This is a genomic window from Pseudoalteromonas sp. MSK9-3 (assembly GCF_003590335.1).
In the GTDB taxonomy this organism is placed as follows: domain Bacteria; phylum Pseudomonadota; class Gammaproteobacteria; order Enterobacterales; family Alteromonadaceae; genus Pseudoalteromonas.
In genome coordinates, this window is record NZ_MIET01000071.1 from 57672 (window position 1) to 152041 (window position 94370).

General features: G+C 41.0%; 80 protein-coding genes and 2 pseudogenes (1 of these 82 only partly in view). 36 read left to right on the forward strand and 46 right to left on the reverse strand.

From position 1 onward, the window contains the following. The 4 genes and pseudogenes from mnmA to cspD form a co-directional block, all read right to left on the reverse strand. Nucleotides 1–342: pseudogene (gene mnmA / locus BGP78_RS21945) on the reverse strand (tRNA 2-thiouridine(34) synthase MnmA) (its annotated part extends 768 nt beyond the left edge of the window); the annotation flags it as partial. Nucleotides 343–415: 73 nt separating this feature from the next. After that, entirely contained in the window at nucleotides 416–1051 is a 636-nt protein-coding gene (locus BGP78_RS21950) for a pseudouridine synthase (RefSeq protein ID WP_119863405.1), read from the reverse strand. Between the two features lie 229 nt (nucleotides 1052–1280). Beyond that, entirely contained in the window at nucleotides 1281–3503 is a 2223-nt protein-coding gene (locus tag BGP78_RS21955; RefSeq protein ID WP_119863406.1) for an NADP-dependent isocitrate dehydrogenase, read from the reverse strand. Nucleotides 3504–3779: 276 nt separating this feature from the next. Then, the gene (gene cspD / locus BGP78_RS21960) at nucleotides 3780–3998 is read right to left on the reverse strand and encodes a cold shock domain-containing protein CspD (RefSeq protein ID WP_010363137.1); all 219 of its coding nucleotides are present in this window, start codon (nucleotides 3996–3998) and stop codon (nucleotides 3780–3782) included. 203 nt (nucleotides 3999–4201) lie between these two features. Between cspD and clpS the strand changes: the two genes are divergently transcribed. Then, nucleotides 4202–4519 (forward strand): ATP-dependent Clp protease adapter ClpS, encoded by a 318-nt coding sequence (clpS, locus tag BGP78_RS21965; protein WP_119863407.1) that lies wholly within the window; start codon nucleotides 4202–4204, stop codon nucleotides 4517–4519. A gap of 29 nt (nucleotides 4520–4548) precedes the next feature. Continuing rightward, a complete protein-coding gene (gene clpA / locus BGP78_RS21970; protein WP_119863408.1) occupies nucleotides 4549–6816 on the forward strand; it encodes an ATP-dependent Clp protease ATP-binding subunit ClpA in 2268 nt (755 codons plus the stop codon). A 167-nt stretch (nucleotides 6817–6983) separates the two neighbouring features. Here the strand turns inward: clpA and infA are convergent, their stop codons facing one another. The 4 genes from infA to trxB all read right to left on the reverse strand — a co-directional run bounded on the left by infA (nucleotide 6984) and on the right by trxB (nucleotide 9854). Further along, a complete protein-coding gene (infA, locus tag BGP78_RS21975) occupies nucleotides 6984–7202 on the reverse strand; it encodes a translation initiation factor IF-1 (protein WP_058029687.1) in 219 nt (72 codons plus the stop codon). 178 nt (nucleotides 7203–7380) lie between these two features. After that, complete coding sequence (locus BGP78_RS21980) at nucleotides 7381–8106, reverse strand: arginyltransferase (protein ID WP_119863409.1); 726 nt, start codon at nucleotides 8104–8106, stop codon at nucleotides 7381–7383. Beyond that, nucleotides 8099–8815 carry a leucyl/phenylalanyl-tRNA--protein transferase gene (gene aat / locus BGP78_RS21985; RefSeq protein ID WP_119863480.1) on the reverse strand — a complete coding sequence of 239 codons (717 nt, stop codon included), beginning with the start codon at nucleotides 8813–8815 and terminating at the stop codon, nucleotides 8099–8101. Before aat ends, BGP78_RS21980 begins: the two co-directional genes overlap by 8 nt. Nucleotides 8816–8903: 88 nt before the next feature. Continuing rightward, on the reverse strand, nucleotides 8904–9854 hold the full coding sequence (trxB, locus tag BGP78_RS21990; RefSeq protein ID WP_119863410.1) for a thioredoxin-disulfide reductase: 951 nt from the start codon (nucleotides 9852–9854) through the stop codon (nucleotides 8904–8906). Nucleotides 9855–10109: 255 nt separating this feature from the next. On the opposite strand from trxB, the gene pssA reads away from it, so the two are divergent. After that, nucleotides 10110–11435: a CDP-diacylglycerol--serine O-phosphatidyltransferase gene (gene pssA / locus BGP78_RS21995; protein WP_119863411.1), complete on the forward strand. Its 1326-nt coding sequence runs from the start codon at nucleotides 10110–10112 to the stop codon at nucleotides 11433–11435. A 79-nt stretch (nucleotides 11436–11514) separates the two neighbouring features. On the opposite strand, the gene asnB is transcribed toward pssA, so the two are convergent. From asnB to BGP78_RS22030, 7 genes are all read right to left on the reverse strand, one after another. After that, nucleotides 11515–13179: an asparagine synthase B gene (asnB, locus tag BGP78_RS22000; protein ID WP_119863412.1), complete on the reverse strand. Its 1665-nt coding sequence runs from the start codon at nucleotides 13177–13179 to the stop codon at nucleotides 11515–11517. Between the two features lie 209 nt (nucleotides 13180–13388). Continuing rightward, on the reverse strand, nucleotides 13389–14051 hold the full coding sequence (gene pcp / locus BGP78_RS22005) for a pyroglutamyl-peptidase I (protein ID WP_119863413.1): 663 nt from the start codon (nucleotides 14049–14051) through the stop codon (nucleotides 13389–13391). Next, a complete protein-coding gene (locus BGP78_RS22010; RefSeq protein WP_119863414.1) occupies nucleotides 14044–15063 on the reverse strand; it encodes a DUF979 domain-containing protein in 1020 nt (339 codons plus the stop codon). Before BGP78_RS22010 ends, pcp begins: the two co-directional genes overlap by 8 nt. Beyond that, nucleotides 15060–15785, reverse strand: a complete 726-nt coding sequence (locus BGP78_RS22015; protein ID WP_119863415.1) for a DUF969 domain-containing protein — start codon at nucleotides 15783–15785, stop codon at nucleotides 15060–15062. The genes BGP78_RS22010 and BGP78_RS22015 overlap by 4 nt, the downstream gene beginning before the upstream one ends. A 2-nt stretch (nucleotides 15786–15787) precedes the next feature. After that, complete coding sequence (locus BGP78_RS22020; protein WP_119863416.1) at nucleotides 15788–16720, reverse strand: biotin-dependent carboxyltransferase family protein; 933 nt, start codon at nucleotides 16718–16720, stop codon at nucleotides 15788–15790. Continuing rightward, nucleotides 16714–17370: a 5-oxoprolinase subunit PxpB gene (pxpB, locus tag BGP78_RS22025; protein ID WP_119863417.1), complete on the reverse strand. Its 657-nt coding sequence runs from the start codon at nucleotides 17368–17370 to the stop codon at nucleotides 16714–16716. Before pxpB ends, BGP78_RS22020 begins: the two co-directional genes overlap by 7 nt. Before the next feature lie 140 nt (nucleotides 17371–17510). Next, nucleotides 17511–19022 carry a leucyl aminopeptidase gene (locus tag BGP78_RS22030; RefSeq protein ID WP_119863418.1) on the reverse strand — a complete coding sequence of 504 codons (1512 nt, stop codon included), beginning with the start codon at nucleotides 19020–19022 and terminating at the stop codon, nucleotides 17511–17513. 274 nt (nucleotides 19023–19296) lie between these two features. Between BGP78_RS22030 and msrA the strand changes: the two genes are divergently transcribed. Then, complete coding sequence (msrA, locus tag BGP78_RS22035; protein ID WP_119863419.1) at nucleotides 19297–20577, forward strand: peptide-methionine (S)-S-oxide reductase MsrA; 1281 nt, start codon at nucleotides 19297–19299, stop codon at nucleotides 20575–20577. A gap of 103 nt (nucleotides 20578–20680) precedes the next feature. On the opposite strand, the gene BGP78_RS22040 is transcribed toward msrA, so the two are convergent. The 8 genes from BGP78_RS22040 to BGP78_RS22075 form a co-directional block, all read right to left on the reverse strand. Continuing rightward, on the reverse strand, nucleotides 20681–21343 hold the full coding sequence (locus tag BGP78_RS22040) for a 3-oxoacid CoA-transferase subunit B (RefSeq protein WP_119863420.1): 663 nt from the start codon (nucleotides 21341–21343) through the stop codon (nucleotides 20681–20683). An 11-nt stretch (nucleotides 21344–21354) separates the two neighbouring features. After that, complete coding sequence (locus BGP78_RS22045) at nucleotides 21355–22053, reverse strand: CoA transferase subunit A (RefSeq protein WP_119863421.1); 699 nt, start codon at nucleotides 22051–22053, stop codon at nucleotides 21355–21357. 76 nt (nucleotides 22054–22129) lie between these two features. Next, nucleotides 22130–23035 (reverse strand): hydroxymethylglutaryl-CoA lyase, encoded by a 906-nt coding sequence (locus tag BGP78_RS22050; RefSeq protein ID WP_119863422.1) that lies wholly within the window; start codon nucleotides 23033–23035, stop codon nucleotides 22130–22132. A 2-nt stretch (nucleotides 23036–23037) separates the two neighbouring features. Next, nucleotides 23038–24990, reverse strand: coding sequence for an acetyl/propionyl/methylcrotonyl-CoA carboxylase subunit alpha (locus BGP78_RS22055; protein ID WP_119863423.1), 1953 nt, complete (start codon nucleotides 24988–24990; stop codon nucleotides 23038–23040). 15 nt (nucleotides 24991–25005) lie between these two features. Further along, entirely contained in the window at nucleotides 25006–25788 is a 783-nt protein-coding gene (locus tag BGP78_RS22060; RefSeq protein ID WP_119863424.1) for an enoyl-CoA hydratase-related protein, read from the reverse strand. 12 nt (nucleotides 25789–25800) lie between these two features. Beyond that, on the reverse strand, nucleotides 25801–27408 hold the full coding sequence (locus BGP78_RS22065; protein WP_119863425.1) for a carboxyl transferase domain-containing protein: 1608 nt from the start codon (nucleotides 27406–27408) through the stop codon (nucleotides 25801–25803). Nucleotides 27409–27418: 10 nt separating this feature from the next. Next, a complete protein-coding gene (locus BGP78_RS22070; protein WP_119863426.1) occupies nucleotides 27419–28594 on the reverse strand; it encodes an isovaleryl-CoA dehydrogenase in 1176 nt (391 codons plus the stop codon). A 19-nt stretch (nucleotides 28595–28613) separates the two neighbouring features. Beyond that, nucleotides 28614–29009, reverse strand: a complete 396-nt coding sequence (locus BGP78_RS22075) for a MerR family DNA-binding transcriptional regulator (protein ID WP_010363179.1) — start codon at nucleotides 29007–29009, stop codon at nucleotides 28614–28616. Nucleotides 29010–29312: 303 nt separating this feature from the next. On the opposite strand from BGP78_RS22075, the gene BGP78_RS22080 reads away from it, so the two are divergent. From BGP78_RS22080 to BGP78_RS22120, 9 genes are all read left to right on the forward strand, one after another. Then, entirely contained in the window at nucleotides 29313–30491 is a 1179-nt protein-coding gene (locus BGP78_RS22080) for an acetyl-CoA C-acyltransferase (protein WP_119863427.1), read from the forward strand. A 104-nt stretch (nucleotides 30492–30595) separates the two neighbouring features. Then, nucleotides 30596–32086, forward strand: a complete 1491-nt coding sequence (locus tag BGP78_RS22085) for a CoA-acylating methylmalonate-semialdehyde dehydrogenase (protein ID WP_119863428.1) — start codon at nucleotides 30596–30598, stop codon at nucleotides 32084–32086. 146 nt (nucleotides 32087–32232) lie between these two features. Beyond that, the gene (locus BGP78_RS22090; protein ID WP_119863429.1) at nucleotides 32233–33390 is read left to right on the forward strand and encodes an acyl-CoA dehydrogenase family protein; all 1158 of its coding nucleotides are present in this window, start codon (nucleotides 32233–32235) and stop codon (nucleotides 33388–33390) included. A gap of 9 nt (nucleotides 33391–33399) precedes the next feature. Further along, nucleotides 33400–34176: an enoyl-CoA hydratase gene (locus BGP78_RS22095; protein ID WP_119863430.1), complete on the forward strand. Its 777-nt coding sequence runs from the start codon at nucleotides 33400–33402 to the stop codon at nucleotides 34174–34176. Beyond that, on the forward strand, nucleotides 34176–35315 hold the full coding sequence (locus BGP78_RS22100) for an enoyl-CoA hydratase/isomerase family protein (RefSeq protein WP_119863431.1): 1140 nt from the start codon (nucleotides 34176–34178) through the stop codon (nucleotides 35313–35315). The genes BGP78_RS22095 and BGP78_RS22100 overlap by 1 nt, the downstream gene beginning before the upstream one ends. A gap of 11 nt (nucleotides 35316–35326) precedes the next feature. After that, nucleotides 35327–36214, forward strand: coding sequence for a 3-hydroxyisobutyrate dehydrogenase (mmsB, locus tag BGP78_RS22105; RefSeq protein ID WP_119863432.1), 888 nt, complete (start codon nucleotides 35327–35329; stop codon nucleotides 36212–36214). A gap of 8 nt (nucleotides 36215–36222) precedes the next feature. After that, nucleotides 36223–36984, forward strand: coding sequence for an SDR family oxidoreductase (locus BGP78_RS22110; protein WP_119863433.1), 762 nt, complete (start codon nucleotides 36223–36225; stop codon nucleotides 36982–36984). Between the two features lie 104 nt (nucleotides 36985–37088). Next, on the forward strand, nucleotides 37089–37550 hold the full coding sequence (locus tag BGP78_RS22115; RefSeq protein ID WP_119863434.1) for an N-acetyltransferase: 462 nt from the start codon (nucleotides 37089–37091) through the stop codon (nucleotides 37548–37550). A gap of 145 nt (nucleotides 37551–37695) precedes the next feature. Beyond that, nucleotides 37696–38607, forward strand: a complete 912-nt coding sequence (locus BGP78_RS22120) for a hypothetical protein (protein WP_138596938.1) — start codon at nucleotides 37696–37698, stop codon at nucleotides 38605–38607. A gap of 60 nt (nucleotides 38608–38667) precedes the next feature. Here the strand turns inward: BGP78_RS22120 and BGP78_RS22125 are convergent, their stop codons facing one another. The 5 genes from BGP78_RS22125 to rimK are packed head-to-tail and all read right to left on the reverse strand — an operon-like array spanning nucleotide 38668 to nucleotide 42897. Further along, the gene (locus tag BGP78_RS22125) at nucleotides 38668–39591 is read right to left on the reverse strand and encodes a zinc transporter ZntB (RefSeq protein WP_119863436.1); all 924 of its coding nucleotides are present in this window, start codon (nucleotides 39589–39591) and stop codon (nucleotides 38668–38670) included. A gap of 25 nt (nucleotides 39592–39616) precedes the next feature. Further along, nucleotides 39617–40480 carry a mechanosensitive ion channel family protein gene (locus BGP78_RS22130; protein ID WP_119863437.1) on the reverse strand — a complete coding sequence of 288 codons (864 nt, stop codon included), beginning with the start codon at nucleotides 40478–40480 and terminating at the stop codon, nucleotides 39617–39619. A 23-nt stretch (nucleotides 40481–40503) separates the two neighbouring features. Continuing rightward, nucleotides 40504–40935 carry a RimK/LysX family protein gene (locus BGP78_RS22135; protein WP_119863438.1) on the reverse strand — a complete coding sequence of 144 codons (432 nt, stop codon included), beginning with the start codon at nucleotides 40933–40935 and terminating at the stop codon, nucleotides 40504–40506. Further along, entirely contained in the window at nucleotides 40932–41966 is a 1035-nt protein-coding gene (locus tag BGP78_RS22140) for a succinylglutamate desuccinylase/aspartoacylase family protein (protein ID WP_119863439.1), read from the reverse strand. Before BGP78_RS22140 ends, BGP78_RS22135 begins: the two co-directional genes overlap by 4 nt. A 25-nt stretch (nucleotides 41967–41991) precedes the next feature. Next, the gene (rimK, locus tag BGP78_RS22145) at nucleotides 41992–42897 is read right to left on the reverse strand and encodes a 30S ribosomal protein S6--L-glutamate ligase (RefSeq protein ID WP_119863440.1); all 906 of its coding nucleotides are present in this window, start codon (nucleotides 42895–42897) and stop codon (nucleotides 41992–41994) included. A gap of 98 nt (nucleotides 42898–42995) precedes the next feature. On the opposite strand from rimK, the gene BGP78_RS22150 reads away from it, so the two are divergent. From BGP78_RS22150 to BGP78_RS22160, 3 genes are all read left to right on the forward strand, one after another. Next, nucleotides 42996–43838: a LysR family transcriptional regulator gene (locus tag BGP78_RS22150; protein WP_119863441.1), complete on the forward strand. Its 843-nt coding sequence runs from the start codon at nucleotides 42996–42998 to the stop codon at nucleotides 43836–43838. Nucleotides 43839–44237: 399 nt separating this feature from the next. Continuing rightward, entirely contained in the window at nucleotides 44238–45299 is a 1062-nt protein-coding gene (locus tag BGP78_RS22155; RefSeq protein WP_119863442.1) for a flavin reductase family protein, read from the forward strand. Then, the gene (locus BGP78_RS22160) at nucleotides 45296–46348 is read left to right on the forward strand and encodes an acyl-CoA desaturase (RefSeq protein ID WP_119863443.1); all 1053 of its coding nucleotides are present in this window, start codon (nucleotides 45296–45298) and stop codon (nucleotides 46346–46348) included. The genes BGP78_RS22155 and BGP78_RS22160 overlap by 4 nt, the downstream gene beginning before the upstream one ends. 56 nt (nucleotides 46349–46404) lie before the next feature. On the opposite strand, the gene BGP78_RS22165 is transcribed toward BGP78_RS22160, so the two are convergent. Continuing rightward, nucleotides 46405–46845 (reverse strand): HPP family protein, encoded by a 441-nt coding sequence (locus BGP78_RS22165; RefSeq protein ID WP_119863444.1) that lies wholly within the window; start codon nucleotides 46843–46845, stop codon nucleotides 46405–46407. Nucleotides 46846–46941: 96 nt separating this feature from the next. Here BGP78_RS22165 and BGP78_RS22170 point away from each other — a divergent pair, with 96 nt between their 5' ends. Both BGP78_RS22170 and BGP78_RS22175 read left to right on the forward strand, forming a co-directional pair. Next, nucleotides 46942–47469, forward strand: coding sequence for a TetR/AcrR family transcriptional regulator (locus tag BGP78_RS22170; protein WP_119863445.1), 528 nt, complete (start codon nucleotides 46942–46944; stop codon nucleotides 47467–47469). 461 nt (nucleotides 47470–47930) lie between these two features. Next, nucleotides 47931–48725, forward strand: a complete 795-nt coding sequence (locus BGP78_RS22175; protein WP_119863446.1) for a hypothetical protein — start codon at nucleotides 47931–47933, stop codon at nucleotides 48723–48725. Nucleotides 48726–48771: 46 nt separating this feature from the next. Here the strand turns inward: BGP78_RS22175 and BGP78_RS22180 are convergent, their stop codons facing one another. Then, a complete protein-coding gene (locus BGP78_RS22180) occupies nucleotides 48772–49668 on the reverse strand; it encodes a TIGR01777 family oxidoreductase (protein ID WP_119863447.1) in 897 nt (298 codons plus the stop codon). 227 nt (nucleotides 49669–49895) lie between these two features. Between BGP78_RS22180 and hhe the strand changes: the two genes are divergently transcribed. The 6 genes from hhe (at nucleotide 49896) to BGP78_RS22210 (ending at nucleotide 64458) form a co-directional block, all read left to right on the forward strand. Continuing rightward, entirely contained in the window at nucleotides 49896–55343 is a 5448-nt protein-coding gene (hhe, locus tag BGP78_RS22185) for a DUF4011 domain-containing anti-phage protein Hhe (protein WP_119863448.1), read from the forward strand. A 103-nt stretch (nucleotides 55344–55446) separates the two neighbouring features. Further along, nucleotides 55447–57048 (forward strand): class I SAM-dependent DNA methyltransferase, encoded by a 1602-nt coding sequence (locus BGP78_RS22190; protein WP_119863449.1) that lies wholly within the window; start codon nucleotides 55447–55449, stop codon nucleotides 57046–57048. Continuing rightward, nucleotides 57038–58462: a restriction endonuclease subunit S gene (locus tag BGP78_RS22195; protein ID WP_119863450.1), complete on the forward strand. Its 1425-nt coding sequence runs from the start codon at nucleotides 57038–57040 to the stop codon at nucleotides 58460–58462. Before BGP78_RS22190 ends, BGP78_RS22195 begins: the two co-directional genes overlap by 11 nt. Next, on the forward strand, nucleotides 58459–59907 hold the full coding sequence (locus tag BGP78_RS22200; RefSeq protein ID WP_119863451.1) for a hypothetical protein: 1449 nt from the start codon (nucleotides 58459–58461) through the stop codon (nucleotides 59905–59907). The genes BGP78_RS22195 and BGP78_RS22200 overlap by 4 nt, the downstream gene beginning before the upstream one ends. Nucleotides 59908–59986: 79 nt before the next feature. Then, nucleotides 59987–63301, forward strand: a complete 3315-nt coding sequence (locus tag BGP78_RS22205; RefSeq protein WP_119863452.1) for a type I restriction endonuclease subunit R — start codon at nucleotides 59987–59989, stop codon at nucleotides 63299–63301. 125 nt (nucleotides 63302–63426) lie between these two features. Then, nucleotides 63427–64458 (forward strand): AI-2E family transporter, encoded by a 1032-nt coding sequence (locus BGP78_RS22210; protein WP_119863453.1) that lies wholly within the window; start codon nucleotides 63427–63429, stop codon nucleotides 64456–64458. Here the strand turns inward: BGP78_RS22210 and BGP78_RS22215 are convergent. From BGP78_RS22215 to BGP78_RS22235, 5 genes are all read right to left on the reverse strand, one after another. After that, complete coding sequence (locus BGP78_RS22215) at nucleotides 64452–64868, reverse strand: hypothetical protein (RefSeq protein ID WP_119863454.1); 417 nt, start codon at nucleotides 64866–64868, stop codon at nucleotides 64452–64454. The two genes, BGP78_RS22210 and BGP78_RS22215, sit on opposite strands and share 7 nt — an antisense overlap. Then, entirely contained in the window at nucleotides 64855–66195 is a 1341-nt protein-coding gene (locus BGP78_RS22220; protein ID WP_119863455.1) for an ATP-binding protein, read from the reverse strand. The genes BGP78_RS22215 and BGP78_RS22220 overlap by 14 nt, the downstream gene beginning before the upstream one ends. Further along, the gene (locus BGP78_RS22225) at nucleotides 66189–66863 is read right to left on the reverse strand and encodes a response regulator transcription factor (RefSeq protein WP_119863456.1); all 675 of its coding nucleotides are present in this window, start codon (nucleotides 66861–66863) and stop codon (nucleotides 66189–66191) included. Before BGP78_RS22225 ends, BGP78_RS22220 begins: the two co-directional genes overlap by 7 nt. 2 nt (nucleotides 66864–66865) lie before the next feature. After that, nucleotides 66866–67117: a PepSY domain-containing protein gene (locus tag BGP78_RS22230; protein ID WP_119863457.1), complete on the reverse strand. Its 252-nt coding sequence runs from the start codon at nucleotides 67115–67117 to the stop codon at nucleotides 66866–66868. A 90-nt stretch (nucleotides 67118–67207) separates the two neighbouring features. After that, the gene (locus BGP78_RS22235; protein WP_119863458.1) at nucleotides 67208–67504 is read right to left on the reverse strand and encodes a YciI family protein; all 297 of its coding nucleotides are present in this window, start codon (nucleotides 67502–67504) and stop codon (nucleotides 67208–67210) included. 171 nt (nucleotides 67505–67675) lie between these two features. Here BGP78_RS22235 and BGP78_RS22240 point away from each other — a divergent pair, with 171 nt between their 5' ends. Continuing rightward, nucleotides 67676–69100 (forward strand): sodium-dependent transporter, encoded by a 1425-nt coding sequence (locus BGP78_RS22240; protein WP_119863459.1) that lies wholly within the window; start codon nucleotides 67676–67678, stop codon nucleotides 69098–69100. Between the two features lie 234 nt (nucleotides 69101–69334). Then, entirely contained in the window at nucleotides 69335–71356 is a 2022-nt protein-coding gene (locus tag BGP78_RS22245) for a S9 family peptidase (RefSeq protein WP_119863460.1), read from the forward strand. Between the two features lie 62 nt (nucleotides 71357–71418). On the opposite strand, the gene BGP78_RS22250 is transcribed toward BGP78_RS22245, so the two are convergent. The 3 genes from BGP78_RS22250 to BGP78_RS22260 are packed head-to-tail and all read right to left on the reverse strand — an operon-like array spanning nucleotide 71419 to nucleotide 76360. Then, nucleotides 71419–71979, reverse strand: coding sequence for a hypothetical protein (locus BGP78_RS22250; protein ID WP_119863461.1), 561 nt, complete (start codon nucleotides 71977–71979; stop codon nucleotides 71419–71421). Next, the gene (locus BGP78_RS22255; protein WP_119863462.1) at nucleotides 71976–72731 is read right to left on the reverse strand and encodes a hypothetical protein; all 756 of its coding nucleotides are present in this window, start codon (nucleotides 72729–72731) and stop codon (nucleotides 71976–71978) included. Before BGP78_RS22255 ends, BGP78_RS22250 begins: the two co-directional genes overlap by 4 nt. A gap of 44 nt (nucleotides 72732–72775) precedes the next feature. Then, nucleotides 72776–76360 (reverse strand): ATP-binding protein, encoded by a 3585-nt coding sequence (locus BGP78_RS22260; protein WP_119863463.1) that lies wholly within the window; start codon nucleotides 76358–76360, stop codon nucleotides 72776–72778. 477 nt (nucleotides 76361–76837) lie between these two features. On the opposite strand from BGP78_RS22260, the gene BGP78_RS22265 reads away from it, so the two are divergent. The 3 genes from BGP78_RS22265 (at nucleotide 76838) to BGP78_RS22280 (ending at nucleotide 81218) form a co-directional block, all read left to right on the forward strand. Next, the gene (locus tag BGP78_RS22265) at nucleotides 76838–78715 is read left to right on the forward strand and encodes a S8 family serine peptidase (RefSeq protein WP_182912368.1); all 1878 of its coding nucleotides are present in this window, start codon (nucleotides 76838–76840) and stop codon (nucleotides 78713–78715) included. 305 nt (nucleotides 78716–79020) lie between these two features. Next, nucleotides 79021–79230, forward strand: a complete 210-nt coding sequence (locus BGP78_RS22270) for a cold-shock protein (RefSeq protein ID WP_010363226.1) — start codon at nucleotides 79021–79023, stop codon at nucleotides 79228–79230. A gap of 413 nt (nucleotides 79231–79643) precedes the next feature. Then, nucleotides 79644–81218, forward strand: coding sequence for an alpha/beta fold hydrolase (locus tag BGP78_RS22280; protein WP_119863465.1), 1575 nt, complete (start codon nucleotides 79644–79646; stop codon nucleotides 81216–81218). Nucleotides 81219–81612: 394 nt separating this feature from the next. On the opposite strand, the gene BGP78_RS22285 is transcribed toward BGP78_RS22280, so the two are convergent. Both BGP78_RS22285 and BGP78_RS22290 read right to left on the reverse strand, forming a co-directional pair. Further along, nucleotides 81613–82254 carry a CPBP family intramembrane glutamic endopeptidase gene (locus BGP78_RS22285; protein WP_119863466.1) on the reverse strand — a complete coding sequence of 214 codons (642 nt, stop codon included), beginning with the start codon at nucleotides 82252–82254 and terminating at the stop codon, nucleotides 81613–81615. Nucleotides 82255–82322: 68 nt separating this feature from the next. Continuing rightward, nucleotides 82323–82910: an inner membrane-spanning protein YciB gene (locus BGP78_RS22290; protein WP_119863467.1), complete on the reverse strand. Its 588-nt coding sequence runs from the start codon at nucleotides 82908–82910 to the stop codon at nucleotides 82323–82325. A gap of 155 nt (nucleotides 82911–83065) precedes the next feature. Here BGP78_RS22290 and BGP78_RS22295 point away from each other — a divergent pair, with 155 nt between their 5' ends. Next, entirely contained in the window at nucleotides 83066–83341 is a 276-nt protein-coding gene (locus tag BGP78_RS22295) for an HU family DNA-binding protein (protein ID WP_119863468.1), read from the forward strand. Between the two features lie 7 nt (nucleotides 83342–83348). Here BGP78_RS22295 and trpA read toward each other — a convergent pair whose 3' ends face one another. Genes trpA through BGP78_RS22325 form a run of 6 tightly spaced genes read right to left on the reverse strand, consistent with a single transcriptional unit; the run spans nucleotide 83349 to nucleotide 89877 of the window. Next, nucleotides 83349–84155 carry a tryptophan synthase subunit alpha gene (trpA, locus tag BGP78_RS22300; RefSeq protein ID WP_119863469.1) on the reverse strand — a complete coding sequence of 269 codons (807 nt, stop codon included), beginning with the start codon at nucleotides 84153–84155 and terminating at the stop codon, nucleotides 83349–83351. Next, on the reverse strand, nucleotides 84155–85339 hold the full coding sequence (trpB, locus tag BGP78_RS22305; protein ID WP_119863470.1) for a tryptophan synthase subunit beta: 1185 nt from the start codon (nucleotides 85337–85339) through the stop codon (nucleotides 84155–84157). Before trpB ends, trpA begins: the two co-directional genes overlap by 1 nt. Before the next feature lie 7 nt (nucleotides 85340–85346). Continuing rightward, complete coding sequence (gene trpCF / locus BGP78_RS22310; RefSeq protein ID WP_119863471.1) at nucleotides 85347–86714, reverse strand: bifunctional indole-3-glycerol-phosphate synthase TrpC/phosphoribosylanthranilate isomerase TrpF; 1368 nt, start codon at nucleotides 86712–86714, stop codon at nucleotides 85347–85349. Continuing rightward, nucleotides 86707–87711, reverse strand: a complete 1005-nt coding sequence (trpD, locus tag BGP78_RS22315) for an anthranilate phosphoribosyltransferase (protein WP_119863472.1) — start codon at nucleotides 87709–87711, stop codon at nucleotides 86707–86709. Before trpD ends, trpCF begins: the two co-directional genes overlap by 8 nt. Nucleotides 87712–87719: 8 nt before the next feature. Beyond that, on the reverse strand, nucleotides 87720–88307 hold the full coding sequence (locus BGP78_RS22320; protein ID WP_119863473.1) for an aminodeoxychorismate/anthranilate synthase component II: 588 nt from the start codon (nucleotides 88305–88307) through the stop codon (nucleotides 87720–87722). Continuing rightward, entirely contained in the window at nucleotides 88300–89877 is a 1578-nt protein-coding gene (locus BGP78_RS22325; protein ID WP_119863474.1) for an anthranilate synthase component 1, read from the reverse strand. Before BGP78_RS22325 ends, BGP78_RS22320 begins: the two co-directional genes overlap by 8 nt. 447 nt (nucleotides 89878–90324) lie before the next feature. Here BGP78_RS22325 and BGP78_RS22330 point away from each other — a divergent pair, with 447 nt between their 5' ends. From BGP78_RS22330 to BGP78_RS22355, 6 genes and pseudogenes are all read left to right on the forward strand, one after another. After that, complete coding sequence (locus BGP78_RS22330) at nucleotides 90325–91173, forward strand: RNase RNM (protein WP_119863475.1); 849 nt, start codon at nucleotides 90325–90327, stop codon at nucleotides 91171–91173. 1 nt (nucleotide 91174) lies between these two features. Next, nucleotides 91175–91795, forward strand: coding sequence for an L-threonylcarbamoyladenylate synthase (locus BGP78_RS22335; protein ID WP_119863476.1), 621 nt, complete (start codon nucleotides 91175–91177; stop codon nucleotides 91793–91795). A gap of 9 nt (nucleotides 91796–91804) precedes the next feature. Further along, entirely contained in the window at nucleotides 91805–92605 is an 801-nt protein-coding gene (locus BGP78_RS22340) for a ScpA family protein (RefSeq protein ID WP_119863477.1), read from the forward strand. 48 nt (nucleotides 92606–92653) lie between these two features. Then, nucleotides 92654–93238 carry an SMC-Scp complex subunit ScpB gene (scpB, locus tag BGP78_RS22345; RefSeq protein WP_119863478.1) on the forward strand — a complete coding sequence of 195 codons (585 nt, stop codon included), beginning with the start codon at nucleotides 92654–92656 and terminating at the stop codon, nucleotides 93236–93238. Next, complete coding sequence (rluB, locus tag BGP78_RS22350) at nucleotides 93235–94101, forward strand: 23S rRNA pseudouridine(2605) synthase RluB (protein ID WP_010363251.1); 867 nt, start codon at nucleotides 93235–93237, stop codon at nucleotides 94099–94101. The genes scpB and rluB overlap by 4 nt, the downstream gene beginning before the upstream one ends. A gap of 119 nt (nucleotides 94102–94220) precedes the next feature. Beyond that, nucleotides 94221–94370, forward strand: a pseudogene (locus BGP78_RS22355) (IS3 family transposase); the annotation flags it as partial.

Genomic DNA, 94370 nt, shown 5'->3' on the forward strand with positions numbered 1-94370 from the left:
TGCTTTAAATTTGATTTCTTTGTTACACATAATATCGGGATTAGGTGTACGGCCCGCTTTGTATTCTTCGAGGAAGTATTCAAATACGTTATCCCAATATTCCGCTGCAAAATTAACAGTATGAAGCTCGATACCGAGTTTATCGCACACAGCTTGCGCGTCTTTTAAATCCTCGGCAGCAGCACAATATTCATCATTGTCATCTTCTTCCCAGTTTTTCATGAACAGGCCTTCAACTTGATACCCCTGTTCTTTTAAAAGGTAAGCTGAAACTGAAGAATCAACACCGCCGGACATACCAACGATGACTTTAATGTGACTATTATCGCTCATAATTTTTGCTGTAAATCTATGTGATTTTGAAAGGCCGTGATTATAGCATGCAAATGCGGGTGGCTAAAAGTCGAGATGAAAGTCATCGGCTACTTATCACTTTATATTGTCCATTTTCTAACCCGTCGAGCGAATATTTACCAATTTTGTAGCGTATTAATCGCAGTGTAGGGTGGCCAATATAGGCGGTCATTCTTCGAACCTGCCTATTTTTTCCCTCATTAATTGTCACACTTAACCAGGTGGTTGGAATATTGGCACGTTCGCGTATTGGCGGGTTACGTGGCCAAATATGTGGCTCAGCAATGATTTTAACTTTTGCAGGGCGTGTTAAACCATCTTTGAGCTCTACGCCGGAGCATAACGCATCAAGGCTTTTTTGCTCTGGTACTCCTTCAACTTGAACCCAGTAAGTTTTATCAGTTTTTTTACTAGGATCTGTCAGTGTATGTTGTAATTTACCGCAATTAGTTAGCAGTAATAACCCTTCACTGTCTCTATCAAGTCGACCTGCAGCATAGACGTCTTTCTCTTTTACATACTGTGCGAGGGTTTCTCGGTTTTGATCATCGGTGAACTGACACAACACATCAAATGGCTTATTAAATAAAACAATTTTGACATCTTCTGGTGCAACTTTGGGCTTGGTTGATTTTCTGTGGCTTGTTCTTGAGAGCTTTGAACTATGCCGAGATGACGACTTTGCTTTGTATACCATTGTTGTACCCGAATGCATAAATTTAAGGTCGGATTATAGCAATTGTCTCGACGTGATGCTCTTATTTTATAGGATGAACAGCGCATTGAATCACAAGGGTGTACACCTTATGTTAGGTAAGATAATTAGAGGGATTGTGAGTGGGTTTCAATACGGATAATGTTTCGATAGGGAGTTATACGAAAAAAGGGTAGCCAAAGCTACCCTTTTTTGTCGCGCGAGTTAACGATTATACCAGTGTTGCTAGGATATCGTTAAATGTTTGGCTTGGGCGCATTGCTGCATAGGCAACATCGTCATTAGGCTGGAAGTAACCGCCTACATCTTTTGCTACGCCTTGAGCATTGTTTAGCTCTTCAACAATTGTTTGTGCTTGCGCTGTTAATGTTTCAGCATAAGCTGCAAACTGTGCTTGAAGTTCAGTGTCTGCAGTTTGAGCCGCAAGTGCCTGTGCCCAGTAAAGTGACAAGAAGAAGTGACTACCACGGTTATCTAGCTCGTTTACACGGCGAGAAGGTGATTTGTTTTCATCTAAGAACTTACCTGTTGCCTGATCAAGTGTATCAGCAAGTACTTGCGCTTTTGCATTACCTGTTGTTTGGCTTAGGTGCTCAAGTGACGCCGCTAGTGCTAAGAATTCACCTAACGAGTCCCAACGTAAATGGTTTTCTTTTTCAAACTGTTGTACGTGCTTAGGTGCAGAACCACCTGCGCCAGTTTCAAATAAACCACCGCCATTCATTAATGGTACGATAGACAGCATTTTTGCACTAGTACCTAGTTCAAGAATTGGGAATAAATCAGTTAAGTAATCACGCAGTACGTTACCTGTTACTGAAATTGTGTCTTGGCCTTCTTTCATGCGCGCCAGAGAGTACTCTGTGGCAGCAACAGGGGCTTTGATCAACAGCTCCAAACCAGCTGTGTCGTGATCTGCAAGGTATGTATTCACTTTTTCAATAAGCTGTGCGTCGTGAGCTCGATTTGCATCTAACCAGAATACAGCTGGGACACCCGTTGCGCGAGCACGGTTTACAGCAAGTTTAACCCAATCTTTAATTGGTGCATCTTTTACCTGACACATGCGCCAGATATCACCTTGTTCAACATCATGTTGAAGTAGCACGGTATCATTTGCGTCTACAACACGAATTTTACCTGCTGATGGTGCTTCAAATGTTTTGTCATGAGAACCATATTCTTCTGCTTTTTGTGCCATTAGGCCAACGTTCGGGATCGTACCCATTGTACGAGGGTCGAATGCACCGTGTTCTTTACAGAAGTCGATAGTTGCTTGGTAAACGCCAGAATAACAACGGTCAGGAATAACAAAGCTCGTGTCTTGTTGCTTACCAGCTGTGTTCCACATCTGTCCGCTTGTACGAATAGCTGCTGGCATTGACGCATCAATGATCACATCACTTGGTACGTGTAGGTTAGTAATACCACGGTCAGAATCAACCATTGCGATACTTGGGCTACTTTCGTATACCGCTGCAATATCTGCTTCTACTTCAGCACGCTTAGCATCATCTAGTTGTTGTATTTTTGTATATACGTCACCTAAACCGTTATTTACGTCAACACCTAGCTCTGCAAATAGTGCAGCATGCTTAGTGAATACGTCTTTATAGAATACTTTTACCGCATGGCCGAAGATGATTGGATCAGACACTTTCATCATGGTTGCTTTCATATGCAATGAGAACAGTACGCCTTTGTCTTTCGCTGATGCAATTTCTGCCGCTAAGAAATCTTGTAGTGCAGATACACTCATGCGTGACGCATCAATAATTTCGCCTGCTAACAATGCCGTGCTTGCTTTAAGCGTCGTTACATCACCATTTACTGCAACGTGCTCGATACGAACGTCAGTTGCTTGTTCAACAGTGGTTGATTGCTCAGAACCAAAGAAGTCACCATCAGTCATGCTAGCAACGTAAGACTTTGAATCAGCTGCCCATGCACCCATTGAATGAGGGTTTTTACGCGCATATGCCTTAACTGATGCTGGCGCACGGCGGTCAGAGTTACCTTCACGAAGTACTGGGTTTACTGCGCTGCCTTTGATTTTATCGTAAGTTGCTTTGATCGCAGCTTGCTTTTCATCTTGTGGCTCAGCTGGGTAATCAGGAAGTGCATAACCTTTCGCTTGAAGTTCTTTAATTGTGGCGTGAAGCTGAGGCACTGACGCACTGATATTAGGAAGTTTGATGATATTTGCTTCTGGAGTTTTAGCCAGCTCACCAAGTTCTGCAAGTGCATCGCCGATACGCTGCTCTTCAGTTAAAAAATCAGGGAAGTTAGCAATGATACGGCCTGCTAATGAAATGTCACGAGTTTCGACTTCTACTCCGGCAATTTTCGTGTATGCCTGGATGATTGGAAGCAAAGAATATGTTGCTAAAGCCGGTGCTTCGTCTGTTTTCGTGTAAATAATTTTTGATGTCATCATCATTCCTAGAATTTGTGGCTTCTAAAAGCCATTCAACAATGCAAAGGGAACGCTATGTTGCCTAAGGCAATAGGGTATAGCAAGTTTGTTAGATATTTTTACTAAACGTAAAATAATAATATCTAACCTACCTAGTAGACGTAGCAATTGTATCAATCATTACATATTGGGGCTAATTCAAAAAATTAAAGTTAAAGAATGAAAAAATATAAGGAAGGTATAAGGAATGAAGCGAGAAGCTAATGCGACTCGCTTTAAATAGTCATCACTGCTTTACACTAACAGTTCACCGCTGGGCGCGATGTTTGTAGCGTGTAACCCTTTCGGGCCTTCTTGCAGCTCGAATGTTACACCTTGACCAGCTTTAAGTGTTTTGTATCCATCCATTACAATCGTCGAGTAATGGGCGAAGATATCTTCCTCACTGCCGTCTTCTACGATGAAACCAAACCCTTTGGCGTTATTGAACCACTTGACTTTTCCGCAAGCCATACTTCTACATCCTTCTATAAGTGACTAAATCTAGTTAATTAGTTAATCTAAACTTTATAATTTGCTAGACTGCCTGTAGAGCAATCTAATAGGACTGTAGTTTATATGAGCAGTCAGTCAAGTTATTTACTCTTTTTTTTAACATTTTATTTATTTTTTAATTCAAGTTTGCTTGAGTTACCAAGACAAGACTATATTTAATTATGAGTGGGACAAAAGATTCAGGTGTTATAGACACGGTACGCGAAAGTGAGAAGCAGAAGCTTAGCCCTCCGCGTAAGTATAAGGTCATTGTGAATAATGACGATTACACTCCGATGGATTTTGTAATTGAAATTTTAATGACATTTTTTAATATGGATAGCGAAAGAGCAACTGATGTGATGCTTAAAATACATCACGAAGGGAAGGCTGTATGTGGAATATATCCTGCAGATATAGCGCACACTAAAGCTGAGCAGGTCAATCGTTATGCCCGCGACAATGAGCACCCGTTGCTCTGCAGTTGTGAGCAAGAATAACCTTTTTAATTCTCGTTTGGGGGTTGCCAATGCTAAACAAAGATCTAGAAATTACCTTAAACGCCGCATTTCGTGAAGCGCGTACTCGTCGTCATGAGTTTATGACCGTCGAGCACTTACTTTTGGCGTTAATAGATAACCCGTCAGCAGGAGAGGCGTTAGGCGCCTGCGGCGTTAATACTGAAACTCTAAAGCGAGAGCTTTCTGAGTTTATTGATGAGACTACGCCGGTCTTACCTGATTTAGAAGAAGACAGAGAAACCCAACCAACACTCGGCTTTCAGCGCGTTTTACAACGCGCAGTGTTTCATGTTCAGTCTTCAGGGCGAAGCGAAGTTACAGGTGTAAACGTGCTGGTTGCTATTTTTTCTGAACAAGAAAGCCAAGCGGTATATTTACTGAAAAAGAGCGATGTTAGCCGTCTCGATATCGTTAACTTTATTTCTCATGGCATTGCAAAGTCTGATGATGATGAGTCAGAAAATGAAGATCATGAAGAGATGAATGATGAATCTAGCGAGATTCAAAATGAAGAAAAGTCGAAACTCGAAAACTTTACTTCAAATTTAAATGTGATGGCACAAGCAGGACAAATCGATCCATTAATTGGCCGTGATGAAGAAGTAGAACGCACTGTTCAGGTGCTGTGTCGTAGAAAGAAAAATAATCCTCTGTTAGTGGGTGAGGCAGGCGTTGGTAAAACAGCTATTGCAGAAGGGTTAGCATATCGTATTGTGAACAACCAAGTGCCAGATGTTATTGAAGATGCGGTGGTTTATTCACTAGACATGGGAGCGCTGTTAGCGGGTACCAAATACCGTGGCGATTTTGAAAAGCGCTTTAAAGCACTATTGAAAGAGCTACAGGCCAAACCGCATGCTATTTTATTCATTGATGAAATTCACACAATAATTGGGGCCGGTGCAGCATCTGGCGGAGTCATGGATGCATCGAACCTGATCAAACCATTATTGTCTAGCGGTCAACTGCGCTGCATGGGCTCGACGACCTACAACGAATTTAAGAATATTTTTGAAAAAGACAGAGCATTAGTGCGTCGTTTCCAAAAAATCGATGTTGTTGAACCAAGCGTTGCAGATACAACGAAGATCCTTTATGGCTTAAAAGAACGTTATGAAGAACATCATGGTATTCGTTACACACAAAAAGCGCTGCGAGCTGCCGCTGAGTTAAGTGCAAAGTATATAAATGAACGTCAGCTACCAGATAAAGCAATTGATGTTATCGACGAGGCAGGCGCTAATCAGCGATTATTACCGGTATCTCGTCGTAAGAAAACCATTGGCGTATCAGATATTGAAATGATTGTGTCAAAAATTGCGCGGATCCCACAGCAAAGTGTTTCTTCAAGCGACAAAGACACCCTCAAAAACTTGGACCGCAATTTAAAAATGTTGGTTTTTGGACAAGACCAGTCAATCGATGCATTAACTTCAGCGATTAGATTGTCTCGTTCTGGACTTGCAAATGAAGATAAGCCAATTGGATCTTTCTTATTTGCAGGACCAACCGGTGTAGGTAAAACAGAGGTAACAAAACAGCTCGGTAAATGTATGGGCGTAGAGTTTATACGTTTTGATATGTCTGAGTACTCTGAGCGCCATGCTGTGAGCCGGTTAATTGGTGCGCCTCCTGGTTATGTAGGTTATGAACAAGGTGGCTTGTTAACTGATGCTGTTATAAAGCATCCTCATTCAGTGGTATTACTGGATGAAATAGAAAAAGCGCACCCAGATATCTACAACATATTACTTCAAGTGATGGATCACGGTACGTTAACTGATAATAATGGGCGTAAAGCTGATTTCAGAAACGTGGTACTAGTGATGACGACAAATGCGGGTGTTCAGGAGACAGTAAGACAATCTATTGGTTTCCAAGAGCAAGATCACTCACATGATGCATTGTCTGAAATAAATAAAGTCTTTACGCCTGAGTTTAGAAACCGTTTAGACAATATTATTTGGTTTAATCACCTAGATAAAGAAGTCACATTGCAGGTTGTAGATAAATTTATTGTTGAGTTACAAGCACAGCTTGACCGTAAATCAGTTAATTTAGAGCTTACCTCAGCAGCGCGCTCGTGGTTGGCTGAACTGGGATACGATAAAGCAATGGGTGCACGTCCTATGGCGCGTGTTATTCAAGAACAGCTCAAGAAACCATTAGCCAATGAAATTTTATTTGGTGAGTTGGTGGACGGTGGTTCAGTGAAAGTGAGTATCAAAGACAATAAAATTGCCTTTACTTATGAATCGTCTTTAGTTTCTGCATAAATGTTAAAGCAGTAAACGTCAAAAAGCCTAGCAATGCTAGGCTTTTTGTTTTTGGGTCATATAACCCAGCTCTGTAGACTTTTACAATAACCAATGGTTAGGTTTATGAAACACGTCTAAGAGCGACGTATTACAACCTGTTCCAAGAACAGTTCTACACGGTTCGATTAACGAGCGCGGAAGACAATGCGTCCTTTGGTTAGGTCGTAAGGGGTCATTTCAACCGTTACTTTGTCACCTGTAAGAATACGGATGTAGTTTTTGCGCATTTTTCCAGAAATATGAGCAACAACCACGTGACCATTTTCTAACTCAACGCGGAACATTGTATTTGGTAAAGTATCAAGGACCGTGCCTTGCATTTCAATTACGTCTTCTTTCGCCATGTGTAGCGTAACACCTCTTTGAATATTTAAACGCTGGAGATTTTGCCCAAAAGCAGCCAATAAGTAAAGGAAAGGGCTGAAAAATTGTTATTTTATTAGCCTATATATTCCAGAACAGTGATAAAAGTACTTTTTTGGTACGAATTTTAGCAAATTGCGATGATTTACGGATGGACAGCTAACTGCTTTTTTGACGTGTATCGCTATGCACCCAAATATCATTTACAAAACGTTGCGCCGGTTTATAGTGGGATTTGTAGCGCATTTTTTTGCAGCTGTCGATTTGGTAGCCTAAATATAGGTGCTGTCGATGTGTTTCTCGTGCATAGTTTATTTGTGCAAGGATCATGATGGTGCCGAGACTATAATGTTCATAATCAGGGTCGAAAAAGGTGTAAATCGCCGATAGGGAATTAGGCATTGTGTCGGTCACTGCAACTGCGATTAATGTCTCTAAATGCCACAGTTCAATAAAAGTAATAGGCAGCCATTGACAGAACAAAAAGCTTTCGTACTGGAGGTGGTTAGGGGGGTACATACTGCCATCTTGATGACGTAAGGAAATGTACTTCTCGTACAAAGGGTAATAATTAGGTTGTTCTTGTTGGTTTATCTCGATACGAAATTCATCTGACAGTTTATTCCACTTTCGTTTTTGCGATTTTGACGCATTAAACTGTTGTACTGGCAGTCGTAACGATTCACATGCATTGCATTTAGGGCAATGTGGTCGATAAATTTGATCACCACTTCGTCTAAAGCCAAGCTCTAATAACCCTTCAAAACGCTCTGGTGAGTAACAGTTTTGGTCTAAAATAACGAGTAATTGTTCTTGTTGCTCAGGCAGGTAACTGCAACTGAATTGCTGACTTAAACCAATTTTTGATGGAAAGTGTTCAGTCATAAATATTTTCCAAGGTTTGAGCTAGCCACATATTGGCAGGTATATCGAAGTCGTTCGCTCTACTAAGTCTAGTCAAAAATTCTTCTCGTGGAATAACTTTTGCGCCGAGGGAGGTCAAATATGGGTTTTCTAGCTGGCAATCGACAAAATGTGCCTGGTGTTTTTTGAGCCAGTTGACGAGCGCCCACATGGCTAATTTAGAGGCATTCGGTTGTTTAAAAAACATAGACTCACCACAAAATATACCGGATTGCATTATACCGTATAACCCGCCAATGAGTTGTTCTTCATGCCAGACCTCTATGCTGTGCGCAAAACCTGCTTTATGCGCGGCATAATATGCGTCGAGCATTTGTGTATTTATCCATGTACCTTCACTGTTTATGCGTTGTGTTCTACAGGTATTAATGACGTGTGTAAAGGCGGTATTAATTGTCACGGTAGGCTGCATTCGGCGCATTGCTTTTTTGAGAGATTTACTGACATGAAATTCGTCTAATTCCACGATGCCACGTTCACTGGGCGCCCACCACATGATTGGCTCTCGCTCATTGAACCAAGGAAATATGCCGCAATGATATGCTTTACTAAGTCGAGCTAAAGACAGGCATCCCCCAACAGCTAACAGGCCATCAGGATTTGTGAGGGCAAGGTCGCAAGGCGGAAATTGTGTGTTGTTGTCTGATAAATGGGTAATTTGTTGCGTCATAAAGAAAATATAAAAACTTGATTGAGAGTAAAATAACGCAATTGGGTAAAAAATCAAATGGGGGAATGCCCCCCATTTAAAAAGTAGACTATAGGTTGTCTAGATAACGTTCAGCATCTAAAGCAGCCATACAGCCTGTACCAGCAGAGGTGATAGCTTGACGATAAATATGGTCAGATACATCACCAGCAGCAAAAACGCCTTCTACGCTTGTTTGAGTCGCGTTGCCGTGCAGACCAGACTCAACCACTAAATAACCATCTTTCATGTTCAGCTGGCCTTCAAACATATCAGTGTTTGGCTTGTGGCCAATCGCAATAAATACACCAGCAAGATCGAGTTGTTCAGTGTTTTCTGAATCTGTTTCTTTAATTCTAATGCCCGTTACGCCCATTTCGTCACCTAGCACTTCGTCTAGGTTGCGGTTTAAGTGTAATGTTACATTTCCATTTTTCGCTTTTTCCATTAAACGGTCAGATAAAATCTTTTCGCTTCTGAAAGAATCACGACGGTGAATAACGTGTACTTCCTCTGCAATGTTTGATAGGTACAGTGCTTCTTCAACAGCCGTATTACCACCGCCTACAACCGCAACTTTTTGACCTTTATAAAAGAAGCCATCACATGTTGCACAAGCAGATACACCTCGACCTTGGAATGCTGTTTCAGACTCAAGGCCTAAATACTTAGCAGATGCACCAGTTGCGATGATCAATGCATCACATGTATATGTGCCTTGATCACCCGTTAATGTGAACGGGCGTTTGCTTACATCAACCTTATTGATGTGATCAAAAATAATTTCAGTTTCAAAGCGCTCAGCATGCTCTTTCATGCGATCCATTAATGCAGGTCCAGTTAGACCATGTGCATCACCAGGCCAGTTTTCGACTTCAGTTGTCGTTGTTAATTGACCACCTTGTTGCATACCTGTAATTAGTACAGGGTTTAGGTTGGCACGCGCAGCGTAAACTGCAGCAGTGTAACCTGCAGGGCCAGAACCTAAAATAAGCAGCTTACAATGTTTACCATCACTCATTATGATTTCCTAAAATGTTATATACTGAGATTGAATGTGGTTGATTCTATGAAATTCAACCAAGATGTAAAATAAATTCAACATTTCATTTTTCGACAAATCACTAAGTTGTCAAAAATACTGTACTTGAACGTTTTTTGCGCCATCAACACGAAAATGAACGCTTATTCATGACCAAGTACTTTTTTTTTGATATGTTTTAAAGAATTGTGTTTCGTTAGTGATGTAAAACTAACTCTAAATAAATAGGTATTTATGGTTTTTTGGCAGGAAACTCCAGGGTTTGAACTTGAGGCTGAAAACATTCAGGTTTTAACTGATGCAAAGCAATATCATGCAGAGTTATTGAGGCTTATCAAAAGTGCGCAAACGCGTATTTATATTACTGCATTATATTTGCAAGACGATGACGCAGGCCGAGAAGTATTAAGTGCCTTACATGAAGCGTCATGTGCGAATCCAAACCTTGAAGTGAATGTATTGGTTGATTTTCATCGAGCTCAAAGAGGGCTTATCGGTGAGAAACAATCAGATGGTAATGCCAGTCTGTATTGCCAAGCCTTGAGTGACTATCAAAGTAATGTACGTATTTATGGTGTGCCTGTAAAAGCGAAAGAACTTTTTGGTGTGCTACACCTCAAAGGTTTTGTCGTCGACAATATGCTGCTGTATAGCGGAGCAAGTTTGAATGATGTTTACCTACAAAAAGGCGAGAAGTACCGCTTAGACCGTTATTTTGTTATAAACCAGCATCAACTGGCTGATAGTTTTTGTGATTTCACGAACAAATACTTAATCAGTAGTGAGGGCGTTCCAAGAATAGACTCACGTCCACTACCAAAGTTTAATGATATCAAGTTAGCGCAAAAAAAGTTAATGCGGGAACTAAAGAAAGCCAAATATGACTTATCATCAGCACGTAAAAGAGAGGGTCTTAATGTTCGCGCGTTTCTTGGCTTTGGGCGTCGCACGAACAAACTTAACCGTTTGATCAAGAGTTTATTTGATACAACCGATGAGACGCTCGTACTGTACACACCTTACTTTAACTTTCCAGCACCGTTACTGCGCTCATTACGCCGATTGCTAAAACAAGGCAAAGAGGTCACCATTATTGTTGGTGATAAGACTGCAAATGATTTTTATATTTGTCCAGAACAGCCATTTAGTCGGATAGGTGCGTTGCCTTATTTATACGAAACTATTTTACAGAAGTTTCTCAAAAGTCAGAAGCGCCATATCTCGTCTGGCCGCTTAAAAGTATACCTGTGGAAAGATGGTGCCAATTCTTTTCATTTAAAAGGGATCAGTAAAGATAACCATACCCACTTATTGAGTGGTCACAATTTAAACCCCAGAGCATGGGGGCTTGATATTGAAAATGGTATTTTAATAGAAGATCCGCAGCAAGATATACTACCGAGACTTGAGGAAGAAAAGCAGACAATATTGGCCAACTGTCGTTTATTAAGCGGACCTGATGACATTGAATCATTGGGTGATTACCCATTACCAGTTAAAAAGCTGTTAGGGCAAGCTAAGCGTGTCAAAGTAGACTTTATTATTAAAAAGTTTATCTAGCTACTAGTGAACAGCTTCAACAAAGTTGAGTACACAATAAAAAAGGGCTAATAAGCCCTTTTTTTGTATTTATACAACGTTATTCATAGGCTTCATTATGAACATTAGCGGCTCTGCCTGATGGATCAGCGTTGTTTTGAAAAGAGGCATCCCATGCTAGCGCTTCGGGAGTTGAACATGCGACTGATTTACCGTGGGGTACACAGTTAGCGGCTGCGTCACCTGGAAAGTGGCTTTCAAAGATTTCTCTGTAAAAATATGCCTCTTTGCTATCAGGCGTATTGATTGGGAAACGATATTGCGCGTTAGCCAAATCTTGATCTGATACTTGGCTGTCAACGTGTTCCTTTAACGAGTCAATCCAACTATATCCAACACCATCAGAGAACTGCTCTTTTTGTCGCCATAAAACGCTGTCTGGTAAGTAACCCTCAAATGCTTCTCGGACTATGTGCTTCTCAATACGGCCGTCTTTACACATTTTGTAGTCTGGGTTGGTCCGCATAGCGACGTCTACAAACTCTTTGTCTAAGAAAGGCACTCTTGCTTCAACACCCCACGCAGCCATAGACTTGTTTGCTCTTAAACAATCAAACATGTGTAATTTTGATACTTTACGGTTTAGTTCTTCATGAAACTCTTGAGCATTAGGCGCTTTGTGGAAATACAGATAACCGCCAAACAACTCGTCAGCACCTTCGCCTGAAAGTACCATTTTTATGCCCATCGCTTTAATCTGCCTTGACATTAAGTACATTGGGGTTGAAGCTCGAATCGTTGTAACATCATATGTTTCTAGGTGGTAGACAACTTCTTTTAGTGCATCAATACCTTGTTGAACCGTAAATATAATAGGGTGGTGAACTGTGCCTATCTCGTCAGCAACGACTTGTGCTGCCGCTAAATCCGGAGAGCCTTCTAGTCCAATAGAAAATGAATGCAATTTAGGCCACCAAGCGTCAGAAGCGTCATTGTCTTCAACCCGTTTGGCTGCAAACTTTTGGGTGATCGCAGAAATAACAGACGAGTCTAATCCACCAGATAATAAAACACCGTAGGGCACATCACACATCAATTGACGTTTGACCGCGGCTTCTAACGCGTCTTTTACATCCTCTGCTTTTGCGGTGTTATTTTTGACTTCATCGAAGGATTGCCAATCACGTTGATAATACGGACGCAAAGTCCCTTCTTTTGAATAAAGGTAGTGCCCAGGAGGAAACTCCTCTATGGATGAGCAAATCGGCGTGAGCGCTTTCATTTCACTGGCTACGTATAGATTACCATGTTGGTCGCGGCCCGTATAAAGTGGAATGATCCCAATGTGGTCGCGGCCGATTAAATAACTATCTTGCTCCTCATCATAAAGACAGAATGCGAAAATACCGTTTAAGTCATCGAGAAACTCAGGGCCTTTTTGCTTGTACAGTGCGAGAATAATTTCACAATCAGACTCAGTTTGAAAATCAAAATCTACGGTAAGATTTTGTGCCAATTCTTTATGATTATATATTTCGCCATTAACGGCTAATATGTTGGTTTTTTCTGGGTTATATAAAGGCTGGGCACCACTTGATACGCCCACAATTGCCAGTCTTTCATGCACTAAAATCGCTTTTTCTGATGCATAAACACCAGACCAATCAGGTCCTCTATGGCGTAATCGCTTTGACATTTCTATGGCTTGGCTACGTAATTGGCCAGGATCTGATTTTAGCTCTAACACCCCAAAAATTGAACACATAAAATACCTCATTCCTGTGTTGGGTAAGCACCAAGGCTTCCCTTTAATTATAAATTAGTTGATGAAAAGGCACCGTTGCGCCTTCCTGTTACTATAGATGTATCAGAAATGTAAGATTAAGTCACACGGTTAAAGAGTATTTTTTTATGCGAAGATAAGGCTAAGTTGGTGCAATAAATTCACTATATTGCACCAATATGGGGCTGATGTTAGTGGGTAGTGCCCGCTGCGACTTTTAAATCAGATTTATTACTGATGGCGGCAGTAATAATCACTTTAAGTGCCGATTCGACCGTTTGCTGGCTCATGCTCGGTGCACCATTGTGATGCACAGCTTGGCTAGGTAAATAAGGGATATGAACAAACCCTCCTTTAACATTTTGATGATGTAATGCAATTTCATGCATAAGCCCATACATAATGTGATTACATACGTAGGTGCCCGCTGTATTTGAAATAGAGGCGGGTATATCAGATTGATGTAACGCCAGTAATATACGCTTGATTGGAAGGTTCGTAAAATAAGCGGCAGGCCCAGCTGGTACTACCGGTGTATCAATAGGCTGATTATTTGCATTGTCCGCGATACGCGCATCGTTCACATTAATCGCAACACGCTCAATGGAAATATCGGCACGACCACCTGCTTGGCCAATACAAAGTACCACATGTGGTGAATATTTATTGATAGCCACTTGGAGTGCATGAATAGAGGTATCAAATTCACAAGGTAGCTCTTTGGTTTGTATGGTAAAGCCATCAATATTGAGTCCTTCTAAGGCTTGCACAGCTTGCCAAGAGGGATTGATATTTTCACCACCAAATGGGGCAAACCCTGTGATTAAAACACAGGGTTTTAGTGAGTTAGTCATTAAAAATCACTCCGTACATAAGAAGAATATTAATTGCAAGTAATGCAAGTGCTGTTGGGATCTGGACTTTGATCACTTGATACTTGTCTTTTAAATCTAATAAGGCCGCTGGCACAATATTAAAATTTGCTGCCATGGGGGTCATTAACGTGCCGCAATAACCCGAATACATGCCGATTGCAACTAATGGTGCGGCAGATGCGCCATGGCCCTGAATTAGAAATGGTACAGCTATACCCGCAGTCATAACCGGGAATGCGGCAAAGGCATTGCCCATTATCATCGTAAACAGCGCCATGCCAACACAGTACAGGACTACCAACATAAACCGATTGTCAGGGGAAATAAACAATGTGACAAGGTCTTGAATAGCAGTGCCAGTTTGGGCCACGATGAATACACCCCCTAGCATGGCGAGCATTTGCGGTAAAATGGCGGCCCAGCCGACGGAATCAACTAATCGACGTGATTCAGTCAGTGCTTGTATTGGGCTGCCAGATGTAAGCTTCCAGCCAATTAAGAGTGCAACGGCACAAGCAAGGGTTAATGATGCAAGAGTTAAATGGTTTTGATCAAATAAATACCAGTCATTGATATTAATGTGGCCCAGTAACAAAGTACACACAACGGTCACGATGGGGATCATTACGGCAGGCATAAACAGTTTGTTACCTATTTTTTCTGCACTGTGTGTTTTTACCTCATCTGATGGCGTGTCATAGGTACCCATCGACACTAAACCAAACCCAGCAAGCAAAGCGATTGCCATCACACTTAAACCAACCCACTGATATGTAATAGCTTGCCCAAACAAAGAAACAGATAAATCACCGAATAAAAAGACGTTACCGAATAACAACCAAAATAGCGCAGTGCTATATCTTTTTGGGTGGCCTTTGTCTTGTAGCGTACGAATGACCAGAAACATGACCACAAAACCGATTAACAAGTAAATATTTTCGATCGAGATGATGGCCGTAGTATCAGCCGTATTAGTTGATGGAGCACTCATGACAGTTCCTCTGATAATTTATTAGGTTGACTGTTATAAGTGGCGACAGCATGGGTAATTTTAGCTTCTAATCGTGCTAAGCGAAATAGGTGTACGATGAGCGCAGCAATCGCAGTGGGAATTGCCCATAACCCAATGTGCAGGGGCTCAATACCTTCAATCCCATTTTCTCTTAAAAAAGCATCCATGAGTAATACCGCACCGAATGCAATAAAAATGTCTTCACCAAAAAACATTGCGATATTGTCGCAGGCAGCGGCGTGCGCACAGATCATATCTTTTACTTCTTTAGGAAGCTCGCCATGCACGTTGCTTGCTGCACCTAACGCCATCGGGGCGAGCAATGGCCTAACCGTTTGCGGTTGGCCAGCTAAACTCAGTAAACCTAACGCAGATGAGCATTCACGAACCACAAAATAGACCGACAGGATACGGGCTGTAGTCGCACTTTTAATACTGGAAATCCAACTTTGTGCTCGTTGTTGTAACCCGTGACGTTCCAGTAATGCAATGACGGGTAAAATAAGTAAAAAGCTAGCCAATTGACGAGAATTCATAAACTTTTCGCCAAATGTTTCAACCAAGGCTAAAAATTGCATATCAACGGCCCAGCCTGTGACTAAGCCTGCTGCGGTAACCACTAATAGTGGGTTGAAGCGCAGGGCAAAACCAAGCACAACAACCACAATACCACTTAAGGGTAATAAATTTAGTTCGCTCATAACTACTGCTCTATGTTGTTATTATTCGCTAGCGCAAATTGCGCTAAGTGTGAGTTTAATTTCTTCATTGCGTGGTGTGCTTGTGACACACTCACGCCAATAAACCTACAAGGTTGTTGACTGCCTAATTGACTAAACAGTCTTAGGTCCGCACTAATTACTGATGCAATAATGGGATAGCCACCGGTTGTTTGGCAGTCATTTAACAAAACAATTGGTTGCCCGTTAGGGGGGTATTGGATCACCCCCGGGTGAACGGCTTGGCTTGCGATGGTGGCATGATGTTGTACAGTGTCATTGGCAGTTAACCGTGACCCCATGCGGTTATTCATGTCACTGACGAGCCATTTTGTTTGCAAAAAGTTGTCAAAGGACCCTTCAGGAAGCTTATCACAGTGCGGCCCTTTGAGTACTCTTATCTCATTCGTGTAGTCAGGTTGCTTGACGCCTAGGTGTGGTAGCGGCGTTTTGTCAGCGTAAAAAGACAGCTGATCGCCCATTTTCAACGCACGGCCATGATAGCCACCAAATTGTGCTTGCATGTCTGTTGATTTAGCGTTGAGTACATCATCAATCGCAAACCCTCCTCGAACCGCTAAGTATGCACGTTGTGCATTGTGGCTGGTACTAAAGGAAAGTATATCGCCAGATTCTGCGAAGTAGCGCCAGCCAGGGTATAGAGGACGTCCGTTTAACTTTGCGCGTAAATCCCCCCCCGTGATTGAAAAGTTAATTGAGGCAGTAAATTCAAATTGCGCGAGCCCAATAGTTACCTCTATAACGGGTTCATTCATGTCATTATTTAATAGCAAATTGGCCAGTTTGACTGCGATTGGATCTAATGCACCCGATTGTCCTACGCCCAAGTGTCGATAGCCATGACGTCCGGTGTCTTGGATACTACAAAGAACACCTTGTTTGATTACTGTTAGCATAGACCACCCTTGGATGGGATAAATTGAACGTGATCGCCTGGCATCAGTAAGCTTGGCTGTTGAAGGCTAGGGTTGAATAAAGGTGTGTCACATATACCGAGTAAATGCCAGCCGCCCGGGGAGGAGCTGGGATATATCGCCGTCAGTTCTTGTGCAATGGCCACCGATCCTTTTGGTACTCGTGTTCTTGGTGTTTTCTTTCTCGGCACTTGAAGGGGTTTGGGTAACGTGCCTAAATATCCAAAGCCAGGTAAAAACCCGAGAAATTCGACTTGATATGTGACGGATGCATGGAGTTCGATGAGATCTTTTTCTTGTAATGAAAGTGTATTTGCAAGCGAACTGAGATCAGGGCCATAGTCTCCACCATACTTAACCATAAAGCGATGAGTCGTTGGCGTAAAACTAGCCATTTCGCACTCGTTCCATAAGGTGATGATTCTCTTTATCCAGATTGGGTGATCTTGAGGCGTTTTTAAATAGACAGTTACAGAAGATTTTGCTGGCACAACGTCAAAGAAAGCATCTAGGTTCATTAATGTTGAGGTCAAAGCAAATAAACGTCGTTGCTCATTCGAAGATGGGGTTGATGTCTCAAGCACAAATGCAATGGCATGTTCCCCTAATAAATAGCAGTGATGATCACTCATCTAGTCTCCAAGGTACTTTTTATTATTGTTGGTAGTATATCTAATTTAGTCTTTGGGAGTATAAAAAAACCATGCAGAGCATGGTTTTTAGGTTTAATACACCGCGTAGGTGATTAAAATATAACGCTTATCGCATTTTATTAATTGTTGCTGAGCAACCACTCACTCAATAAACGAACACCATAGCCTGTTCCACCAACAGGGACTTCTCCTTTGGCTTTACTTGATAAGGCATTACCGGCGATATCGATGTGTACCCAACGAGTATCTCCTGCAAATTGCTGTAAGAAAGTGGCTGCTGTCGTTGCACCGGGGCCACTAGAGCCTAAATTGGTAAAGTCAGCGATATCTGAAGACAAGGTATCTTTGTAGCCAAGTGGTAAGCGCCATACTTGCTCATTAACTTGCTTGCCGGCCAGTGTCATTTGATTGATCAGTGTGTCATCTTCAGAGAAAATTGCTGAATAGCGATTACCAACCGCGCGAATTTTTGACCCTGTTAATGTAGCAACATCAACCATAATTTCTGGATTGAAGTGCTTACGGGCATACCACATTGCGTCGCTTAATACTAAGCGGCCTTCGGCATCCGTATTCACAACTTCAACACTGTGGCCTTCTGCTGTGCGCAGTACGTCTCCAGGTGCAATAGAATAGCGAGATACCATATTTGCTGCCATACCCATCACAGCGACGACGTTAACGTCAGCTTTATTTAAAGCCATTGCTTTGATTGTACCAAGTACGGCTGCTGCACCGGCCATGTCTGACTTCATACGTGCAATTGAAGGTCCTTTTTTGAGGCTATAACCACCTGAGTCAAAGGTGATCCCTTTACCCACAAGGGCGATAGGTGTGTCGTTGTTGCCTTCATAGTGGGCCACAATAAGGCGCGCGCCTTCTTTACTTCCACGGCCGACACCTTCTAACGCGCCCATGCCAAGTTCTTTTAATTGTTCAGGTTTTAATATGGTGATTTTGACGCCTAGCTTTTCAAGTGATTTAGCTTCAAGTGCAAAATCAATCGGCGTCATCTCTGTTGCAATTTCAGAGGTTAGATCTCGGGCTAAAAATACACCTTGTTCGATATTAGCCAGTTGCTGATAACGCTTGCTGGTTGTCTTTTTGTCTGCAACATCAATGTTGTATGTAACATTAAATGTTTGTGGCTCTTTTTTGTATACTTCAAACGTGTAGTCTCGAAGGTTTGCCCCATGTGCAAACTGTGCAGCCAATTCGCTGTTTTTTGCTTTGCCTTTCACAGACTCGAAGGCAAGTGAGACAGTTGCCACTTTTTTATCTTCTAGCTTGGCATGAATGTTACCACCAAGTTTGGCCATTTTCGCGGCTGTTAACTCATTGCTCTCGCCTAAACCAACCACAACAATACGTGAATACTTGCTATCAATAGGGGCGATCAACTCAAGTGTTTTGCCATATTTCCCGGTAAACGAGTCTGTTTTTATCGCACGTTGTAATTGTTTACGAGTGTCTCGGTCTAAAAACTTAAGATCAGCATCGCTGCCTACGTTTTGAAAAACGACAAGCGCATCGCCTTTGGCAAGCTTTGACGTAAAATTGACATCAGCAGCAAGTGTGCTGGTGCTCAACAAAGCAAGTGAAATCGCACTCATAGAAGAAAGAAGTTTCATGATAAATCCTAAGTAAAAAAACTGACACGTTTTTACATTAAAAATGTAGTTCAGGTAACTAATAGTCGTTGAATGGCCATTTTACAAAGCCCAGTTACGGTTGCTATATAACGAATATAGGTATTTGAAATTGAACTTTGTACCGTAACTCACCGTAAATTTATTGCATTAACTGAAATCAAAAGTGCGATGTTAAGGTCTATTTAAGCAGAGCAATGAATGTGTGTACTGAGCTAACTTAGTCAGGCAAAAACGTCTTAGAAGGTTATATTAGATGTCGAATAATTTAAAAAATCCGCTGTTAACTGCTGTGTTTTTGGTAAGTACTTTTACAGGTTATGCCAGTGACATGCCCATGCCCGAACCGGAGCAGGCGAGTATGCATGTGAAAACCTTAGTATTGGGCTCAGGATGTTTTTGGGGAGCTGAAAAGCGTTATGAAGCGATGCAAGGGGTAATTGATGCTGAATCAGGCTACGCCGATGGCACTGGTTTTAAAGCCACTTACAAAGAAATAACCAAGCGTTCTAGGCGCTTCGATGAGCGCAACTATGCTGAGGTGGTTAAAGTTACATACAATGCGAACATATTGACCACGGAAACGCTTTTGAAAAGTTACTTCGAAAGTCATGACCCAACTCAAAAAAATCGCCAGGGCAATGATATCGGGACTCAATATCGCTCAACAATTCTATTTAGTGAGTTAGAACAAAAAAACGTGGCGATTAAACTAAAGGCCACGTATCAAGCGCTGCTGACTAAAAATGGGTATGGCAAGATACAAACAAACATCAAGCCATTGGACAAATTCTACTCAGCTGAAGAATATCATCAAAATTATTTAGTGAAAAACCCAAATGGGTATTGCCCAGATCATTCTACTGGAGTGGTCTTTACACCCGTGGAGCGTGAAACACGGGGTAACGAGGGATTATTGACTGGCAAGCATATCGTTATTATCGACTCAAAAAATTATTGTCCCTATTGTGAAAAATTAAAAAAGACTGTGCTAAACGATTATCAAGGTGATATCCCAGTGCACTTTAGGTATGCCGATGAGCTGAAAGGTTTAAAAATAAAATCAGCAACATGGGCGACGCCAACAATTTTATTTATAGAGCAGGGCAAAGAGGTATTTGGTCATCAGGGGTTTATGGATAAACAGCGGTTCTACAAAGCGCTAGGGGCATTTAAATTGGGTGACACTGAAGCGTATTCTATCGCATTTAAAAAAGGCACTGATCGCCCATTTTGTAAAGAATATGACTTATTTAAGAACACCCCTGATGGGGTATTTATCGATAAACTCAGTGGAGCGCCATTGTTTAACACCAAAGACCGCTTTAATTCTGGAACTGGGTGGCTGTCGTTTAAATATCCAGTCAAGGGCAGTGTTACGTATCATGAAGATAACAGCTTTGGTATGAAGCGCACTGAAATTCGCTCTAAATCAAGCGGTATTCATCTAGGTCATGTATTTCCCAAAGAAGGCCCTAAAGGATCAGACCGATACTGTATCAATGCTACGGTGTTAGAGTTTGTTGCTGCAAAATAAAATTTAGCGTAAAAAAAACCCCTCTAATGAGGGGTTTTGGGTAACTCAGCGCTTTAAGCACTGGGAATGAGGTCGGTACATTAAATCAAAAGTGGTCTGTCGATTAATCGGCAAACTGCATCTCAGGTATATCACCTTCAACAATTAGTTTGCCCGCTGTTTTGTTTATAATTTCATCAACACTAACACCAGGGGCACGCTCTAATAAATAAAACGCGCCGTCTTTTACTTCCAGTACGGCTAAATCAGTTACTATCTTTTTAACACAGCTTACGCCAGTCAATGGCAATGAGCAGGTTTCTAGTAATTTAGAGTCGCCGTGCTTACTGGCATGGGTCATGGTCACAATAATGTTTTGCGCACCAGCGACGAGATCCATCGCTCCACCCATACCTTTAATTAATTTTTTCGGGATCATCCAAGACGCGATATTGCCTTGTTGATCAACTTCAAATGCACCTAGAACCGTTAAGTCTACATGACCACCACGGATCATAGCAAAACTTTCTGCACTATTAAAAATAGCCGCACCTGTCGCTGCTGTCACGGTTTCTTTACCCGCATTGATCATATCTGCGTCAACTTGGTCTTCAGTAGGGTACGGACCCATGCCTAAAAGACCATTTTCTGATTGCAGCATTACCTCAATACCCTTAGGTACGAAGTTGGCTACAAGCGTTGGAATACCAATGCCTAGGTTAACGTAATAACCGTCTTTTAGTTCTTGTGCAACACGCATTGCAACTTGTTCACGTGATAAAGCCATTATAATTCTCCTTACTTACTCGTCGTGACACGTTCAATGCGTTTTTCAAAGTTACCCTTGATAACGCGGTTGACATAAATACCTGGGGTATGAATTTGACTTGGCTCTAATTCACCCGGTTCTACGATTTCTTCTACTTCAACGACAGTTATCTTACCCGCAGTCGCAGCCATCGGGTTAAAATTCATTGCTGTGTGGCGAAATACAAGGTTACCGTAGCGGTCTGCTTTCCACGCTTTAATAATCGCAAATTCGCCAGTAATTGATTCTTCAAGAATATAGGGGCGACCATTAAATTCTTTAACTTCTTTACCCTCTGCAATTGGGGTGCCGTAGCCCGTTGCGGTATAAAAACCTGGGATACCAGCACCACCTGCACGCATTTTCTCTGCTAATGTGCCTTGTGGGGTGAGTTCAACGTCAATAATGCCGTCTAGTAACTGCTGTTCAAAAAGCGCATTCTCACCGACATATGATGCAACAATTTTTTTGATTTGGCGGTCATGCAATAAAACGCCTAAACCAAAATCATCAACGCCACAGTTGTTAGATACGACGGTAAGGTCTTTGGTTTGTTTACGCTTAATCTCGTTAATTAAGCCCTCAGGAATACCACATAGTCCAAAACCACCTGCAATGATGGTATCGCCATCTTTTATGCCTTCCATCGCTTCGGCGTAGCTGTTTACTACTTTATCGAAACCGGCCATTAGCCCACTCCTAAATTGTTGTTATATCTTCAGTGCGACACCTATCACTATAATCGGCGTCAACACGGTATTGTTGTTACGAAGAACATTTAGCTTGCAATGCTAAAGAAACCTTACTGATAGGAGGTTTATTTAGCGCACGACAAATTGTCCATCCAGCTTTTGCTAGCCTTTCTAAATCAATTTGGGGGTCAATGCCAAGCCCTTGCAGTAAGTAAATTACATCCTCGGTGGCAACATTTCCTGACGCGCCTTGTGCATAGGGGCAGCCACCGAGTCCTGCAACGGCACTATCAATGGTTGCGATCCCTAGCTCTAATGCACTGTGAATGTTCGCTAATGCTTGACCGTAGGTATCATGGAAATGCACAGCCAGCTTGTCTGCAGGGATATGTTGTAGCAATAATGAGATGAGTGACTTGACCTTATTTGGTGTACCCACGCCAACGGTATCTCCCAAGCTAATTTCATAACAACCAAGAGCCAACAATTGTTTACATACCCGCAAAACGGCTTCTGGTTCAATATCACCCTCATAGGGGCAACCTAGTACACAGCTGACATAGCCTCTTACTTTAACATCGTGCTGTTGTGCTAATTCCAGTACATTCTTAAAGCGGTCAATGCTTTGTTCAATGGAGCAATTTATATTTTTTTGAGTGAAGGTCTCACTGGCCGCAGTGAATATTGCAAACTCTTTGATATTGGCTGTTAATGCAGCTTCGGCACCTTTAAGGTTAGGTGTGAGTGCACTGAGTGAAACATCTTGGGCGACCGAGACACCATTTATCACCGCGAGTGAGTCTGCCATTTGCGGCACCCACTTAGGGGATACAAATGCGCCTGCTTCAATGTGTTTCAAACCAGCCTCACTTAACCCATTGATCAGCGCTATTTTGTCTTCTGTTGATACGGATGCTTCATTTTGCAAGCCATCACGCGCTCCCACTTCGACAATTTTGACCGTGCTTGGGTACGCCATAGTTACGCCTCCTCAGGGTCAATAATGGCGAGCATTGCACCATGGCTCACAAGTGCGCCTTCTGCAAAGCAGTAGCTACTGAGGATGCCGGTATATGGCGCATTCAATGTGTACTCCATTTTCATGGCTTCAATGACAACAATAGGATCGCCTTTTTGTACTTGGCTTCCTATTTGTTGTAGGTGCTTAACAACAGTCCCATTGAGCGGTGCGGCCAATGGCGCGGCTTCATGCTCATGTTCGCTGATGTAGTGTTTAGATTTTAGCTCAAAACGATGTGCTAATGCGCCAAACATAACAGTGATAGCGTCCTCATTGATTAACACACTGGCGCTGGATCGTTTGCCATTAATTTCAGCCCTGAGCTGAGTGTTCTGTAGTGCGGCTGATACTTTATAGGTTTCACCTAAAATGTGCACTGTGTGTCGTTCATCATCAAGTTCGACCTTCACATCATACTCAGCAAATGGCACACAAAGCGTGTTAGTTTGGTTGAGCCTAAATGCATTCCCAGCATGCCATGGCGTCGTCACATTGGCCTGTTGCTTATGTTGAGTATACGCAGCGGTGGCTAAAGCCAATAACTCGGTTAAAGGCAAAGTATGTTGCGTTAAAGCGTGTGTTTGGCTGTCGATAAAATGGGTGTCGGGTGCACCTGCGACAAAGGTAGGGTGGCTCGATAAATGATGTAAAAAGGCAATATTACTTTTTACACCTGCTAAGTGAACTTCTTCTAAAGCATGATGTAATTTAAGTAATGCAATTGAACGCTCTGGTGCGTGGACAATTAGCTTGGCTATCATTGGGTCGTAAAAAGGGCTGATCTCACTACCCGCGATCACGCCAGTGTCTACGCGTACACCTGCATTTGTAGCTGGAAATGATAAATGGCTCAGAGTACCAGAGTAGGGCATAAAGTTTTCGGTGGGGTCTTCTGCGTAAATACGTGCTTCGAAGCTATGGCCTGACAACCTTACTTGATCTTGCGTCAATGGTAATACTTGATTGTTCGCGACGCGAATTTGCCACTCGACTAAGTCGAGACCGGTTACCATCTCTGTGACAGGGTGTTCCACTTGTAATCGGGTGTTCATTTCCATAAAGAAAAATTCTTCACCACATAATAAAAACTCCACCGTTCCTGCGCCGCGATAATGAATTGCCTGAGCACATCTTACAGCAGCTTCCCCCATCGCTTGTCGTAATGCGTCACTGAGACCCGGAGCAGGGGCTTCTTCGATGACTTTTTGGTGACGACGTTGTAAAGAACAGTCTCTGTCACCTAAATAAACACAATTGCCATGATTGTCAGCAAATACCTGTACTTCAACATGGCGTGGCTTATCAACGTAGCGTTCGAGCAGAACTAAGTCATTCCCAAAGCCTGCTAGGGCTTCACGCTGGGCACCTTCAAGTGCACTGGTAAATTCATGAGCTTCACGTACAACACGCATTCCTTTACCGCCGCCGCCGTACGCTGCTTTAATTAAAACAGGGTAGCCAATTTTATCGGCTTCATCGGCTAAAAAGGCTGTTTCTTGTTTTTGACCATAATAGCCAGGTACCAATGGCACATTGGCTTGTGCCATAATTTCTTTAGCGCGGGTTTTTGACCCCATCGCCTCAATTGAACTGGCTAATGGACCAATAAAAACAATGCCGGCCTGTTCACAGGCATTGGCAAAATGATCATTTTCCGATAAAAAGCCATAACCTGGGTGAACACAATCGGCATTCGCTTGTTTTGCGACGCTAAGAATTTTATCAGCGACTAGGTATGAATCCTTACTTGGAGCAGCACCGATATGATAGGCCTCATCTGCGCTACGGACATGTAATGCATTGACATCGGCATCTGAATACACCGCCACTGTTTTTAAACCAAGACGCTTCGCTGTTTGTATAATTCGGCAGGCGATTTCGCCTCGGTTCGCGATAAGAATTTTTTTTAGCATGGTGTTCCCTTATTCTTATTGTTTGGCGGCGTTTTGCCAAGCTGGTGCACGTTTTTCAAAAAAAGCACTTAGGCCTTCTTGCCCTTCATCGCTGACTCTAATATGTGCTATCCGTTTTGCGGTATGGTTGATCAATGCGTCATCTATGGCGTTGTTCGCGACTTCGTCAATGAGCGCTTTTGCAGATTTAACGGCCTGTGGACCATTATTGAGCAAGCATGCTATAAAGTGTGCTTCGCTGTGCGCTAAATCATCACTAATGTCGTGTATTAATCCCATATCGAGAGCGATATCTGCGGTAAATACTTCGGCAGTAAGGAAGTAGCGTCTGGCTTGACGCTCGCCGATCGCTTTTATGACATAAGGACTAATGACTGCGGGGATCAAACCAAGCTTTACTTCACTTAAGCAGAATTTGGCTTTGTTGGTCGCAACGGCAATATCACAGCAGGCGATCAAACCCAGTGCGCCACCAAAAGCAGCGCCTTGTACCAAGCAAAGTGTCGGGTGAGGGCAATTTGCTAAAACAGACATCAATTTTGCAAGTTGCTCCGAGTCGGCAACATTTTCACCAAAATTATTACCTGCCATAGACTTCATCCAGCCCAGGTCTGCGCCCGCTGAAAAATGTTTACCATCGGTTTTTAGCACTAAAGCTCGAATGTCTAACGAATTGGCGTGTTCAATACATTTGATCAATTCGCTAATGACGATATCGTCGAATGCGTTATGTTTTTCAGGGCGACTTAATTCTAAAATCGCCACTTGTGTTTTTGTTATGGTTAAAGTGACTGACATAGTCTGCTCCCGTTACATTCTAAAAATACCAAACTTAGATTCTACGCGTGGCGCATTTGCCGCTGCATCAAGGGCTAAGCCAAGTACTGTGCGTGTGTCAGCGGGGTCGATAATGCCGTCATCCCATAATCGTGCACTGGCATAATAAGGGTGGCCCTGCTTTTCATATTGCTCGACAATAGGTTTTTTAAACTCAGCCACTTCGTCTTCGCTCATGCTTTGCCCTTTACGTGCTAAACCGTCTTGGCGTACTTGCGTTAGTACACCCGCGGCTTGCTCTCCCCCCATGACTGAAATACGTGCATTTGGCCACATCCACATCATTGTGGGCTCGTATGCTCTGCCGCACATGCCGTAATTACCAGCGCCATATGACCCACCGATTAAGACTGTGAACTTTGGTACATCCGCGCAGGATACGGCGGTCACCATTTTTGCTCCGTGCTTGGCGATGCCCTCTGCTTCATATTTCTGGCCAACCATAAAGCCCGTGATGTTTTGTAAAAAGATAAGGGGAATATCACGTTGTGCACACAGTTGAATAAAGTGCGCGCCTTTTTGTGCAGACTCGGAAAACAAAATACCGTTATTTGCGACTATTCCGACCGGATGCCCATATATTTGCGCAAAGCCAGTAACAAGCGTTTCACCAAAATAGCGTTTAAATTCATCAAATTGAGAATCATCAACAACGCGTGCAATCACTTCGCGTACATCAAATGGCTTTTTCAGATCAGTGCCAACAATACCGTACACTTCACGAATATCGTAACGTGGGGGTTTAACGTCTTGTAAAATAGGTTTTGTAGGACGTTGATGATTAGTACGTTGAATACATTGTCGGGCAATGGATAGCGCATGTACGTCATTTTCAGCGTAATGATCTGCCACACCAGACGTTTTACAGTGCACATCAGCACCGCCTAACTCTTCTGCACTGACTTCTTCGCCCGTTGCAGCTTTGACCAGTGGAGGACCCGCTAAAAATATAGTACCTTGCTCTTTAACGATGATACTTTCATCAGCCATCGCAGGTACATACGCGCCACCGGCAGTACATAACCCCATAACGACCGCGATTTGTGGGATCCCCTTTGCAGACATACGTGCTTGGTTATAAAAAATACGACCAAAATGTAATTTGTCGGGAAATACTTCGTCTTGCTCTGGTAAGTTTGCGCCGCCGGAGTCAACCAGATAGATGCAGGGGAGGTGACAGCGCTCGGCAATTTCTTGTGCCCGTAAATGTTTTTTTACTGTGATTGGGAAGTAGGTACCGCCTTTAACCGTGGCATCATTGGCAACAATCATACACTCGACGCCCTTTACACGCCCAATACCTGCTACAACACCGGCACAGGGAATGTCTTGCTCGTAAACGCCAAAGGCCGCGAATTGAGAGATCTCTAAAAAGGGAGAGCCTTCATCGAGCAGGGTATTAATCCTATCTCTGACGAATAGCTTTCCGCGTCCTTCATGGCGAGCGATCAGTGCTTCACCACCGCCTTGAGCCAGTTTTGAGACTTTGTCGTTTAAATCACTTACCAGCGATGTCATAGCATCGCTGTTAGCTTTAAACTGACTGTCGTGGGGGTTAACTGAAGAGTTAAGTACAGTCATAATTGTGTCCTTAACGGCTTTCAGTAAATAATTCACGACCAATTAGCATGCGACGTATCTCAGAAGTCCCCGCGCCAATTTCATAAAGTTTTGCATCGCGCAGCAATCGGCCCGTTGCATATTCATTAATATAGCCATTGCCACCTAAGATTTGGATGGCATCGAGTGCCATTTTAGTAGCGAGCTCTGCGGCATATAAAATTGCACCTGCCGCATCTTTACGAGTCGTTTCACCACGGTCACAGGAGCGCGCCACAGTGTATACATAGGAACGTGCTGCATTCATTTGCGTGTACATATCAGCGACTTTGCCCTGAATCAGCTGGAACTCACCAATTGATTTATTAAATTGTTGGCGTTCATGAATATAAGGTGTGACGATATCCATGCACGCTTGCATGATCCCTAACGGGCCTGCAGCAAGCACAACGCGCTCATAATCTAGGCCGCTCATCAGTACTTTTACACCCTCATTTAAGCCCCCTAAAATGTTCTCTTCAGGGACTTCGCAATTTTCAAACACTAATTCACAGGTATTTGAGCCACGCATGCCCAATTTGTCGAGCTTTTGTGCTGTAGAAAATCCAGGGAAATCTTTTTCGACTAAAAATGCGGTAATGCCTTTAGAGCCTGCATCCAAATCTGTTTTTGCATAAATCACTAATACGTCAGCATCGGGACCATTGGTGATCCACATCTTATTACCATTGAGGATGTATTTATTACCTTGCTTCTGTGCTTTCAATTTCATAGAGACAACATCAGAGCCAGCATTGGGTTCACTCATTGCCAGTGCGCCGATATGTTCGCCACTGATAAGTTTCGGGAGATACTTTTGCTTTTGCGCGTCATTACCATTGCGGTTTATCTGATTGACGCATAGGTTGGAGTGCGCCCCATAACTTAATCCAATAGAAGCACTTGCTCTGCTGATCTCTTCCATGGCAATAACATGCTCAAGATATCCCATGCCTGCACCGCCGAATTCTTCTGGCACTGTGATCCCAAGTAATCCCATTTCGCCAAATTGCGGCCACAATTGATTTGGAAAGCTATTATCTAGGTCAGTTTTTTCAGCGAGAGGGGCAATTTCTGCTGAGGCAAAGCCATTGACATGATCGCGGATCATGTCTGCGGTTTCGCCTAATCCAAAATTCATTTCTTTATATAAAGATACGGTGCTCATATTAATAATCCTGTGAGAGTTATTCTTCTAAATTTCCTAAGGTATCGCGGCAGCGACGTTCTGCGGTCACTAATTCCATCAATACAACTTTGATATCGTCCATTTGTTGACTTAAATCTGCTTTTTTCTCTTCAATTAAATTCAACATGGTAACTAATTGTTTTGCGCTAGACTTGTCTGCGTCATATAGCTCGAATAAACGACCTGTTTCGGCAAGCGTAAACCCTAATCGTTTGCCACGCAGGATGAGCTTAAGACGGACTTTGTCACGCTTGGAGTAAATACGTGTTTGGCCATGACGTTCAGGAGAAAGTAATCCTTGATCTTCATAAAAGCGAATACTTCGCGTGGTAATGTCAAATTCCTTAGCTAAATCACTAATAGAAAAAGTAGGTTCGTTGTTGTTATCTTGCATGGTGTTTATACATTTACATCTATACTGATAAAACCAATATAAGTGAAGTTTACGTAAAGGTAAAGCTGAACATTCAAATCATACTTTGGTAGTGGTTGTAAATAGGTAGGCTCAGACAAGTAAATGAAGCTACAGCAAGGAAATTACGTGTTTGGCAAGGATAGTGTGCAGCATAACTTTACAGTTTAAGCGAACGCATGTCGCAAGTTTTTAGATTTACGTTGGCGTAAACGTAAATATTATGTATGCTCGAAATATAAAATTTATTGTTCAAGCGAGAATGCTTGTTAATAGGAGCAAAAAATGAGTAATGATGCTGTTGTCATCGTAGCCGCAAAACGTACCCCTATGGGTGGCTTTATGGGCGCTTTATCTGGCGCAAGTGCCACGGAATTAGGCGCAACTGCCATAAAAAGTGTGATGTCTGAAACAGGACTATCAGATGCATCGATAGATGAAGTGATCATGGGGTGTGTATTACCTGCTGGGCTTGGGCAAGCACCTGCTCGTCAGGCAATGTTGCATGGTGGTCTAGCGCGCTCAACAGGCGCAACAACAATCAATAAAGTATGTGGCTCTGGCTTAAAAGCGGCCATGCTCGCGCACGATTTAATTAAGGCAGGCAGTATTTCATCTGCTATTGCGGGCGGCATGGAAAGCATGACCAATTCACCGTATTTCATTCCAAAAGCCCGTGGTGGTATGCGTATGGGACATGGCGAAATTAAAGATCATATGATGTCTGATGGTTTAGAAGATGCGTACGACAATAAAGCCATGGGTTGCTTTGCACAAGATACAGCAGATCAGTATGGCATTACGCGTGAACATATGGATGAGTTTGCATTAGGGTCGTTGAGTAAAGCAAATGCTGCAATTGAGAATGGCAGTTTTGATGCAGAAGTTGCAGCACATACGCTTCGTACTCGTAAAGGTGATGTTGAAATCAGCATTGATGAGCAGCCAGGTAACGCGCGTCCGGATAAAATCCCGGGACTACGTCCAGCATTTAAAAAAGATGGCACGATCACCGCAGCTAATTCGTCTTCAATCTCTGACGGTGCAGCAGCTTTAATTTTAATGAGTGAATCAGAAGCTCAGCGTCAAGGTTTAACACCTTTATGTAAAATCGCTGCACACGCAACGCATTCACAAGCACCGGAAGAGTTTACATTAGCACCCGTTGGCGCGATGAATACGCTACTTGAGCGCACGGGCTGGTCTAAAACTGATGTTGATTTATGGGAAATTAACGAAGCGTTTGCCATGGTCACTATGTTAGCCATTAATGAAATGGGGTTAGATACCAATAAAGTTAATGTTAATGGTGGAGCCTGTGCACTTGGACATCCTATTGGTGCAAGTGGTGCGCGTATTTTAGTCACGCTTATTCACGCTCTTCGCAATAGAGGCTTATCAAAAGGTATTGCTTCATTGTGTATTGGTGGTGGTGAAGCGGTCGCACTTGCAGTTGAAGTGTAATGCTTATTTGACACTATTTTAAAAATTCGGGCATCGAATAACTGGTATAACAAATATTACTAACCAGCGATGCCTTATCTATTTACTTTGGGGAGGAGTGCGTCATGCACCAAGTACCTTTATACATCAACGGCGAATTTTCACAATCATCTTCAGACACTTGGATTGACGTAGTTAACCCTGCTAATCAAGAAGTGCTGGCTAAAGTGCCCTGTGCGACTGAAGCAGAAGTGCAAGCTGCTATTACTTCAGCACAAGAAACGTTTAAAACGTGGAAGGAAGTACCTATCTCAGAACGTGCACGTGTAATGATGCGTTATGCCGCACTACTTAAAGAACATCACGACGAAATCGCGACCATTATTTGTCATGAACTTGGCAAAACATTTGAAGATGCCAAAGGGGATGTATGGCGTGGTATTGAAGTTGTAGAGCAAGCGGCCAATGCGCCATCAATGATGATGGGTGAGACGGTAGGTAATGTTGCTCGCAATATCGACACGTATTCTTATATGCAGCCTCTGGGTGTATGTGCAGGGATCACACCGTTTAACTTCCCAGCGATGATCCCGTTATGGATGTTCCCGCTGGCGATTGTGTGTGGTAACACCTTTATTTTAAAACCTTCTGAACAAGATCCACTTACCCCTATGCGTTTAGTGGAGTTATTTGAAGAAGCCGGTGCACCTAAAGGGGTATTGCAAGTAGTACACGGCACTAAACCACAAGTAGACCAAATCTTGGAAGCGCCAGAAGTTCGTGCAATTTCATTCGTGGGTTCATGTGGTGTAGGCCAATATATTTATTCAAAAGGCACACAAAATCTAAAACGCGTACAGGCGTGTGTTGGTGCTAAAAACCATATGGTGATCATGCCTGACTCGAAAAAAGAGCAGCTTATCAACAATTTGGTTGGTTCATCTGTGGGCGCTGCAGGTCAGCGTTGTATGGGTATATCAGTCGCGGTATTTGTCGGTAATTCTAAAGAGTGGGTTGCTGATTTAAAAGAAGCCTTTACCAAAGTACGTCCTGGTGTTTGGAATGACTCAGAGGCAGCCTATGGCCCGCAAACTACAGGTGCAGCCAAAGCGCGTATCTTGTCTTTGATTGACAGTGCCAAGCAGCAAGGAGCAACTTGTTTATTAGATGGCTCTGATTTTACCGTTGAAGGCTATGAAAACGGCAACTGGGTTGGCCCAACATTGTTTACTGATGTCACACCTGAGATGGACTTATACAAAGAAGAAATATTTGGTCCAGTCTTAGCGTGTATGTTTGTTGATACGCTAGAAGAGGCCATAGAACTGATCAACAACAGTCCTTATGGTAACGGCACATCATTATTTACTTCAAGCGGTGCTGCTGCGCGCAAATTCCAACATCATATTGAAGTGGGTCAAGTGGGTATCAACGTACCTATTCCTGTTCCATTGCCATTTTTCTCGTTCACAGGGTGGAAAGGATCATTTTACGGTGATCAGCATACTTATGGTAAGCAAGGGGTACGCTTTTACACCGAAACGAAAACCATCACGTCTCGTTGGTTTGAAGATGATGCCGTATCAGGCCCAAATATGAGTATTAATCTTAAGTAATACATTAAGTGTCCAGCAAGTAGCCACAAGAGTTACAGACACTAAGTAGTAGCCGAGCGTTATCCCCGCATAACGCTCGCGTATCAATAATTAAAACAATCAAGCCTGCCTGTGTGGGTTTGCATTAGACAACAAAAGAGGTCTTTATGGACTTTAATCTGAACGAAGATCAACAGGCGTTCGCCGATACAGCATACCAATTTGCAATGAGTGAACTTGCGCCCAATGCAGCTTTGTGGGATCGCGAACATATTTTCCCAAAAGAGGTTATCAAAAAAGCCGGTGAACTGGGTTTTTGTGGACTTTATACACCTGAAGAAGCCGGTGGTTTAGGGCTGTCGCGTTTGGACTCCAGCATTATCTTTGAGCAGCTTGCAATGGGATGTACTGCGACAACGGCTATGTTAACGATCCACAATATGGCAACCTGGATGATTGCAAGTTTTGCCAGTGACACAGTAAAAGCAAGCTATATTGACCAGTTGGTCATGGGGGAGCTGCTGGCTTCATACTGTTTGACCGAGCCTGGTGCGGGATCTGATGCTGCATCTCTCAAGACAAAAGCGGTATTAGAAGGAGATGAGTACGTACTAAACGGCTCTAAAATGTTTATTTCAGGCGCGGGTGAAACTGACGTATTAGTGGTGATGGCGCGCACAGGAGAAGCCGGTCCTAAAGGTATTTCGGCATTCTTCGTCCCTGCTGATGCTGTGGGGGTGGAGTACGGTAAAGCTGAAGAAAAGATGGGTTGGAATGCACAGCCAACTCGATTAGTGAGCTTTGAAAATGTACGGATCCCAGCAAGTTATTTATTAGGAAAAGAAGGCCAAGGTTTTACATTTGCCATGCAAGGCTTAGATGGCGGGCGTATTAACATTGCGACTTGTTCTATAGGCACAGCGCAACAAGCATTGAATACGGCAAAAGAATATATGCAAGAGCGAGAGCAATTTGGTAAGCCTTTAGCTGCTTTTCAAGCATTACAGTTTAAAATTGCTGACATGAACACGGAGCTGGTTGCAGCGCGTCAAATGGTGCGTTTAGCGGCGTTTAAGTTAGATACGAATGATGCTGAAAAAACCACATACTGTGCCATGGCAAAACGCTTTGCGACCGATGTTGGATTCAAAGTCTGTGATGATGCACTACAGATCCATGGTGGCTATGGTTATATTAAAGAATATCCGCTAGAACGCCATGTACGAGATGTTCGCGTACACCAAATTCTTGAAGGCACAAACGAAATCATGCGTGTAATTATTGCACGTCGAATCCTAGCGCAAGGCGCTGCTAACGTATTATAAGGACTTCCCATGACAGCACAACTGAAACTTGAAAAGCAAGGTAGTACAGCCGTAATTACGATGAGCAATCCGCCAGCAAACACGTGGACGCGAGATACGTTAGCGGGTTTGAAAGAGTTGGTATTAGAGCTTAATGCTGACAAAAATATTTATGCTTTGGTCATTACGGGCGAAGGTGAAAAGTTCTTTTCAGCAGGGGCCGACTTAAATGTGTTCGCCAGCGGAGACAAAGGCGTTGCTGCTGATATGTCGCGTGTTTTTGGTGAAGCGTTTGAAACCTTAAGTGACTTTAGAGGCGTATCTATTGCTGCGATAAATGGATTTGCTATGGGTGGCGGATTAGAAGTTGCGCTAGCATGTGACATTCGTATTGCAGAAACGCAGGCACAAATGGCATTACCTGAAGCAAAAGTTGGCTTATTACCCTGTGCTGGTGGGACGCAGAATTTAGCGTGGTTAGTCGGCGAAGGCTGGGCTAAACGTATGATTTTATGTGGTGAACGTCTTAAAGCAGACAAAGCGCGTGAGATAGGGTTAGTCGAAGAAGTTGTAGATACAGGGACATCTTTGGAGGCGGCGATTGCATTGGCGACTAAGGTGGCTGATCAAAGCCCGGTGGCGGTCACTGCGTGTAAAGCACTTATTCAAAAAGGCCGCACAGGCACGATTAATAGTGCATTGCCTTTAGAGCGTGAGCTATTTGTTACTTTGTTTGATACACAAGACCAAAAAGAAGGCGTTAATGCCTTTTTAGAAAAACGCAAAGCAAATTGGGTGAATGGTTAATGGCAAAGTTACAACTATTAAATCAAGCTGATGCGCCTGTGGTGTTTGAGCTAGCGCATTGTGATAATGGTATGCAGGTTGCTTTTGCGACACTAAATGTACCTAAAGCTCTCAATGCGCTGAATTTAGATATGATCAGGTTGCTTGCCCCCCAATTAGATGCATGGGCACAAGACGAGCAAGTGGCATTGGTTGTTATTAAAGGAGAGGGTGAAAAAGCTTTTTGCGCCGGAGGTGATGTGGTGAGCCTCTATAATGCAATGGCTGCCAATGACGGCAATAACTATATAGAAACGTTTTTTAGTGAAGAGTACCGCCTAGATTATCAAATACATACTTATGAGAAACCGATTTTACTGTGGGGTAACGGCATTATTATGGGGGGCGGATTAGGGCTCATGGCGGGTGCCAGTCACCGAGTTGTAACAGAAGCAGCACGGATTGCAATGCCTGAAATCACCATTGGCTTATATCCAGATGTGGGTGGTAGTTACTTTTTGAATAAGATGCCGCAAGGTGTTGGGTTATTTTTAGGATTAACAGGCGCCTCAATTAACGCCGCTGATGCACTGTTTGTGGGGTTGGCCGACCATTTTATTGATGCTGAAAAGTATGGTGAGTTGGTTGCAGGTCTATTGGGTATGGAGTGGGGGAAAACGATGAGTTTGAACCATGACATGCTGGGTGAGATGCTAACTGAGCTTAATAGCGCGTCTATGCAGCCTCCTAAAAGTGAAATTCAGGACAATATTAATCAAATCACAGACGTGAATAATTGTCATGATCTCCAAGCTCAGGTTGACTATATTCTATCAATTCCAAGTGATGGAAATAAGTGGTTAAGTAGAGCGCAACAATCATTGCGACAGGGTTCCCCATTGAGTGCTGTATTGGTGAGTGAGCAACTTAAACTTGGCAAAGGGCGCTCTTTAAAAGAGTGCTTTATGTTTGAGTTAGGTATGTCAGTGCAAGCAGGTAAAGCAGGTGAGTTTCAAGAAGGTGTACGTGCACTATTGATTGATAAAGACGGATCGCCAGATTGGCAGTTCAAATCAGTGGGTGACGTACCTGGTGACACGATATCAGCCTTTACTGCATCGCGTTGGAATGATGATGCACACCCATTAGCAAATATGTAAGGAACAAAAAAATGGCAAAAATAGGATTTATTGGCTTAGGCAATATGGGTGGCCCAATGGCCTGCAACTTGGTTAAAGCCGGGCACTCAGTGACCGTATTTGATTTAAGTTCGGATGCAATGGCGCATTTAGCAACACAAGGAGCACAGACTGCAAGCGATGTAACACAGGTATGTGAAGGAGCTGATTATGTGATCAGCATGCTGCCTGCGGGTAAACATGTGCGTGCTATTTATTGTGGTGAAAATGGCCTAATTAACCATCTAGATACGACGACATTGGTGATCGATTGCTCTACTATTGATGCAGAGTCTGCACAGTTTGTGGGTAAAACCTTAGGTGATGCGGGTGTTAAATTTGTAGACGCACCAGTATCTGGCGGGGTTGCGGGCGCTGCTGCTGGTACATTGACCTTTATTGTTGGCGGTAGTCAAAGTGATTTTGACAGCGCAAATAGCGTGCTACCTGATATGGGGAAAAATATTTTTCATGCGGGTGATATTGGCGCAGGCCAAGTGGCTAAGATCTGTAACAATATGCTGCTAAGTATATTAATGGCCGGAACCAGTGAAGCGCTGCAAATGGGCATTGACCATGGCTTAGATCCAAAAGTACTTAGCGAAATCATGCTCAATAGCTCTGGCCGTAACTGGACATTAGAATTGTATAACCCATGTCCAGATGTATTAGAAAACGCCCCAAGCTCAAATGATTACAAGCCGGGCTTTATGGTTGACTTAATGGCTAAAGACTTAGGCCTAGCACAGCAAGCAGCACAACAAACGAATTCGGCAACGCCGATGGGTGCACTCGCGAAAAACTTGTACAACTTGATGCAAAATCAAGGCAAAGGCTCAGAAGACTTTAGCGCGATTTTTAAACTTTTTAGTGAAAAATAAGATTCATTATGGATATTAAAGATAAAACAGTGGTGATCACTGGTGGTGCGCAGGGCTTAGGTTTTGCAATGGCGACACAAATGGCTGAACTAGGTGCAAACCTTGCGTTGATTGATATGCAAGAAGATGTGTTAGCAACTGCGGCTTCTGAGTTAACACAATATGGTACAACAGTTAAAACCTACGTGGCTAACGTGAGTATTGAAGCCGATGTCGAAGGCGTATTTAACGACATAGTTAGTGATTTTGGTAACATTGCAGTGTTGATCAATAACGCGGGTATTTTACGCGATGGCTTATTACTTAAAGCCAAAGAAGGTAAAATAATCGACAAAATGTCATTGGCACAATTTCAATCTGTGATTGATGTAAACCTAACAGGCGTTTTCTTGTGTGGCCGTGAAGCCGCAGTGAAAATGGTTGAAGGTGAGCAAGGTGGCGTGATCATTAATATGTCGAGTGTGGCACGCGCGGGTAATATGGGTCAAACCAATTATTCAGCAGCGAAGAGCGGAGTTGCAGCCTTAACCACAACATGGGCCAAAGAGCTGGGTCGGTTTGATATTCGTGTGGGCGCGATTGCGCCAGGTGTGATCCGCACGCAAATGACAGATGCGATGAAGCCAGAAGCCAAAGAGCGCTTAGTTAAAATGAAGCCTGTAGGACGACTTGGCGAAGCGCAAGAGATTGCTCATACCGCTAGATACATCATTGAAAACGACTTTTTTACCGGTCGAGTGGTAGAAATCGATGGTGGTATTCGTTTGTAAGCCTAGTACAGTGTACTGACGTACAACGTTGATAAAAAAGCATGGCTTGCGCTGTGCTTTTTTTGTTTTGAAATGAAAAACAAGAAAAGGTAATTTCAGGGATCATGATCAGACGTTTAGATAACACCAAGCATGCGGTTGCATCGCAAATATATGATATTTTTCAAGCATCGTATAAAATTGAAGCTGCATTAATTGGTATTGCGTATTTTCCTCCTCTAGCTCGCACGATAGACGATATTAACGCAGCCCAAACCCAATTTTACGGTTATTTTGAAGAACAAGAATTGGCTGCGGTAGTTGAGATTTCGATGCAAGACACGGTACTTAGTATTGAGAGCTTAACGGTATCACCGGCTTTTTTTCGAAAGGGTATTGCGCGCAAGCTATTGTGTTTTGTTATGGAGGAATATCCTTTTTCACGCGCGCTTGTAGAGACAGCTGCGGTGAACGCTCCGGCCATTGCGCTTTATAAAAAACAGGGATTTGTTGCAGTTAAAAAATGGACGCCTGCCCATGGCATTGAAAAAGTTGCTATGTCGATAACGAACACGGAACAATCATAAATTAGGCAGTCATAAATAAACCTCATGATTTTACAACGATAATTTTAGTTGATTCATATTTTATTCTCCTTTAGTTTGTGAGTTACATTTTTGTAACGGTTTGTACTTTTAAAACCTACGGTCACTTAATTACGGAAAATTAATAATGCCCAATATTTCAATGAGAAACTTTATGAGGCTGGTTGAGGGAGCTCACGGAGGCTTTCGGCAATCGGCATCATCACTGAATAATATTATTATATTGCTAGGAGGCAATGCGCAAAATAGTGTAGATGTACGAAATATCAATAACCGCACAGCACTTAACATTGAGTCAGAAGTTCATTGCTTACCGGTGGATAAGTTACATCGATATCGTACCGCGCTAGTGTATTTAGGGAATACGCTGAATATAGACAGTTATGCACGACCCACCAATTATCACATGAGATTTGCTGGCTTCGAATTACAGTGGTACCAATTTCGCCATCAGACCCACGGTATGATCCGTATTGATAATGCTAGATATATGTTCAAGCACCAATTTAATTTTGAAAGTACCAATGGCGATGATAATACCTTTTCACATTGCTTAACGCGAGAGCATGTTTGGTACCCAACAGCCAGAGCATACGATCCACCTTTTAATCAGCTACTAGGCCGTGTACCGCAGAGCTTTGTTCAGCCTCCGAATGGTTCACAAGGTACTGTGATAGGTGATGATCACTCTACATTCAATCCTGACTATATTGTACGGCGTCCATTAACCATGGGAAGAACCATTGAGATCAGGCAGCGATATCAATATTTACAGCCTGGACGCCAATGGAAAGATATACCAGGCGCGTCATACTTATTAAAGAAAGGCGTTCGTTGGGGGGCTGGGGGAGATCCTTGTTTTTTCTTTTCCAAAGAAAATTATGCACCAGAAAACTCTCAAGCGTTTCACTTTGAAGTGGAAATTGCACTGGGTAATACGCCCTTGGGAACGTTTAATCGATTACCATCACGTGGCGCATTTTCACATGATTCAATTAACAGACAAAGAGAAATAAGAGTGATAGCGGATGGAAGTTAGTGCAGTATTCCAGCAAGTTCTACTCACTATTAAAGTATATTAGTTGTCATTTTAGTTCGGTTAAAACCACTTTTTGTATCGCATGAGTAAAAATATGACTACTGCGATACATGACATTGTGATCATTAATATTTTAAAGGCATGCAAATTATCAATGCCAGGTAGACCACCCACATTCATGCCAAACACACCAGTTAAAAATGACAAAGGTAGAAATATTGCTGTCACGAGCGATAACACATACATACGTTCACTCTGACGCTCGGCTATTGTGTGCCTATATTCGTCTTGAATTAACACTGTTCTTTCACGTATTACTTCAAGCGAATCTAGGTATCTGAGTATGTTATTTGCTTGCTCTTTAATTTTAAAACTATGGGTCTTACTGATAAATTCACTAGATCGACTAAATACTTCCAAAGCATCTCTTTGCGGAGCAATAAAGCGCTTCATTTTGGCCGCTTCTTTACGAATATCAATGGCATTTTGGCGATGAACATCATCCATTGATAAACTGGCTTGCTCTTCAATTAAATCTAATCCAATGTCTAGCGTTTCTATTTGATCGCTTATTTTATCTGAAATCTTTTCTAACAACATATGGAACCAATCAGCAGGGTGTTTAAACACGACGCCATAATTGACTGCATCATTTATCTCACTGATTGACCGTAAGCTACGCGCTTGCTTGTCTATTGAAATAACCATATCTTTGGTCATCCAAATTCGTAACGAAACCATATCATCAGGTTGCGCTAGTTGATTAAAATTGATGGCACGGAGGCAGATAAAAACACCGCCTTCAATGCTTAAGCATTTTGGACGCGTTTCTTGCGCAACTAGACTATCTTGAATTGCTTTGGGTATGCTCAATGTCTGCAACACGTCAGCCGGGGTATCGTTATCTATGAGTAAATGGACCCATTTAAAATGAGAGCCTTGTATACCGAGTAAATGCTCAAACTGAGTCGTATTGTCTTTCATCTTCCAACTCCATAATATATTACCATTATTGACGCTTTAGCTTTATAACGCCATCAATATGTACATCGCGCTGAGGAAATGCGATAACAATACCATGCTCATTAAAAGCGTTATCTAATTCAAAGCGTATGTTGCTGGCAACAAGGCGAAGCCCACCTTCTACTTGTGAGTTAACCCAAAAATAGACCTCAAACACGAGTGCATTATCTGCAAAATCTTGAAAGAATACCGTAGGTTCTTTCCCTGTGGTTAATAATATATCTGGCTGAGCTCGGGCGGCATCTAAGATAATATTTTTTACTTTCTGACAGTCACTGCCGTAGGCTACACCGACAGACACAGTACCGCGAACGAGTTTGTCTTTGAGAGTCCAATTAGTTACTGTATTTTCTAGTAATTTACTATTTGGAATAAGCATATGAACACCATCGACTCGCCTTACACGCGTGGAGCGGGTGTTAATTTCCTCAACGATGCCTTTCACACCCTCTACTTCGAGAAAATCACCTATGCGTATTGGTTTTTCGCCCATTAAGATCCAACCACTAATAAAATTATTAATGATATTTTGTGCTCCGAAGCCAAAGCCGATAGCAATTGCACCAGATAAGAACGCAAAAGCGGTAACTGGAATATTAAGCATCGATAAAGTGGTGATAAATATAACGGCTAACACCACTATATATAAAACCCGCTGTATTAAGTGCACAATGTTTGGGTCTTTATTTGTGTGCTTTAGCTTGTTTCCTAGTTTAGAAATCGCTATATGGGCCACCCAACAGCTGATGATTAGCCACAGTGGTATTGTGAGTACTTCGATTAATGTTATAGCCCGCTCATTAAATGTAAATAAAGGATAGCTTAACCAGTGACTGACTTTTTCTAGCATATTAATGACCTTGTTTGAAAACATTATTTGTTCGACATTAAAAAGGCATTGGCCGCATCTATGTAAAAATGATTGGCCAATGCTTGACGACCTAATAGCATTAGGTAGGTCATATCAGAACGATCTGTTAGTGTTATTTCTATGTTCCATGAATGTGCTCCAAGAATTGCTAACGTTTGAATGACATAACGCTGCTCCCGGCCTCCGTTTGAAGATTTAACTTGCCGAATATCATGAAGTATAGCTTGGCATCTTACCTTCTTCTGTACGTTGTGGATCTCTGGGTGTATATCAAATGACACGGCAGGCTTATTATCAATATATGTTTTTTGGATATTATCTACATGTAATGATGATGTTTGTGCGCCAGTATCAACTCGAACAAGAAGCTGTTCAATGCCTAGTTCAGGTAAGTTAATACTCTCAACGTGACCAATAATGGGTCTTGTACTCATGAAATTTCCTCATTTATCGAAAGATCATTTATCAATTGCTCTTCTATTGTTTCGATATGATCTGCAATATGTTCGTCGTCTTCTGAAAAATACGCAATGTGGTACATTGCTTCACCTTCTTGTACCAATGGAATATTTTGTTTTCCAATTATTACACCGCTTTTAGTGGCGATGACTTCACCCAAAGTTTCCCCGTAAGGCCCTCCGATGGTGGCTAGAATTTGTGCTTTTTTCACTTGATCGCCAAGTTGATAATGATGTGTGACAATGCCACTGCTTGAAGCGCGTACCCAGTTGCTATTATTGGCAATAAATGGTGTTTGCTTCACTCTCATTTTCTGTTTTTTAGAGATCATACCCAGGTGGCGCAATACGTTTAGGATACCTTTGATCCCGGCTCTTATGGAGAACTCATCAAAGCGCAATGCCTCACCACCTTCATAGAGTAATACCTTAGTTCCAGTGGCCACTGCTGCATCTCGGAGCGATCCTTCGATGATGTCTGAGTTTAATACTACGGGTACCCCAAATGCCTGAGCCAACTCCAGAGTATGCGGATCTGACAGCTGCGCTCTTATTTGTGGTAGGTTGGATCTATTTATTGCACCAGTATGTAAATCAATACCGTAGTCGCATTGGGCAACAATCTCTTTTAGAAAGATATTAGCCACACGTCCAGCAAGCGACCCTTTTGAAGACCCTGGAAAAGAGCGATTCAAATCTCGTCTATCTGGCATATAACGACTTTGGTTAACAACGCCATATACATTTACCATTGGAACAGCAATGATGGTACCAATTGACACTTTAAACCCTTTTAAATTGATGAGGCGCCTTATGATCTCTATACCGTTTAGTTCATCTCCGTGTACCGCTGCACTAATAAATATAGTGGGTCCTATTTTTTTTCCTCTAATTATATATACGGGTAAGTTTACATCTGCATCTGTATAGAGTTTTGCTACAGGCAGGTTTACTTTACGCGTTTCTCCAAGTTGAATAATGTGTTCACCAATTTTTAGTTCGTTCATGTTAATCTCATGCTTGTTGGCTTAGTTAGCCTTTGCCTCTGGTTTTATTGGTATTGAATTTTGCATTTTTTTCGATAAATTCAATTAATTTACTGGCAACGTCATAACCTGTAGCAAGCTCAATACCTTCGAGGCCTGGGGAGGAGTTAACTTCCATCACCATGGGGCCATTATTTGAACGAAGTAAATCCACACCACAGAAATTCAATCCCATTACTTTTGCCGCGTTAACAGCCGTTTCCCGTTCTTCTTTGGTTAGCTTTACCAGTTGGGCGCTACCACCTCGATGCAAGTTTGACCTAAATTCGCCCTCAGCACCTTGGCGCTTCATAGCAGCAACGACTCGGCCTCCGACAACGAGGCATCGAATATCAGCACCGTCAGCTTCTTTGATAAATTCTTGGACTAGTATGTTTGCTTTTAAACCCATAAATGCCTCGATGATACTTTCTGCTGCTTTTGCGGTATCAGCTAATACCACACCAATACCTTGGGTCCCCTCAAGTAACTTAATCACTAAAGGTGCGCCACCTACATTTTTTATCAGATCTTTTATATCGTCAGGTTTACTTGCGAAACCTGTACGAGGCAAGCCAATACCTTTTCGAGAAAGAAGTTGTAAAGATCGTAACTTATCTCGAGAGCGGCTTATTGCAACAGACTCATTGACATTGAATGTGCCCATCATTTCAAATTGCCGTGCTACGGCAGTGCCATAAAATGTAATAGATGCACCGATCCGTGGAATAATTGCATCATATTGTGGTAGCTCTTCACCGTGATAGCGCACGGTAGGTCGACTGCTGGTGATATCCATATAGCAATGCAATGTATCAATGACATCGACTTCGTGACCTCGGGATAAGGCAGCTTCTTTTAACCGACGTGTTGAATATAAATTTTCATTTCTAGATAAAATAGCAATTTTCATTTTTAACTCCTTGATTGTGTGATGCGAAAATTAGTTGAAAAAGATCAAAAAGAGAATCAAAATAAAAAGCATAGTTTGATAAAATAATTTTATTAAAAATGAAGATAGAGCTATTAACTACTTTTTTAGAAGTGAGCCAAACACTTCATGTTAGAGTCGCATCTGAAAATCTTTTTCTTACGCAGGCGGCTGTTAGCAGCCGCATTAAACAGCTTGAAGAGGAGCTTGGTGTACTATTATTTGATCGTACACAAAAGCGACTAAAATTAACTGCAGAAGGACATAAGCTGGTTAAATATGCCAATGAAATGGTGATGATGTGGCAAAAGTTAAAACAAGAAGTTGGAGTCGCTCAAGCTGATACACAGCAGCTTTTTGTGGGTTCTATGATGTCTATATGGGATATCATTTTACAAGATTGGCTGCAAAAAATTCACCGAAATTTGGATGATGTTCATTTATACACGCATACATATTCTCAATTAGAGCTACGTCGTCAAATAGTAAGTAGATTGATTGATATAGCTTTTTTGTTTGAGCCACCCTATATTGAAGATATTGTCACAGAAAAGGTGGCGACAGTGCCACTTCAGCTTGTTTCAACTGAACCTGGTACTCATATTTCACAGATAAAAAATATGGTGATGGTTGACTATGGTGAAGCAGTTAACAGTCAATTTATAAGAGAATATGGAGACAACGCCATTATTCGACATAATATGAGTCAGCCTCGAATTGCGCTAAACTTCATTCTTGAAGCGGGTGGTTGTGCTTATTTACCTAAGCAAATGTGTTTTGATCATATCAGAAAAGGGAAGTTGTTCCATGTTGCAGGTACACAAGACTATAGTCGAGATATTTACGCAATATACCTTGCTAAGAGCCACAAGTCAGTTCTAATAAATGAAGCATTAACTTTGTTCAGCTATCTACGAAGTTAAACAATAACATTTAAGATTTTTATTACTTTGATAAAAAAAAATTATCAAATGAGTGTTTTTATACAACATAGTTTGAGTACCATTGAAAATAATGTACGTATTAGAATTTGGGCAATGGTTAATAACAACAAAATGTTTGTTGATTCATCTTTTTTAACAAAATTCATTTGGTGGTGCGCTAAAGAAAAAGCCATCTATTCCATCACATAGGTAGAGCTGATGTTCGGCGTTTTTGCCTGTTGCTTTTATAGCTAGAAATTTCAACCTAGAGGACTATCACGTTACTTTTTAGCTGATCAAGGAACCTTATTTAATGCAATTACTCTATTTTTCTTGAAATTATAGATTTTGAGCGTACACTTGTGCGCTCAATTTTAAGCTAACAGGTGTACGCTCAAAATGCGTGTTGCACGAGTCATTTTTGATAAATTCACACAATTATTTCTACATCATCAGAGTTTTTTTGGCTACATGGAGCCGGTTCTTCAGCATTTTCTGCCGGCTTGGAGAGATGGTTTATATCGTGCAAAGGTACAAACGGTCGTTAAACTATCCCCGTTATATATCGAAATGACATTAAAACCCGAGAAAAGCTGGCCAAGGCACCGTGCAGGACAGCATATTAATTTAACCATAGAGGCTGATGGGCGATTATTAACCCGTACATTTACGGTTGCATCTAGTAGCGATGAGCATGACTCATCGGGTTTAATAAAGTTATTGATCAAAGTAGATGAACGTGGTCGTTTTACAGGTCAGCTATATGATGTTTTACAAACACAAACGTGGTGCAATATTTCAGCGCCCTATGGTGAGTTTAGGATTAATACATTAAAAAAGCCGTTGCTCATGGTGGCTGGTGGTTCGGGTATTACGCCTTTTATTGCTCTATTGAGCCAACATTTACCACAGATCAAAGAACCTGTACGTTTGGTGTACTTTGCTAAAGAGCATGAACATCAATGTATTGAGCAGCTTAATGCGCTTCAGATGAGACATGAACACTTTAGTGTCACGCTGTGTGCTAGAAAAAACAGTCAACCAGTTGATGTGTATGTGTCTGAAAATAGGCTGTCGGATGTGTATTGTTGCGGCCCGTTTAATATGATGAAACAAGTGCAAAATGCATGTGAAGCGTTCGGCATGCCGTACTATCAAGAAACATTTGGTGTTCGAAAGAAGCGGTTGAACGTAAAGGGCACGGACGCTAAAAGTTTTACCCTCAAGCTAAAGCAATCATCGACTTATATAAAAAGCGAAGGCACGTTACTTGAGCAACTGGAGTTGCAAAACTTACCAGTCATACGTGGGTGTGGAATTGGGGTATGCCACCAATGCCAATGTGTTAAAAATGCGGGGATTGTGAGGGATATTCGTACTGGGCAACTGTCTGACAGTGGTCAGCAGTTGATCCAGTTGTGTGTGTCTGAACCCGTCTCTGATTTGGATTTAACGATATGAATAAGATAAATTTTACTTTGTTAGCACAAGAGCTTGATGACATAAAACAGCAAACGCTAAGCAAAGTAGGCCAAGCAGATGCGGATCATATTCGGCGAATTATTCGCATACAAAGGTATTGTGAATGGTCTGCTCGTGTATTACTCATGATGGGGTTTTTACTTCCGGCATTATGGTTAATAGGGGTTTTACTACTCGCCGTTGCAAAAATTCTAGATAATATGGAAATTGGTCATAATGTGATGCATGGTCAATATGACTGGATGAACGATAAACATATTAACTCTCGCGTGTATGAATGGGATATTGCCTGTGATGGACAAAGTTGGCATCGAGTGCATAATTACGAACACCATACGTATACCAATATTCTTGGTAAAGACAGAGATTTTGGCTATGGCTTGCTACGATTATCGAATGATTTTAAATGGCGACTGAAAAATAGCTGGCAACTGTTAACATACATCAATTTGAGCATTTTATTTCAATGGGGCGTGTCTTATCACGAATTGGCTGCTGAACGCGTTTTTTTAGGAAAGCAAAAACAAGGCCGTGATTCTCGAGTGTCGCACCGAATGTTAAAGCAACGTTTTTTTAGTAAAGGTACACGGCAATTACTGAAAGATTATGTGGTTTTTCCCGTACTTGCTGGTCCGTTATTTTTGTGGGTATTCAGTGGTAACTTACTCGCTAATCTTATTCGTAATTTATGGACATCAACCATCATATTCTGTGGCCATTTTACAGAACAAACGCAAACGTTTGAGCAGCAGGATTGTGAGAATGAAAGTCAAGGGCAGTGGTATTATCGTCAAGTATTGGGGTCATCGAATATTCAAGGAGGTAATACATTCCATATTTTAACGGGCCACTTAAGTTATCAAATTGAGCATCACTTATTCCCTGACTTACCTGCATCACGTTACCAAGAAATTGCACCCAAGGTACAAGCTGTACTCTCTAAGCATGATATTGCGTACAATACTGGTGGCTTTTTTAAGCAGTATTGCTCTGTGTTAAAACGTATATTGCGTTACTCATTTCCGTAAAATAGTGACAGTATGCAGTCTCATTGGGCTGCATACATGTTTCTTCTATGTGACCTTTATACTCGTTGACGACACCGCTCAATCACCTTTGCTGTGAGGACCATGATCACTGTGCCAGTGAATATGGGAAAGATCAAAAATTGCCAACTGGGTGCAGTGATCATAATCAATATTGGATTTGCGCCAGCGGGCGGGTGGGTCGTATTCGTTAGCAGCATTAGACTGACTGCTAACCCGGTTGCCAATGCAATAGTGAGTGTATTGACTTCAACATAATTGACAAACAGTAAACCAATACTTGCGGTGAGTAGATGCCCGAGTATGACATTTTTGGGGTTGGCGAGTGGGCTTGACGGTACACCAAAAATAAGCACGACGCTTGCACCAAAAGGCGCGATGAGTAGCATCAGTTGCATCTCTATTTTTTCTAGTAAACCAAGTAAAGCGATTGCTGTTCCTGCACCGATCCCTGCTGTAATTTTATCTTTAAACTTCATGATGCCTTTTCCTTTTTAAAGTAGACCACTCTGTCTACCTACATGGTAGACAGAGTGGTCTACTCATGTCAAGATAGATATGATTAAGGAGATAAAATGACAGACAAAAAACAACAGCTCATTCAAACCGCATTGCATTTATTTTATACCAAAGGTGCAGGGCAAGTAGGTATTAACGAAATCATTAGCACATCTGGTGTGGCCAAAAAAACACTATATGCTTACTTCGCCAGTAAAGATGATTTGATCTTAGCTTGCTTGAGGGAGCGACATGACGTTTTTATGGCTTGGCTCTGTGATGAATTAGAAGGTGCTAACGACATAAAGAGCACTTACTTTCAATTGTTCAGTGCGCTTGATAAATGGTTTAATTGCAAGGTGCCCTCTTTAGCACAGTTTCGAGGGTGCTTTTTTATCAATACCGCAGCAGAATTTCAAGAATACAACCCAGATATTACCGCATATTGCGCGTACCATAAAAACCAAGTTAAGGCATTGCTTAATCGACATCTACAAGGGGGCTCACAACAGGAATTAGAGCGAATCTTTACTTTGTCTGAAGGTGCAATTGTCAGTGCGTTTATGTTGAAAAACAGCGATATTGCGAAAAGCTTTTTACGCTGATCCCACGCTTTTGCTCTTTTTATCGGTGTTACCTTGGTGATGGTCACATCATAAGGTACATATTTTCAATACGTATAAACCTTAATTTGACTGTGTAATGAAGACTTTTTTGGCTGGCTATTTGACATGTTATTCATTAAATAAGTTAATGTTAAATTTTATTATAAAAAAGTACATTAGTGATGCTTATTAACGCTTAGCCAAATCAAATGAGAACAAATCAGTTTTACTCATCATGCACAGTAACAACCAGGGGAACTTAACGCTGTTTATTAAGCTCACTGATTTAATTTGTTTTTATTTTTAGTCACGATTTAAAAAGGTATATTTTTAAATATTATTGGTTAAAAATGTAAATTTTTTGGGTTGATACGGGTGTTTTTATCTATGTAAAATGGCTGCAGCTAATTCGGAATGAGTTTGAATTAGTATTCTAAAAAGCGACTAAAAAGGAAATTATCATGAATAAAACTAATGCGTTATTATTGGCTTCTACATTGTTCTCTGGGGCTAGTTTTGCATTAGCACAAAATGTGGCTGATACAGATGGTTATGAGCGTTCAACTCAATATTCATTTGGCCCAGTATCTTCAGCGGCGATAACAAGTGAATTTGCGCACCAACTACGTGTGGACTTGTTATTAAGAGATGAGTTAAGCAGCTGCCAATTTGCAAATGTTTACTCAAACACAGGTGGCGGTAATAATGGCGGCGAGCACATTGTTAATCCAAGTTTTGAAATCGACCCAGCTACACCTGCAAAGATCACTGTATCAGCAGATATTCCTGAGCAATATTTAACAAACAATAAAACGATGCATGTTAATTGTATTGATGGTGAAGGGGTTGACTATAATGTATTAGTTAACATTCCTGGTGCCCCTATTGTTGATTGGCAAATCGATGTAGTGCCTACTGGAGAGTTTGTACACCAGCCGTATTCATATGGCTATCATAGTGCATACACTGTAACGAGTCGTTTGACAGTGAATAACCAGAATAACCAAGCTTATTGTTCTACTTTGTCTAATCGTGGTGTTGAACTTGGCCTATTCTCTGGGAAAGACGCAAAAGGGCCTTTTCATTCAGATGTATTTACCGTGAATAAAGAAGTGCTAAACGATACGCGTCAACCTGTTCTTTACCAAATTCTTCAGTGTGAAAACGCCGCGGGTAAAACGTTGGCAGTTAAAGTATTCAGCCTAACTAACCCAGAAAGCATCTACTTACTTGAAGATCAGCTTATCATTAAATAAGCCCTGCTTTTTAATAAAGAAGTAACCGTATGTTGGTTACTTCTTCTTAGATCAGTATATCATTCAGCGCACTGTGTAATTCTTTATACTTAAATTGAAAGTTGTCTTTAGTTAACCTGTCGGGCACAACTGCTTGTCCATAAATGAGTAAATCGGCCATTTCTCCAAACAGAAGCCGCAACATGATGTTGGGCATGGGAATTATTGCGGGTCGTTTCAGTACAGATGATAATGTTTTGGTAAACTCTATGTTGCTTACAGGGGAGGGCGCTGTCGCATTAAATTTTCCATTGAGTGCCGTATTTTCCATCAAGTGCACAATAATGTTTACCATGTCATCTATGTGGATCCAAGACATCATTTGTTCGCCACTTGATACTTTGCCACCAAGGCCCATTTTAAACGGAGGAACCATCTTAGCCAATGCGCCGCCCTGTGCGCTGAGTACAACGCCAGTGCGCACGATGCATACTCGAGTATTGTACTGCTGAGCACTGAGAGCAAGGTCTTCCCATTGCTCACATAACTCATTGCTAAACTCTGCTGTACAGTCGGTAAACGTCTCATTGATTTTTATATGACTTGATTGACGTCCATAAAATCCAATGGCACTGCCCGAAATAAGTGTATGAGGCGGACTATTTGCGAGCTTAATTTTCTCGACCAGTTGCTGAGTGATAGTTAGTCGACTCGTTAAGATTTTTTCTTTTTGTTGATCTGACCAGCGCTTGTCGGCGATAGGCTCGCCTGCAAGATTAATAATAACATCGAGCGCGTTAAAATCGGTGTCGTTTAATGTGTTTATGCATGTAACAGTGTCTGGTAGGATTGATTTTGCGCGGGCTATGTGGCGTGTTAACGCAATAAGTTCATGCTCTTGATACAGCTCTTGGCATAATTGACGACCAATGAGCCCTGTTGCACCTGTGATCAATACTTTCATGTGGTTTACCTTCCTTACTGCATTAATATCAACATAATAAATACGCACACCAAACAATATAGATCATCTTTAGCGTCTAGTAGCTATGACTTTATCAGGGAATGCATTAGAATCAGAAAAAAATCGTTAAGGAAATCCTGTGTCGTCATTGTCGGGTTTAAACTTTAGTGACATAGTTATTTTAGCCGCCTTTATTTAAAGATAATGACAAGGGAGCACCTCAAGAGATGGATAACTCAACTCATACTCAGTTAAATGAGAACTTTGCATTTGATTCTTTGCAGACGATTCGAAATCGCTTATTAGACCTCACTGGCAGAAACCGACTGTTAAACTTTAAACATGGTAGATCTGGTTTTATCCGAGTGATAGATGAAATGCCAGATCAATTAGCTGAGAATATACTTGAAAGTCATAAGTTTACTTTTATACCTATTGATGAACCTTTGCGAGAGGAATTAATTGAGCATGGGTATATCGTTATTGACGATGATGGGCAAGAGGTAAAAGTAAAAGCTGATCCAAGTGCTAAAGAATGGGCAAAAGTCAAAGGGTTCAACACGAACTATGAGCTGCCATTAAGCATCAAATCTAAAGATTCAAAGCATAACGATACCAATATCCAATCTCTTCTTTATCCACGAGAGCTAGAAGCACAATTACGTAATATTCGAACCAAGGCAAATACCGCTATTGAAGAAACTGGCGCAAATATCCTTTATTTAGCATTTGGTTTTCTTGACTGGTTTGAAGATGAAAACTCAAGCGTAACGCGACAGGCTCCGCTGTATTTAATACCGGTTAAGATTGATAGAGCTTCATTAAATAAAGATCTTGGAACATATACTTACACTATTGAATACACAGGTGAAGATATAATTTCAAACCTATCTTTAAGAGAAAAACTAAAGCATGATTTTCATCTTGAATTGCCTGAATTAACGGAAGGCGCTTTACCAGAAGAATATTTGAAGAACGTTGAAAGCCAGTTTTCACGACATAAACCTCAATGGAAGGTTAAGCGTTTTTCTACGCTATCTATGTTCGATTTCGGCAAGTTATTAATGTACTTGGATTTAGATCCTGCACGTTGGCCTCAAGGGGCGAGCAATATTCAAAATCACTCAATTCTTCAAAAGTTTTTTGCTAAAAAAGGTATTGATGATGGAAATGGAAGTAACACAAGTTTCGGTGAAGAATATCTAATAGATAAGCTTGATGAAGTACATAACCAATATCCATTAATAGACGATGCAGATAGCTCACAGCACAGTGCGTTGGTTGATGCTATTCAGGGTAAAGATTTAGTTATCGAAGGGCCACCAGGCTCTGGTAAATCTCAAACTATAACTAATTTAATAGCAGCGGCTATCTCTCAAGGTAAAAAAGTACTATTTGTAGCTGAAAAAATGGCTGCACTTCAAGTCGTAAAATCTAGATTATCTAGAGCGGGTTTAGGTGATTTTTGTCTAGAATTACACAGCCATAAAACACAGAAAAAACAAGTATATGAAAATATAGCCAAGCGAATAAACAACCAAGATGATTATTGTTACCCGTCATCAATTGATATTGATACCCAAATGTATGAAGAGAAAAAAGAAGCATTAACTCGTTATGCTAATTTGATCAACAGCAAATGGAAAAACACCGGGAGAACAATTCATCAAATCTTTTCTACAGCAACACGTTATCGTGAAGAATTCGCAAATATTTCGCTAGAAGATATTAAGCCTGATCACATTAATGGCCAAAGCTTCGATGAAATATCATCAAGAAGAACCACTGATGAACTTAAAAAATATGCTGATGTTTTTGATGAGGTAAAAAAACAATTTGGTTCAGAGGCAGAGTTATCAGACCATCCTTGGTTTGGTGTCTACAATAAATCTATCCAGCTATTTGATTGTGATGACGTATGCAAGCTCTTGGTTGCTTGGGATAGCACTATTGCTGAATTAGAACAAGCTGTTACCCCTTTAAATGAACAACTTAATAGTGATGTAGCGAGCGATATTAGTTCATTGAAACAAGTATTAGCTGACAGTAACAAGATACCTAAATTAAAAGGTACTGAACACCTACAGGCTCTAAGCTTAATTACGCCTCAGAAAGAAAATGAATTAACTGAATGCATCAAGCAATATAAAGCGACATCTAAGTTGTTTGTGTCGTTGAAAGAGTTATTCGAGCTAACCGTTTTAAACGAAGGTGAAAGCCTAGAACGCTTTACAAAATCGAATCAAAATTTACAAAAAGAGTGTAAGAGCCTCGAATTAAAGCTAACTAATATTTTTCAACAGTTACAGCTGCTTGAAACATTAAGAGACGTAAGCCTTTCGCTTTCAGATGATTTAAAGACATTAACGGAGCAAGATAACAGCCTATATGACTTATTATCCCCATCGTATAATGGCTTTTTAGAATGTAAGCAGTACTTTGAACATATTAACGCCCTCGATATAACGCTAATATCTAGAAGAAATGAACTATTTGATAATGAACTTTTAGACCAGCACCTAGCTAATTTAGAGGATCTTCTTCCTAAAATTCAACCTCTACACAATAATTTAGAACAACACTTTAACTTAGAAAATTTACCTACAGCAAATGAACTAAAAGAAATTGATAGCATTATGAAAAATGCAGGACTTTTCTGTTGGTTTAGTAGTGAGTGGCGAGCAGCTAAATCTAAACTGCTTATGTATGCGAAAGGGTTGAAGCCTAAAGTTAAAAAGTTAGTACCATTTATTGCTAGCTTAACATCGTATCGAGAGTTGATAGATGAATTAAACAAAGAATCTGCTTACCAAACTTTGCTACAACATGAGTTTAATGGGATTGATACACCAATTGCTGAACTCATCAGCCTTAGAGCGTGGTATAAAGATATTCGAGCCTCGTATGGGGTAGGCTTTGGTAAAAAAGTGTCTTTTGCTAATTCATTATTTTCTATCGACAATGAATTATTTAAAGGGTTAAAGCATTTAGCTGCATCAAAATCACTTGCCGAATTTGAGCAGTTCTTTCAATTATTTCCTCAACTTGAAAATGTTTTCTCGCATTTATTATTTGACGACAAAAATACAGATTTGTCAGCAGATGTTGGTATTTCATCGTTTGTTGGTGAACTAGAAAATGATATTAAAACTTTACAATCACTATCAAAGAAAGACTTTACTTTAAGTCAGTTAACAAAGTGTATTGAACAAGTTTTAACTTTAGTGAGTGCAGAGCATGTACTTGATGGTAATGATATTGCTAGAGAGTTATTTGATGAAAGCACTCAATTATCAATTAGAAGTGATTCTCGAGCGCAACTCATTAAAATAGAATCTACATTAGAACTAAGTAAAGCAATTAATTTGCTCGAATCAGAGCCTTTAAAAGAATATTTATTAAATAATGTTAGTAGTGAAGCGCTCTTGTTAATTACCTCTAATTTAGACAGTCTTTCAGTTGCGTTTAATAACTACCAGCATACTTTACAAGAATTTTCTCACAAAGTTGAATTGGATGAAAATGCTTGGTGTAAAGGCACAAATGGTAAATTTGCGCTCTTACAAGAGCGCAACAATAAAGCCATTAGCCAACCTCGTTGGTTAAGCACTTGGGTAGACTTTATTAGAATAAGATCATCCTTGTCAGATAAAGGATTAGAGAATTTATTACGTTACACCGAAACCGGTGCCTTAGATTTAGAAAATATTGAACAAATCTATGTTTACTCAGTATTTGATATTCTCGCCAGAGAGATCATAAATGAAAACCAAGAGTTAGCTTATTTTTCAGGAGCTGACCAAAATGCAGTTCGTAAACAATTTAGAGAATACGACAATAAGCTAAAAACATTACAACAAGAAAAAATAGCTTATCAAGTCGCACAAACTGGCGTGTCTAACACTGTTTCTGGTATTTCTAGCGGGAAGGTTTCTTCTTACACTGAAATGGGTCTTATCAATAATGAAGTAAACAAAAAAACTCGTCACGCACCGATAAGACAACTGGTTAGAAGAGCGAGCCAATCTCTGGTAGCTTTAAAGCCTTGCTTCATGATGGGGCCACACTCTGTAGCACAATACCTAGTACCTGGGGAATTAGAGTTTGACTTGGTTGTGATGGATGAAGCGTCACAAATTAAACCTCAAGACGCCTTAGGTACTATTGCTCGGGGTAAACAATTAGTTGTTGTTGGTGATCCAAAGCAGTTACCGCCAACTAGCTTTTTTGATAAAGCCGTTGATAACGATGATGAAGACACCACAGCGATAGAGCAATCAGAAAGCATCCTTGATGTCTCTTTCCCTATGTTTAATGCTCGTCGGTTACGTTGGCATTATCGCTCGCGTCACGAAAGCTTAATTGCCTTTTCAAACCAAGAGTTTTACGACAGTAACTTAGTGGTATTCCCGTCACCATCAAGTAAAAGTGACGAATTTGGTATTAAATTTACCCATGTAAAAAGTGGTCGCTTTGTAAATCAGCATAACATTGAAGAGGCGAAAGTGATTGCCGAAGCAGTGAGAAACCATTTATTGCATCGCCCAGATGAATCGTTAGGTGTGGTTGCTATGAGCTCAAAACAGCGAGAACAAATAGAGCGCTGTGTGGAAGAACTGTCTAAAGATGACCCTCAATTTAGAGATGCACTGGCGGATAACGCTAATACAGATGAAGCATTATTCCTTAAAAACCTTGAAAATGTGCAAGGTGATGAAAGAGACGTGATCTACATTTCATGCACCTACGGGCCACTAGAGGCGGGTGCGGCGCAAATGCCACAGCGTTTTGGACCAATTAATTCAGCTGCCGGTGGCAGACGACTAAACGTATTGTTTACTCGTTCTAAAAAACGTATGCATGTTTTCAGTTCGATGACCGAGGGCCACATTGTCGCCTCTGAAACATCGAGCTCAGGTGTTCAAGCACTGAAAAGCTTTTTAAGCTTTGCCCAAACAGGGAAGCTTCAGCAGCAAAAGCATACAGGCAAACAGCCAGACAGTGATTTCGAAATTTCTGTGATGAATGCTTTAAAACTTGAAGGGTTCAATTGTGTACCACAAGTCGGTGTCGCTGGTTATTTTATTGACCTAGCGGTACAAGACCCAGGACAGCCTGGGCGTTACTTAATGGGCGTCGAATGTGATGGCGCAACATACCACTCTGCTAAATCCGCGCGTGATAGGGACAGGTTGCGCCAATCGGTATTAGAAGGGTTAGGCTGGAACATTAAACGAATTTGGTCAACCGACTGGTTCAAGAACCCACAAGCTCAATTAACGCCAATTATTGAAGCATTACATCAGCTAAAAACTGAAGTACCCGAACATGCAGAGATAGAATCTGAAGTAGAAGAAATTGAAAATGTTGTCGAGCACGAGAGCCAAGTATTACATGAGCTAGATAAATTTACTCACTCTGACGTTTCATTAGAGATAAAACTTCAAAAATTTGCTGAGGAAGTTATCCCTGCTATCGATGAAGTGCCGTTAGCAAGTAGATTGCTAAGACCAGCTATGATCGCAGCTTTATGTGAATTTAAGCCTATTTCTAAAAGTGAATTTCTAGAGGTTATTCCGCCATATTTGCGTTCAGCAACATCGACAGCACATGGCAAATACCTTGAAAAAGTGCTGACTATTATTGCTGAAGATGAACAAGATAATAGCGTGTAGTTAAATTTTTACTTACATAACTGCATGAGTTAAAAGTAAATTCAATGTACCATACTACTAAATGATACAGATCACTGTTTAAAAAAGAATTAAGGTAAAGTGAATGGCAACCGCTAAAAGCAAAAAGAGCAACACCGCAAATACCAATTTTGAAGAAACCCTCTGGGACACCGCGAATAAACTGCGTGGCAGTGTTGAGTCGTCTGAATATAAGCATGTGGTATTAAGCCTTATCTTCCTAAAATTTATCAGTGATAAGTTTGAAGACAAACGCCAAGCGTTAATTGATGGTGGCATGCAGGATTTTGTTGAGCAAGTTGAATTTTACATGCAAGACAACGTGTTTTACCTGCCAGAGGAAGCCCGTTGGTCGTTTATTAAAAAGAACATGAAGCAAGACGACATTGCCGTAAAAATCGACACGGCATTACACACGGTTGAAAAGAACAACCCGTCATTAAAAGGTGCATTGCCAGAAAACTACTTTAGCCGTTTAGGGCTTGTTACCAGTAAGCTTGCGTCACTTATCGATACCATTAACAACATCGATACTGCTGCTAGCGAATGTGAAATGACTGAAGAAGATTTAGTGGGACGCGTTTACGAATACTTTTTAGGTAAGTTTGCCTCTAGTGAGGGCAAAGGTGGTGGTGAATTCTATACGCCAAAATCAGTCGTTGCGTTAATTGCTGAAATGATTGAACCGTTCAAAGGTAAAATTTACGACCCATGTTGTGGTTCTGGCGGTATGTTTGTGCAATCGTTAAAGTTTATCGACAGCCACAAAGGCAACCGTAAAGACATTTCAATTTATGGACAGGAATACACGAATACCACCTACAAGCTAGCCAAAATGAACTTAGCGGTGCGGGGTATTTCCGGTAATTTAGGAGAAGTTGCTGGTGATAGTTTTTTTAAAGATCAACATTCAGATCTGAAGGCTGACTTTATTATGGCAAACCCGCCGTTTAACCAAAAGCAGTGGCGAGGGGAGAGCGAATTAGTTGACGATGGCCGTTGGGCGGGTTTTGACGTACCCCCAACAGGTAATGCTAACTATGCGTGGATCATGCACATGATCTCAAAGCTGAGTGAAAATGGCACCGCAGGGTTTGTATTAGCCAATGGCTCAATGAGCTCAAATACCGGCGGTGAAGGGGCAATTCGCCAGAAAATCATTGAGCAAGATTTAGTGGATTGTATGATCGCCTTACCGGGGCAGCTTTTTTACACCACGCAAATTCCAGTGTGTTTATGGTTTATCACCAAAAACAAAAAAGAAGACTCTGAACGTGGCTACCGCAACCGCCAAGGTGAAACACTATTTATTGATGCCCGTGAAATAGGCACTATGGTTAGCCGTGTACATAAAGAATTAACCACGGATGATATTGCTGATATTGCTCGCACTTACCATGCTTGGCGCAACACCCCCGGTCATTCCGCACTTGATGCGGGATCTCTTGAACCATATAAAGATGTTGCAGGTTATTGCAAGTCAGCTTCGCTTGAAGATATTAAAGCGAATGACTTTGTATTAACACCGGGCCGTTATGTGGGCGCTGCTGAAATTGAAGATGACGGCATCCCGTTTGAAGTTAAAATGAAGGAGCTAAGCCAAACCCTTTATAGCCAAATGGAACAGGCAGAAGAACTAGATAAAGCGATTCGTCAAAACTTGGAGGTGTTAGGTTATGGCGAATAGTTGGAATACCAAAAGAATTGATGAAATTGCTCAAGTAGTAGATTCTAGGCATAAGACTCCGCAGTATTCTGATGATGGCTATCCGATGGTTAGAGTCGTTGATGTAAAAGGAGGTGTGCTTCAATTAAAAGATACTAAAAGAGTTAGCGATGAAGTTTATGCCGATTTTAGCAAAGGACGAGATCCTGAAATTGGGGATTTAATAATTTCTAGAGTTGGAAGTTATGGGAATGTCGCATACGTTAATTCTAGCGAAAAATTTTGCTTGGGGCAGAATACGGCGCTAATTATTCCAGAAGATAAAAGTAGGTATTTGTATTACGCATTAACTTCTCCTCAAATTAAGGCTCAAATCGATGAAATGGTTGTTGGGGCTGTACAAAAGACTATAAGCTTGAAGACAATTAAAAGTCTTCAAATTCCAGAACCCCCCTCAGAAGTAAAGACAAAAATCTCTAAAGTACTTTCAACTATAGATGATAAAATAGAATTAAACCGACAAACCAACCAAACACTCGAACAAATGGCGCAAGCGTTATTTAAAAGCTGGTTTGTTGATTTTGATCCCGTTTTCGACAATGCCCTTGCTAGCGGTATGGCAGTAAACGATTTCCCAGAAGCCTTGCAGAAAAAAGCCGAACAGCGTCAGCAAGTACAGCAACAAATTGCTAATGGCGAGCTAGACGCTAAACCACTACCCGAAGATATCCAACAACTCTTCCCAAGCGAATTTGAACAAACTCATGTTCCATCAATCGGCATCAGCGGCTGGGTACCTAAAGGTTGGGAAACCTCTAATTTAAAATCTTTTGGCAAAGTAGTTACAGGTAAAACTCCTCCTAAGAAAATAGAAAATGCTTTTGCTGATAAAGGACTTCCATTTATCACACCTTCTGATGTTGATAGTGACGTTTTTGCTCTAACTATTGCACGACATCTCAGCTCAGAAGGAGTTACCTCTGTCAAAAATAACGTAATAGATCAAGGTTCAGTGTGCGTAACATGTATAGGGAGCCAAATGGGAAAAACCGTAATTGCTCCATATAAATCTGTCACCAATCAGCAGCTAAACTCTATTGTCCTTGCAAAACAGTCGTATCGAAATTACGTTTTTATGAATCTTAGGTTAAGGCGTGAAGAACTATTCAATTTGGGTAGTAGCGGTTCAACAATGCCTATTTTAAATAAGTCATCATTTGAAGGTCTAAACACTTTAAAGCCAACAGAGTTAGTCTTAAATGAATTTAGCAAAGTAACTGAAAAGCTTATAGATAAAATTTTATTAGGTTCGCACCAAAACGAAGAGCTTAGCAAAGTAAGAGACACATTATTACCAAAACTCATCTCAGGTGAATTAACTTTGCCTGCTGACAACAGTAAATGCACGGCCGCGACAGAAGCATACCCATCATGAAAACCTATGACGACGAACAGCACCCCATTATGAGCCAGCTAAAAACCTGGTTTAAACAAAAATCGGTTGATGAACTCAGCGAGATTATTCTCAATTATATTGGCGAGTCTGCCGAAGAGCAAAGCCGTTGGCAGCTGGCGATGTTAAACGGCCAAGGTGGGTTAAGCGCTGCGGATATAAAAAAGATGATCACCAAAGCCTTGCCAAAAAAGCAGGTTTGGAGCTACAGCGAGGCAAGCGCCTATTTTCGGCATAGTGATGACATGTTTGCAGACATTTTTATTGCCATCGATAGCTTGCCCACAGATAAACAATGGCAACTGGTGTTGCATGCGCTGGTTCGGCTCAATACCGTGTTAGAGCAAGTCGATGACTCAGGTGGTTATCGTTTTGATTTAGAAGGCCAATTAAATCAACGATTAAGTACCTTGTTTAACCAACAAACTTGGTCTGACGATGACAAGGCACAATGGATTTTTGACCATTATAAAGACTATAAATACGATGTGTTTCCGAGCGTGCCCGAGGACTTTAACTTAACTGATCCGGTAAAGCAGATTTTTGTTGGCTTATGTGAAACAGCTGCACAACAACGTCAGCAACAAGGCGTTGATTTAAGCAACTGGCAACAAAAATCTAAATACGCCCGTTTAATTGAACCCCTCATAGCACAAGCGCAACAAAAAAATGATTGGCAGCAACAATGCACATTGATGGCAATGACCGCTTACGATGAAAGAGATTTTATTAGCATCAGCCAGCTTTGTTTAGATAATAAAGGTGTTGATCAAGGTGAACTCTTAGATGCGGAATATTGGTTACAAAAAGCCTATCACGCGGCAAAAAATGACCGAGAAAAATTCAGTTGTCAACAATTTGAAGTTGAGTTGCGCCTTGCTTTAAAAGACTATAGCCAAGCGTGGCAGTTGGCGTGGCAACTATTTAACCAACGCCCTAGTTTTTCAGGTTACAAAGGGTTAATGGCACTGGAGAAAAAAACAGGGGTAATTGATACAACATTTAAAGAGAAAGCCGAGCATATTTTTACCCACTGTTACACTGAAAATAGCTATGGAGGTATTGCCCGAGAGGCCGATGCGTTATTAAGCTTTTATATGTATCACCAAGAGTTAACCAATGCTCGTTTATGGGTAAAGTCACATAAAGCAGAGTTTACTAAATTGCTTAAATTAGCGGATTTAATTGTTGCTGAACACCCACAAGAAGCCATCGATTTATATGCGCGAGTTGTACTACCAACAATAAGCCAAGGTAACAATCAAGCATATCAACACGCCACCGATTTACTGCTGACGCTAGAGAAAAACCTCCAAGGTGATCATCTTGAGCAACTACACCGGATGATCCGTCAGGTTATCAAACAACACAAAGCAAAACGTAATATGATGAAGCTTTTAAAGGCACATTATTCAGTATGCTTTTAGAGTCAGTGATCAATCAAATACAGCGATAAAAGTACGCTCAAAAAGCGCCAAAATAAAACAATAATAATAGGGAAATATTATGCAGTTTACAGAAGCTCAATTAGAAGCAGCCATTATAGAGTTACTGGGTGATCAAGGCTACCTGTATACCTCTGGTTCAGACTTTTCTATGGCTGACGGCACACGAGAACCAGAGCAGGTATTAATAAAAGAAGACATACGCGCATATCTGGCAAATCGTTATGCTGCTGATGACATTACCTCGGGTGAAATTGACAGCATTATCTTACAGCTTGAAACCTTACCGGTAGGCGACTTATATGAAAGTAATAAAACCTTTTGTAAGTGGTTAAGTGATGGCTTTTTATTAAAACGTGAATCAGGTAGTAAGCCAGGTGAAGCGTCTAAAAAAGATTTATATATTCAGCTAATTGACTATGACCAAGTAAAGAAGGCAGAAGTCGCGGTTGCTCAAGCGTCACATGAAGCGTTACCTAGGGTTGCAGAGTCAAGCATCACTTATGCTGCTTCAACACAGCACAATATTTTTAAGATCGTTAATCAGCTAGAGATTGACAGCCCATCAGCAGATAACGCCATGCGTATTCCTGATGGTATTATATATATCAATGGTTTGCCTGTTGTTGTGTTTGAATTTAAGAGCGCCATTCGTGAAGAACAAGCCACATTACATCATGCCTATGTGCAATTAACCACTCGTTATCGCCGTGATATTCCTCAGTTATTTGTTTTCAATGCACTGTGCGTGATTAGTGATGGGGTAAATAATAAAATGGGCAATGTATTTGCACCATATGATTTTTATTATGCATGGCGAAAAGTGACGGGTGATGAATCAATAGAGCAAGACGGCATTAATGGCTTGCATACTATGTTGCAAGGCTTGTTTGATAAAGAACGTTTATGTGATGTTATTCGACACTTTATTTACTTTCCTGATAAATCTAAAGATGAAGTAAAAATAGTGTGCCGTTACCCACAATATTATGCTGCTAGAAAGCTTTTTGAGAATATTAAGAAAGAGCGAAAGTTGCTAACTGCTGGCGGCAATGTAGAAGGGGGCAGTGGTAAAGGCGGTACGTATTTTGGTGCCACTGGCTGTGGTAAAAGCTTTACCATGCAGTTTTTATCGCGGCTTTTAATGAAAAGCGTTGAGTTTGAAAGCCCGACCATCGTATTAATCACTGACAGAACAGATTTAGACGACCAGTTATCTAAACAATTCTCCAACGCTAAAAGCTATATTGGCGATGATCATATTGTGAGTGTTGAAAGCCGCGACCAACTAAGAACACTCCTTAAAGGCCGACAAAGTGGCGGCGTTTTTTTAACGACCATTCATAAATTTACCGAAGACATTGAAGTACTCACAGAGCGTACCAACGTTATTTGTATTTCTGATGAGGCACATCGTAGCCAAGTAAACTTAGATCAAAAGGTGGTGATTACTGATAAAGGCCCTAATGCCGGAGTGAGGCGCACATACGGTTTTGCAAAGTATTTACATGACTCATTACCTAATGCGACCTTTGTTGGTTTTACCGGCACACCTATTGATGCCACGTTAGATGTTTTTGGTGAGGTGGTGGATGCGTATACCATGTCAGAGTCGGTGAAAGATGAAATAACGGTGCGTATTGTTTATGAAGGCCGTGCGGCAAAAGTATTGCTTAATAATGCCAAGTTAGAAGAGATAGAAGCGTATTACAAGCAATGTGAAGAGTCTGGTAGCAATGAACATCAAATAGAAGAAAGCAAAAAAGCCACTTCGAGCATGAATTCGATTTTGGGCGATCCTGATCGCATACGCACGCTAGCTAAAGATTTTGTTGAACACTACGAAGCACGCATCAATGAAGGCTCTACCATAAAAGGTAAGGCCATGTTTGTTAGTAGTTCACGTGAGATTGCTAACCTGTTTTATCAGGAGCTGGAAGCGTTACGCCCTGAGTGGTTTGAAATACTGGAGTGCGAAAAAGGCTCTACGTTAAGCGAGCAAGAGAAGAAGAAAATCAAACCGATGGAGCGTGTCAAAATGGTTATGACACGTGGTAAAGATGATCCAGAAGCCCTGTATAACTTACTAGGCACCAAAGAGTACCGTAAAGAGTTAGACCGTCAGTTTAAGAATGATAAATCTAACTTTAAAATCGCCATTGTCGTTGATATGTGGCTTACTGGTTTTGACGTCCCATTTCTTGATACGATTTATATTGATAAACCTCTGCAAAAACATAATCTTATTCAAACTATCTCACGTGTTAACCGCAAGTTTTCAGGCAAGCATAAAGGTTTAGTGGTCGATTACATCGGTATTAAAACGGCGATGAATAAAGCGTTAGCGCAGTTCTCAAAGTCAGAAGAAACGAACTTTGAAGATATCAATCAGTCGGTTATTGCGGTTAAAGATCATTTAGATTTACTCAATCGAATTTTCCATCAGTTTGATTCTTCTCCATATTTCACTGGCGAGCCAGTGGCACAGTTAAATTGCTTAAATTCTGCGGCTGAATTTGTACTCTCTATTGGCAAACTTGAGAAACGCTTTATGGCCTTAGTTAAGCGTTTAAAAGCCGCTTATGATGTGTGTTGTGGCAGTGAGAAGCTTTCAGAAATAGAGCGGGATTATATTCACTTTTATTTAGCTGTTCGCTCAATTATTTATAAGTTAACCAAAGGCGATGCGCCTGATACTACTCAGATGAACGCTAAAGTGCGTGAGATGATTGCAGAGGCGCTTAAAAGTGAGGGGGTAGAGGAAATATTCAAACTTGGTAACGACGATGGTGAGATTGATATTTTTGATGAAGACTACCTTGCCAAAATTGGCAAGATAAAACTGCCCAATACCAAGATAATGCTACTGCAAAAAATGCTAGCTAAAGCCATTGGTGAAATGAAAAAGGTTAATCTTGCACAAGGAGTAGACTTCACCAAACGGTTTAAGGCGTTAGTTGAAAAGTACAATGAGCGTAGAGAAGAAGATGTATTGGTCAGTGAAGTATTAGAAGACTTCTCTGATGAAATTATCAATATGTTTACCGACCTTAAAACCGAGATGGACTCTAACGATGACCTAGGTATTAGCTTTGAAGAAAAAGCGTTTTACGACATCTTAAAATCGTTGGCTGTTAAGTATGACTTTACTTACCCTGACGAGAGATTAATTGAATTGTCGCAAGCTGTAAAAGAAGTTGTTGATGATAAAGCCAAATATACCGACTGGAATAATCGTGACGATATTAAGGCTGAATTAAAAGTTGACTTAATCATGCTACTCCATAGGTTTGGTTACCCACCGGTTAGTCGAGACGAAGTGTATAAAGAGATTTTTGCACAGGCTGAAAATTTTAAGAAAAATAGAGTGGCATAGGGAATTAGAGAATTAAATTATGCGTACTCTGCAACAATCAAGTAAAGCATTGGACTGGACTGTAAATAGTTATGACTTTATCAGGGAATGCATTAGAATCAGAAAAAAATCGTTAAGGAAATCCTGTGTCGTCATTGTCGGGTTTAAACAGAAGCCTTGTTATTTTGGCCTCTTTGTTTGTTGTGCTAGCGGGCGTGAAGTTAGCAAGTGACATTATAGTCCCTTTTATTTTAGCCGCCTTTATTGCCATTATTTGTAATCCATTACTTCGATTCTTTGCACGCTTTCATATACCGAAAGGTCTCTCTATTGTGCTTATTATTTGTCTTATTAGTGCTGTTGGAATGAGTTTGGCAGGCCTTGTAGGACAATCACTTACCGACTTTTCTAAGCAACTTCCAGATTATAGAGAGCAGTTACAAGATAAATTTATTTGGCTTGTCGATATAGCAGCGCAGTACAATATTTTAATAGATAAAAATCAGTTAATCTCACTATTTGATCCTGGAAAAATGATTGATATGGCGACCAATATGCTAACCGGTTTTGGTGGGGTTATGGCCAACTTATTTTTAATCATTTTAACCGTGGTGTTTATGCTATTTGAAGCACCCATGTTAAGTAAAAAAGTGCATTTGGCACTAGATGATCCTGAAATGAAAATGCTACAAATTGACCGGTTTTTAGAATCTATTAACTCTTATCTCGCGATTAAAACTATGGTGTCGCTTGGTACTGGGTTTTGTGCGGGACTGTTACTTTGGATACTTAATGTCGACTATTTTGTGTTGTGGGCAGTGTTGGCTTTTTTACTGAATTACATCCCTAATATTGGGTCTATTATAGCGGCTATTCCTGCGGTTTTATTGGCTTTATTGACAGTTGGGCCTGTGGCATCTGGCATTGTGGCAATTGGCTATATTACGATAAATACCGTGATGGGTAATATTATCGAACCTCGCTTTATGGGCCGGGGCCTTGGTTTATCTACCTTAGTGGTATTTCTTTCGTTAATTTTCTGGGGGTGGTTGTTAGGCACTGTCGGTATGTTGCTGTCAGTTCCACTGACGATGATAGTAAAAATTGCTCTAGAAGCCACTGAAGAAGGCCAGTGGCTTGCGACCATGCTCGGAAATGGAGAAGTTAAAGTTCAATAAGGATGTTTTAAATCTTCGATGTGTCTTTTTAACATGCGGATTTTACATTTTTTATAAATAATGGCTGCTTTGGTTGCGTTGGGCATTTGATGTAAGTAACGCCACCGGCAGCTATCTTCAATATAGTTGTCTTGACGAATAAAGCTTCGCTCAACAATAGGGAGCAGTTGCGAATTCCCCGTATCTTGCTCGATCAAGTCCATATCAAGACGAAGTTTTGTGATCCAGGTTTTACGGGTACGTTCGAGGTTCCTGATGTTATTATCTAAACACACGATGTAATTTTTAGCCCGAGACGGGTGCGTGTCAGCTAAGGGTTCACAGTCTTTCAAAATGTCGAGATTTGCCTGCGCAAATGTCGACAACAATAGACAAGATAGTGATGTTAATAAGTACTTAGTTTTTTTCATAATTAAACTCAATCGTAAACCTAGCCCCACCCAGCGGTGAATTATCGATGTGTATTTGGCCGTGATAGGCGTTCACTAAATCAGAAACAATGGCCATGCCAACACCGTGTCCGGCTTCATATGTATCTAATCTTGCACCGCGTTTTAACAGCTCGGAACGCCGATGTTCCGGTACACCTGGCCCATCATCACAAATTTCAATACGCAAACCTTTTTTTTCTAATACAGAGATATTAATTTCGACTTGTTTTGCACAGGCTTTACAGGCGTTATCAATGATATTGCCAAGAATTTCCATTAAGTCGGTTTTATCGCCTAAAAACGCTAAACTGTCATCACAAGAGTACTGAAAATCAATGTGTTTATCATGATAAACCTTTCTCATTGCGTTGAGTATAGATTTTAGCACAGGTTCAATCACTGTTTGTTTTTTCCACGTATCTGACGCGCCAGTCGCGGCACGTTTTAATTGATGTTCTATCATGGCGTTAATACGATCTAGTTGTTCTTGCGCATCTGCGTCAGTTGCCATAGGGCTTGATTTAAGTACTGCGAGTGGAGTTTTAAGGGCGTGGGCCAAATCGCTTAAAGAGGCGCGGTAGCGTTCTTTTTGACGTCGTTGAGAGTCTAATAATAAATTTAAGTCAGCTTTGATTGTTTGCAACTCAATAGGGTATAAGCCACTGATTTTGTCTCTTTCTCCGGCTTCTACCTCTTTGATTTCTTTATCGAGTCGTTGCAGTGGTCTTGCATTCCAAATGAATCCGACGGCCATAAGACCTGTGATGATCACGCCCATCACCAGCATCCAATTTACGAGTGTATTTCTAAAGCCCGACATTTGTGCCACTAAGGCATCATTACTTTTTAAAAGCACGAATCTCGCGTGTTGACTTTGCTCTGCATTACCGAGTATCACCGTTAAGCTCAGTTGCCAGTATTTGGCACTGTTATACTCAACAAGCTCAAACTCGGCAGCACCAGCTCTGCCGTCAATAAATTCTGGCGTCACTGACAAGTTAACTGCTGACTCAGAATACCAAACAAGCGTTTGGTCTTGATATACCATAGCGAAGGTATCGGAATTAAGCCGGTTGAGTTCGGGAGCCAAAATAGTACGGGGCATTTCTATTCCGTCAGCAACAAATTCGACTTCAGAAATCAAAGAGTAGAGGTGGGCTTCTAGGGTTTTTTCTGTGGCATCAACCAGTGACGCATGGTAAGCGCGGCCTATAGAGAAAAACAGCGCCGGTAAAGCGATAATTAAAACAAAGACAAGGATGAATCCTTGCCTTATTTTTAAAGAGATTTGTGCTGCGTTTACCACTGACTTTTAAACCTATATCCTCTTCCTCGAAGTGTTTCAACAGGATTGAGTGTTCCGTCAGGATCAAGTTTTTTACGCAGTCTGAGTACGAACACCTCTATCACATTGGAATCAAGGTCAAAGTCCTGATCATAGATATGCTCTGTTAGCTCTGATTTAGAAATGACCTTTTGTGGATTCACCATAAGATATTCAAGCACTTTGTATTCATATGCGGTTAAAGACAGCTCTCGCTCATTTACCCACACTTGCTGCGAACGCGTATGAATTTTTATCGGACCGATGCTCATTTCTGGATTAGCTTGCCCTGCGCTTCTTCTAATAAGCGCGTTGCAGCGAGCAATGAGTTCTTCGAGGTGAAAAGGCTTGGTTAAGTAATCATCGGCACCCGCGTCGAGGCCCTCAACTTTATCTTGCCACCTATCGCGAGCAGTGAGGATTAATATAGGAATATCAATGCCTGCTGCACGGGCTTGGCGGATGATTTCAATCCCATTGAGCTTGGGCAACCCTAGGTCAATTACGGCCATATCAAGTGGGTATTCTTTGAGATGGAACAATCCTGATTCGCCATCATGACATAGGTCAATACTGTACTTTTCTTTTTCAAGTGTACTACGTAAATTCTCGGCCAGTTGAATATCATCTTCAATTACTAAAATTCGCATTTCTAATCCTTTTTGACCTCACCAGTCATCTTATTCACTTTGAGGTCTACAATACGACCGTTGCTTTGTAATATACGTACGATGAAGTGATCACCTTGCTCAGTGATCTTTAACGTTCTTCCAGCATAGCTTGCGAGTGCAAGTTCTACCGCCTGTTTTTTGGTAATTGTCTGCTCAGTAGGCTTTTCAGCACTTAGGGCACTGTTTGAGGTTAGAAACAAACCCAGTAGAAACAAACAAACTGACAATCGCATTTTACAAAGCTCCACGATCTTAAATTTACTTAACAAGAGTGTATAAGATTAGAAGTAAGGTGATTAACCTTTCCTGAACTTGCACCCGGATTAGAATACTTTTTTAAATGGTTTTACGGTACAGCCTGAATATACGCCAGCGATAAAATATGGATCATCATTGGCCCATTTTTTGGCATCTTCAAGAGACGCAAATTCTGCGATGAGTAAAGACCCTGTAAATCCTGCTTCACCTGGTTCAGTAGAATCAATAGCGGGTAATGGACCAGCAGTGACTAATCTGCCCTGTGTTTGTAATTCAGTTAATCTTGCTAGGTGCGCAGGTCTTGCGCCTAAGCGCTTTTCTAACGAATTTTCTACATCTGTAGAGTAGATCATGTATAACATAGCTTTGCTAATCAGTAAGATAAAATTTCCTTATATTAGTCTGATTTATATTACGTTGTAAACGTTGATGCGATTTGTGCAGGGCTTTAACGTTAAATACTTGAAAATGACACGCCAAGACTGTTAGAGTCGCTCGGATATTCATTAAAAAATAATAATAAGGTTGTCTGCATGAGTGCAAATCGTGAGCATTTTAGCTCCCGACTAGGGTTTATCTTAGCTGCAGCAGGATCTGCTGTTGGTATAGGTAACTTAGTTGGCTTTCCAGTATCGGCTACCAAAAATGGTGGTGGTGCTTTTTTATTAGTCTATGCGCTATTTGTGGCATTTATATGTCTCCCTGTAATGATGGCTGAAATGGCGATGGGTCGAAAGGCACAGCAAGACCCATACGGCGCATATAAAACATTATCTGGCAATGACAAGAAATGGTCATTCGCGGGAATGCTCGCTGTTCTGACTCCGTTTATGATCGCGGTATTCTACATGGTAATTACGGTATGGATATTTGGGTATCTTGCCCAAACAGCGATGGGTAATTTAGATGCACTCGCTGATCCGAATCATTTTGGGCAATTTATTAACCAATCAAGTGTGTTTTGGTACATGCTACTGGTAGGGGGGATTGTTAACCTGATCCTTGTTGGTGGTGTGAAGCAGGGGATTGAGAAAGCAGCGAAATTCTTAATGCCAGCTTTGTTTGTGTTGTTAATTGGTCTGGTTGCCTATGTGCTAACCCTTGATAATGCAATGGCGGGCGTGCGTTATTATGTTATTCCTGATTTTTCTAAAATGAATGCCAGTGTGTTAAATGGCGCTCTGTCACAAGCATTTTTCTCGTTATCGTTGGGTATGGGTATTTTAATGACCTATGCATCGTATATTTCTAAGAAAGAAGACATTGTTGGTGGCGCTAAAATGGTGGCAGTGACAGATTCATTGGTTGCGTTTATCGCCGGTTTAATGGTGTTACCTGCTATATTTAGCTTTAATCCTGCGACCAACCCAGATGAATTATCAGAGTCATCAGTGTCAATGATTTTTGTTTATTTACCTAAGATTTTATTAGCCATTCAATCAGATATTGGCTACACAGGTGCGTCAATTGTGGCATTTGTATTCTTCTTGTTGGTATTTTTTGCTGCAATAACGTCTTTGGTTTCTATTATCGAAGTACCTACAGCAGCATTAATTGAAGAAAAAAAGGTAAGCCGTAAAACCGCATTAATGATATTGGCTGGCTCAACAGGGGCATTAACCGTATTGTGTACTATGTCTTTCGGTATGGTTGATTGGTTAACTCAGTTTATGAGTTATGGCGGTGCCCCCAAGAGTCTGTTCGATTTAGTGTACGATGTTTTTTACGATACGATTTTACCGCTTAACGGTTTAATGGTGTGTCTATTCGTAATTTATCGCTGGAAGAAAATAAAACTGTCTGATGAGTTATCACAAGGGTGTGATGGCTATAAAGGAAGCTTCACTGAGAAATACGTGAACTTTTCACTGTCGACGTTTATCCCGGTTATTTTACTTATTATTTTTGTTAATACGGTCGCGACTAAGTTTTTTGCTGTGAGCTTATTTGGCTTTTAGTAACCACGAGTTGTGATTAAAATCCAGCATGAGTTGCTGGCTTTTTTGTTTTTACTGATCTTTTCTAATAAATGGTCTTGTCTATACGTAGGCATTGTTATGTGGGGAATGCGGTATCAGTGAGCAGGAAGTCGTTGCTCTCTTATCTGAGACATTTCATCGACTAATCAGTGACGAATGGTAAATTTTGTTTAAAAATGTGTGTTAATTAATAATAATCGTTTGGGATCTTTCATGTCATATAGAAACCGTCTTGCGGTCGCGATTTGCGCGTTATTACCCGTAATGGCTCACGCTGATAGCATTTTCACTGCCAAAGATATCTTTTCACTAGAATACGCCAGTGATGTGCAGCTTTCACCTGACGGTGAGCAAATAGTCTACGTACGTAACAGTAATGACGTTATGAATGACAGCAAACGTCGCAATCTGTGGTTGGTAAATACAAAAAACCATGAGCAGACGCCATTATTTTCAGGGGCAAATCAGTTTAGTCACCCTCGATGGTCTGCTGATGGTAAAAAAGTAGCATTCATCAGCAATGTATCTGGTACCACGCAAATACATGTACATTATTTAGCTGAAAATAGAACCGCGCTTCTGTCACAACTCACCTCTGGTGTGAGTAATTTAACTTGGTCACCTGACGGTAAGTGGCTTGCTTTTAGCCAACAAGTCAATGAAAAGCCAACAGTGGTTGCAAAAATGCCTGCAAAACCCAAAGGAGCTAACTGGTCTGAGCCTGCTATTGTTATCGATAAAGCCTATTATCAGGCTGATGGGCGTGGTTTGGTAAAACCAGGTTATAAGCAGATATTTGTTTTACCTAGCGAAGGTGGCACGCCAAGACAGTTAACCGCAGGTGAGTTTCACCACAGTGGCAAACTTGCATGGCGTCGTGATTCTAAATCGATAGTATTTTCTGCAAACAGAATTGCGGATTGGGAATATAAAAGATTAGAAGGTGATTTGTTCGAGATCAGTTTAGATAACAAATTAACTCAGCTTACGTCGGCTCCAGGTCGAGAGCATTCACCTAGTTTTTCTGAAAATGGTAAACAGTTAGCGTATTTAAGTGCTTCTAACGCACCAAATCCTTATCGTAACCACAAACTAAATATTATGACGTGGCGTACTAAAAAGTCAGAAATGATTGCCAGTGATTTTGACCGTTCGATACAAAATCCCACGTGGATTGGTTCATCTAAGCTCGCAATGTCGTATGACGATTTTGGCAAACGCAAGCTTGCGACCATTTCCACAAGCGGAAAAATTAAAGATTTAACCGATACCGTGTCAGGTACCACGTTAGGCCGACCTTATTTAAGTGGTTCATTTAGCGCTAACTACGCAGGTGATATTGCATATACATTAGGCACAAGTGAACGACCGTCAAACGTCGCGATGGTGAGTAAGCGTGGTAAGGTGCAGCAGTTAACGTCTTTGAACGAAGATTTACTCGCTCATAAACGACTTGGTAAAGTGCATGAGATCAATTACAAATCATCGTTTGATGGTGAAGCAATACAAGGTTGGTATATAACGCCTCCCAATTTTGATCCAGCTAAGAAATACCCACTACTGGTTGAAATTCATGGTGGTCCTCATTTAGCGTATGGTCCACATTTCTCAGCTGAATTACAACGATATGCCGCAGAGGGCTATGTGGTCTTTTATGATAATCACCGAGGGAGCAGCTCCTATGGCGAGCGCTTTGCGATGTTATTAAAGTATAAGTATAGCTCAAAAGAGGACTTTGCAGACCACGACTCAGGGGTGGATGCAATGCTAAAAACAGGCTTTATCGATGAGCAAAACTTATTTATTGCAGGGGGTTCTGCTGGTGGCATTGCAACAGCTTATGCTATTGGATTAACAGAGCGCTTTAATGCTGCCGTTGTTGTAAAGCCTGTAATTAACTGGCTTAGCAAAGTACTTACCGCAGATAGTGGCTTAACCCAGATCCCTACACAGTTTCCAGGGATGCCTTGGGAGCATGTTGAGCACTACTGGCAGCGTTCACCTATGTCTCTTGTTGGTAATGTGACAACACCAACCATGTTAATGACCGGTGAAGAGGATTTGCGAACACCGATGGCAGAGACTGAGCAGTATTATCAAGCATTAAAGCTACGCAAAATAGATACCGTTCTTATAAAAATACCGGGCGCACCACACGGCATTGCTGGTAGACCATCACGTATGATCAGTAAAATTGAGCATACCCTAGCGTGGTTTGAAAAATATAAGAAATAGCGTTTATTAGGTAGAAGCATATAAAATTTATATGCTTCTACTCACTTTAGTACACTTGCGTTTTATAATGGTAAAGTGTAAAACTCGAGCATTAACTTAAAATGCCCATCGTTGATGTACTCATTTGACAGTATCTTACCTTGACCTGTCACATAGTCACCTTCAAAAGAATGGACTAACTCTCCTTCCATTACCACTTGCTGTTTGTTCTTTGACCAGTATATGCGTATGCCTTGCTTCGTGCCTCTAAATGATGAGAAGTAATCACTAAACTCTCTTTCTTTCCCTTTTATTGGGTTTAATTCAAAATCAACATTATCTAGCATATTTTGTCCGTAAGAACTAAAAACAGCTAATTGAAATGTGTCATTAATAATGGTGTCAAAATCCCACCATGGTTTATTCGTCTGACTGAGCTCAGCACTTGCGGCCAATAGGGGCACTTCAAAGTGGCGTTTCATAATAGACTTCTGTGCATGTTGAGCATAAATAGTATCAATAACTACTAACTCTTGAGAGCTGAGACGCGTGTGTTCCCCGTGTTCAAACTCACTAATAGATTTTGCGATGAGGTGATCTTCAAGTGACTTTAATACCTTGTCTGTGATCTTAACCTTGTTCATACTGATATCGTCTCATTTAATTTGTTACTGTGATTGAGAAAGTAGATGTCTAAATTTGCTAAATTTGAGCTGTGAAGTTCTAAATCTAATTCAGACTCTTTGACTCGGTGTGAGAGTTTATTTACAAATCTTGATATGTGGGTAATTGCAGTATTACCTTGAAACCCATGTGATTGGCCTAATTGCTTTTGTGTTTGCCCACTTTGTCTAAATGACAGTGAGAAAAAATCAAAAAACAAAGCTTGCTTACGTTGATCTTTTTCTTGACCAATCGTTTCGAGTAGCAAATTTATGAATTGGGATGCATTTTTGTCAACTTTTGTTCTTTGAAGTGGAGTTGCATTAGGCGTTGGTAGCATTTCAAATATATTACTGGCATGTTCCGAATTATGACTATCATAAACATGGATTAATTGCACTGAGCTGTTCTCGTCAGACGAGCTTGCTATTTCGCTCGGTGATTTCCGACGAAATGTGACATTGTTACTCATGTCTAAATATACACACTCAAAGGCTCGATAAGTATACGCTTTTAATAGGTGATTGAACTCTTTTTGAATGCTTAACCTATCTTCGCAAACTGTACTATTATCTAGTGTTAGTTCTCGTTGCGTCGCTTTTATCACCTTTAACAAAGTTTCTTGAATGAGTGCTTCAGTATCAATTCGGTGATCTGATATTGATTTTTTGTTAGTGAGAAATTTAATAAAGCGGTAAGCCTCTTGCACCGATTTTTTTTGATGAAACCACATCCACACCTCCTTAACTATTTTTATGAAAACTGCATTTTTTAGGTCTAGGGCTTTATTACTGTAGGACAGTTTAAAGCGTCAATTTTATAGCTAAATTTATCACGGGCTTTGAGCCAGTCAGAGCTTGGGTTGTTAATTATATGTTTTTCGGTGAGGGCTTTCCCCAACAAAAAGTAGTTGCATGCAGTATTATTTTGTTCCAGCTCTGCATTAATGTAGCCAAGGTTAAAGAGCTTTTTCCTATGACTTGTCTTATAACTTACATTCCTTGGCTGTTTCTGTATTAACATTGAAGAGATCACTTTTGCTTTCTCAAAGTACTCTATTGCCGACAGCCTGTTTCCTGAGCTGTATAAATGATTTGCAACTTTCGAGTATATGCTTTGCAGCAAATTCGCAAATTGTAAATTACTTTCATTTTGATTAACAAGCTGTACAGCTGTTTCAATTGCTAATTGATAGTATTTCATACTCATTGATGGAGAGTTCGTTTTTGCGTAATAGTGGGCGTAGGCGCTATATAGCTCGGCGGTGTGGCCAAGCCAATCTATATTTGTACTGTCTAACTTTCTGAGTTTTTTGGCAATTTCCATACCGGAAATAAAGTATGCTTGTGCTTTATCAAATTGTCTTTTAGCGACAGAGCGTTTACCTAATCGAGTTGCAAGTAATAATTGTGCAACTTGAATATGGATATTGTCAGGATCTTTAATTGAATAAGCATGTGCGATCTCATCTGCACTTTCGTAATAGTTATATGACTCAGCTCTATTGGAACTAGACTCGGCAAGATTGATATAAGTTCTTAGTAAATTGTATTTCAGAGTTAGATGGTTAGGGTCATTATCTAATTGCGCTTCTAAAATAGCTTTAGCTTGGAGCAGTAGAGGGATTGCCTGTGAGTCTGAATCGGACGTCAGAGCAAGGCTCCGTAAAATATCAACTTTTAGGTTATTAACCTGTTGTATTGTCTTTTTCGGGAAAGATAAGCTATTGAGATCTGCCAGCAGGCTATTGAGCTCAACTCTTGCTGGGATCACGTCACCGGAGTCCATGGCGATGATATTTAATTTTGTAGAAATCTCTATTATGAGTAATTGTATTTTATTGGACTTTTCAGCGATTGTATCAGCCAAAACAAGTGCTTCCATAAAGACGCGGCGAGCTTCCTCAGATTCACCATGTTTGAGTAGGAGTGCGCCGAGTTGGTAGTTAAATTCAACAATGACCTGCGTTTGAGCATTACTTTTTGAGGTAAGAGTTGTAAAGGTTGCTAGTTTATTCTGTACCGCATCTAGCGCTTTTTTAATTGTATCTACATGACTAGAGTCATCTTGTCTCAGCGTTTTTATACGTATTAATAGTAGGCGCAACTTGTCAACATCTGACAGTGGTAATTCGTCAACACTTTCAATCAGCTTTGATAAATGCTGGTTAAGGTACTTTCGTTGATATGTTGGTAAATACTGAGTTAAAAGGGGCTCTAACGAATCAATGTTGATGAGTACTGTTTCTTTTAAACTAGCAAGAGCATTACTTGCTTTAAGTTGTTCTTCCTGTATTTGTTGTTTTTGTAAATAGGCGAAGATAGCAGAACCAAAAGCAACACAAAATAAAATACTGGTGCTAACAAGTTGGCGTTTCTGATGTTTGTTTTTTTGCTCTAGAGATGACTGGTAGCCTTGTTGAGATTGCATTATATAGTCGCGAACTTCTTGCAAGGAAACCGTACCAGGTTGACTTAGATATTTCGTGCCTTCACGAAGTTCATATTTGCTCAGAGCATAAGCTTGTTTTTCTTGCGCACCATTGATGCATTGCTTCCAAAGTATAAACTTGGCTTCGATGCCATGAAACCATTGCAGATAACTTTTCTTATCGTTGAGCCAAATATAAAAGCGTGGCCAAATTTGTTGATCCAAGGATAAATCTTCAGCAACAGTAATGAGGCAATCATGCGTTAGTTTTACGTATGGTGGTGATTTATGAACTTGATGTCTAATAATGAGTTGCTTTTCGATTAACTCATTGACCAACTCTTTTAAGTGTGGGTAATTCTGTATCAATACAGGGAAATCTACATGTTTTGCATAGCTATTGCCATTTAAATTAACGCCGATAAATAGTTCAAAAAATTGCTCTGTTAATTGTTCGTGCTGGCTAAGGATCCGCTCTGCTTGTTTATATATGACGCCGGTTAATTTGTTCAGCTGATAATATTGAGCATGGGTAAGTTGTTTTGGGTGCTCTGTTTTTATTGCTAAGCCATGCATTTGTGTGAGCAGGTACTCGACAGCTGGCAGTCCATGCGATAGTTTCAGAGCTTCTGTTTGTATTGTTTGGGCAAGTCCTGATTCTAATGATAGACCTAGTGCTATGGACTGGTGTTCGATAATGTTTATCCAGCTTTTGGCAGATAAGCTATGAGTAACATAAAAGTCGTGGCCTATCATATCGGTGTAATGAAGGTATTCACTACGAATACTAACAATCATCGTGATAGGCGTTATTTGACCAAGTAATGTAAGCGACCGCAGAACTTGGCTATTTAAATCTAGGTCATATAATTCTTCAAATTGATCAATGAACCAAATATATTGCGCTTTATGAGCAGTTAAATGTGCTGAAATTTCATCAAGGTAAGTCGTATTTTGTTGCAGTAAACTGTCAACAAATTGCGCAATAGGGATCTCGAGCATTGATAAGATCACACTAAAGCCAGCATTGCTTGAAGACACAAAATCAGTAAGCAGTTCGTGGCTGTTAGCGAATTGTCTCGGCGCAGCAATATGCCATTTTAAGCTCGGTTGTTCTTTGAGCAAAGTTGGAAGTAGGCCAGCTTTTATCAAACTTGATTTGCCACTGCCTGAAACGCCATGTACCTTTATAAGTGACGGCTTTTCGTTATATAGAGTATGTAAATCTGCAATTTGTTTTTCTCGACCAAAAAAATAAAAAGCATCATAGGGGTCAAAACTACATAAGCCCTTAAAAGTAAGCGCTTCAGCCACTACAGAGCCGTCGAAGTCATGGCTAAGTAAGGTTTGAATCGCTTGGCTAATATGCTTGACTGTGTGTAAAGATCCCCCTTTACTAGTGACTTCATTCAGCAGAGCTGGCGTAATATCAGTGTCGTTAGCGCTTGGCACAAAGATAGTAAAAGCTTGATTTGGGTACTTCTGCATCGAATTGAGTGCACCCATAATTTTTTCGTTGATATGCCCAACACCATGAACATTTCCACTTGAGGACACTTCACCAGTCGCGAAAATGTGCTCGATAAGGGGCTCGTGTTTGTCTAGATGCTTTCGATAAGCAAGTGCGACTCCTAAGGAATAACCTAAACCAACACTCGTACTTTCTGATTGTAAATTAATATTTTCTTGCTCATCGCAAAATAGGTCTAACTCAATAAAGAACTGGTTTTGTTGTCTGTCTAGTGGATTTAATGTCATGAATGCTGCTTCAGCAGCCATAGTGAAATAATTGAGTTGTTCGTTAAGTTTGTAACCAAATGCAAGGACAAGGTTGTTTGACAGCTTGACTTTAACTTTTTGCTGGTCTTTTGGCTTAATGAATCTAAATCTGGGTTGATAGGTAAAGCGCTTATCAGATAAAAGAATATGCATCAGTTTTTGCTCTTATAATTTATGCGACATGATATCGTTTATAGCGTTGTTAGTTACTGTTATCAGCATGGGGTGGTAATAAGTGCAGATACTAACTTGTATTTTTTAGATAATAACGGAATTAAATAACTAAAATAACAAACGGTAAAAATTAATTTTCCTAAATTAAGTAGGTTAGATTACTTATTCATTTCTAATTGTTACTTTGATACAGCTCATCTGCGCTTTTTTGAATTAATCTTCATTTTTTCCTTAAAAATTCATATTTCTGTTATTTTTCTATAATTTTGTCGTTTTATTGACCATAAGTGCGATACATAAATTAAAAATACAACTCGCACTTACTTTTACAGGATGTGAAAAGTTGCTTATTTAGTTTGAGCACAAAGAAAGCTGAAAATGGAGATGTCAGCTTTCTTTTTCTTCTATTTCACACCCGTTACTAATATCGATTATAGAACTCATATCGGAGAACTTATGAAAAAGAACAGTATAAAAAGTAAGAAATATCTGATGGTTATGTTATTTAGTTTAGTTTCCCTTGGTGTTAAATCGAATCAAAATACAGATATGAAAGAGTATTTAGTTCAATTTCATTCAGGGCAGATCAATGATGAATTAATGCAAGATTTAGACGTGATGTGGCGTCGCGAAGACGTCATTTTTGCCAAAGGAAAATTAAATCAGCAACAGGCTAATGCTCTTATAGGAATATCAGGTGTTGTTGTTGAAGAGAATCCGAATTTATCACTCAATGCAGGCTCAGTTCATTCTGTAAGCGTCAGCTCTGAAAATGCTAAAGCACTGAAGTACAAAGAGCTTGAACCTTACTGGTTACGTGCAACAGCAATTGATAAATTGCCGCAAGTGGCAAATAGTATTCCAGTATGTGTCATTGATTCAGGGCTAGATGCTGAACATCCGGATTTACCAAACAGTACGACGGGATACCACAGTACGTATGCTGGCTTTTGGAATAAGGACGCGTTTAGTCATGGTACACATATTACAGGGATCATTGCTGCTCAAGAAAATGGCATTGGTATTAAAGGTGCGTTAAGCGATCCGGCACCCAGTTTACACATTAGTAAGTTGATCAAGACAGCTAATGGGGAGAACTCAACAATTTGGGGTAGTAGCTTAATAGAAGCCATAGAAGTGTGTGCCAGTGTCGGCGCGAAAGTAATTAATATGTCTTTGAGTGGGGAACATTACTCTCGGGTAATGGTTGAGGTGATCGATAGGCTTTCCTATGATAAAGGTATTATTTTTGTGGGGGCTGCGGGAAATCATGGTTCAACTTCTGGTAAATTAAATGATTATCATCATGATGCGTTACATTACCCTGCGTCATATCACAATGTACTCTCTATTGGTGCATTGAATGATAGTGGAACTGTGGCTGACTTCTCACCAATTAACAATAAAATTGATTTTGTCACACCAGGTACAAAGATAGTTTCAACTGCAAATCGTTATCATTTTGCTATACAAAGTATTCAGTTAGAAACTCAACAAGGCGTTACCCATATTCCATACACACAGATTGATACTGGAGCGGCCCAATCTCCAGAGAAAATTGTGGTAAACGATTCATGTAGATACACACTGACAGGTCAAGATCTCACTGACATTTTAACTTTGAACGATTTGTCTGATGCAACATCAATAGCACTTCAGGGAGTTGAATTGAATTGTAAGGAAAGTGGAGGTGACTTGGTAATTATTGATTATCTCAGTAGCGTGAACTTTAGGCTGTCTGGCTTACCATTTTATACCGAGTATCCAACAGCTTTGATTCACAATAACTCTGAGTTATTAGCCGCTAACACGTCGCTTACGGTAGGTTACTATAATGATGACTATGTTGTCGGCGCGGGTACCTCTCAAGCAGCTGCAATTATGACTGGGGGTATCGCGAAGTTATGGTCCCAAAATCAACAATGGACAAGAGACGAGGTCATTAATGCATTGAAACAAACGAGCTTAGACCTTGGTAAAGTTGGCCAAGATACTCGGTATGGCTATGGGCTGCCAGATTTCGCAAAAGCATATGAATACTTGTTATCGGGGCAGACTCAGGCGTGCCCTCAAAATTGGTACGGAAATAAAGCGTATTCAAAAGGTGAAACAGTCGTTTATAACGGGGAGATATTTGTGAGTGACTATTGGTCTAAAGGAGAAGTTCCAAGTGTCAGCAGTAATAAATGGACGAGCAATGGATTTTGCGACAGTTCAACAAGTAGTCCCCAAGAAATGAATGGTGACGCATTTCATTTGATGAATTTAACTGGGTTAGAAACAGAGGAATCTGAGTATTCATGTAAAGGTCTCACATTAGGGTGTGGTGGGTAGAAACGTCATATAGACTTAGGTAGTTTGTTATAGCCACCTTATTAAAAAGAATGTGCAGCTTAGCTTCCGTAAAGATTCGGAAGTTAAGCTGCAAAACTACTATTTTTTATTTAAAGTAATGATTGACTTTATGGGAAAATCCTATACTATTGGTCTCAGCTTAAAAGTAATACCTTTTATACACTCCATTTCGAAGCTTTATTAGTATCTCGTCCTGTAGTTTTTAAATATCATTTATTTTTTGTGCTATTACGTCTGACTCTGATGATAGTCAGCAATTTCTTTTTATATACAGGATATACATTATGTCTAATACAGTTACTGGTACAGTAAAATGGTTCAACGAGTCTAAAGGCTTCGGTTTCATCGCACAAGAAAATGGCGCAGACGTTTTTGCTCATTTCAGCGCAATCAAAAGCGAAGGTTTCAAAACTTTAGCTGAAGGCCAACGTGTAGAGTTCACTCTTTCACAAGGTCAGAAAGGTCCTCAAGCTGACAACATCGTTCCACTTTAATTTTAAAGTGAAATAATGGAAAAAGACAGCATCTGCTGTCTTTTTTGTTTTTAAATACCGACATACCGACATACCGACATACCGACATACCGACATACCGACATACCGACATACCGACATACCGATTAAGTTATCTTTCAGTGGCAAGCGCTCAAAGCCTTTTGTGTGAAAGGCACTAAACAATAGCTAACATATTGAGATATATATGCTTTATTTACTCACACAGCTATTGTGTCCAACACGTTTACTTTGACTTTTATATATTGTAGCGGTTACTTGATGGTGTTAATTATAATGCGTGTAGCCGTAAAAATATGAGAATTAAACGTTTTAACTACATCATTGAACATTTTTCAATTTTGTTTTTTTCTCTTTTGTCGTAGCTTATCTTTTTACCGATAAAAGGAATTGTTATGAGTTTCAAACGAAGTGTGGCTACTTTATTAGTACTAACAGGGTTTGCTGATTTATCTTTTGCGTCGAACTCAGAAAGCTACTTTGATAAACAAGTGTCTGAATTTAATGAGTACCGTACTTTCAACTGGGGAGAGTGCCCAGCTCAATTTAAAACACTGGATGGGAGAAATGAGTGTTCATTTGCACAAACCCCACTAAATTGGGAAGAACCCACTGGTAAGGTTATTGAAGTGCTTGTTTCAAAGTACAGTGCAACGGGTGGCAAAAGTAAAGGCCAATTGTGGATGTTGAGTGGCGGTCCAGGAGTATCGGGGTCCACATATTTTCCATATGTAATTGAACAGGATATGCCTGATATAGTCAGAGATTATGATGTTTATATACTAGAGCATCGAGGAATTGGCTGGTCTACCGAGTTGCAATGCAGTTATTTTGATCCTAAAAAGTGTTTTGATGCTCTGCATGAAGTTTGGGGTGAAGGCTTATTTGAGTTTAATACGATTAATGCTGCTCGTGATTTGAAGTATGCTATTTCTAAGAGCAAGTCATTGAGCTGGGTACCGACTTATATTTATGGAATATCTTACGGCACTATGTTGGCTCAGCGGTTTACGCAAATTGCACCTAATGGCGCACAAGGGATCATTTTAGACTCAGTATTACCAGCTCATAATTCTAGTACTGATCTTTATGAAGAAAATGCTGATAAAGTATTTACCCAGTTAGCCAATTATTGTAACTCTGATAGCTATTGCAGTGCTAAATTTATTACGCCGGTTAATGAAAGTATTAGACGCTCCGTGCAGCAGCACTTTGCTGGAGTGCATTGTCCAGATGTCTCAATTGATCGTGATAAACTTCAACAGTGGTCAATGGCTCAAATTTCTGGACTAGATAAACGGTCGTTACTGCCTTTTTATAGTCGTTTAGCGCGTTGTAATGATAATGATGTTATCGCACTAAACAAAGCCGTATTACATTATGGATTGGGTAAATCTATTCAAATACTGAATCGTGCTAAAGCAGTGAAAGATGAATTGAAACCTAACTTTTCGAGTTCATTATTTGATCTGATCTCGATGAATGAAATTAATTATGAAAAACGAAGTGAAAGGGAACGAGCTGAATTTTGTACGAATGCGATTGTGTGCTTTGATGCTAGCTACCATGCTTTCTCACAAAGTATTCAAAAAACATGGGCAAATCGTTACGCTAGTGAATATATTTACAAGGAAATACAACACTATATACCCACGGTTGCATTGAATGGTACGTTAGACCATGCAACCCCAATTCATCATGCTAAAGATATACAGGGCTCTTTTACTAATATTAATCAACGTTTTATCGAGGTGCCTTTTGCACCACACGGAGTTGTGTTTAACACCGGCGTTAAAACAGCTGGTGAGGACATTTGTGGAGTCGACATCATGGAAAGTTTTATGACCAATCCTTGGGTTTCACCAGATGTAAGCTGCTTAAACGATCTGAGCGAGTTTACCTTTGCTGTAAGTGCTGAATATAGTCAAAAAGTATATGGTGAAGATGATGCATTTGGATCGTTTGAATAAAGTAACGTATTTTCATTGAAAAAGAAGAAAAGAGCTTTGTTGTGTGGGAGGGCTCCCACAACGAAGCTCGATCAGTTTTGAGGTAGTAAAGTTATCTTTCGCCGTGTTATGTTTTATCTAATATAACCTCAGGTTTGGATAAGGGTTTTGGAATAGAAAATGTTTTGAAAACAAACTTAACTACAATCCAATGATGATATTTTGCTCAATATCAAGGCGCTTTTATACAGCAATAGCGGGCTATTACAAATGAAAGAAACGCCGAGAGTGAGAAAAATAGCTTTATTGGGCAAATTCGCTTATCCAGAGCTGAGGTTAATATACCACTTTCAATCATACTGGCACTTTATAGTGGAATGTCGAGTTGCTAATGGTTTGTAAGCTTGTCAGAGCTTCAAAAAGTCAGCCCCGAATCTAAGTATTCACCTACCCCTAATGTAAATACCCATAACCCCCAAAGGCTGTGTTCTAAGACACATACGAGCAACGAACGGCTATGCGCATATGTATAAGCGAACAACAAGCCCCCTCCAAATGATAAGCCAATGGCAACCCAGTTGTCATACACACAATGGGCTAGGGCAAATACGCTCGCGCTAAGAATAATACGAGTTGTTTTATTTGGTAGTATTCTTTTATAGCGATGAAAAAAATAGCTACGAAATATGAGTTCCTGAGGAAGTACAGAAAGCAGTGGGTAGGCAAGTAACAGTATCAGCCATTGTCGTGTAGAGTCTAATGGGAAACTAAACCAGTTCTCTTGATTTAATAATCCGTATAGCATTGCTGAAAATAATGCACCTGCAAAAAAGCTGGTGAATATGCGTTTTTTAACTGTAGAAAACTGTCCTAAGCTCGTAAGGCGAAAACGTTTAAAGTGGGGATCTGTCAGTAATAAAAATGTGCATACGGCCATTAAAATAATTAAGGCGGGAAATAGCCAGTTAGCAAGATAGAACCGAAAAAAATACGCCAAGATGGGTAAACAGAAAAAAACAAGAAGTAGCTCACACCACCGATATTGACCTGCATTCAAAGACGCTTCTCACTTTAGGTTTCGTTTCAAAAACTATAGCAGTAAAAAGCGCACTCAATTGTGACAATTTAATTTCCTTCCTCTTGCGGCAAGTATTTATAGATTCTCACTAAGGTAACTAAAATTGCGACAAACGTGATCCCCATTAAGCCAAACACTTTAAAATTTACCCAAAAGTCTAAAGAGAAGGTGTACGCAATATAAATATTTAGTACCGCGATAAAGGCTAAAATAGCAAACCACATTAAATTCAATTGCTCACAAATATGTGGTGGTAACTCTATGTTGTTGGACTCTTGACCTGCATTTGCTTTTTCATTAGCGGACTCTAGAACACCTATGAGTGCTTTTTCAACTAAATTTTTTTTGAACACATATCGAGATACAAGCAGACTTGCCGCGAGCGTGGCGTAAATAACAGTGGCTTTCCACTTAATAAACTGCTCATCTTGGAACAAAATTGTTAGGCTGCCGAGTACCAGTGCAATTGCAAAAAATATCCAATGTCGAGTTGCAATTTTACCACGAGTAAAATGTTGATAAACAAGTTGAATTATTGAAACGACAATAAGCACACCGGTTGCCCAATAAATATCGACAAACTTATATACACCAAAGAATAAAATGAGTGGGAGGTATTCTAGTAGCGCTGACATTGTTGTTTACCTTTTTTTAATCAGTCATAGGGTTGTATCAAGAACTCGGGTTAAGTTCAAGATTGACATTTGAGAGGTAAATCCTTAGCCTCAGCTTCCCTTCAGCTTTTGTGTCCTATACTGGCCCTAATAAAATTGATTTAAGAGAAGAGATAATGAATAAAACAGACCTCATTGCACAAATGGCACAGCGCAGTGAATTAACAAAAAAAACGTCACAAGCAGCCTTAAATACCATTTTAACGACAATTACTAAGCGCCTATCTGAAGGCGATCAGGTTCCTTTATCGGGTTTTGGGACTTTTGCTTTGAGTTATCATCCAGCAAGAGCGGGTAGAAACCCACAAACAGGCGAGGAAATCATGATAGAGGGGGTAAATAAAGTACAATTTAAACCTGCTAAGGCACTTAAAAGTACCTTAGCAGAATAAGCTGGGGTTACCTTTGTGTCGCGGCTTTCATTGTTATGACAAATGCTTTTAAGTCGCTAAGCATTTGTGGCGAATTATCTAGATTTTTCTCGATAATTTTAACAACAGCCGAACCCGAAATGGCACCCGCTGCACCAGAGTCTAAAGCGGCTTTAACATGTTCAGGAGTCGATATCCCAAAGCCGAGTAGTGCTGGTGCTGCATGATACTCTTTTAGCTGCGCAATAATCGAGTCTGCTGGCATTTGTACAGTGGACTCTGTACCGGTTACGCCAGCGCGAGATAACAGGTAAGTGTAACCTCGGCCATAGCTTGCACAGGTGCGGAGGGTGTCGTCATTAGCATTCGGCGTAGCGATGAAAATAGGTTCTATCTTCGCTTGTTGCGCTGCTTGACGAAACATTTTTGATTCATGTAGGGGCACATCTGCGACTAAAATAGAGTCAACACCGGCATCATGAGCTTGTTGGTAAAACTCATTGATCCCGCGTGCAAAAATTAAGTTTGAGTACAAAAGTAAACCAATGGGGATATCTTGATTATATTCCCTCACTTGTTTGATAATTTCAAAACAATCTTCGGTATTCACATTTTCATCAAGGGCGCGAATATTGGCTGACTGTATCACCGGGCCATCAGCAATAGGGTCTGAAAAGGGGATCCCCAATTCCAGTGCATCAGCGCCGCCATCAATTAAACTTTTGATGATCTCAAAGCTTAATGATTTATTAGGATCGCCAATTGTAACAAAAGGTACAAATGCCCCTTGATTTTGGCTAGCTAATTGGTCGAATGTGTGTGCATAACGGCTCATTATAGTGCTCCTTGCTCATTTAATACTTGGTGTACATGGGCGAGATCTTTATCTCCACGACCACTAAGGTTAACGACGATGATGGTCTCTTGTGTTTGACTTTCAGCGTACTTTAATCCGTAGGCTAATGCGTGGCTCGACTCTAATGCCGGAATGATCCCTTCATGCTTAGCCAAAGACTGAAAGGCATCGAGTGCTTCGGTGTCAGTGATCCCTACATATTGAGCGCGGCCGGTCTCATGTAAAAACGCGTGCTGAGGGCCAACGGCAGGATAATCAAGCCCCGCTGAGACAGAGTACGATTCTTCTATTTGACCATCACTATTTTGCATGATGTAGGTGTACGCGCCATGTAAGATCCCCTTTGTGCCTTTACACAAAGCAGCGCCGTGTTCGTCAGTTTCTAATCCCTTACCCGCAGGCTCGACACCAATCAACTTAACACTTGGCTCGTCGATAAAGTCGCTGAACATACCAATGGCATTTGAACCACCACCGACACACGCAATAACCGCGTCAGGTAATCGGCCTTCATTTTCGAGTACTTGTTGTTTCGCTTCTTCGCCAATCATCTTTTGAAATTCACGAACGACGGTTGGGAACGGGTGTGGGCCAGCAGCTGTGCCTAACAAGTAGTGGGCTGTTTGATAGTTTGCCGACCAATCACGCATCGCTTCATTTACCGCATCTTTTAAAGTACCAGAACCCGCAGTGACAGGGATGACTTCAGCACCCATTAATTTCATCCTAAACACATTAGGTTGCTGTCTTTCTATGTCTTTGGCCCCCATATAGACGCGACATTTTAAATCTAGTAATGCGCAGGCTAATGCGGTTGCAACACCATGCTGACCCGCGCCAGTTTCAGCGATCACTTCTTTTTTGCCCATGCGTTTAGTGAGTAGCGCTTGTCCTAACACTTGGTTTGTTTTGTGTGCGCCGCCATGCAATAAATCTTCACGTTTCAAGTATAATTTTACTTTTGGGTTTTTAACTAAGTTACGTGTCAATGTAAGTGGTGTAGGGCGTCCAGCATACTCATTAAGTAATTGCTGAAATTCTTGTAAAAAACCGGCGTCTTTTTGTGCTTTATTAAATTCCTGTTCTAACTGCTTAAGTGCAGGAACAAGCAACTCTGGGACATACATGCCGCCAAAATCGCCAAAATAGGCTGCGTTATTCATTCTCACCTCAGTAATTTCTAATGTTAGTAAAAGCGTCTTTTAATTTGTTTTGACACTTTTTGCCGGGGCTTAATTCTACCCCTGAATTTAAATCCAGACCTTGCGCTCCAAATTGGGCTGCAGATCTGACATTGTCTGGTGTTAAACCTCCAGCTAGCATGAAGTTATTTACATCATGGGCCTTCAATAGTTGCCAATCAAACTGTTCACCGGTACCACCAAAGCCTTTGGCAGATTTAGTGTCATAAAGGAGTTTGTCTACCCCATCAATAGGCTTTGGCAAACTGGTCTCTACGCCTTGGGCTTTCCAGATCTGACAGGTTACAGGTAATCCATTACGTAAACGGTTAATGTATTGTGTGTCTTCTGAACCATGCAGTTGCACGGCACTTAATTTAAGCGTTTGGGCGTAGTCAATCACCATAGAACTTTCAGCATCAACGAATACGCCGACATATCGCAAAGGTGCGCTTTCTACAACGGCTTTAGCGCAGTCTAAGTCTACATAACGCGGCGACTTAGGGTGAAAAATCAGTCCTCCGTAGACTGCGCCCGCTTGATAAGCGGCCATTGCATCTTGTGTTCGGGTTAAGCCGCATACCTTATTTTCACCTAAAATAAGTTTTCGGCATGCTTCATCTAAATTTTGTTCGCTCATAATTGAGCTTCCAACTAAAAAACCATCACATAAAGGGGCTAAACGTTTAACATCTTGATGGGTATAAATACCAGATTCAGAAATAACCACTTTATCGTTAGGAATAAGCTTGCGCAGCTTTTCTGTGGTAGCCAAATCTGTACTTAAATCTCTTAAGTTACGGTTGTTTATTCCGATGATTTTCGCATCTAATTCGAGTGCGCGAACGACCTCTTCTTCATTACTAACTTCTGTAAGTACAGCCATGTTGAGCTCTGCGGCTAGCTCTGCTAAAGCTTTATACTGTGTGTTGTCTAGGACTGAAAGCATGAGTAATATTGCATCACCTCCATTAAGACGCGCAAGGTATACTTGATATTCATCAATGAAGAAATCTTTGCAGATCAGCGGCTGTTCAACTTTACCACGCACATAAGCAAGGTAATCATAGGACCCTTGAAAATACTTTTCGTCAGTCAAGACACTAATACAGCTTGCATACCGTTTATATACGTCAGTAATTTCATCGAGATCAAATTTATCGCGGATCAGGCCTTTGGACGGAGAGGCTTTTTTGCACTCTAAAATGAATTGAGTGCCTGTATTGGCAAGGGCAGCATAAAAATCACGCTTTGAAGGTTCAACGTTATTCACAAATTCGGTTAACGGTAATTCAATCTTACGCTGAGCCAGTTCAATTCGTTTATCGTCAACAATTCTTTCTAGTACATTAGCCATTACTCACCTCCACAATCTCGGCCAGTTTGGTCATAGCGACACCTGAGCGTATTACTGTCAGTACATGGTCGGTTGCTTCTGTTAGAGTACTTGCCTGGTCATTAAGCACTAGCAATGCTGCAACATTTGCGGCAATTGCGGCATTGTGTGCATCAGGACCTTCCCCTTTTAAGAGGGCAATACTGGCTTTAGCATTGTATTCAGGGGTATCTCCTGCGATTTGTGCAAGTGAATAGTTCCCAAGGCCAAAATCTTGTGGCGACAATGTATACTGGGTAATTTTACCATGATTGAGTTCAGTCACTTCAGTGGTACCGTGTAAGGCTATTTCATCGGTCCCGCTACCATGTACTATCATAGCTCGCTTGGTGCCTAGTGTTTTGAGTGTTTCAGCCATAGGTCGGCATAGCGCAGGATCATAAACCCCTAACAGCTGTGCTTGCGGCGCAGCAGGGTTAGCTAATGGGCCAAGAATATTGAATATGGTGCGTGTTTTAAGTGCGCCGCGCACAGGCATAGCATGTTTAACACCTTGGTGATACTGCGGTGCAAATAAAAATGTAAACCCAGTGTTTTCTAAACATGTACTTGCTTGCGCTGGACTCATTTCGAGGTTTATGCCTAAGGTTCTCAGTAAATCAGCAGAGCCAGACTTACTTGAAACACTGCGATTTCCATGTTTAACCATATTGATGCCACAAGCGGCTGCAACAATTGCAGCCGTTGTGCTGACGTTAATGGTATTAGCCCCATCACCGCCGGTACCACAGCTATCAGAGCAGCTTAAGCCTTTGCTATCAAAAGGGACCGCATTATTGCGCATGGACTGGGCCGCGCCTGCTATTTCGTCAACGCTTTCACCTTTTAGCTTTAATGCGATAAGTGCAGCACTGAGCTCTATATCAGTCATATTGCCTAACATGATCTGATCGAATAATTCTTGTGCTTGAGTAAAACTCAAAGACTGTTTATCAAATAACTTTTTTAAACTATCCATGTTGACTCCTAACGTGTCAGATAGTCGATGGTTTGCTTAAGTAACTGAGCACCATCAGGGGTTAATATAGATTCTGGATGAAATTGATAGCCAATGACTTTATCTTGTGGGTGATAAATCGCCATAGGGATAGTGTCAAACTGCGCAATAACTTGTAGTGAATCAGGAACGACCGTTGCCATCAGTGAGTGATAGCGGGCGACAGGGAATTGCTTCCCAAGACCATCGAATACAGGATGCTCATCAGCGGTGATGGTTGACGACTTACCATGCACGGTTTCTCCTGCATGACCAATTGTGCCGCCATAACTTTGTGTTAAGGCTTGTTGGCCTAAGCATATTCCTAGCATAGGGAATTTACCTTTACACAGTTCGATAAGTTCAAGTAAACATCCTGCATGACTAGGGTTGCCCGGACCAGGTGATAAAACAAGCATAACAGGCTGTGTTTCTTTACTCATTTCTGAAAATATTCTTTCAGCGCTAATATTGTTACGATAAATAACCAACTCAGTGCCGAGCAGTGAGAGTTCATCTACCAAGTTGTAGCTAAATGAGTCAAAGTTATCTAAAAAGTAGACTTTAATGTTACGCATGCTTACCTCCTTGATAGGTTGACTGTACAGCTCTTATAACGGCTTGGGCTTTCGCTCTGGTTTCATCTGCTTCAGCTTGTGGCACTGAATCGTATACAACGCCCGCACCAGCTTGCACATGCGCTAGCCCATTTTTTACAAATGCAGAGCGAATAACAATACAGGTATCCATGGTGCCATCACCGGTCAGGTAACCCACAGCGCCGCCATAACTCCCTCTTCTAAATTTCTCTGTTTGACGAACAAGCTCTGCAGCCTTCACTTTAGGCGCGCCGACCAAAGTGCCCATGTTCATACACGCTTGATACGCGTGTAATGCATCTAAATCTGGTTTTAATTGGCCAACAACGCGAGAGACTAAGTGCATTACTTGAGAATACCTATCTACTTTCAACAACTCTTTTGCGTGACGAGTTCCTGCAACACTGATACGTGCTACATCATTACGTGCTAAATCAACCAACATTAAATGTTCTGCACGTTCCTTTTTGTCATCTCGTAATTCGAGTTCGATGCGGCTATCTAAGTCTGGATTGATTGTACCATCAGCAAATTTACCACGTTGACGCGTTCCTGCAATTGGATAAACTTCAACTTGATTACTTTGAACACAATATTTGAGCGCTGATTCGGGTGATGCACCGAATACGATGAAGTCCTGATCTCGCATATAGAACATATACGGGCTAGGATTTTGAATTTTGAGCTGCTGGTATGCTGCCAGTGGTTGCTCACAGGGTAATGTAAATGCGCGTGATGGTACGACTTGAAAAATATCACCATCAATAATGTTGTTCTTGAGTTTGCTGACTTGCTCACAGAATTTTTCATCATCGATATTTACGGTGACATGAGATTCGCCAGAGATTAATGTGGGAGTATAAGGTTTAGCGGCATCACATTGTTGGTTTAGTGTTTCTAGTTGCTTACCAATTTCAAAACAATTCGCGTGTACATCGGGTCCATTGAACACATTGCCAATTAACTCTGTGGTTTTTTCTTGATGATCAATTAATACCAGCGTTTCAGCCAGATAAAATACATAGTCTGGGCAAGTGTTTATATCGTTTGGTACGTCTGGTAGTTGCTCAAAGTTGGCAACCATATCATAGGCGAATACGCCGCCTAAAAACACTGAGAATGGCGTGTCTGAGTTACTTTTAATTTTGTTAATGCAGGTTCTTAAAGCGCTAAATGCATTATCCGCTTTTAATTTACTGTATTCGTCTTGTTGAGCGTCACTGGTTTTATACTCCAGTGTGAGTACTGTATCGTGTAACCCTACATGGCAATTTTTTACCTGCGACGCCAAATGTGCCAGCAGTTGTTTACCGTTATTAGATAGTGCAGTTACAATTACTTGCCGGCCTTGACACTCGATACGTAAAGCAGCATCAACTAAAATAATACTCTTTACATTGTCTTTAGAATCGATTTCTGCAGACTCTAGCAGCAGCGAGTTATTTTTATCGAGTGCAGCATAAAGAGATAGCGGGCTACTGATGTATTCTCGCCGCTGCCGTATGCTTGTCACCTCTCCAGGTGTTGTTGTTATATGACTAAAAATCAAACCTCATTCCCCTAAAACAAAAAGCCCCGCTAGTAAACTTACTAAGCGGGGCGTTTAAATACGTATAACAATGCCGTCCCGCTAAGCCAGGCACCACCACCAAGAATGTGTCATTGCATTGTTATTTAACATGTGAACTTCCAATTTTTAACATTTATTTAGATATAAAAAAACCCGCTTAATTTGCGGGTTTCAACTTTCGCTAGATACAACGAAACACCCGAATCTACGAGCGCCACCACCAATTTGTTGTTTTAGTTAATTTAAGCATGTGTTAATCATTAATATGTATCTTTAGTGCGTACAGTAAACCCCACTAGGCGCAATTCTGTCAAGGGCAAAATCGCGATAGTTATATAAAAATATAAAAAATATACAAAGTTCGTAGCCTTTAGGAGTGTTATACTTCATCCCTAATAAAAAGCTACCAGATATAAAAGAGTTAGTTTGATTAAATATGATTTACACAGCCATACCACCTTTTCTGATGGACGTTTAACGGTTCCGCAGTTGCTAGAGCGAGCAACAGAAAAGGGCGTAGATGTATTGGCGATTACCGATCACGATACCACAGCCGCAATTCAGCCAGCTAAAGCGTATATAGAGCAAAATAACTTAGCTCTTGAGCTCATTCCTGGTGTTGAGATCTCAACACGATGGGAAAGCTTCGAAATACATATAGTCGGATTAGCAGTTGACCCAAGTGCTAAGCAGTTAAGTGAACTGCTTCTGTCTCAACAAGCGAAAAGAGAAGCGCGCGCTAAAGAAATTGGTGTTAGGTTAGCCAAACGCGGTTACGAGGGAGTTTATGAGCAGGCAAAAGAGCTTGCTGGCGATGCTGAGATCACCCGAGCTCACTTTGCTGCCGCGTTGGTTGAACGTGGAGTTGCAAAGAATATTCAGGGGGTGTTTAAAAAGTTTTTAGCACGCAATAAAACAGGATATGTGCCAAGCTCATGGTGTGATATGGCAACGGCTATTAATGCAATCAAAGCAGCGGGTGGCATAAGTGTTGTTGCGCATCCCGCTCGATATCAAATGTCGAACAAGTGGCTACGTAAGTTGTTGCAAGAGTTTGCAGAGATAGGCGGGCAAGGTATGGAAGTCGCCCAACCCCAACAAGCGCCGAGCGAACGTCAGTTTTTAGGGCAACTAAGTCGAGAGTTTGGGCTACTAGCCAGCCAAGGCTCAGATTTCCATTACCCGATGCCTTGGCTAGAACTGGGGAAAAACCTATACTTACCAAAAGATTGCCAAGGTGTTTGGCAGTTTTGGGAAGAAAACGAGGAATGTTAATATGAGCCAATTTTTTCATGTTCACCCAGATAACCCGCAGGCACGGCTAATTAAGCAAGCGGCTGATATTATAAAACAAGGCGGCGTTGTTGTTTACCCAACTGATTCTGGTTATGCCATAGGGTGCGGTATTGGTAATAAGCAAGCTAAAGAACGTATTGAGCGGATAAGAGGCATTGAAAAACATCATAACTTCACTTTAATGTGCAGAGATTTATCAGAGCTTGCTACGTATGCGCGAGTAGATAACCAAATGTTCAGGCTTATAAAAAATAACACTCCTGGGCCCTATACGTTTATTTTTAAAGGCACCAAAGAAGTGCCTAAACGGTTATTAAATGACAAGAAAAAGACCATTGGTATTCGGGTAACCGATCATCCTATTACCAGTGCTTTGTTGACTGAATTGGGTGAACCAATGATGTCGTGTTCTTTAATTTTACCTGGTGAGCAGTTTACCGAATCAGACCCTGATGAAATTAGACTCAGAATTGAAAAACTGGTGGACTTAATTATTCACGGCGGTTATTTAATAGAACAAGCGACGACAGTCATAGACTTGTCTGAAGATGAAGTTGATATTTTACGTGTTGGGTGTGGCGACACCGCAGCGTTTACCTGATGCTAATTAATGAGTGATGTAGTAGAAAAAGCACCGCCGTTTGCATTTTTACATGGGCAAGCGGTGATAGAAAAGCCGGAAGATTTATATATTCCTCCAGATGCCCTAGAAATTATCCTAGAAACGTTCGAGGGGCCTCTCGACCTACTTTTATACCTGATCAAACGTCATAAATTAGATATTTTAGAGCTACCTATTCTTAGCATTACCCAACAATATGTTGCGTACGTTGAATTGATGACTGAATTGCGATTAGAGTTGGCTGGAGAATATTTGGTTATGGCGGCATTATTGGCTCAAATAAAGTCAAGAATGCTGCTGCCTGTACATGAAGAACTTGAAGAGGAAGAAGATCCTCGAGCCGAACTTGTTCGAAGGCTGCAAGAATATGAACAGTATAAATCAGCGGCTGAAAATTTAGATCAATTACCAAGGCTTGAGCGGGATATATTGGTCGCTCGTGCGTTAGTAGATGAAAGCGAAGTGCCTGTGGCAGAAACGCCAGAAATTGCACTTAAAGAGCTTATGCTGGCATTAGCTGATGTAATGGCGCGTGCAAAAACATTTGAGCATCATCAGATCACAACTGAATCTTTATCTACTAGAGAGAGAATGAGCCAAATTTTACACTACTTATCAGAGAATGATGGTCAGTGCCCGTTTACCAAGTTGTTTAAAATAGAAGAAGGTCGTAGTGGTGTTGTCGTAACATTTATTGCGATGTTGGAACTAATTAAAGAGCAGTTGATAAATTGTTTACAAGTAACACCTTCTAGTCAGATTTATTTGAGTTTGCAGCTACAAGAGTAGCTTAACCTCTGTCATAATAGAGGATTGAGTTCTATTTTGGTGTGTGTAATGCGGCGTGTAAGTGATGAGCAGTTGATTGAGCTTATAGAAGCGGCGATTTTTGTGTCAGAAACACCATTGTCAAAAAAGCGATTAAGAGAAACCGTATTAAAGGAAGTTGCTGCGTCTGGAATGCGTGTTGACGAAGCAATACGCTCGATATCAGAGCACTATCAAACGCGAGGCGTTCAATTAGTTGAGGTGGGTAGTGGATATCGATTTCAAGCATGTAAACGATTAACGCCTTGGCTAAGTAATTTATGGCAAGAAAAAGCGCCTAAATATTCAAGGGCGACCTTGGAGACGCTCGCTTTGATAGCTTATCGTCAGCCGATCACCCGGGGTGAAATAGAACAAGTACGAGGCGTATCTGTCAGCTCTAACATTATGAAGAGTTTACAGGAACGTGAATGGATAAAAGTTGTGGGCTTTAAAGAAGTGCCAGGTAAACCTGCGTTATATGCGACAACAAACCAATTTTTAGATTATTTTTCGTTATCTGGTTTAAATATGCTGCCAGAGTTACCTGAGCAGCATGAAGTTAAAATAGAGCAGATGTTAAGCGATCCTTCTGTGAGAGAATCATCCGAATGAGTGAAAAGTTACAAAAAGTATTAGCCCGAGCAGGCGTGGGTTCACGTCGTGAAATGGAAAAATACATTGATGCAAATCGCGTGAGTGTTGATGGCAAAGTGGCTAAATTAGGTGATCGTGTTGAAGAAGATGCGTTGATCCGTGTTGATGGTCATATTGTTAAGATAGAGCAAAAAGAAGACCGAATTTGTCGTGTTATTATGTACCATAAACCGGAAGGTGAGCTATGTACACGAAAAGATCCAGAAGGGCGTCGTACAGTATTTGACAGATTGCCGCGTATTGATGGGGAGCGGTGGATAGCCATTGGTCGCCTAGATATTAATACGTCAGGCTTATTGTTATTTACTAATGATGGCGAACTCGCTAACCGTTTGATGCACCCTAAATATGAGGTAGAACGTGAATATTCTGCACGTGTATTTGGTGAAGTAACCAATGAAACGTTACGTACCCTCACGAAAGGTGTTGAATTAGAAGACGGACCCGCAAAATTTCTAAACATCAAACCAATGGGTGGTGAAGGTATCAACAAATGGTTTAACGTGATGCTGACTGAAGGGCGAAATCGTGAAGTACGTCGTTTGTGGCAATCACAAGATGTTGAAGTCTCTCGCCTTATTAGGATCCGTTATGGCAAACTTGAGCTTAATAAACGTTTGCCGCAAGGTGGCTGGGAAGAGTTAGAGTTACCAGAAGTAAACTATTTACGTAAATCCGTGCGTTTAGGAAATGAAACACAGACTAAGTTATCTGTAATGCCTGAAAAGCGCAAAGATAAGCGAGCGAAGATCAATCAGATCCGTAAAGCGGTGAAAAAGCATAATCAAAGGGTACAAAAGCCGAAACGTCGCCAATCTTAAGCACCGATATAATCGTGATGTAAACAGGGTAAAGTAAAAAAAGCCGCTGGTTCAGCGGCTTTTTTGTATTAGGTATATGTCTTGTCCTGAAATGTGTTTACACATATAGGACTTATTTTATGAAGAGCACTAAAACTAAAGGCATTAAGCGTACTCAACGAGACTATACATTAGGCTTTAAATTATCCATTGTTGAGCTAGTAGAAAAAGGCGAATTCACGTATAAGCAAGCGCAAAGTCATTACGGCATTCAAGGTCGTAGTACCGTT

Excerpts from the sequence above, each read along its gene's own strand:
- BGP78_RS22205 (WP_119863452.1), top strand. The coding sequence starts at position 59,987 with ATGCAGTTTACAGAAGCTCAATTAGAAGCAGCCATTATAGAGTTACTG.
- cspD (WP_010363137.1), bottom strand. The coding sequence starts at position 3,998 with ATGGCTTGCGGAAAAGTCAAGTGGTTCAATAACGCCAAAGGGTTTGGT.
- infA (WP_058029687.1), bottom strand. The coding sequence starts at position 7,202 with ATGGCGAAAGAAGACGTAATTGAAATGCAAGGCACGGTCCTTGATACT.
- BGP78_RS22050 (WP_119863422.1), bottom strand. The coding sequence starts at position 23,035 with ATGGCGTACCCAAGCACGGTCAAAATTGTCGAAGTGGGAGCGCGTGAT.
- asnB (WP_119863412.1), bottom strand. The coding sequence starts at position 13,179 with ATGTGTTCAATTTTTGGGGTGTTAGAGCTAAAATCAGATCCTGGCCAA.
- BGP78_RS22130 (WP_119863437.1), bottom strand. The coding sequence starts at position 40,480 with ATGCTAGAAAAAGTCAGTCACTGGTTAAGCTATCCTTTATTTACATTT.
- BGP78_RS22065 (WP_119863425.1), bottom strand. The coding sequence starts at position 27,408 with ATGACTGTACTTAACTCTTCAGTTAACCCCCACGACAGTCAGTTTAAA.
- BGP78_RS22190 (WP_119863449.1), top strand. The coding sequence starts at position 55,447 with ATGGCAACCGCTAAAAGCAAAAAGAGCAACACCGCAAATACCAATTTT.
- hhe (WP_119863448.1), top strand. The coding sequence starts at position 49,896 with ATGGATAACTCAACTCATACTCAGTTAAATGAGAACTTTGCATTTGAT.
- BGP78_RS22320 (WP_119863473.1), bottom strand. The coding sequence starts at position 88,307 with ATGCGTAACATTAAAGTCTACTTTTTAGATAACTTTGACTCATTTAGC.
- BGP78_RS22120 (WP_138596938.1), top strand. The coding sequence starts at position 37,696 with ATGCCCAATATTTCAATGAGAAACTTTATGAGGCTGGTTGAGGGAGCT.
- BGP78_RS22270 (WP_010363226.1), top strand. The coding sequence starts at position 79,021 with ATGTCTAATACAGTTACTGGTACAGTAAAATGGTTCAACGAGTCTAAA.
- BGP78_RS22215 (WP_119863454.1), bottom strand. The coding sequence starts at position 64,868 with ATGAAAAAAACTAAGTACTTATTAACATCACTATCTTGTCTATTGTTG.
- BGP78_RS22225 (WP_119863456.1), bottom strand. The coding sequence starts at position 66,863 with ATGCGAATTTTAGTAATTGAAGATGATATTCAACTGGCCGAGAATTTA.
- BGP78_RS22140 (WP_119863439.1), bottom strand. The coding sequence starts at position 41,966 with ATGAACGAACTAAAAATTGGTGAACACATTATTCAACTTGGAGAAACG.
- BGP78_RS22165 (WP_119863444.1), bottom strand. The coding sequence starts at position 46,845 with ATGAAGTTTAAAGATAAAATTACAGCAGGGATCGGTGCAGGAACAGCA.
- BGP78_RS22230 (WP_119863457.1), bottom strand. The coding sequence starts at position 67,117 with ATGCGATTGTCAGTTTGTTTGTTTCTACTGGGTTTGTTTCTAACCTCA.
- BGP78_RS22100 (WP_119863431.1), top strand. The coding sequence starts at position 34,176 with ATGGCAAAGTTACAACTATTAAATCAAGCTGATGCGCCTGTGGTGTTT.
- pxpB (WP_119863417.1), bottom strand. The coding sequence starts at position 17,370 with ATGAGTGATCATCACTGCTATTTATTAGGGGAACATGCCATTGCATTT.
- BGP78_RS22155 (WP_119863442.1), top strand. The coding sequence starts at position 44,238 with ATGCGTGTTGCACGAGTCATTTTTGATAAATTCACACAATTATTTCTA.
- trxB (WP_119863410.1), bottom strand. The coding sequence starts at position 9,854 with ATGAGTGATGGTAAACATTGTAAGCTGCTTATTTTAGGTTCTGGCCCT.
- rluB (WP_010363251.1), top strand. The coding sequence starts at position 93,235 with ATGAGTGAAAAGTTACAAAAAGTATTAGCCCGAGCAGGCGTGGGTTCA.
- msrA (WP_119863419.1), top strand. The coding sequence starts at position 19,297 with ATGTCGAATAATTTAAAAAATCCGCTGTTAACTGCTGTGTTTTTGGTA.
- aat (WP_119863480.1), bottom strand. The coding sequence starts at position 8,815 with ATGACGCAACAAATTACCCATTTATCAGACAACAACACACAATTTCCG.
- BGP78_RS22290 (WP_119863467.1), bottom strand. The coding sequence starts at position 82,910 with ATGTCAGCGCTACTAGAATACCTCCCACTCATTTTATTCTTTGGTGTA.
- BGP78_RS22245 (WP_119863460.1), top strand. The coding sequence starts at position 69,335 with ATGTCATATAGAAACCGTCTTGCGGTCGCGATTTGCGCGTTATTACCC.
- BGP78_RS22195 (WP_119863450.1), top strand. The coding sequence starts at position 57,038 with ATGGCGAATAGTTGGAATACCAAAAGAATTGATGAAATTGCTCAAGTA.
- BGP78_RS22240 (WP_119863459.1), top strand. The coding sequence starts at position 67,676 with ATGAGTGCAAATCGTGAGCATTTTAGCTCCCGACTAGGGTTTATCTTA.
- BGP78_RS22255 (WP_119863462.1), bottom strand. The coding sequence starts at position 72,731 with ATGTGGTTTCATCAAAAAAAATCGGTGCAAGAGGCTTACCGCTTTATT.
- BGP78_RS22040 (WP_119863420.1), bottom strand. The coding sequence starts at position 21,343 with ATGGCTTTATCACGTGAACAAGTTGCAATGCGTGTTGCACAAGAACTA.
- BGP78_RS22265 (WP_182912368.1), top strand. The coding sequence starts at position 76,838 with ATGAAAAAGAACAGTATAAAAAGTAAGAAATATCTGATGGTTATGTTA.
- BGP78_RS22170 (WP_119863445.1), top strand. The coding sequence starts at position 46,942 with ATGACAGACAAAAAACAACAGCTCATTCAAACCGCATTGCATTTATTT.
- BGP78_RS22075 (WP_010363179.1), bottom strand. The coding sequence starts at position 29,009 with ATGCAAGATAACAACAACGAACCTACTTTTTCTATTAGTGATTTAGCT.
- BGP78_RS22055 (WP_119863423.1), bottom strand. The coding sequence starts at position 24,990 with ATGCTAAAAAAAATTCTTATCGCGAACCGAGGCGAAATCGCCTGCCGA.
- BGP78_RS22280 (WP_119863465.1), top strand. The coding sequence starts at position 79,644 with ATGAGTTTCAAACGAAGTGTGGCTACTTTATTAGTACTAACAGGGTTT.
- clpS (WP_119863407.1), top strand. The coding sequence starts at position 4,202 with ATGAGTGGGACAAAAGATTCAGGTGTTATAGACACGGTACGCGAAAGT.
- BGP78_RS22250 (WP_119863461.1), bottom strand. The coding sequence starts at position 71,979 with ATGAACAAGGTTAAGATCACAGACAAGGTATTAAAGTCACTTGAAGAT.
- BGP78_RS22175 (WP_119863446.1), top strand. The coding sequence starts at position 47,931 with ATGAATAAAACTAATGCGTTATTATTGGCTTCTACATTGTTCTCTGGG.
- BGP78_RS21955 (WP_119863406.1), bottom strand. The coding sequence starts at position 3,503 with ATGACATCAAAAATTATTTACACGAAAACAGACGAAGCACCGGCTTTA.
- trpA (WP_119863469.1), bottom strand. The coding sequence starts at position 84,155 with ATGAGCCGTTATGCACACACATTCGACCAATTAGCTAGCCAAAATCAA.
- trpB (WP_119863470.1), bottom strand. The coding sequence starts at position 85,339 with ATGAATAACGCAGCCTATTTTGGCGATTTTGGCGGCATGTATGTCCCA.
- BGP78_RS22135 (WP_119863438.1), bottom strand. The coding sequence starts at position 40,935 with ATGAGTACAAGACCCATTATTGGTCACGTTGAGAGTATTAACTTACCT.
- BGP78_RS22010 (WP_119863414.1), bottom strand. The coding sequence starts at position 15,063 with ATGAGTGCTCCATCAACTAATACGGCTGATACTACGGCCATCATCTCG.
- BGP78_RS22090 (WP_119863429.1), top strand. The coding sequence starts at position 32,233 with ATGGACTTTAATCTGAACGAAGATCAACAGGCGTTCGCCGATACAGCA.
- BGP78_RS22115 (WP_119863434.1), top strand. The coding sequence starts at position 37,089 with ATGATCAGACGTTTAGATAACACCAAGCATGCGGTTGCATCGCAAATA.
- BGP78_RS22030 (WP_119863418.1), bottom strand. The coding sequence starts at position 19,022 with ATGAAACTTCTTTCTTCTATGAGTGCGATTTCACTTGCTTTGTTGAGC.
- clpA (WP_119863408.1), top strand. The coding sequence starts at position 4,549 with ATGCTAAACAAAGATCTAGAAATTACCTTAAACGCCGCATTTCGTGAA.
- BGP78_RS22095 (WP_119863430.1), top strand. The coding sequence starts at position 33,400 with ATGACAGCACAACTGAAACTTGAAAAGCAAGGTAGTACAGCCGTAATT.
- BGP78_RS22125 (WP_119863436.1), bottom strand. The coding sequence starts at position 39,591 with ATGAAAGACAATACGACTCAGTTTGAGCATTTACTCGGTATACAAGGC.
- trpCF (WP_119863471.1), bottom strand. The coding sequence starts at position 86,714 with ATGGCTAATGTACTAGAAAGAATTGTTGACGATAAACGAATTGAACTG.
- BGP78_RS22200 (WP_119863451.1), top strand. The coding sequence starts at position 58,459 with ATGAAAACCTATGACGACGAACAGCACCCCATTATGAGCCAGCTAAAA.
- BGP78_RS22020 (WP_119863416.1), bottom strand. The coding sequence starts at position 16,720 with ATGCTAACAGTAATCAAACAAGGTGTTCTTTGTAGTATCCAAGACACC.
- rimK (WP_119863440.1), bottom strand. The coding sequence starts at position 42,897 with ATGAAAATTGCTATTTTATCTAGAAATGAAAATTTATATTCAACACGT.
- BGP78_RS22150 (WP_119863441.1), top strand. The coding sequence starts at position 42,996 with ATGAAGATAGAGCTATTAACTACTTTTTTAGAAGTGAGCCAAACACTT.
- BGP78_RS22340 (WP_119863477.1), top strand. The coding sequence starts at position 91,805 with ATGAGTGATGTAGTAGAAAAAGCACCGCCGTTTGCATTTTTACATGGG.
- BGP78_RS21950 (WP_119863405.1), bottom strand. The coding sequence starts at position 1,051 with ATGGTATACAAAGCAAAGTCGTCATCTCGGCATAGTTCAAAGCTCTCA.
- BGP78_RS22235 (WP_119863458.1), bottom strand. The coding sequence starts at position 67,504 with ATGTTATACATGATCTACTCTACAGATGTAGAAAATTCGTTAGAAAAG.
- scpB (WP_119863478.1), top strand. The coding sequence starts at position 92,654 with ATGCGGCGTGTAAGTGATGAGCAGTTGATTGAGCTTATAGAAGCGGCG.
- BGP78_RS22160 (WP_119863443.1), top strand. The coding sequence starts at position 45,296 with ATGAATAAGATAAATTTTACTTTGTTAGCACAAGAGCTTGATGACATA.
- BGP78_RS22335 (WP_119863476.1), top strand. The coding sequence starts at position 91,175 with ATGAGCCAATTTTTTCATGTTCACCCAGATAACCCGCAGGCACGGCTA.
- BGP78_RS22060 (WP_119863424.1), bottom strand. The coding sequence starts at position 25,788 with ATGTCAGTCACTTTAACCATAACAAAAACACAAGTGGCGATTTTAGAA.
- pssA (WP_119863411.1), top strand. The coding sequence starts at position 10,110 with ATGGTTTTTTGGCAGGAAACTCCAGGGTTTGAACTTGAGGCTGAAAAC.
- BGP78_RS22045 (WP_119863421.1), bottom strand. The coding sequence starts at position 22,053 with ATGGCCGGTTTCGATAAAGTAGTAAACAGCTACGCCGAAGCGATGGAA.
- BGP78_RS22260 (WP_119863463.1), bottom strand. The coding sequence starts at position 76,360 with ATGCATATTCTTTTATCTGATAAGCGCTTTACCTATCAACCCAGATTT.
- BGP78_RS22070 (WP_119863426.1), bottom strand. The coding sequence starts at position 28,594 with ATGAGCACCGTATCTTTATATAAAGAAATGAATTTTGGATTAGGCGAA.
- BGP78_RS22110 (WP_119863433.1), top strand. The coding sequence starts at position 36,223 with ATGGATATTAAAGATAAAACAGTGGTGATCACTGGTGGTGCGCAGGGC.
- BGP78_RS22080 (WP_119863427.1), top strand. The coding sequence starts at position 29,313 with ATGAGTAATGATGCTGTTGTCATCGTAGCCGCAAAACGTACCCCTATG.
- trpD (WP_119863472.1), bottom strand. The coding sequence starts at position 87,711 with ATGGATAGTTTAAAAAAGTTATTTGATAAACAGTCTTTGAGTTTTACT.
- BGP78_RS22085 (WP_119863428.1), top strand. The coding sequence starts at position 30,596 with ATGCACCAAGTACCTTTATACATCAACGGCGAATTTTCACAATCATCT.
- mmsB (WP_119863432.1), top strand. The coding sequence starts at position 35,327 with ATGGCAAAAATAGGATTTATTGGCTTAGGCAATATGGGTGGCCCAATG.
- BGP78_RS22295 (WP_119863468.1), top strand. The coding sequence starts at position 83,066 with ATGAATAAAACAGACCTCATTGCACAAATGGCACAGCGCAGTGAATTA.
- BGP78_RS22015 (WP_119863415.1), bottom strand. The coding sequence starts at position 15,785 with ATGAGCGAACTAAATTTATTACCCTTAAGTGGTATTGTGGTTGTTGTG.
- BGP78_RS21980 (WP_119863409.1), bottom strand. The coding sequence starts at position 8,106 with ATGACTGAACACTTTCCATCAAAAATTGGTTTAAGTCAGCAATTCAGT.
- BGP78_RS22180 (WP_119863447.1), bottom strand. The coding sequence starts at position 49,668 with ATGAAAGTATTGATCACAGGTGCAACAGGGCTCATTGGTCGTCAATTA.
- pcp (WP_119863413.1), bottom strand. The coding sequence starts at position 14,051 with ATGACTAACTCACTAAAACCCTGTGTTTTAATCACAGGGTTTGCCCCA.